General features: G+C 39.2%; 92 protein-coding genes and 3 tRNA genes (1 of these 95 running past the window's edge). 85 read left to right on the forward strand and 10 right to left on the reverse strand.

All coding sequences use genetic code 11. The features are described from left to right. The 6 genes from R2R35_RS13160 to R2R35_RS13185 all read left to right on the forward strand — a co-directional run. Positions 1 to 196 carry the final stretch of an N-acetylmuramoyl-L-alanine amidase gene (locus R2R35_RS13160; protein ID WP_317730279.1) on the forward strand. It extends 707 nt beyond the left edge of the window, so only the last 196 of its 903 coding nucleotides appear in the window; its start codon lies beyond the left edge, outside the window; the stop codon is at positions 194 to 196. A 317-nt stretch (positions 197 to 513) separates the two neighbouring features. Next, complete coding sequence (locus R2R35_RS13165) at positions 514 to 2,442, forward strand: substrate-binding domain-containing protein (protein ID WP_317730280.1); 1,929 nt, start codon at positions 514 to 516, stop codon at positions 2,440 to 2,442. A 686-nt stretch (positions 2,443 to 3,128) separates the two neighbouring features. Beyond that, a complete protein-coding gene (locus R2R35_RS13170; RefSeq protein WP_317730281.1) occupies positions 3,129 to 4,199 on the forward strand; it encodes a metallophosphoesterase family protein in 1,071 nt (356 codons plus the stop codon). A gap of 12 nt (positions 4,200 to 4,211) precedes the next feature. Then, positions 4,212 to 6,353, forward strand: a complete 2,142-nt coding sequence (locus tag R2R35_RS13175; protein WP_317730282.1) for an ATP-binding protein — start codon at positions 4,212 to 4,214, stop codon at positions 6,351 to 6,353. 155 nt (positions 6,354 to 6,508) lie between these two features. Next, a complete protein-coding gene (locus R2R35_RS13180) occupies positions 6,509 to 8,812 on the forward strand; it encodes a transglycosylase domain-containing protein (protein ID WP_317730283.1) in 2,304 nt (767 codons plus the stop codon). Between the two features lie 135 nt (positions 8,813 to 8,947). Beyond that, positions 8,948 to 9,763, forward strand: coding sequence for a MerR family transcriptional regulator (locus tag R2R35_RS13185; RefSeq protein WP_317730284.1), 816 nt, complete (start codon positions 8,948 to 8,950; stop codon positions 9,761 to 9,763). Positions 9,764 to 9,982: 219 nt separating this feature from the next. Here the strand turns inward: R2R35_RS13185 and R2R35_RS13190 are convergent, their stop codons facing one another. The 4 genes from R2R35_RS13190 to murC form a co-directional block, all read right to left on the reverse strand. Continuing rightward, a complete protein-coding gene (locus tag R2R35_RS13190; protein ID WP_317730285.1) occupies positions 9,983 to 11,152 on the reverse strand; it encodes a ribose-phosphate pyrophosphokinase in 1,170 nt (389 codons plus the stop codon). A 173-nt stretch (positions 11,153 to 11,325) separates the two neighbouring features. Then, positions 11,326 to 12,312 (reverse strand): ATP-binding protein, encoded by a 987-nt coding sequence (locus tag R2R35_RS13195; RefSeq protein WP_317730286.1) that lies wholly within the window; start codon positions 12,310 to 12,312, stop codon positions 11,326 to 11,328. 79 nt (positions 12,313 to 12,391) lie between these two features. Next, positions 12,392 to 13,690: a DnaD domain protein gene (locus tag R2R35_RS13200; protein ID WP_317730287.1), complete on the reverse strand. Its 1,299-nt coding sequence runs from the start codon at positions 13,688 to 13,690 to the stop codon at positions 12,392 to 12,394. Positions 13,691 to 13,980: 290 nt separating this feature from the next. Beyond that, positions 13,981 to 15,384: a UDP-N-acetylmuramate--L-alanine ligase gene (gene murC / locus R2R35_RS13205; RefSeq protein ID WP_317730288.1), complete on the reverse strand. Its 1,404-nt coding sequence runs from the start codon at positions 15,382 to 15,384 to the stop codon at positions 13,981 to 13,983. 629 nt (positions 15,385 to 16,013) lie between these two features. Here murC and R2R35_RS13210 point away from each other — a divergent pair. From R2R35_RS13210 to R2R35_RS13230, 5 genes are all read left to right on the forward strand, one after another. Continuing rightward, entirely contained in the window at positions 16,014 to 17,288 is a 1,275-nt protein-coding gene (locus R2R35_RS13210; RefSeq protein WP_317730289.1) for a glucose-1-phosphate adenylyltransferase, read from the forward strand. Next, a complete protein-coding gene (gene glgD / locus R2R35_RS13215) occupies positions 17,285 to 18,406 on the forward strand; it encodes a glucose-1-phosphate adenylyltransferase subunit GlgD (protein WP_317730290.1) in 1,122 nt (373 codons plus the stop codon). The genes R2R35_RS13210 and glgD overlap by 4 nt, the downstream gene beginning before the upstream one ends. A gap of 66 nt (positions 18,407 to 18,472) precedes the next feature. Next, positions 18,473 to 18,754, forward strand: coding sequence for a septation regulator SpoVG (spoVG, locus tag R2R35_RS13220; protein WP_033164022.1), 282 nt, complete (start codon positions 18,473 to 18,475; stop codon positions 18,752 to 18,754). A gap of 193 nt (positions 18,755 to 18,947) precedes the next feature. Then, entirely contained in the window at positions 18,948 to 19,814 is an 867-nt protein-coding gene (locus R2R35_RS13225) for a transglutaminase domain-containing protein (protein ID WP_317730291.1), read from the forward strand. Between the two features lie 76 nt (positions 19,815 to 19,890). Next, on the forward strand, positions 19,891 to 20,805 hold the full coding sequence (locus tag R2R35_RS13230) for a hypothetical protein (RefSeq protein WP_317730292.1): 915 nt from the start codon (positions 19,891 to 19,893) through the stop codon (positions 20,803 to 20,805). Between the two features lie 80 nt (positions 20,806 to 20,885). Here R2R35_RS13230 and R2R35_RS13235 read toward each other — a convergent pair whose 3' ends face one another. After that, positions 20,886 to 21,179 carry a PqqD family protein gene (locus R2R35_RS13235; protein ID WP_317730293.1) on the reverse strand — a complete coding sequence of 98 codons (294 nt, stop codon included), beginning with the start codon at positions 21,177 to 21,179 and terminating at the stop codon, positions 20,886 to 20,888. A gap of 395 nt (positions 21,180 to 21,574) precedes the next feature. Here R2R35_RS13235 and pth point away from each other — a divergent pair, with 395 nt between their 5' ends. The 3 genes from pth to R2R35_RS13250 all read left to right on the forward strand — a co-directional run bounded on the left by pth (position 21,575) and on the right by R2R35_RS13250 (position 26,950). Further along, a complete protein-coding gene (gene pth, locus R2R35_RS13240) occupies positions 21,575 to 22,138 on the forward strand; it encodes an aminoacyl-tRNA hydrolase (RefSeq protein ID WP_317730294.1) in 564 nt (187 codons plus the stop codon). A gap of 12 nt (positions 22,139 to 22,150) precedes the next feature. Then, a complete protein-coding gene (mfd, locus tag R2R35_RS13245; protein WP_317730295.1) occupies positions 22,151 to 25,690 on the forward strand; it encodes a transcription-repair coupling factor in 3,540 nt (1,179 codons plus the stop codon). Positions 25,691 to 25,825: 135 nt separating this feature from the next. Next, positions 25,826 to 26,950, forward strand: a complete 1,125-nt coding sequence (locus R2R35_RS13250; RefSeq protein WP_317730296.1) for a peptidylprolyl isomerase — start codon at positions 25,826 to 25,828, stop codon at positions 26,948 to 26,950. Here the strand turns inward: R2R35_RS13250 and R2R35_RS13255 are convergent. Further along, a complete protein-coding gene (locus tag R2R35_RS13255; protein WP_317730297.1) occupies positions 26,947 to 27,477 on the reverse strand; it encodes a phosphatase PAP2 family protein in 531 nt (176 codons plus the stop codon). The two genes, R2R35_RS13250 and R2R35_RS13255, sit on opposite strands and share 4 nt — an antisense overlap. 172 nt (positions 27,478 to 27,649) lie before the next feature. Here R2R35_RS13255 and truA point away from each other — a divergent pair, with 172 nt between their 5' ends. The 29 genes from truA to R2R35_RS13400 all read left to right on the forward strand — a co-directional run bounded on the left by truA (position 27,650) and on the right by R2R35_RS13400 (position 59,432). Further along, the gene (gene truA / locus R2R35_RS13260) at positions 27,650 to 28,435 is read left to right on the forward strand and encodes a tRNA pseudouridine(38-40) synthase TruA (protein ID WP_317730298.1); all 786 of its coding nucleotides are present in this window, start codon (positions 27,650 to 27,652) and stop codon (positions 28,433 to 28,435) included. 177 nt (positions 28,436 to 28,612) lie between these two features. Beyond that, entirely contained in the window at positions 28,613 to 29,161 is a 549-nt protein-coding gene (spoVT, locus tag R2R35_RS13265) for a stage V sporulation protein T (RefSeq protein ID WP_317730299.1), read from the forward strand. Positions 29,162 to 29,568: 407 nt separating this feature from the next. Continuing rightward, the gene (gene mazG / locus R2R35_RS13270; RefSeq protein ID WP_317730300.1) at positions 29,569 to 30,288 is read left to right on the forward strand and encodes a nucleoside triphosphate pyrophosphohydrolase; all 720 of its coding nucleotides are present in this window, start codon (positions 29,569 to 29,571) and stop codon (positions 30,286 to 30,288) included. Positions 30,289 to 30,383: 95 nt separating this feature from the next. Further along, on the forward strand, positions 30,384 to 30,659 hold the full coding sequence (locus R2R35_RS13275) for an HU family DNA-binding protein (RefSeq protein WP_033164013.1): 276 nt from the start codon (positions 30,384 to 30,386) through the stop codon (positions 30,657 to 30,659). Positions 30,660 to 30,792: 133 nt separating this feature from the next. Next, entirely contained in the window at positions 30,793 to 31,035 is a 243-nt protein-coding gene (locus tag R2R35_RS13280) for an RNA-binding S4 domain-containing protein (RefSeq protein WP_033164012.1), read from the forward strand. A 107-nt stretch (positions 31,036 to 31,142) separates the two neighbouring features. Beyond that, positions 31,143 to 31,430 (forward strand): sporulation protein YabP, encoded by a 288-nt coding sequence (gene yabP / locus R2R35_RS13285; RefSeq protein ID WP_033164011.1) that lies wholly within the window; start codon positions 31,143 to 31,145, stop codon positions 31,428 to 31,430. A 45-nt stretch (positions 31,431 to 31,475) separates the two neighbouring features. Then, positions 31,476 to 31,976, forward strand: a complete 501-nt coding sequence (gene yabQ / locus R2R35_RS13290; RefSeq protein WP_317730301.1) for a spore cortex biosynthesis protein YabQ — start codon at positions 31,476 to 31,478, stop codon at positions 31,974 to 31,976. A gap of 2 nt (positions 31,977 to 31,978) precedes the next feature. After that, the gene (locus R2R35_RS13295; protein WP_317730302.1) at positions 31,979 to 32,278 is read left to right on the forward strand and encodes an FtsB family cell division protein; all 300 of its coding nucleotides are present in this window, start codon (positions 31,979 to 31,981) and stop codon (positions 32,276 to 32,278) included. A 48-nt stretch (positions 32,279 to 32,326) separates the two neighbouring features. Beyond that, positions 32,327 to 32,400: transfer RNA gene (locus R2R35_RS13300), tRNA-Met, on the forward strand. 493 nt (positions 32,401 to 32,893) lie between these two features. Next, a complete protein-coding gene (locus tag R2R35_RS13305; RefSeq protein WP_317730303.1) occupies positions 32,894 to 33,469 on the forward strand; it encodes a hypothetical protein in 576 nt (191 codons plus the stop codon). 924 nt (positions 33,470 to 34,393) lie between these two features. Then, positions 34,394 to 36,691 (forward strand): stage II sporulation protein E, encoded by a 2,298-nt coding sequence (gene spoIIE / locus R2R35_RS13310; RefSeq protein ID WP_317730304.1) that lies wholly within the window; start codon positions 34,394 to 34,396, stop codon positions 36,689 to 36,691. Positions 36,692 to 36,813: 122 nt separating this feature from the next. Next, positions 36,814 to 38,304 carry a tRNA lysidine(34) synthetase TilS gene (gene tilS, locus R2R35_RS13315; protein ID WP_317730305.1) on the forward strand — a complete coding sequence of 497 codons (1,491 nt, stop codon included), beginning with the start codon at positions 36,814 to 36,816 and terminating at the stop codon, positions 38,302 to 38,304. Beyond that, the gene (hpt, locus tag R2R35_RS13320) at positions 38,297 to 38,818 is read left to right on the forward strand and encodes a hypoxanthine phosphoribosyltransferase (protein WP_317730306.1); all 522 of its coding nucleotides are present in this window, start codon (positions 38,297 to 38,299) and stop codon (positions 38,816 to 38,818) included. The genes tilS and hpt overlap by 8 nt, the downstream gene beginning before the upstream one ends. 15 nt (positions 38,819 to 38,833) lie before the next feature. Continuing rightward, positions 38,834 to 40,717, forward strand: a complete 1,884-nt coding sequence (gene ftsH, locus R2R35_RS13325; RefSeq protein WP_317730307.1) for an ATP-dependent zinc metalloprotease FtsH — start codon at positions 38,834 to 38,836, stop codon at positions 40,715 to 40,717. Positions 40,718 to 41,135: 418 nt separating this feature from the next. Next, the gene (locus R2R35_RS13330; protein ID WP_317734793.1) at positions 41,136 to 43,187 is read left to right on the forward strand and encodes a glycoside hydrolase family 13 protein; all 2,052 of its coding nucleotides are present in this window, start codon (positions 41,136 to 41,138) and stop codon (positions 43,185 to 43,187) included. A 105-nt stretch (positions 43,188 to 43,292) separates the two neighbouring features. Beyond that, positions 43,293 to 43,378 (forward strand) — tRNA-Leu (locus R2R35_RS13335). A 27-nt stretch (positions 43,379 to 43,405) separates the two neighbouring features. Beyond that, positions 43,406 to 43,476 (forward strand) — tRNA-Gly (locus R2R35_RS13340). Between the two features lie 175 nt (positions 43,477 to 43,651). Beyond that, positions 43,652 to 44,065 (forward strand): putative ABC transporter permease, encoded by a 414-nt coding sequence (locus tag R2R35_RS13345; protein ID WP_317730308.1) that lies wholly within the window; start codon positions 43,652 to 43,654, stop codon positions 44,063 to 44,065. 1,503 nt (positions 44,066 to 45,568) lie between these two features. Then, complete coding sequence (locus R2R35_RS13350; protein WP_442872249.1) at positions 45,569 to 47,335, forward strand: B12-binding domain-containing radical SAM protein; 1,767 nt, start codon at positions 45,569 to 45,571, stop codon at positions 47,333 to 47,335. A 72-nt stretch (positions 47,336 to 47,407) separates the two neighbouring features. Then, positions 47,408 to 48,076 carry an endonuclease III gene (gene nth, locus R2R35_RS13355; protein ID WP_317730310.1) on the forward strand — a complete coding sequence of 223 codons (669 nt, stop codon included), beginning with the start codon at positions 47,408 to 47,410 and terminating at the stop codon, positions 48,074 to 48,076. Positions 48,077 to 48,157: 81 nt separating this feature from the next. Continuing rightward, entirely contained in the window at positions 48,158 to 48,901 is a 744-nt protein-coding gene (locus R2R35_RS13360) for an exonuclease domain-containing protein (protein WP_317730312.1), read from the forward strand. A 115-nt stretch (positions 48,902 to 49,016) separates the two neighbouring features. Then, complete coding sequence (locus R2R35_RS13365; RefSeq protein ID WP_317730313.1) at positions 49,017 to 49,754, forward strand: aminoglycoside phosphotransferase family protein; 738 nt, start codon at positions 49,017 to 49,019, stop codon at positions 49,752 to 49,754. Positions 49,755 to 50,257: 503 nt separating this feature from the next. Next, a complete protein-coding gene (locus tag R2R35_RS13370; RefSeq protein WP_317730314.1) occupies positions 50,258 to 51,838 on the forward strand; it encodes a VanW family protein in 1,581 nt (526 codons plus the stop codon). A gap of 229 nt (positions 51,839 to 52,067) precedes the next feature. Then, the gene (locus R2R35_RS13375; protein WP_317730315.1) at positions 52,068 to 53,060 is read left to right on the forward strand and encodes an AIR synthase family protein; all 993 of its coding nucleotides are present in this window, start codon (positions 52,068 to 52,070) and stop codon (positions 53,058 to 53,060) included. Between the two features lie 258 nt (positions 53,061 to 53,318). Next, positions 53,319 to 53,804 carry an Lrp/AsnC family transcriptional regulator gene (locus R2R35_RS13380; RefSeq protein ID WP_317730316.1) on the forward strand — a complete coding sequence of 162 codons (486 nt, stop codon included), beginning with the start codon at positions 53,319 to 53,321 and terminating at the stop codon, positions 53,802 to 53,804. Next, on the forward strand, positions 53,801 to 54,964 hold the full coding sequence (locus R2R35_RS13385) for an aminotransferase class I/II-fold pyridoxal phosphate-dependent enzyme (protein WP_317730317.1): 1,164 nt from the start codon (positions 53,801 to 53,803) through the stop codon (positions 54,962 to 54,964). Before R2R35_RS13380 ends, R2R35_RS13385 begins: the two co-directional genes overlap by 4 nt. Positions 54,965 to 54,982: 18 nt before the next feature. Continuing rightward, entirely contained in the window at positions 54,983 to 55,480 is a 498-nt protein-coding gene (locus R2R35_RS13390) for a tRNA (cytidine(34)-2'-O)-methyltransferase (RefSeq protein ID WP_317730318.1), read from the forward strand. Positions 55,481 to 55,945: 465 nt separating this feature from the next. Continuing rightward, entirely contained in the window at positions 55,946 to 57,757 is a 1,812-nt protein-coding gene (locus tag R2R35_RS13395) for an ABC transporter ATP-binding protein (protein ID WP_317730319.1), read from the forward strand. After that, a complete protein-coding gene (locus R2R35_RS13400) occupies positions 57,747 to 59,432 on the forward strand; it encodes an ABC transporter ATP-binding protein (protein WP_317730320.1) in 1,686 nt (561 codons plus the stop codon). Before R2R35_RS13395 ends, R2R35_RS13400 begins: the two co-directional genes overlap by 11 nt. Positions 59,433 to 59,706: 274 nt before the next feature. Here R2R35_RS13400 and R2R35_RS13405 read toward each other — a convergent pair whose 3' ends face one another. The 3 genes from R2R35_RS13405 to R2R35_RS13415 form a co-directional block, all read right to left on the reverse strand. Then, complete coding sequence (locus R2R35_RS13405) at positions 59,707 to 61,125, reverse strand: sensor histidine kinase (protein WP_317730321.1); 1,419 nt, start codon at positions 61,123 to 61,125, stop codon at positions 59,707 to 59,709. Positions 61,126 to 61,322: 197 nt separating this feature from the next. Then, positions 61,323 to 62,039 carry a response regulator transcription factor gene (locus tag R2R35_RS13410; RefSeq protein WP_317730322.1) on the reverse strand — a complete coding sequence of 239 codons (717 nt, stop codon included), beginning with the start codon at positions 62,037 to 62,039 and terminating at the stop codon, positions 61,323 to 61,325. A 15-nt stretch (positions 62,040 to 62,054) separates the two neighbouring features. Beyond that, positions 62,055 to 64,451: an endonuclease MutS2 gene (locus R2R35_RS13415; protein WP_317730323.1), complete on the reverse strand. Its 2,397-nt coding sequence runs from the start codon at positions 64,449 to 64,451 to the stop codon at positions 62,055 to 62,057. Positions 64,452 to 64,824: 373 nt separating this feature from the next. Here R2R35_RS13415 and R2R35_RS13420 point away from each other — a divergent pair, with 373 nt between their 5' ends. Next, the gene (locus R2R35_RS13420; protein WP_317730324.1) at positions 64,825 to 66,171 is read left to right on the forward strand and encodes a S1C family serine protease; all 1,347 of its coding nucleotides are present in this window, start codon (positions 64,825 to 64,827) and stop codon (positions 66,169 to 66,171) included. Positions 66,172 to 66,327: 156 nt separating this feature from the next. Here the strand turns inward: R2R35_RS13420 and R2R35_RS13425 are convergent, their stop codons facing one another. Then, positions 66,328 to 67,323: a LacI family DNA-binding transcriptional regulator gene (locus R2R35_RS13425; protein WP_317730325.1), complete on the reverse strand. Its 996-nt coding sequence runs from the start codon at positions 67,321 to 67,323 to the stop codon at positions 66,328 to 66,330. 465 nt (positions 67,324 to 67,788) lie between these two features. Here R2R35_RS13425 and R2R35_RS13430 point away from each other — a divergent pair, with 465 nt between their 5' ends. The 41 genes from R2R35_RS13430 to R2R35_RS13630 all read left to right on the forward strand — a co-directional run bounded on the left by R2R35_RS13430 (position 67,789) and on the right by R2R35_RS13630 (position 115,018). After that, positions 67,789 to 69,075, forward strand: coding sequence for an extracellular solute-binding protein (locus R2R35_RS13430; protein ID WP_317730326.1), 1,287 nt, complete (start codon positions 67,789 to 67,791; stop codon positions 69,073 to 69,075). Positions 69,076 to 69,120: 45 nt separating this feature from the next. Then, positions 69,121 to 70,050 carry a carbohydrate ABC transporter permease gene (locus R2R35_RS13435; RefSeq protein ID WP_317730327.1) on the forward strand — a complete coding sequence of 310 codons (930 nt, stop codon included), beginning with the start codon at positions 69,121 to 69,123 and terminating at the stop codon, positions 70,048 to 70,050. Then, a complete protein-coding gene (locus R2R35_RS13440) occupies positions 70,037 to 70,882 on the forward strand; it encodes a sugar ABC transporter permease (RefSeq protein WP_317730328.1) in 846 nt (281 codons plus the stop codon). The genes R2R35_RS13435 and R2R35_RS13440 overlap by 14 nt, the downstream gene beginning before the upstream one ends. 234 nt (positions 70,883 to 71,116) lie before the next feature. Further along, complete coding sequence (locus tag R2R35_RS13445; RefSeq protein WP_317730329.1) at positions 71,117 to 72,877, forward strand: glycoside hydrolase family 13 protein; 1,761 nt, start codon at positions 71,117 to 71,119, stop codon at positions 72,875 to 72,877. A 675-nt stretch (positions 72,878 to 73,552) separates the two neighbouring features. Continuing rightward, complete coding sequence (locus R2R35_RS13450) at positions 73,553 to 74,494, forward strand: 3'-5' exoribonuclease YhaM family protein (RefSeq protein WP_317730330.1); 942 nt, start codon at positions 73,553 to 73,555, stop codon at positions 74,492 to 74,494. Between the two features lie 79 nt (positions 74,495 to 74,573). Further along, the gene (rlmD, locus tag R2R35_RS13455) at positions 74,574 to 75,944 is read left to right on the forward strand and encodes a 23S rRNA (uracil(1939)-C(5))-methyltransferase RlmD (RefSeq protein ID WP_442872292.1); all 1,371 of its coding nucleotides are present in this window, start codon (positions 74,574 to 74,576) and stop codon (positions 75,942 to 75,944) included. A gap of 262 nt (positions 75,945 to 76,206) precedes the next feature. Next, complete coding sequence (locus tag R2R35_RS13460) at positions 76,207 to 76,491, forward strand: hypothetical protein (protein ID WP_317730332.1); 285 nt, start codon at positions 76,207 to 76,209, stop codon at positions 76,489 to 76,491. Between the two features lie 267 nt (positions 76,492 to 76,758). After that, the gene (locus R2R35_RS13465; RefSeq protein WP_317730333.1) at positions 76,759 to 78,339 is read left to right on the forward strand and encodes a restriction endonuclease subunit S; all 1,581 of its coding nucleotides are present in this window, start codon (positions 76,759 to 76,761) and stop codon (positions 78,337 to 78,339) included. Next, positions 78,339 to 79,841 (forward strand): type I restriction-modification system subunit M, encoded by a 1,503-nt coding sequence (locus tag R2R35_RS13470; protein ID WP_317730334.1) that lies wholly within the window; start codon positions 78,339 to 78,341, stop codon positions 79,839 to 79,841. The genes R2R35_RS13465 and R2R35_RS13470 overlap by 1 nt, the downstream gene beginning before the upstream one ends. Continuing rightward, a complete protein-coding gene (locus R2R35_RS13475; RefSeq protein WP_317730335.1) occupies positions 79,831 to 80,955 on the forward strand; it encodes a restriction endonuclease subunit S in 1,125 nt (374 codons plus the stop codon). Before R2R35_RS13470 ends, R2R35_RS13475 begins: the two co-directional genes overlap by 11 nt. Before the next feature lie 39 nt (positions 80,956 to 80,994). After that, on the forward strand, positions 80,995 to 81,807 hold the full coding sequence (locus R2R35_RS13480) for an abortive infection family protein (protein WP_317730336.1): 813 nt from the start codon (positions 80,995 to 80,997) through the stop codon (positions 81,805 to 81,807). A gap of 13 nt (positions 81,808 to 81,820) precedes the next feature. Beyond that, positions 81,821 to 85,042, forward strand: coding sequence for a type I restriction endonuclease subunit R (locus tag R2R35_RS13485; RefSeq protein WP_317730337.1), 3,222 nt, complete (start codon positions 81,821 to 81,823; stop codon positions 85,040 to 85,042). Between the two features lies 1 nt (position 85,043). Then, entirely contained in the window at positions 85,044 to 85,262 is a 219-nt protein-coding gene (locus R2R35_RS13490) for a YdbC family protein (protein ID WP_317730338.1), read from the forward strand. A 717-nt stretch (positions 85,263 to 85,979) separates the two neighbouring features. Then, complete coding sequence (locus R2R35_RS13495; RefSeq protein WP_317730339.1) at positions 85,980 to 86,351, forward strand: MarR family transcriptional regulator; 372 nt, start codon at positions 85,980 to 85,982, stop codon at positions 86,349 to 86,351. A 16-nt stretch (positions 86,352 to 86,367) separates the two neighbouring features. Beyond that, a complete protein-coding gene (locus R2R35_RS13500; protein WP_317730341.1) occupies positions 86,368 to 86,847 on the forward strand; it encodes a pyridoxamine 5'-phosphate oxidase family protein in 480 nt (159 codons plus the stop codon). A 285-nt stretch (positions 86,848 to 87,132) separates the two neighbouring features. Next, a complete protein-coding gene (locus R2R35_RS13505; protein WP_317730343.1) occupies positions 87,133 to 87,312 on the forward strand; it encodes a helix-turn-helix domain-containing protein in 180 nt (59 codons plus the stop codon). 450 nt (positions 87,313 to 87,762) lie between these two features. Continuing rightward, complete coding sequence (locus R2R35_RS13510; protein WP_317730345.1) at positions 87,763 to 88,347, forward strand: anthranilate synthase component II; 585 nt, start codon at positions 87,763 to 87,765, stop codon at positions 88,345 to 88,347. Positions 88,348 to 88,358: 11 nt separating this feature from the next. Then, complete coding sequence (pabB, locus tag R2R35_RS13515) at positions 88,359 to 89,777, forward strand: aminodeoxychorismate synthase component I (RefSeq protein ID WP_317730347.1); 1,419 nt, start codon at positions 88,359 to 88,361, stop codon at positions 89,775 to 89,777. Further along, on the forward strand, positions 89,764 to 90,501 hold the full coding sequence (locus R2R35_RS13520) for an aminotransferase class IV (RefSeq protein ID WP_317730348.1): 738 nt from the start codon (positions 89,764 to 89,766) through the stop codon (positions 90,499 to 90,501). The genes pabB and R2R35_RS13520 overlap by 14 nt, the downstream gene beginning before the upstream one ends. Before the next feature lie 196 nt (positions 90,502 to 90,697). Then, positions 90,698 to 91,951: a KamA family radical SAM protein gene (locus tag R2R35_RS13525; RefSeq protein ID WP_317730350.1), complete on the forward strand. Its 1,254-nt coding sequence runs from the start codon at positions 90,698 to 90,700 to the stop codon at positions 91,949 to 91,951. After that, positions 91,941 to 94,286, forward strand: coding sequence for a DUF362 domain-containing protein (locus R2R35_RS13530; RefSeq protein ID WP_317730351.1), 2,346 nt, complete (start codon positions 91,941 to 91,943; stop codon positions 94,284 to 94,286). Before R2R35_RS13525 ends, R2R35_RS13530 begins: the two co-directional genes overlap by 11 nt. A 31-nt stretch (positions 94,287 to 94,317) precedes the next feature. Continuing rightward, on the forward strand, positions 94,318 to 95,790 hold the full coding sequence (locus R2R35_RS13535) for a class I adenylate-forming enzyme family protein (protein ID WP_317730352.1): 1,473 nt from the start codon (positions 94,318 to 94,320) through the stop codon (positions 95,788 to 95,790). A 2-nt stretch (positions 95,791 to 95,792) separates the two neighbouring features. Then, positions 95,793 to 97,076 carry a coproporphyrinogen-III oxidase family protein gene (locus R2R35_RS13540; RefSeq protein ID WP_317730353.1) on the forward strand — a complete coding sequence of 428 codons (1,284 nt, stop codon included), beginning with the start codon at positions 95,793 to 95,795 and terminating at the stop codon, positions 97,074 to 97,076. A gap of 80 nt (positions 97,077 to 97,156) precedes the next feature. Beyond that, entirely contained in the window at positions 97,157 to 97,417 is a 261-nt protein-coding gene (locus R2R35_RS13545; RefSeq protein ID WP_317730354.1) for an acyl carrier protein, read from the forward strand. A gap of 58 nt (positions 97,418 to 97,475) precedes the next feature. Further along, positions 97,476 to 98,456 carry a serine hydrolase domain-containing protein gene (locus R2R35_RS13550; protein WP_317730355.1) on the forward strand — a complete coding sequence of 327 codons (981 nt, stop codon included), beginning with the start codon at positions 97,476 to 97,478 and terminating at the stop codon, positions 98,454 to 98,456. 19 nt (positions 98,457 to 98,475) lie between these two features. Beyond that, positions 98,476 to 99,123, forward strand: coding sequence for a guanylate kinase (gene gmk, locus R2R35_RS13555; RefSeq protein WP_317730357.1), 648 nt, complete (start codon positions 98,476 to 98,478; stop codon positions 99,121 to 99,123). Positions 99,124 to 99,286: 163 nt separating this feature from the next. Further along, entirely contained in the window at positions 99,287 to 99,865 is a 579-nt protein-coding gene (locus R2R35_RS13560) for a deoxynucleoside kinase (protein WP_317730358.1), read from the forward strand. 83 nt (positions 99,866 to 99,948) lie between these two features. Then, complete coding sequence (locus R2R35_RS13565) at positions 99,949 to 100,278, forward strand: PEP-utilizing enzyme (protein WP_317730359.1); 330 nt, start codon at positions 99,949 to 99,951, stop codon at positions 100,276 to 100,278. Beyond that, entirely contained in the window at positions 100,268 to 101,302 is a 1,035-nt protein-coding gene (locus R2R35_RS13570; RefSeq protein ID WP_317730360.1) for a hypothetical protein, read from the forward strand. Before R2R35_RS13565 ends, R2R35_RS13570 begins: the two co-directional genes overlap by 11 nt. A gap of 87 nt (positions 101,303 to 101,389) precedes the next feature. Beyond that, complete coding sequence (locus tag R2R35_RS13575; RefSeq protein WP_317730361.1) at positions 101,390 to 102,358, forward strand: nucleotidyltransferase family protein; 969 nt, start codon at positions 101,390 to 101,392, stop codon at positions 102,356 to 102,358. 62 nt (positions 102,359 to 102,420) lie between these two features. Further along, a complete protein-coding gene (locus R2R35_RS13580) occupies positions 102,421 to 104,310 on the forward strand; it encodes an asparagine synthetase B family protein (protein ID WP_317730362.1) in 1,890 nt (629 codons plus the stop codon). Between the two features lie 33 nt (positions 104,311 to 104,343). Continuing rightward, positions 104,344 to 105,153 (forward strand): ABC transporter permease, encoded by an 810-nt coding sequence (locus tag R2R35_RS13585; RefSeq protein WP_317730363.1) that lies wholly within the window; start codon positions 104,344 to 104,346, stop codon positions 105,151 to 105,153. A gap of 41 nt (positions 105,154 to 105,194) precedes the next feature. Then, the gene (locus R2R35_RS13590) at positions 105,195 to 105,998 is read left to right on the forward strand and encodes an ABC transporter permease (RefSeq protein ID WP_317730364.1); all 804 of its coding nucleotides are present in this window, start codon (positions 105,195 to 105,197) and stop codon (positions 105,996 to 105,998) included. A gap of 9 nt (positions 105,999 to 106,007) precedes the next feature. Further along, positions 106,008 to 107,015, forward strand: coding sequence for an ABC transporter ATP-binding protein (locus R2R35_RS13595; RefSeq protein WP_317730365.1), 1,008 nt, complete (start codon positions 106,008 to 106,010; stop codon positions 107,013 to 107,015). Positions 107,016 to 107,017: 2 nt separating this feature from the next. Continuing rightward, positions 107,018 to 107,287, forward strand: coding sequence for an acyl carrier protein (locus R2R35_RS13600; RefSeq protein WP_317730366.1), 270 nt, complete (start codon positions 107,018 to 107,020; stop codon positions 107,285 to 107,287). A 1-nt stretch (position 107,288) separates the two neighbouring features. After that, positions 107,289 to 108,875, forward strand: coding sequence for an HAD-IIIC family phosphatase (locus R2R35_RS13605; RefSeq protein WP_317730367.1), 1,587 nt, complete (start codon positions 107,289 to 107,291; stop codon positions 108,873 to 108,875). A 32-nt stretch (positions 108,876 to 108,907) separates the two neighbouring features. After that, positions 108,908 to 109,918 carry a hypothetical protein gene (locus tag R2R35_RS13610; RefSeq protein WP_317730368.1) on the forward strand — a complete coding sequence of 337 codons (1,011 nt, stop codon included), beginning with the start codon at positions 108,908 to 108,910 and terminating at the stop codon, positions 109,916 to 109,918. Between the two features lie 81 nt (positions 109,919 to 109,999). Continuing rightward, positions 110,000 to 111,016: a hypothetical protein gene (locus tag R2R35_RS13615; protein ID WP_317730369.1), complete on the forward strand. Its 1,017-nt coding sequence runs from the start codon at positions 110,000 to 110,002 to the stop codon at positions 111,014 to 111,016. A gap of 38 nt (positions 111,017 to 111,054) precedes the next feature. Further along, complete coding sequence (locus tag R2R35_RS13620) at positions 111,055 to 112,656, forward strand: B12-binding domain-containing radical SAM protein (RefSeq protein WP_317730370.1); 1,602 nt, start codon at positions 111,055 to 111,057, stop codon at positions 112,654 to 112,656. A gap of 186 nt (positions 112,657 to 112,842) precedes the next feature. Beyond that, complete coding sequence (locus R2R35_RS13625; RefSeq protein WP_317730371.1) at positions 112,843 to 113,859, forward strand: hypothetical protein; 1,017 nt, start codon at positions 112,843 to 112,845, stop codon at positions 113,857 to 113,859. A gap of 640 nt (positions 113,860 to 114,499) precedes the next feature. Then, positions 114,500 to 115,018: a GNAT family N-acetyltransferase gene (locus R2R35_RS13630; RefSeq protein WP_317730372.1), complete on the forward strand. Its 519-nt coding sequence runs from the start codon at positions 114,500 to 114,502 to the stop codon at positions 115,016 to 115,018. The last annotated feature ends 325 nt before the right edge of the window (positions 115,019 to 115,343 follow it).

The raw sequence follows: 115,343 nt of genomic DNA on the forward strand, positions 1-115,343 counted from the left end.
TCAGGAGAAGCTGAACGCAGTGCTTACCGGAGAAAGCTTTATACCCATAGCTGTGGATGGAAAATATGGTAACAAGACAAGGATAGCAGTGCTTATTTACTGGGAAAAACTCGGCTGGAATCAGACTGGTAAAGATTCTGGCTGGGGTGCTGGCAGTAATACCATAACTGCTTTGTCAAAAGGAAGAAAGAAATAACTATCTGGCAGGGTTGCTGTATTTAAAAAAGGTAACAGAAGGTAAATAAAAATTCTAAAGCCTTAAATACAGCAGCCCTTTTTAAGAAGCTTAAAAAAAGAAAAGAAGAAAAGAGTCGATTTATGTAATATATACAACGTAATATGTAGAATAATATACTATTATAAAAAAATATTATGCAAAACATCTATATATTTAATTTTCAAATCTAAAAATAAATACAAAAACACATATTATGCGACAGGATACAAAAAAATAAATTGAAATATGCACAAACTGGTGATACAATAACTAATATAACTTTAAGGGGGTTAACTATGTTTAAGAGCAGCAGGAGATTACAGAGACCAATCCTGATACAGAGAATGTTGGATTGGGATTTTGAGAACGAGTTTATCGGCAGTGATGACACGGACCAAAATGATATGTACCATAGCTACAGAAAATACTTTACTCAGTTCCGTAATGATTTTGACAATGTAAAATCCATTTCCGGGCAGCTGGAAGGCGTAGTGGAAGAAATCGTTGACACCTCTTTAAGTGTTAGACATTCCTCAGAATACATAGCGCAAGGAGCACAATCTCAGGCAGATGATGTGGGGAGATGCATGGGTGTTGCTGATCATCTGGCAGACAAGATTAATGAGATGGATATGAAGTCCAAGGAATTAATAGGACTTGCCTATGATATGAGTGAAGTAAACGCAGAAGGAAAAGAAGCTATTCATAATCTATCCGTCAACCAGGAAAAGAACGAGAAGGTCATGACGGAAATTACGGATGCTATCTATACTCTTTTGAATAAAACCAAGAACATAACAGAAATAACGAAAGTACTATATAGCATTGCCTCCCAGACCAATCTGCTTGCCTTGAATGCTTCCATAGAAGCTGCCAGAGCCGGAGAAGCAGGCAAGGGTTTTGCGGTGGTAGCAGAAGAAGTCCGGAAGCTGTCTGAGGAAAGCAGACAGGCCAGTGAGAATATCAGCAGATCACTTTCAGATATTACAGGCCAGTTGGATAACCTTAGAGGAGTGATGGATTCTTCTACTGTAATTTTCACAGAGCAGAATCATGCTGTGAGCAAGGTAATTAAATCCGTGGAGCAGGTGAATGATACTGCGGATATATTCATAAAGAGACAGAAGGATTTCAATGAAGAAGTCAGTCTGCTGACCAGGGAAAAGACTACTCTTATTGAGGCATTGGGCAGCATCGCAGCTGTTGTTGAAGAGTCCTCTGCAACAACGGAGGAAGTCGCTTCCTTAACGATAAGCCAGAACAGTATGGCTGATATCCTTGTTAAGATGACCAGAGAGTTGTGTGATAAGGTATCTTACATAGAAAAGAATTCGGATTCCATTAAGACCTCCCTGGTGGTAAAGAGGAAGAAAAAGGTAGCTCTTATTTGGGATCTGGATGATCCTTTCTGGGAGCCGGCAGCAAAAGAAGCACAAAAGACCGCCAAAGTACTTAATATGGAGGTCGAGATTTATGCGCCCAAGTCCAGAGGTGAACAAGGGACGAAAGAAATGGTTGATATTCTTAAGAATATTTCTATTAACAGCTTTGATGGAATCGCGATTTCACCCATTGAGGATGAAGCAGTTGCCAGAGAGCTTCGGAATCTGTCAGGGAAAGGTGTCAAAATTATCTTTATCCAGTCTCCCGTTAAAGGGATTTCTCACGAAGCTATTATTGGTACCAACACTCTGCAATGCGGCCGCAGTGCAGGCATGATCGTAAAACAGCTCTTAGATGGCAGAGGAGATGTTGTAATTGGAATGTGGACGGACTATAAACTAGCGGCAATTGAAGAAAGAGCTGAAGGTTTTATAAAAGAAGTTACAGAGAATTCCGAAATATCTGTACACCAGGTTGGCGTTGTTGGGGAACCCTCCAAAGAAGAAGCAGAAAGAGTAATTACCAAGATGTTAAAGGATTATCCGGATACCAGGTTATTCTTCTCAACCAATGTGGGTTGGGGACTGGCCTATGCTAGATATGTAGAGAGCCATGGTCTGGATATCAAAGTGGTAACCATAGACTTTACAAAAGAAGTAGCCGCACATATGAAAAAAGGAAGTATTAAAGCAGCGGTGGCCCAAAGGCCTTTTGTATGGGGAAGTGTTCCATTGGAACTATTCGTGGATATCTTCGCAGGCAAAGAGGTGAAGAAGGTTACGGATACCGGCACCTATGAAGTAAATGCCAATAACCTTAAGATTTTTGAACAGAGATTTTAATTAAAAAAGAATATAAATCATATAGATGCTCTCCTTGTAACAAACAGTTAAAAGAAATTACTATAAAGTGGATTCTTAAATAACTTTATCGTTTTCATTAATTGTATGTTACAGGGTGGAGCATTTTTTGCTTTACGATAGAAAGTGATTTAACAGCTGGTATAACGCCGCAGAAATTTCAGGTTATTCATGCCGCTATTAACATTAGCGGTGTCTTGGAAAGGCACAGTATAGGTTCTGCAAAGCTGTTGCCCGTAATCCTCAGGCATTTATGTAAGGGAAGAACAGGAACCAATACTATTTGTAATTGACAGAAAAGCAATGATTAACAGTGGATTTACAGCACACACACGAACATATATTCGAAAAAACTCGACTTAAAAATGATTCTATGCTATAATACTATCCAATCAATGCCAGAAAAAATAAATTAGTTGATTCTACAAAACCATATTTTACAGGATAGTTTCAAAAAATTTAAAGTTAATGCAATAGAATCTTAAACTTTCCTTCCTTTTATTTCATAGTTTTGTCTATATTACTGTGCTATAATGTACAAAGCAGTATTTTAGCCGTAAACTGTTCCAGGCAGCTTTGAGGCTGTCAAATGCAATCAGCGAAAGGCAGTATCCTGTTTGGAAGAATGAAAGAAAGAGAAGCAAATTCACAATAAATGAGGTGTCACTATGAAATTCATCCATATAGCAGATGTGCATCTGGGGGCAGCCCCCGACAGGGGATATCCCTGGAGTCAGAAAAGAGAGAAGGATATTTGGGAAAGCTTTCATCGTATAACAGAGCTGTGTGAGATGGAAGAGCTGGAGCTGTTACTGATAGCAGGAGATTTTTTTCACAAGCAGCCGTTGCTAAGAGAGCTAAAGGAAGCGGCTTATACGTTGGGGAGATTGACTCATACCCAGGTAGTGCTGATAGCAGGAAACCATGATTATATTAGTGAACGATCTCCGTATACAGACTTTATCTGGCCTGCTAATGTGCATATGCTTAAGAATAAGGAGATGGACAGCATCTTCCTGGAGGATATCAACACAGAGGTTTATGGGTTGAGTTATCACGCAAGGGAAATCAGAGAGCCTTTGTATGATCGCATAAGTCCCGGATGTCCGGAGCGGATTAATATTCTGCTGGCTCATGGAGGGACACCGGATAACATACCCTTTGATAAGAATACCTTAATGCATTCAGGATTTGATTATATAGCGCTTGGGCATATTCATAAACCTCAGTATCTGGCAGAAAACATGGCATATTCCGGCTCCCTGGAGCCAATGGATAAGAATGAGACCGGCGAAAGAGGTTATATCAGAGGAGAGATTATTAAGGAAGAAGAGGCAGGAAACCTTATTTCAGCGTTTATACCTCATGCAGCCTGTAGCTACCATAAAATAACAATACCCGTTCAGACTGGTTTTACCAACGGGGAAATTCGTGAAAAAATAAAAGAAATGATAAAGGCCAAAGGTGAAAATCACATATACCAGTTCCACCTTGCGGGGAAAAGGGACAGAGATACGGTTTATGACATAGAAGGGCTGACTTCCCTTGGAAATATTCTGGAGATAGTGGATGGCACGCTTCCGGATTATAATTTTTCGGCACTGAAGGCGGAAAATGAAGATAACATTATAGGCCTTTACATTAAGGCTATCGAAGAAGGCGGGTTTGCCAAAGAGCTGGGAGAAAAAGCCCTTTATTATGGTATGGAAGCCCTTTTGGAAGCCAAGAATTACAAATAAGGAGAAAAACACTTGGAATTCAGAGAACTTAAAATAACGGATTTCGGAAAATTCCATCAGAAGAATATATCCTTAAAGGAAGGCATCAATCTGATTTACGGAGAAAATGAAGCGGGTAAGTCTACCCTTCATGGATTTCTAAGAGGAATGCTCTTCGGCATAGACAAACTCAGAGGAAGGGCCTCCAAAGAAGATATCTATACCAGATTCCAGCCTTGGGAGAATCCCTCCCTCTACAGAGGAAGTCTGGATTTTTCTGTTGAAGAGAAGAATTATCGTATCATCCGGAATTTTGATAAAAATAATAAAAGTACTTCTTTTCTGGATTTGGACACCGGAAGAGAATTAGAGCCCATATATATACAGGAGCTTCTCGGCGGTCTTACTGAATCCGGCTATGTGAATACCATCAGCATAGAACAGCAAAAGATCCGAACAGGAGCAGAACTGGCAGGAGAGGTAAGAAATTATATCACGAACCTTTCCCTTACGAAGAATAACGAAGTGGATGTCAACAAAGCCCTGACATTCTTACACAACAAAAAGAGGGAGCTGGAGGGGAAAAGACCCCTGCAGGAACTAAAAGACGTAAAACGAAAGATCGAACAGGCCTTGGCAATGGAGCAGAAGGCGGATAGCCTGATGAACCAGTTGAATACAATAACAAAAACACTGTCACAGGCAGAAGCCAGATGCTTAAGCCTTGAAAGTAAAGGAACGGCTGCTGAGAGTACTCTGAATTATGAAAGCCTCCTGCTTAAAATACCTTTGTTAAGAGATAAGATTGGGGATTACGAAAGCAATAAGCTGCAGATGAAAGAACTGGAGGAAACCCTGCAGGCCTTAAAGCAGGAGTTTACCATGGGACCCCAGGCTGGTAGCAGGGAGCTAAAAGAAGGGCTGGATACTTTAAAAGTTTACCGGAAGGAAAAAGAAAGCCTGGAGAATGAGAAGAGCAGTCTTTTAAAAGAGGCCTCCCACGAAAAGAGAGGGAAAGGTATTAAGGGAATACTGGCAGCAGGATTAGGAGTCATTGGTCTGGGTTTATCTTTCTTAGGAGCAGTAAAGTTAAGCCAACACCCAATGATAGACAATCTGCTTTTTGCAGTTGGAACAGCACTGCTTCTTTCAGGAGCAGCAGTAGGTATCTTATATACCTTTGGTTTGGGGAAACATAAGAAATATACAGGCAAGCGTCTTGTACAAATAGAGCATGACTTGATAAAAAGCAACAAAAAAAGCGAAGAACTTCTGAAAAAATATGGAGTACGGGAAGAGAATGATTTATCAGGTCTATATGAAAAGTCACTAAAGAGGGAAATAGAAGGAAACTTTAAGGAAGAGCAGAAAAGGGAGTACATAAGACTGAAAACCCGTCTTGAAGAGAAGCAGGCAATAAGAAAAGCAGAGATACTCCAGTTAGCAAGGCAGTTCTCATTTTTCTGGAAAGAGGTTATGCTACAGGAGTATATCCCTAACAGCAAGGAACTGGATAGAATCATTGTATATTTAGAGGAGAAGCAAGGGGAAGTGCAAAGCGCGAAAGAAGAGGTTTATGGTGAGAGGGACCGGTTGAAGCTGCAATGTGAGCAGATTAAGTGGGAGCTTAATGCCTTTTCTGGCAAAGAGGAAGAACTCTTTCATTACCAGGAAAGGGAGAAAAGCTTAAAAGAAAAGGATGAAGAAATTCAGACGGAAATAAAGGCAGTAGCGGCTGCCATCAGTACAATCAGGATTTTATCACAGCAAATTCATGATTCATTTGGGAGCACCCTAAATCGTAAGATATCCGACTTAATAGCAGGAATAACAGATGAGAAATACCACCGGATAGTAATAGATGAGAATCTTGAAATGAAAGCAGAGATGAAGGAGGAATACAGGCCCTGGGACAAATTAAGTACCGGAACCATGGAGCAGTTTTTGCTAGCGCTAAGATTAAGTGTCTCTGATATCATGTATCAGAAGGGACTTCCCCTTCTCTTGGATGACTGTTTTGCCTATTATGACGATAAGAGAACCCGTAAAGCCCTCGAATATCTTGGGAAAAGCGGCAGGCAAATACTTCTTTTCACCTGTCATAACAGGGAACGGGAGATTCTGGAGAGCATTGGGATACCGTTTCATTATATTGACCTGGGAAGTTACAATTAAAAATTCCTGTGACATTTTCGCTTTTGTAGCGGGATATAAATATTTACAACCTGGCCATCAGAGTTTGCGTTAACGGGTAATGTTATTGTGAATCGCGTAAATTTGTACCTGCAGTTTAAAGCATTGCAGGTCCCTAGAAAGGTATGGTTATTGCTATGGCAACAAATAAAAAGCAGAAGAAAAAAAAGAATAAACGCTTAAGACAGAAGATCAGGCTGATACTGTTATCAGTATTTTTGGTGTTTTCTCTTCTTTTCCTTGCGGGATGCCTGTATTTTGACTACCGCTACGGAGATGATTTTGTGGAATATCAAAAACAGGCCAACGAGCTGGTAAGCAACTCGACTCCGGAAACCTTCAGACAGATGGAGACCAGCCTTGTCTATGACACCAACAAGAAACTTTTATCTGTATTAAAAGGTGAAAAGGATGTTTATTACCTGGAATATAAAGAAATACCCCAGCTTGTAGTTCAGGCCATGATCTCCATTGAAGATAAAAAATTCTTAGAGCATGGAGGTGTTGATTTAAATGCCAATATCCGTGCTGCTCTGGCGTTGATTAAACATAGGGGTAAGATAACCCAGGGAGCCAGCACCATTACCCAGCAGTTGGCCAGAGGTATTTTCTTAAGCAATGAAGTAAGTTATGAAAGAAAATTAAAAGAGATATTTATTGCGGTAGACCTGGAGAAGAAATACAGTAAGAAGCAGATCATGGAATTCTATCTCAATAATATTTATTTTGCTAACGGTTATTATGGTATTCAGGCGGCCAGTAAAGGTTATTTCAATAAAAATGTAGATAAGCTGAGCTTATCCCAGATTGCATTCCTTTGTGCGATACCAAATAACCCTACTTTATATGACCCCCTGGATTATCCGGAAAACACCACAAAGAGAAGGGATAGAATCCTTCTCCAGATGTACAGGGATGGTCAGATCAGCAAGGCTGAATATGATGAAGCAGTAGCAGAAAAAATGAAGATAAAAACCAAGAAGGTTGATAAGAATAATTACGTTGAAACTTATGTCTTCTATACTGCAACACGAGCATTAATGGAAGCAGAAGGTTTTGTGTTTCGCACGGAATTTGACAGCGATGCTGACAAGGAAGAGTACGATAAGGAATACAACGAGACCTATACCAAGTATCAGAAATCTCTTTATTACGGAGGTTACAGAATCTATACCTCCATTGATATGGAAAAACAGGAAGCACTACAACAAGCGGTAGATACCACCCTGACTGACTTTACAGAGAAAAACAAGGACGGTACTTATGAATTTCAGGGAGCAGCGGTATCCATTGATAATGAAACCGGTAAGGTAGTTGCAATAGTAGGCGGCAGATATCAGGAGTCACAGGGTTATACCCTTAACAGGGCTTATCAGAGCTTCCGTCAGCCGGGTAGTTCCATCAAGCCGCTTATTGTATACACACCTTCCTTTGAGAATGGTTACTATCCTGACAATGTGGTGAATGACCATAAATTCAAAGGAGGACCTTCCAATGCAGATGGTAAGTATCTTGGAAAGATATCTGTTCGAACAGCGGTAGAAAAATCTAAGAATACCATTGCCTGGCAGCTTTTTGAAGAGCTTACACCGAAGGTGGGGTTATCTTATCTCCTCCATATGAATTTCGCTAAGATTGATAAGAATGACTATTACCCGGCAGCTTCACTGGGAGGTTTTACCTATGGCGTCAGTCCTCTTGAAATAACCTCTGCTTATGCGGCTTTGGAAAATGACGGCGTATACAGAGCACCTACTTGTATTCTTACCATAAAGGATTCAGAGGGCAATGTAATAGTAGAGAATAAAACAGCAAAGAAGCAGGTATACAGTGAAAATGCCGCTAGAATAATGACGGATGTAATGACGGGTGTTATAAAGAACGGTACCGGCAGAGGTCTTGGACTTGATAATATGATAAGTGCCGGTAAGACAGGTACTACAAACGATAAGAAAGACGGCTGGTTCGTAGGATATACACCCTATTACACAACGGGAGTCTGGGTTGGTTATGATATCCCCAAGTCCACCAGCAGTTTATCAGGAGCAAGCTATCCCGGAACAATCTGGAAAACATACATGAATGTTATCCATAAGGGCTTGGAGAATATTTCCTTCCCTGCTTATACAGATAATAGAACCGATGCAGAGAAAGCGGAAGATCAGGGAATCACCCCAACGCCAACCCCAACGGATACCCCAACACCAACTCCAACGGATACCCCGACCCCAACCCCAACAGATACCCCGACTCCCACACCGGAAGATCCTGATGACTGGGAAGATGGCTGGGAGGAGCCGGGAGTGACAGAGGAACCCACCAATCCGGACACTACCCAAGGTGGTGAAGAGGACGGAAACGGCAGTGATGGCGGGCAGAATAACAGCGGTGAGAATGGAGATGAGGAAAGCGGTACCGGGGATGGAGAAACCATACCCTAAATAAAATTTCTTAAAAATTCCTGAGTATCAGTATTGACTCTATTGTAACAGCAGGGTTTATACTTATTTCATTGGGGCCCCAATAAAAATCTGAGTATTAAATATTAACTTATAAATACCCAGAAAGGAAAATGAATGTTTAAAATAGGAGAATTCGCAAAATTAAACAGAGTGACCATAGCAACCTTAAGGCATTATGATGTTCTGAATCTGTTAAAGCCAGTGAAAACCGATGAACTGACCGGTTATCGCTATTACTCGGCGGAACAGATGACAATCCTTAATCGTATTTTGAATCTAAAGGATATGGGATTTTCCCTGGAGGAGATTCTGCTTATTGTAAAGGAAAACAAGGGAAAAGAGACTTTAAAGGAGCTTCTTGCTTTCAAGCAGTCTCAAATACAGAACAATATTGAAAGAGAACAAGAACGTCTTAATCTGTTAAAAGGCTATATGGAATACCTGGATCAGGAGGGCACTACAATGGAATATGATGTTATCTTTAAGAAAACAGAAGAAATCAAGGTGGCAGGTTTAAGGGATATAATCCCTGATTATCCTGCGCAAGGACATTTGTGGGAAGAGCTGGTAAGTTATATTGAGAGCAACAAAGGAAAGATAATACCACCCTGTCTGGTAATTTATTATGATAACAAAGGGCTTGAGAATGCAGTGGATGCAGAAGTGCTGGAAGCCATCACCGGAGAGTTAAAGGGCAGTGACCGGATTAATGTACGAAACCTTGAATCTGTTTCGGCAGCCTGTGTTGTACACAAAGGTCCCTATAAGACGATAGGGCAAGCCTATAAGGCAGCTTCAGACTGGATTGAGGAAAACGGTTATGCCATAAACGGACCTCAGCGAGAGCTTTATTTAAAGGGTGAGTGGAACTCGGAAAATGAAGAAGAATATATAACGGAAATACAGATACCCGTTGAAAAGAATTCCTGACGAAATACTTTGGTACTGAAAAGAAGAAAACTTTCAGCACTTAGGAGAGGGAGTATATAGTAACCTTATGGAATGCCATGTGTTCGGTCATAAAGTGAGACTGTCACAGGGCGAAGGTTCAGCCAGCTACAAAGATATAAGTGATTATCTGTTCTCAGCAGCAAGAAGTATAGTGAACATTGTCTTATAAAGGGGGGGCTAAAGCAGCCCCCCTTAATGTTACTTCTTAACCTTTGCCAGAATATTCTGAATACGCTCTGTGGGATTTAACAGTTTGCTGATAGAAGAATCATGGTTTAAGGTATCTATTAACAAAGCGATATATTTGCTCATGTCTACATTGATATAGTAAGGTCTGGACAGCAGTTCTTCTGTCTGATATACCAGGTTAGTGGTGAGAACACGATAGATTAAGCCCTGTTCATAAGCTTCATCAAATTTGGAGAGTCCATTCGTGAATAAACCAAAAGTGGAAGCTACGAAAATTCTGCCTGCTTTGCGTCTCTTTAATTCCTTGGCAACATCAATCATACTCTCTCCGGAAGAAATCATATCATCAATGATAAGCATATCCTTTCCTTCAATGTCGGAGCCTAAGAACTCATGGGCAACAATTGGATTACGGCCATTGACAACAGTGGTGTAATCTCTGCGCTTGTAGAACATACCAAGGTCTACGCCTAACACATTTGCGAAATAAATGGCACGGTTCATACCGCCTTCATCGGGGCTTATTACCATCATGTTATCGGAGCTGATATTAAGATCCGGTACATGGTTTACAAGTGCTTTGATAAACTGATAAGTAGGCTGTACGGTTTCGAAGCTCTTTAACGGAATAGCATTCTGTACACGGGGATCATGAGCATCAAAGGTTATAATACTCTCAACTCCCATATTCGTCAGCTCCTGTAATGCAAGAGCGCAGTCCAGTGATTCTCTGGAGCTTCTTCTATGTTGTCTGCTTTCATAGAGAAAAGGCATGATAACTGTAATTCTTCTAGCCTTGCCTCCTACCGCTGCAATAATTCTTTTAAGATCCTGATAGTGGTCATCGGGTGACATATGGTTGGTATGTCCGCATACCGAATAAGTTAAACTGTAGTTGCAAACGTCCAGAAGCAGGTAAAGGTCGGAACCGCGAACGGATTCTTTGATTACACCTTTTGCCTCACCGGTACCAAATCTGGGGCAGTGAGCATCGATTAAGTAGGAATCACGCTGATAACCTGCAAAGGCAATAGTGGATGTGTGCTCGCTTTCCCTTGCTCTGCGCCAGTCTACAATGTAGTCGTTAACTTTCTGTCCAAGGGTTTTGCTGCTTTCCAGAGCAATCATGCCCAATGTGCCGACGGGAATCGTTTCTAGTATTTTTTCTTGCTGCGGCATTTCGTTTGACCTCCAATTGATTTTAGGGAGTTAAAGTATCTTAAACCCCATTGTTTAGGATAAATTGATTATGTGAATTATTCAGTACATTTTATTCTTAAAATTCGTTTCGACTGAACCGTCACGAAAAATGTCCATTAACGTTATACCATTATCGTTAAAGTTAGTCAAGGCTAAAACAGTTTTTTTAGTCGAATATCCTCACCTATGATCTTTAAGAGAGTGAAATTACTGGCAATTCTTGAGAATACCCTTTCGCTGTAGAGCGTGTTAATATTGTCAAGGGACAGATTGGTGGAGATGACAGTGGACTTGTTTCGAAGCAGCCGTTCATTAATGCAAAGGTAGAGCTGAACATTTACAAATGCATTGGTAAGCTCTGTGCCAAGATCGTCTATGATCAGCATGTCGCAGTCCAATATATATTCAAATTGGCTGCCGGCTTCGAAATTTTCTTCCCCTTTGCCGAATTTATTCTTCTCAAGGATATCAAACAGCTGAAAAGCAGTGAGATAGATTACCGTAAAAGCTTTATCTAATAATTCCTTGGCAATACAATTGGCCAGGAAGGTCTTTCCAACGCCGGTATTTCCGTAAAGCAGAAGGTTGCCTTTTACGGTATCGAAGGAGTCAATAAAGTTTTTGCACTCTTTTACCACCCTTGCAATATTATCCCTGGGGGAGGTTTGGGTAGAGGGGTCAATGTAATCTTCAGCATAATAGGAGAAAGAGAAAGAACTGAAATTTTCTCTGCTGATAGCTTCCTTCATGTTGGACTGGGAATAGACAATATCCACAATAGCCTGCTTAAAGCAATGGCATTTTTCATTTCCAATATAACCGGTATCTTTGCAGTCCGGACACTGATAACGCAGCTTTAGAAAATCAGCCCGGTATCCGTGGGCTTTCAATAGGGCTTCCCTGCGTTTATCGGCACCTTTTGCTACCAGCTTCAGATTCTCCAGAGCTTCTTCCTTACCCGTCAGCATTTGCCTGGCACTTTCAATAGCGCAGGTTACTATTTCATCGTCAATTTCCTTTAAGGCAGGAATCTTCCCATAGGCCTCCTCCATTCGGATATCCAGTGCGTGCTTGGCTTCCAGCTGCCTGTTGTCATAGTCCCGCAGGATTTTGTTGTATTGATAGTTTTTAAGAGCCATAGGGGTTTTTCTCCTTCTAAAAACATATAGTCCAGCCAGCCTTGTCCGGGTCTGCAGCAGGCTGTGCAATGAAACGTGATTAATTCATCTTTTTCTGAAGCAGCTTCTGTTCCATGGACGAATAGTCCGCCTCCGTATAGGAGCGCTGAGGAAAAGCATTGAACCGGTTTTGGGCAGCTGTCTGAGGTTTGGCAGATTTTCCGGAATTAGCAGCGGTCATAGCGGCAGCTTTTGCAGCATTGGCGGCCTTGTCCTTGGAATGCTCTTCATCCAGCTTGCTTATCTGTGATAATTCCTTTACGCCTTTTTTATTCCAGTTCTCCAGTATTTTATCCGCATATTTAAAATCCGGCTTCTGGGTAAGCAGTATGGTACGGTTGCAGGCCTCCACGATGATATCGATGGAGAAACCGAATTTGTTCAGCCATTTTTCTATAAATTGCTTCTCAATCTGACCGGGTGCCCTGTTTAACCCAAAAGCTTTGTTGATGGCCGTGTAATTGCTGTTATAAAGAGCGGTTTTGGCTTCGGCTTTTTCTACGGTATCCACCCCTTCTTCTGCCCAGGAAAGAGCAACGGCTTCTATGTAGGACGGATTCTTCTTGTTCTTAGAGATACAGTATTCGTATAAATACATGATAAGCTCTGCGGAGAAACCAAGGCTTTCATAAAGGTATAGGATCAGCTGCAGATCCATGGGTTTGATCAAACGGTCCAGGTAGATCTCAATTATGTTCAGCAGCCATTTGACCTCGTCATTTTCTGTCAGCTGCTTTATCTGAGCTTCGGAATAGGTGGGCTTTTCAAACATATGTGCCTTCCTGTCCTCCGGGATTCGGGCATTTGACATATCAGCATATGCGGTTTCATCCGTTGGGCTGTCATCATAAGAGGATTTGTCATAACTGTTGTTAGTATAAGCACCGGTCTCCGAATTATTCTCCGTTAATCCACTCTTTGCATAATCCTCCTCAGCGGAGGAAGCAGGATAAACAGGGGCGGTGTAGCTGGTCTTTTGGTTACCATCAGGGTAGCTTTGATTGTATGTATTTTCATTTGTGATTTCGGATTCTTTGGATTCCGGATCATTTATTGTCATGGAAATAATTTCTTTTTTGCTGTCTCTTTCCAAACGAATCAGGTTAACCTTTTCCCAGTAGCTAAGAGCACGTATAATATCTTTTTCTGTTTCGTCCAGGTGATCGGCGATGGATGAGATGGTAATAGATACATCACCGAAACTATGTACGCAGCGAAGCAGATAAAGATATACCTTCACATAAGAACCGCTGGCAACAGGCATATATTCATCAATAAAAGAGTTGGGTACCAGGGTTACACCCCGTTCGCGGCTGGTATTTAACAGTATTGCACTCATATTTATTAACCTCTCATTTCCTTTGTAAGTCATATTGTAACATAGAGCATTGGGATTGGAAATAGGCTAATTTCCGGGAAAGCTTTGGGGGATAAAATTGTGGATAATGTGGATAATGTGGAAATGAAGCAGAATTTTATTGTAAAATAATGTAAAAACAACCGGAAAGCTGTAATAATGGCTAGCTGATAAATTACTTTAACCAGCTTAAGGTAATTTGTGAATGGAATAAAAAATCCACAGCCTTATCACAGTGAAATTGTTGATAAGGTTGTGGATAATGTGGATAACTATAGTCCTAAAATGGCATTTCCAATGGTTACAACGTCTCCGGCGCCCATAGTTATCAACAAATCGCCGTTAGTACAATTTTCTAATAAATAATTTTGTATTTCATCAAAAGTCGAAATATGGATGACATCCTTGCCTTTTTCCTTTAATAAAGCTTCCAAATCCTTGGAAGAAATGTCACCTGGATCCAATTCCCGGGCAGCATAGATATCAGTCAGTACAATTTTATCCGCCAGAGACAGGCTTTCCGCAAATTCCTTTAAGAAGGAGCGGGTCCTGGTATAGGTATGGGGCTGAAATACACACCACAGACGGCTGTGAGGATAGTTTTTGGCTGCTGTAAGAGTTGCGGTAACCTCAGTGGGATGGTGCGCATAATCATCGATAACCGTAACACCTGCTATGGTGCCTTTGTATTCAAAACGGCGTTTTGTTCCGGTAAAACGGGATAAGGATTCCTGGATTGTTGTCAAAGGAATATCTAAGTTTCTGGCAACAGCCACTGCAGGCAGTGAGTTGGAAATATTATGGTCTCCTACCACATGCAGATGAATCTCGCCAAGCAGTACTCCGTCTTCATAAAGACTGTATTGACCGAAACCATTTGCATCATAATGAATATTTCCGGCAAAGTAATGGTGCTTGGCACCGGCTGAAGGAGCGCACTCCTCTTTTGTGCTGTAAGTAATATAAGGACAGTTCAGTTCACCGGTAAAAAGGGATATATTTTCTATATCAGCGTTTACGACAAGGAGTCCATCGTCGGGCAGAAGATCGGTAAAAGACTTAAAGGAGTTACGGATATCTGACAGATCCTTAAAGAAATCCAGATGTTCCTCTTCGATATTTAGTATTATTCCTGTCGTAGGATTGAATTTTAAGAAACTATTGGTATATTCACAAGCCTCCGTTACAAAGTGCTCTGATTTTCCAATTCTTATATTTCCGCCGATGCCGTCTAAAATTCCGCCAACGGAAACAGTTGGATCAAGACCAGCATCCAATAACAGCAGGGATATCATGGAAGTAGTGGTAGTCTTTCCGTGGGTACCGGATACTGCGATGGCATCAGGATAGCATTTCATTATCTGTCCTAAGAGTTCAGCTCTGTCTATTACCGGTATGCCAAGTTCTCTGGCGGCCATAAGTTCAGGATTGTTTTCCTTTACAGCTGTGGTATAAACGACCAGCTTTACATCGTTAGTTATATTTGAAGGACGTTGACCATAAAATACAGTAATGCCAAGCCCTTCCAAATGATCAGTAGTGGTACTTGCCTTCGCATCGGATCCGGTAATTTCAAATCGTAGGGTATGTAAAAGCTCTGCCAGACCGCTCATGCTGATACCGCCAATGCCTATAAAATGTACTTTGATGGGGGTGTTAAAATCAATCTTAAACATAAGACACTTCCTATTCTTTGTGATTGCTTTCCATTATGGAATTGCAGGGTTAATTTATAAACTGAAACATAATGAACTGAAATAATATAACCTAAATAGTATAACCTTATAAACCTTTGTTTGTATAGCTGTAATGAAAACCAGATATATCATCACATTTGCACACTGTAAAAGATATAGCAACAGTTCAGTTTATATAGTATGAAACCTATTTGTAATTATAATCAATTCCACTAAAAAAACAATTGATTTTTTCGCATACACTCATAATATGATAAATTGCTATTTTGGGAAACTTGGTTAATTAAGAAAGAAATCAATGAATGGAAATGTATCACAACTGTTTTAGACATACCCGGGTAAAAACAAAATGTACTTTGTATTGAATTTTATTGTACAGCAGTTTTGATTATTTCGACAGACAAGTCGAAATTTAGGGTAAAACCACAGAAAAATATTTGAACAAGGGGAAATACATACAAAATTAACCAAAAGGGGGTAATTGAATTTGTTCATTATATATAATGCTATAAAAAATATATATTTTAATAAAATATTTGTAAAATTTATTCACAAACCTGTAAATGAATGGTATAATAATGTCAAATTAAACAACAAGAGGTGATTGCATGATAAAGAAAGAAATGATAGCAATGCTTCTGGCAGGAGGACAAGGTTCAAGACTTGGAGTATTGACCTCTAACATTGCTAAACCCGCAGTAACTTTCGGTGGAAAGTACAGAATCATCGATTTCCCCTTAAGCAATTGTATTAACTCAGGTGTTGATACTGTCGGGGTATTGACTCAATACCAACCCCTTCGTTTAAATACGCACATAGGAATCGGAATCCCTTGGGATCTGGATAAGAATATAGGCGGAGTCTCCATCCTGCCGCCATATGAGAAAAGCACCTACAGTGAATGGTATACCGGTACAGCAAATGCCATATATCAGAACCTGGAGTATATGGAATATTACAATCCGGATTATGTCCTGATACTGGGCGGAGATCATATCTATAAAATGGATTATGAAGCGATGTTAGATTTTCATAAGCAAAAGAACGCAGATATCACCCTGGCTACCATACCGGTTCCATGGGAAGAAGCCAGTCGTTTCGGAGTTGCAATTACAGATAATGACCGAAGGATCACAGACTTTGAAGAGAAACCGAAGGAACCCAGAAGCAATCTTGCGTCTATGGGAATTTACATATTCAGCTGGGAGGTGTTAAAGGAAGCACTGATCACACTCTCGGAGAAAAAAGGCTGCGATTTTGGAAAGCATGTAATACCTTACTGTCATGAAAGAAAAGACAGAATATATGCCTATGAGTATAATGGTTACTGGAAAGATGTAGGAACTCTTGGATCTTACTGGGAAGCCAATATGGAACTTATAGATTTGGTCCCGGTGTTTAATTTGTATGAAGAGTTTTGGAAGATATACACCAAGAGCGATATCATACTTCCTCAGTTTATAGGCGAAGAGGCTGTTATTGATAAAGCCATAATCGGTGAAGGTGCTGAGGTCTACGGTGAAGTGCATAACTCCGTAATTGGTTCCGGCGTTTATATCGGAAAAGGTGCGGTTGTCAGAGACTCCATTATCATGAAATCCACTGTAGTGGAAGACGGAGTTCAAATATACAGAGGCATAATAGCGGAAAATTCCGTAATTGGACAGAATTCAGAGCTTGGTGTGGGGGAAGAGGTACCCAATAGGACTGAGCCGTCAATTTACTCTTTCGGTCTGGTAACTATTGGAGAAGGTTCCGTCATACCCCCAGGTGTTAAGATTGGTAAGAACACTGCAATTAAGGGTATCACTGTCCTGTCCGATTATGAAGAAGGAAATCTTGCCAGCGGAGAGAATCTAATAAAGGCAGGTGAGAGGCTATGAGAGCACTAGGTATCGTTTTAGCCGGAGGTAATAACAATAAGATGCGGGAGCTTTCCCATAAAAGGGCCATAGCGGCCATGCCCATAGCTGGAAGCTACCGAAGCATTGATTTTGTTTTAAGTAATATGAGCAATTCCCATATACAGAAGGTGGCGGTATTCACACAATATAATGCAAAGTCTCTTAATGAGCACTTAAATTCCTCAAAATGGTGGGATTTTGGCCGTAAGCAGGGAGGGCTATTTGTATTTACCCCGACCATCACAGCAGATAACAGCTTTTGGTACAGGGGTACAGCAGACACCATGTATCAGAACCTGAATTTTTTAAAGAGCAGCCATGAGCCTTATGTAATCATTGCTTCCGGAGATGGCATCTATAAGCTGGATTATAATAAGGTATTAGAATACCACATTGAGAAAAGGGCAGATATCACAGTAGTATGCAAGGAGTTGGAGGACGAAGAGGATACCAGCCGTTTCGGAGTTGTAAAAACCGATGAAGAGGACAGAATCATGGATTTTGAGGAGAAACCTTTAAGAGCTGATGATAAGAAGGTGTCCATCGGTGTATATGTTATCAGAAGAAGGCTTTTAATCGAACTTTTAGAGAAATCCGCCGAAGAAGACAGATATGATTTTGTGAAAGACATTCTTATCCGTTATAAGAATGTAAAGAAAATATACTCTTATCCGATTCATACATATTGGAGCAATATCGCTTCTGTAGAAGCTTATTATAATACAAATATGGATTTTCTAAAGAAGGAGGTAAGAGATTATTTCTTTAAGCAGTATCCGGATATCTATTCCAAGATTGATGATATGCCACCGGCAAAATACAATCAGGGTTCTGCGGTAAGTAATAGTATTATCTCCAGCGGCTGTATAGTAAACGGACGTATAGAAAACTCCGTTATTTTTAAAAAAGTATATATCGGCAACAACTGTACGATTAAGAACTCCATTATCTTAAACAATGTCCATATCGGGGATAACACCTATATAGAGAATTGTATTGTGGAGAGCCGAGATACCATCCGGGCGAATTCAACCTATGTGGGAGAGCCGGATAATGTAAAAATCGTCATTGAACGAAATGAAAGATACTTAATGTAAAAAGCAAGAGGATTAATATCCTTTCGCATATAAAAAACAGACAACACTTAAAGGGGGCTATACAAAATGCAGATTACAGATGTTCGTGTACGCAAAGTTAGCAAGGAAGGAAAGATGAAAGCGGTTGTTTCCATCACGATGGATAACGAATTCGTCGTACACGATATTAAAGTTATTGAAGGGGAAAAAGGCTTGTTTATTGCAATGCCCAGCAGAAAAGCAGGGGACGGGGAGTACCGTGATATTGCGCATCCTATCAATTCGGAAACCAGGGATAAGATACAGAAGATTATCCTGGAAAGCTATGAAGTGGCTGCCGAAGAGTATGATGAAAAAATAGAAGCTTAAACAGCTTAAGAGCTTTCATTGCTCCAGGAAGGAGCTGCCGCATAGGACTGTGGCAGCTCCTTTTTGGTAATTTTCCAATGTAAGCTGCTCATCAAGAGTTTGCTGTGTTTGGGTTATGAAATCCGTTGCACGTAACCTGCTTTATAGAGTATAATAAGTATAAGGTAATGATGACGAAGAAAGGAGCCGTAACATGAAAAAAATAACCAGGTTAATGTTAGGAATAGGTATTCTTTTTGCTATAATGTTCGGGGTTAATTTTCGGTATCATATCAGCAGTAACGTGACGGATAATGTTTTAAGTGAAAAAGAGAGCAACGGAGACTTTATTCTGGAGGTCAGAGAAGCCATGCTGCAAGGCGATGAAAAGAAGGTGCTCCAGTATACCGGCAACGTAGAGGATATGGAATGGTTCACAGAAGAGGTAATCGATCAGGTGTATGCTATAGATGATAAGAGCACTTCAGGTGATCATGACTATTTAAAATATAAGGTTAACAGCATATATGCCCATATAGTGGGACTTGGGAATAAACTGACAGTTACCTACGAATTTAAATACAATGAAGTTTACGAAGAAACCTTGTTGGTGGATGAGACCATCAAGCAATTGTTTGAAGAGTGGAAGCTGGCTGAATTAAGTGATTTTGAGAAAATAAAGAAGATACACGATTTTATTGTAGAGAATGCTTCTTATGATACATCCGTAACAGATTATTCCGCTTATGATAACCTTATTGGCAAAAGTTCCACTTGTCAGGGTTATATGAGCATTGCTTATAAAATGTTTACAGAAGCAGGAATCCCAGCCAGGATTATTACAGGAATAGGCAATAATGACAGCCATGGCTGGAATATCGTACAGCTTAATGGCTTGTGGTACAACATCGACTGTACCTGGGATGATCCTCTTACCAAGAGTGGAAAGAGCTTGCTGTTATACGAATATTTCCTTAAATCTGACAAGGATTTTAGCGGTCATGTAAGAGACGATGAATTTAATACAGAAGATTTTTATGCAGAGTATCCTATGGCAGAGGAATCTTATAAATGGAAATAAAATACTCAGCAAAAAGGTTAAGTAATTTCCATAAATGACGAAATATTCCATATAGAATAATTAAGGTGGGATGGTCATGAAAATTGGAGCAATGCAAGAGAACAGATATATAAAAGTTTCTGGCGCAGATTTGCAAGAACAGCCAATAAACAAAAAAAATGATAAGAATAACCAGGAAATAAGGTCCATTTATGCAGGAAATCTTAACTTGGTCCGGGACCCTGTTGAGATTACAAAGAAAAATGGTCAAAAGCAGGCAATCAGGGCAATATTGGAGACCTTCTCGAAAGAATTGGATGTAGATACTAATATAAATGAAATGAGAACGAAACAGGAAGAGCTGCGGGCCGAAATGTCTGTGTATCATGATAAATTAGCATCCGTTCAGAAGATGAAGGAGGAAATTCGTAAGGGCTATGAGGTATCGGAGTACTCTCAGGAGGAAATGGATGTAAATCTCATAATGAAAGGTGTGAATAATCCGGAAGCTCTTACGGATGAAGAAAAGCAGCAGTTGGAGGCCATCGGTTCACTGACAGATTTTCAGAAGGAAATACTTGAATGCAATAAGATAGAGACTTATTGGAACAATAATCTGAACAATGCCAACCGTTCCATAAATAGTATCAGTATTGCCGTAAATTCCATACAACTGGATAGGCAAAAGCATAATCCTGTCTTAGCGGCAAAAGAAGCCGCCCAGGATATTATAGATATTACATCTAAAGAAGTCATTGGTATGCTGTTGGAAGAATCAAAGGACACAATAGATGAGAAGATCAACAATAGCGACGATGCAGAAAAAGCTGACGAAGCAGATGCAAAGAACGATAAAGAGCAAACAGACAAGGTAGCAGCAGAAACCGAGGAGCTGCTGTCTAATTATAAAGCGAAGCAGGAAGAAATGCTGAAGAAGCTGCAAAAGCAGGCACAAATCAGTAATATGCTCATGGATGATCTGAAAGGCATATTTTTGGATCTTCGCTATTAAACATAATAACCAGGAGCCTGAGGGAAGTAATAAAATGGATCAGGCTCTTCTCATTATAATAAGTATAAGAGAGTATTCTATTAATTTTCTATATCTGCAATATTTCCATTGATTAACTTCGCCAGAAACTCTCCCACATCTGCCTCTGCCTCCTCCAAGTCCAGATTGTTCTTTACAGCAACAGCCTCCGTTAAAGCTTCCGGAGTGATAACCCCTCTCATCATCCGATCCCAGAGGAAGATACCGGTTTCGTTTATGGAAGGCAAGCCGTTAACTGCTCCATTATTGGAATCTCCGTCTTTTACGATACAGAATTCGCCGCCCAGTTCCTTTACGGAAAAACCTTTCTTAAGAGTAATTGTTTTTATCTTCATAAAACACCAGCCTTTCTGTTGGATTTGTATTAAGCTTAGCATATGTAAAAGGCAGAATCTATGCATAAAACGATACAAGAATAAAGAGAAAATACTGTTTTTATAGCTCTTTTTATTCCTTGCCATAATTTTTGAATTCGTATATAATTAAAATAGCTATAACTTTAAAAGAGAGTATTGAATAGTTATAATTCTTATTTACAATAATAGTGACTGTAATGTCAGTTATAATAGTCGCTGATACTGGAAGGATTAAGAACCCAGTATCATTACAGGGCGGATCGAAAGATGCGTTCTATTCTCGTATGCAAAAAAGTGGAAGCTTTCCTGGTATAAAAATTCCATTTGTAAAAAAAGAACTAAAAATTTGTAATATAAAAGGACAGGTAGAAATAATGTACATTATAGTTGGACTTGGAAATCCCTCCAGAGAATATCAGGCCACCAGGCATAATATCGGATTCGATGCCATTACAAGGCTGTCGGATGATTTCCGTATTCCTCTGGATTTTAAGAAACATAAGGCGATTTGTGGAAAAGGCATGATTGCAGGAGAAAAGGTTATTCTGGCCCAGCCTCAGACTTATATGAATCTAAGCGGAGAAAGTGTCAGAGAATTGCAGGACTTTTATAAGGTGGCCCCTGAAAATATCATTATCATATATGATGATATCAGTCTGGAACCGGGTAAACTAAGAATCCGTACCAAGGGCAGTGCCGGAGGGCACAACGGTATAAAGAGTATTATTTCCCATCTTGGAACAGAGGAATTTCCAAGAATTCGTGTCGGTGTGGGAGATAAGCCGGCTGGCTGGGATCTTGCAGATTATGTACTGTCACGTTTTTCTTCAGAAGAACAGCCGATTATCAGAGAGGCACTAGGAAAGACTTCGGAGGCTGTAAAGGCCATTTTAACAGATGGTATGGAACCAGCCATGAATCAATATAACAGAAAATAAGGAGGCACTTCCTTGAAAACCTTTATTAATCCTCTTAAGGAATTAAAAGAATTTAATGAAATAAAGGACAGTTTGACCCTGAAAAATACACCCGTTCAGATAACCGGATGTATTGATTCCCAGAAATGCCACCTTATATATGGGTTTGGGGAAGAATATTCCCAGAAATTAATTATTACTTATAACGATTTAAAAGCGAAAGAAATCTGCGAAGATTATAAGCTCTATGATAAAAATGTCTTCTTCTATCCTGCTAAGGACATTATTTTCTATAGTGCGGATATACATGGAAATGCAATTGTCAGGGAACGCCTTAAGATACTAAAGCGGCTTCTGAACAAAGAACCGGTAACCATTGTAACCACCATTGACGGTGGAATGGACAGGATTCTGCCTCTTAATTTCCTTATGAAGAATGTTATTACCATAAAAGAAGGGGAAGCCTGTGATTTATCAAAGCTTCAGGCGGCCTTATCCCATATGGGCTATGAAAGGCAGGGGCAGGTAGAAGGTCCCGGCGAGTTTGCGGTAAGAGGAGGGATTCTTGATATTTTTCCTCCGGCGGAGGAGTGTCCCTACCGAATAGAATTTTGGGGGGATGATATTGACTCTATCCGTTCCTTTGATGTAGGCAGCCAGCGTTCCATAGACCGGCACGAAGAGCTGATGATCTTTCCGGCGGCAGAAATCGTCTTAAGTACAGAAAGACTCCAGGCAGGACTAAAGAAGCTGGAGGAAGAGAAGACAGCCCATGTAAAACGATTAAGGGAACAGATGAAAACGGAAGAGGCTTTCCGTATACAAGGCATTATTGATGATTTCAAGGACAACATTGAGAGCTTTCAGGGATCTGTTGGAATTGACAGCTATATCCGATATTTCTATGAAGAAACCGTCTCTCTTTTTGATTATTTTGACAGAGAAGATTCCCTTGTGTTCTTAGACGAACCGGTCAGAGTACAGGAAAGAGGAGAAGCAGTAGAAACCGAGTTCAGAGAAGGTATGATCGGAAGAATTGAAAAAGGATATATTCTTCCCGGGCAAAGCGATGCGGTCTATAGCTATAAGGAACTTTTGGCGGGACTGAACCAGATGAACCTTATGCTGCTTAGCACTATGGATCTAAGGCTCGCAGGTTTTACGATAAAAAATAAGTGGGATATGACAGTTCGTTCGGTTAATCCCTATAATAACAATTTTGACATTTTGGTGCAGGATCTCCTTAAATGGAAAAAGAGCGGTTACAGAGTATTATTGCTCTCTCCTTCAAAGACACGTGCCAAACGTCTGTCCGATGATCTGAGAGAGCATGGACTAAATGCTTTTTACAGTGAAGATATGGACAGAGTCATATTAAAGAGTGAGATAATGGTAGCAGGGGGGAACCTTCATAAAGGTTTTGAATACCCTCTTATTAATCTTGTGGTCATTTCTGAAAGTGATATCTTCGGAGCGGAAAAGAAGAAAAAGAAAAAGATCAGAGAATACGACGGAAAGAAGATTCAGAGCTTTGCCGACTTAAATATCGGTGACTATGTTGTTCATGAAAACCATGGACTTGGTATCTACAGAGGTATCGAAAAAATAGAAGTAGATAAGGTGACAAAGGATTATATCAAGATTGAATACGGCGGTGGCGGAGTACTTTATATCCTGGCTACAGGCCTTGATGTCATACAGAAATATGCCGGAAGCGATTCTGGTAAACATAAGCTGAACAAATTAAATTCTGTAGAGTGGAAGAATACCAAGACAAAAGTAAAAAGCGCGGTGAAGGAAATAGCCAGGGAACTGGTGGAATTATATGCGAACAGGCAGCAGAAGGAAGGTTATGCCTACAGTCCGGATACAGTATGGCAGAATGAATTTGAAGAAATGTTTCCCTATGAGGAAACGGATGATCAGTTAAGAGCTATTGAAGAAACGAAAAAAGACATGGAAAGCACCAGAATTATGGATAGGCTTGTCTGCGGTGATGTAGGTTATGGTAAGACGGAAATCGCCATCAGAGCAGCGTTTAAAGCAGTGGCAGACGGAAAACAGGTGGTTGTTCTGGTGCCCACAACCATTCTGGCCCAGCAGCACTATAATACCTTTGTACAAAGAATGATGGATTTTCCCGTAAGCATTGATATGCTTTCGAGGTTTAAGACTCCGGCCCAGCAGAAATCCGTAATGGAGAGAGTAAAACGAGGCAGTCTGGATATTCTGATTGGTACCCACAGGGTCCTTTCCAAGGATATTCAGTTTAAGAATCTTGGACTTCTTATAGTAGATGAGGAGCAGCGTTTTGGTGTTACCCATAAAGAGAAGATAAAGCAGTTAAAAGGGGATGTGGACGTACTTACACTTACGGCAACACCAATTCCCAGGACCCTTCATATGAGCCTTATCGGAATCAGGGACATGAGTGTCTTAACGGAGCCACCGGTAGACAGGATGCCGATTCAGACCTTTGTACTAGAGCATAATGAAGAAATCATACGAGAAGCTATTCATCGTGAGCTGGCGAGGGATGGGCAGGTTTATTATGTCTATAACCGGGTAAACGGAATTGATGAGGTGGCAGGAAAGATTGCCAATCTGGTACCGGAGGCCAATGTATCCTTTGCCCACGGGCAGATGAGTGAGAGAGAGCTGGAGAGAATTATGTTCAGCTTTATAAATGGAGAAATTGATGTATTGGTGTCCACTACCATCATTGAAACGGGCTTGGATATTTCAAATGTGAATACCATGATAATTGACGATGCCGACAGGCTTGGACTATCCCAGCTTTACCAGTTAAGAGGAAGAGTGGGAAGAAGCAACCGAACCGCCTACGCATTTTTAATGTATAAAAGAGATAAGATGCTGAAAGAAATTGCTGAGAAGAGACTTCAGGCCATTAAGGAGTTTACAGAGCTTGGCTCCGGCTTTAAGATTGCTATGAGAGATCTGGAAATCAGAGGTGCCGGTAATCTGCTGGGAGCACAGCAGAGCGGTCACATGGAAGCAGTGGGGTACGACCTGTATTGCAAGATGTTAAATGACGCCGTTAAGTCCATGAAAGGGGAGGTATCAGAGGAAGAGACCTTTGAAACCACCGTTGATATGGACGTGGATGCCTTTATTCCTGCAACCTATATTAAGAATGAGTTTCAGAAGCTGGATGTATATAAGAGAATTGCAGATATAATGACAGAAGAGGAATTCCTTGATATGCAGGAGGAACTGGTGGACCGATTCGGGGATATGCCGGCCAGTGTCAATAATTTGTTAAATATAGCCTATATCAAATCCCTCTGTCACAGTGTTTATGTTACTTCACTGGTATACCGGGGAGAGGAAATAAAGCTTGTATTATATTCTAAAGCCAAGCTGTCAGTAGAACGGATACCGGAACTGATAAAGAAATACGAGCCTAATATCAAGCTGATGCCGGAAGCAAACCCATATTTTCTGTATTCGGTAAAAAAAGTTCAGGGTAAAGGAAAGATGGATGTCTTATCCTTATTCGAGCTGATAAAAAATATCCTTGCAGATGTAAAGTTATTGCTTGAAGGCAATTAATCCCTTATAATGAATGAAGTGAAAGAAAATAAGCTGTTAACAGTAATTATAAAACGGATAGCTTTAAGAAACAGAAAGCGTTTAATGGATTGCATTTAGGATTACAGCTTGCCATAGAAAGGATTGAAAAGCTTCATGAAAAAATATCTAAAAAAAGCAGTATGTATATTAATAGCCGCTGCCCTGCTCGTAAGCTTAACCGGCTGTAAGGAGAAAACGGAGGAGAAGCAGAAGGGGAACGTTAACAATACGCCATCCGTAACTGAAACCGTAACCGTAACGCCTACAGAAGCAGAAGAAACGAAGGAGAACCGGGGAGAACTGGTTGTTACTGTTGGAAACAATAAAGTATATTACAATGAATCCATGCTGTATTTTATGTTTATGAAAGCTCAGTATGAGGCCTATTTCGGAGATGCAGTCTGGGGCTATGAAGTAAGTGCTGGAACTACTTTTGAAGATCAGGCGAAGGAAGAGATTCTGAATCTTATTACCCAGACAAAGATTGTTGTTGAGAAATCCGAGGGTTATAATGTTGCGCTGACAGAAGAGGAAGAAGCCACGGTGCTTGAGAATGCTGCAAACTATTACGCCGGCATAACAGAAGCGGATAAAGAAAAATACGGCTTTACGGAAGATTTGATCCGTAAGTTCTACCGGGAGAATCTGATATACCAAAAGGTCTATGATGCGGTTACCATGAATGCGGATACAGAGGTTACCGATGACGAAGCGAAGCAGATAACCGTTGATCATATACTCCTTAAGACCACGGTAAGCAAAGACGGAAAAGATGAACCTATGACCGAGGCAGAGAAGAAAACTGTCCGCAAGAGAGCTGTCCAGCTGTTAAAGGATGCCCAAAAAACAGAAGATTTCAAAAAGCTGGCAGAAGCCAATACGGAAGATTCCCAGGTGGAATATACCTTTGGAAAAGGTGAAATGGTAGCTCCGTTTGAAGAAGCTGCCTTTGCTCTGAAAACAGGAGAATTAAGCCCTATTGTGGAAACGGAATACGGTTATCACATTATTTACTGCGTCAGTGATTTTGACAAAGATGCTACGTTAGAGAAAAAAGAAGAAATTATTGAAGACAGACAAAACGAATTGTTTAAGAAGCTTTATGAAGAATGGTCACAGAACTATAAGGTAGAGGTAAAGGAAAAGGTTTGGACAGTTATGACCTTGAGAAACGAAAGTACAGAGGAGCCAGAAGGCGCAGAAGCTACAGGAGAGGTAACAGCAACTCCTGCACCTTAGGCCTTCAGATCTTTGGTAAGCCACAAGGTCATCAGGGCAAGTGCCGATCCTAAAACAATACCTCCAAGAACATCGGTCGGATAATGGACAAACAGGTATAGTCTTGAAAAGCCAATAAGGGAAGCCAGAATGAGAAAAATGCTTCCGCTTTTTCTCTCTCTGGCAAACAGGATTACGGCTGCTGTAAAAGATGACATGGTATGACCGGAAGGAAAAGAATAAGAAAGGGGGGCCCTTATCAGGTCAGGATATCCTGTTAATCTGGTAAAGGGCCTTTCTCGTGCAAAAAGAGGTTTTAGTATACCGTCACATAACAAAAGCTCAAAGATCAGGGCAAGGGTGAGTATAATACCCCATTTGCGGTTCTTCTGCGATAAAACCAGTATAAGTGCAATGGAAAGCCAGACGAGAGAAGAGTTACCCAGACTGGTGATAAATATCATAAGTCTATCTGTAAAAGGAGTATGTAAATGCTCTGCAATAAAATATAAAAGAGAATCGTCGAATTTTTGAATAATAGGAAACATAGGGACCTCTTAAACCAGGATATATTTATACAATATGATAGCAGAATCCATATTATGCTGCAACAAAGGCAGCCAGAAACAGCTGGTTATTTCATCACATCTCATCTGCAGCGAATGCAGGGGTCATATTCCATCATGGGTTTGCTGTAGAGGAAAGGCAGGATATAAAGTTATGGGTAACAGAAACATAAAGATGATAATTGCATATGACGGCAGCAGATATGCCGGATGGCAGAGATTAAAGGAAGAGGGCGGTAAGCGTTCTGTCCAGGCAGTCATAGAAGAAGCCATATCTTTCGTCTTTAACGAACAAATAAAGATAATCGGATCCGGCAGGACAGATAAAGGAGTTCATGCTCTCGGACAAGCAGCAAATTTCTTCTGTAAATGTCAGGCAGAGGTGAAGGATATGAAGAGCAATTTACAGAAAGTACTGCCGGAGGATATTGCTATCCTCTCGTTAGAGGAGGCATCCGAGGACTTTCACAGCAGAAAAAGTGCAATTTCCAAGACCTATGAATACCGGTTTGAAGCCAGTGAAATTCCCTCGGTATTTCTAAGAAAACAGGTATATGCCCTACAAAAAGAGCTGGATATCAATGAGATGGAAAGAGCAGCCGCCTTTCTTATAGGCACACATGATTTTCGGGGGTTTTCTTCAGAGAAAAGGGAGGAGTTCGATACCATTAGAAGAATTGACCGGATTTCTGTCATTGAGGCTGTTTCAAAACAGCATCAACGGGAAATTAAAGAAATAAGACTTCTGATCACCGGCAGCGGCTTCCTTTATAACATGGTAAGAATTATTGCAGGAACGCTTCTGGAGGTCGGAGAACATAAAAGAGCAGCCGAGGATGTAAAAGATATTCTTGCTAGCAGAAAAAGGGATACAGCTGGTATAACATTACCCCCGGAAGGCCTTTATCTAAAAGAAGTAGTGTACCGTAACGGCACATAATACCCGTATATACCTGGAAGCTCATCAATAAATGATGAAAAAAACCATTTAAGCCATTCTGTCGAAAATAAAATTCATGATAAAATAATCCAACAGTGTATAATTTATTCCTTTTGACAAACAATAATAACCATAAGTACCACATTATGAATAGGATGCAAAATGGAGGAATAAAATATGAAAGCAACAGGAATCGTTAGAAGAATAGATGACTTGGGACGTGTGGTAGTGCCGAAGGAAATCCGCCGTACATTAAGAATCAGAGAAGGAGATCCTTTAGAAATCTTCACAGACAGAGAAGGCGAGATCATTCTGAAAAAATATTCTCCCATTGGAGAATTGGGACTATTCGCCAAGCAGTATGCTGATTCCCTTGCCCAGACAACAGGACATGTCATTGCCATATCTGACAAAGACCAGTTTGTGGCAGCCTCCGGCAGTATGAAGAGAGAACTTCTCTCTAAGGCCATAACACCTGAATTGGAACGCGTAATCGAAGACAGAGAGAATCTGCTGGCTTCCAAGGAAGACAAGAATTTCGTGCACATTGTCGCTGATGATGATACAGAATACAGCTATCAGGTAATCTGGCCAATAATTAGTGAAGGCGATGCAATTGGTTCGGTGATACTGCTTACAAAAGACCCTAAAGTAAAATTTGGGGATGTGGAGAATAAACTGGCAAGTACTGCAGCTTACTTTTTAGGAAGACAGATGGAACAGTAAAATTTATATGGCCGGTTAGTATAGAGAGTATGTGATTATTCTTCTATACTGACAGGCCTTATTTTTAAAGTTCAAAAAGAATTTTTTTGTCCAGCAGCAGAAAGGAATAAACTGTTTTGTGAAAGCAGAAGTTATATATTATTATTATTAGTATTCCTATCTGCGTAAAGCTCTTATTGAAAAGCAATTTAGGTTATAATTCTGATATACATTTCGTTCGCTTGAAGCAATTATTCTGCGTATATTTCGGCCTCTGGCTATGGGTTCTGTGAACTGCAGCAAGAAATTTCGTGACAACTATAAACCAATGTGGTAAATTTAGGTCAGGAAATGAGACAGTTTTATGGATGGCAGTTGACTGTAGGATAGCTGAAACATACAAGTGAGAATGAGAAAAGGAGTGAACCATGGATAAAAAGTACACCTTTGATGAATTTATGGATATTATCAGGTATCTTAGAAGCGATAAAGGCTGTCCCTGGGACAGAAAACAGACCCATGAAAGTCTGGAACGATATATGTTGGAGGAAGCTTACGAAAGTGTTGAAGCAATCAGAAACGGCGACCTGGACAACCTATGCGAAGAACTTGGAGATGTACTCCTTCAGATAGCACTTCATGCCTCTATAGCAGAAGAAAAAGGGGAGTTTGGAATTGAGGATATTATTACTGCAGAAAGTGAAAAGATGATAAGACGTCATCCCCATGTATTTGCCGATCAGGAGGTTATTGATGCTGGACAGGTGGTTAAGAACTGGGATGAGATTAAAAAAGAGGAGAAAAATCAAAAAAGTACGGCAGATATTCTCCTAGATATTCCCAAGGCGTTGCCTGCTCTTGTAAGGGCGGAAAAGGCCATAAAGAAGGCCGGAAAAAAGGAAGAGGAGAATTCACCTTCCGAAGTCTTAAAAAGCCTTACAGAGAGCCTGATTCAGCTGGAAAAAGAGGTTGAAAAAGGTAAGAGGGAACATTTGGAAGATAATTTTGAAAATTTACTGTTTCATATAGTAAATTTGTCGGTGATTTTGCATTTAAATGCAGAAAATTCCTTGACAAATGCCACTAATAAGTTTATAAATAGATTTGTAGATATCGAAGGACTTACTCAGAAAAAGCCACAAGTTTAAACGATATAACCAATGCCAGAGGCATTGAAGAAATGAAAATAATCCTAACGGTTATTTTAACAAATATTAATTACTTTAGAGGAGGAGTTAAATCCATGAACAAAGCCGAATTAGTTGCAGCTATTGCAGAGAAAACCGAATTATCCAAGAAGGATTCAGAGAAAGCATTAAAGGCTTTCATTGATGTTGTTACAGAAGAGCTTACAAAAGGTGAGAAAGTACAGTTAGTAGGTTTCGGAACTTTTGAAGTATCTGAAAGACCTGAAAGAACAGGAAGAAATCCTCAGACAAAAGAGGCTATAACAATCGCTGCATCTAAAGCTCCCAAGTTCAAAGCAGGAAAAGCTTTAAAGGATGTTATTAACGCATAGGACGAGTTAATCAAAGGAAGCTGATCAGGAATCGTGTTCACCGTATGGATAAGTGTGCTGCTTAAAGATGGAGGGACAGATTTTGGGACAGCTTCTTTTTTTGACTTAAAATTTATGAAACAGAGAGGTATTTATGAGACTGGATAAATTTCTGAAGGTATCAAGGCTGATTAAGCGAAGAACCATAGCAAATGAAGCGTGTGATGCCGGACGTGTAATGTTAAACGGAAAACCTGCCAAAGCATCGGCCAATGTGAAAGAGGGGGATATCATTGAAATCGGATTTGGCGGTAAGGCAGTTAAGGTTAAGGTGCTTAATGTACAGGAAACAGTGAGAAAAGACGATGCCAAAGACCTGTATGAATATATTGTCTGACACAAAATCAACAAATATAGAACTTGTACGTGGCAACAGCTACGATATAGGAATGAAATGAAAGGTCTTCTAATATACTGAAATAAAGTATATTAGGAGGCCTTTTTATGGAAGAGAAGCAGGGGTTACAGAAATTACATAAGGTCAGTTTAAATGCCAGAAGTCAGGCTATGATAACCGGGGTTAAAGATGTGTTGAGTTTTGATGCCGGAGAAGTACTCTTAGAGACCGAGCAGGGGATCTTAATGATCAGGGGGAATGAACTTCATGTAAACCGTTTGACCCTGGAAAAAGGTGAGGTAGACGTTGACGGGAAGATAGATAGTCTGACCTACTCAGATGCCGGCGGCTATGGAAAGTCCGGAGAGTCCCTGATCAGCAGACTGTTCAAATAAGCAGAACGCTTAAGAAGCATAAGAAATTATATGGGAGCGAAGTAGATGAATAGAGAGATATTGACTGAGCTTGAATTTTTTGGTACCTGTTTGCTCTGGGGTGTTTACCTGTTAGTATTTTATGATGTGTTCCGCATTATCCGGAGAGTATTTCCCAGAGGAGCTATCCTGGTTGGGATAGAGGACTTGCTGTATTGGACAGTCTCAAGCATTCTTATATTTCGCATGATGTATCAGCAGAATAACGGTATTATCAGGGGATTTGCCATTCTTGGTATTTTTCTTGGTATGCTTTTGTATCGCAATTTTTTAAGTGATCCCTTAGTTGATCTGATAGCAGGTTTCTTAAATAAGATCAAGGATACAATTTTTAAGGTTATCGGTCTGCTCTTGAAACCGTTTGTCCTGTTGGGACGCCTGATTGCCAAAGGATTCCGTAAAGTATTCAAACTATTTAAAATTATTTTTGCTAATTTACAAAAATTATTGAAAAAGAATAAAGAATCGAGTAAAATAAGCCTATCTGATAAGGAAAAAGGTGGTTAAATTTGAAGGGGCGGAATCATAGAAGGAAGAAAAGGCGGACAGGCCTGTTTCTGACAGCAGTTATGGTATTGTCTATTTGCGCTATCGTAACTTATAAGCAGCAGTCCTTAGACCTGGCTGAAGCGAAAGCAGATGAGAAAATCGAACAGTTGAACAAACAGATCGAGGATGAGCAACAAAGAGCAGAGGACATAGAAGAAAAGAAAGCTTATGTCAAGACTAAGAAGTTTATTGAAGAAATGGCAAGGGAAAAGTTCAATCTGGTTTACAAGGACGAGATTATTTTCAAATCTGAAGAGTAAGCCTTGACAAAGTACCGGGCAGCGGTTATAATGGTCTTCGTTGCTTTTGGCGAAGTAGCTCAGTTGGCTAGAGCATGCGGTTCATACCCGCAGTGTCGGCGGTTCAAATCCGTCCTTCGCTATTAGATTTTAAGGGATATATCGTTTATGATATATCCTTTTTTTTCGTCTAAGATAAGCCTTTCGCAAGGGGACGGCAAATTGCGCAGAACAGAAAAAACTCATGCTTCGATTCCAAGGCATAAGAATTCCTAATTCTCTGGCTATTTTATGCTGGACATAATCTAAAACTGATAACTCGCTGCGCTCAAACAATCAGTTTTAGATTATAGCACAAAATAGCCAGAGAAAAGGAATTCTAATGCCTTTCCATAGGCGCATTCGTTCTTTCTGTTCTGCACAATTTGCCTGAAATCTATGAGGAGAAGAACAGGAGGTACGTATTCGATTATTTTTGGTAGATACTTGTATTTAAAAGTTATAGTCTAAATTTTTTATGCCTTTACTTCTGGATAGAAAAGCTTTTTGAACTTGTATGATTAACATGAAATTGGTATTATGAAAAAGATGGAAAACCAGGTGGATTAAACCTGAGTTATGGTAGGAGGTAGTTAAATGGATTTTATTATCATACATGGTTCACCAGGTAATGGTAAGACGACGGTTGCTAAGGAAATACATAAACGGTTAGAAGGTCCCTGGTTTGAGTTTGGCTGGATTCCGGAGTTTACAAAGAAGAATCCGTACACTAATATATCGCAAAAAGAAGAGGAGCAGATGTCCTTTGAAAATCTTATATTGGTTTGTAAGAATTATTATAAGCATGGATTTGAAAATGTGTTATTAACAGACCTGGATGATGTAAGGATGCTGGATATCCCTGAGGTTTTTAAGGATTATGATTATGTCATAGTTACACTATATTCTGAAGAGGATGCTGTTATCAAAGAACGTATTTTAACCAGAGATAATGGAAATGAATTTAGGGATTGGGAACAGTCACTGAATACGAACCGCCTGATAAGGAATAGAAGGGCTCTTCCTAATGAATATCTTATACGTTCGGACAACCATACTCCTGAGCAGATAGTAGATATGATTGCCGAAATTCTAAAGAATCATATTAAGACTGAGAGCTTTCACTTGGAGAAGTATGACAGAAGTGAATATTTTACCTATATTGAAGTTTGAAAATTTGTAATGATGTATCGTGAGGTAGCCTTGTTTTTAATATATAAAAATAGCCCGACAAATGGACGGTTCTATAAAATAGATTAGCGATTTGCAGAAAGCAGATTATTAATAACCTTTAAAGCACGCTGTAATTATTAAGATATTTTTTAATGTAAAAACTGATTAGCCCGTCAAAGCCCTTCGCCTGATTTCAGGTGAATTGTACAAAAAAGAAAGAACGAATGCGCCTATGGAAAGGTATTAGAAGTCCTTTTCTCTGAAGATTTTGTGCTATCCTGTAAAACAGATTGTTTGAGCGAAGCGAGTTATCTGTTTTACAGGATGTCCAGCACAAAATATTCAGAGAATTAGGACTTCTTATACCTTGAAATCGAAGCATGAGTTCTTTCTTTTTTGTACAATTCACCGTCCCCTTGACAAGCCCCCCTCTGACGCACTGGCTGACAAACAGTCTTATCATTGCATTATGAAGTGATATTGTTGTAATTAATTACAGCTATTAGCCCGGTAGCCGCCGTTATGTTCAAATACATTCGGAGGTATAGGGGGTATTTTTATGAAGCTGATTTATCTGACCTTAATCTGAATTTCTTAAACGTATTGAACTCTCTCTATTCGATTCTATCAGGCATCTGGCGGTTATCCTGTCAAAAAGTTTTTGTATAGGAAGACTCATTTTTGACAAAGATTTTAGTTGGACATCCCTATAATACAGGACTAAACGGACTGATTGTACAGAATAAGTGCGGTTGAACGGAAATTAGTACGGCTGAATTACTAAGTACAGTTGTATGAAATAAGTATAGCCAAACGATATACGTACAGTTGTAATGAAATACGGCTGAACAAGTACAGCTAATATACGGCAAAGAAATAAGCCGTCAGCAAACAGTCCTTAATTAGAGGGAGGAATTAAATTAGATGAAAGAATTAAATGTTAGGAGAGTACTTGTAAGCTCTCTTGGAATTATTATGGCGCGTTCCGTGTTTATGGGAATAAATCCATTTGCCATGGGGTATCTGGCAGCACTGTATCTGGAGCCTAAGAGTCGGATAATAACGGCGGTGATGGTGGCATTGGGGATAATAACGGCAATGGACAGGGTGGAGATGATAAAATACCTTATAGCCATCCTGGTATTTTCCATCCTGGTTTCCATGGCAGAGTATCGGAATAAGAAACTTTCCGTCTGGGTTATGGGTGGAGTTGCAGGGGGCTCCATTACATTACTGACCTGTTTTTATAGCACCTTAAGCAATGACTTTTTGCATTATGCTGTGCTGGGGCTGGCAGAAGGAATCATTGTATTTGTTTCCTGTCTGATTTTTCGTAAAGGCCTTGGACCAATACTGAATCCGCCCTTAAAAGATGAGACCTTATCCAATGAGGAAATTGTAGGATTGGCTGTTATGGGCGGTGTAATTATATATGGGATACCGGATATGAACTCTCTTGGGTTTTCGTTACCCCTAACCTGCGCTTTGTTTTGTATCCTTCTTATTGGTTTTCGGTACGGAGCCGGGTTTGGTGCAGTAATTGGTGCAGCCTGCGGTATTATAATGGCACTCAGAACCGGAGAACTTAATCAGCTGGGGGTAATGTGTATGCTTGGCATCATCAGCGGAAGTTTTCGTGAAATGGGAAGGATACCGGATTTTCTGGCCTTTACCGGTGGATTTCTGGTACTTGGAGAATTGTATAAAGACAGTAAATTTAACCTGGAAGGGTTTGGCGTATTGATTTCCTGTGCAGTATTATTCTTTTTATTGCCTAAAAGTCTGATATATGGAAAAAATAAAGAAGAAAGAGGAAAAGAAGAGGAGGTATTTGTTCATCAGAACCTGCAGAGTGTTGCCAGAGGAAAACTGAGAGATTTCTCAGAATCCTTCCATAATCTTTCCGCAACCTTTCATTCCATTTCGGAACAGAAGGAGGAGCTTAATAAAGTAGACAAAAGAGAGCTCTTTGACAGATTATCAGAGAAACTCTGCAAGGATTGTGAAAATTGCAGTCTGTGCTGGGAAGGTCATTTTTATGAAACCTATGAAGGGGCTTTCCGTATTATGGAACAGGTAAATGAAAATGGAACCGTATCCTTAAATGAGATACCGGTGGAATTTGCTTCCAGATGCATTTGCCTTGAGAACTTCCTGGAGGAAGCGAAAAAAAGTATTGAAATTGCAAGAATCAATATGATCTGGAGCAATAAGCTTGCACAAAGCAGAGCCGCCATAGCAGAACAGTTGGGTGAGGTGGCGAATATTATTGATGACTTTTCCCTGGACTTATATAAACCTTATGAGGGTGCGGACAGTAAGGAAAGAATCGCTCAGGCTTTGCGCCACAGCCATATCCAGGTGAAAAAGGTTGCTATCTTTGAAAAAAGAGACGGCAAGCAGGAGATTTACCTGACTGCCAAAACCGAAAAAGGCCGATGTATAACAGCGAAAGAGGCAGCAGGGATTATAGGGAAGGCCTGCGGGAAAGCCATCAGACCTTATGATGGCTGCAAGAAAGTAATTTCCAGAGAGATGGAGACTTTCACCTTTGTGGAGGATACGGATTATACTGTATATACAGGGTTTGCCAGAATGAATAAAGACGGAAGTCCGGTATCAGGAGATAATTTCTCTTTTTTGAATCCCGACACCGGAACCTTTATGATGAGTCTGGCCGATGGAATGGGTTCCGGACCGGATGCCTGTGAGGAAAGCGAATCGGTAATCGAACTTTTGGAACAATTTATGGAGGCTGGTTTTCGTAAGGAATCCGCTATCAAGCTGATCAACTCCATTTTGGTGCTCAGAGATAAGGCAGAGAGCTTTTCCACCATTGATTTGTCCATTATTAATCTCTATACCGGCTTTTGTGATTTCATTAAGATGGGAGCTGCTTCAACCTTCCTTAAGAAGTCCGGAGAAGTTGAGGTCATACATTCCAATGCGCTGCCGGCAGGGGTGGTGCATAGAGCGGATTATGAAATCGTCACCAGAAAGCTTTATGACGGTGAATTTGTTATCATGGCTACGGATGGGGTTGTGGACTGTATTACTGGAGACGAGAAGGAGGAGACTATCATTCAATTTATTCAGGAGCTTAAGACAAACAATCCCAAGGAGATGGCAAATGCAATACTTAATATGGCCCTTGAACATAACGGCTGGGTGCCTGCAGATGATATGACCGTGTTGGTTGCGGGCTTTTGGAGCAAGACTTGATATTTCTTAATGTTTAAGTTACAATAAAAAAAATCAGTATATTTAGGGTGCAGTAAGTATTCAGACACACCATAACAAATGAATAATCAGTCATAAAAGAAAAACCTGAGTTGGAGTTATTCATGATTAATAAGATAAAACAGTATATTAGTAAATATAACATGCTTGAAAAGGGAGACCAGATTATTGTCGGAGTTTCCGGCGGAGCGGATTCGGTCTGCCTTTTTCATGTGCTTACAGAGTTGTCTGAAAGCTACGGGCTGACCCTTTTTGTGATTCATGTAAATCACGGTATAAGAGGGGAAGAAGCTGACAGGGACGAAGAATTTGTCAGAAGCCTGTGCAAAGAGAGGGGAGTGTCCTTTACGGCGGTCTGTAAAGACATCCCTTTCATGGCAAAGGCTCAGGGCTTATCTCTTGAAGAAGCAGGCAGGATAACGCGATATGAGGTTTTTAATCAGTATCTTAATGCATATAAGTGTAATAAAATTGCAATTGCACATAATAAAAATGATAATGCAGAAACAATACTCTTTAATCTGTTCAGGGGCAGCGCCTTAACCGGGCTTACAGGAATCAATCCGGTAAGGGACAATATCATAAGACCCCTCTTATGCCTTGAAAGACAGGAAATTGAGGCTTATCTAAGCAATCGAAGTGCTGGTTATCTGGATGATTCCACGAACTTTACCCTGGACTATACCAGAAATAAGATACGCCATGGTATTCTTAAAAATGCCGCAGAGGTCAATAAGCAGGCAATAAGCCATATCAGCCGGGCAGGAGACAGTCTGATGGAAGTAGGAGCCTTTGTTGAGAAAATGACTCTTAAGGCCATGGAAAGAGTGCTGGTCAGGGGAGATAATGTAAGAAGGAATCTTCCAAAAAAAGATGTGTACTCTTCGGACAATAATACTGAGATAAAAGAAGCGGCACTTCAAGGAAAGGTACAGCTTTTAACAGAGGAGCTTATAAAGGAAGACATTGTTATACAGAAAGAGCTGGTGCGAAAAGCCCTTTCTTTTCTTAGTGGCAGCTTAAAGGATCTGGAAGCTGTTCATGTTACGGCAGTGTTAGACCTTGTCAGCAAGCAGACAGGAAAACGGGTGAATCTTCCCTATGGAATAACGGCAGTAAAGGAGTATAATCATATTTCCTTTGTAAAAGATAAGAAGAACAGCAGCTGTATTGATACATCTCCGCCTGAAAATGAGCTTGTACAGGAGCTTAATATACCTGGCAGAACTCCTTTGCCGGACAGGGAAATTAGTCTGATAACAGAAGTTATGAATTATAAAAAAAATATGATAATTCCACAAAATCTCTATACGAAATGGTTTGACTATGATAAAATTAAGGATACTGTGTTAATCCGTAGGAGAAAACAGGGCGATTACCTTTGTATTGATGCAAGAGGAAGCACAAAAAAATTAAAAGCCTATTTTATTGATGAAAAAGTACCAAGGCAGATAAGAGATGTCCAGCCTTTGTTAGCAGACGGCTCCCATATTGTATGGGTAATCGGCGGCAGAATCAGTGAAGCCTATAAGGTGGATGAGAATACAAAGCGGATACTTCAGATAAAATTAACGGAGGAAAAAGAAAATGAATGAAAATATCAAAGTATTAATATCACAAGAAGAGGTAGATAAGAAGATTCGCAGTCTGGGAGAGCAGATCAGCAAGGATTATGCGGGAAAAGAACTGCATCTTATTTGTGTTTTAAAGGGAGGGGTATTTATTACCTGTGAATTGGCTAAGAATATAGATGTTCCCCTGTCTCTGGACTTTATGTCCGTATCTAGTTACGGAGATGGCTTTGTAAGCTCAGGAAGAGTAAAGATCATAAAAGACCTGGACGATTCCATAGAAGATAAAGAAGTACTTATTGTAGAGGATATCATTGATTCCGGTAATACGCTGAAATATCTGGTAGATCTTTTATACAGCAGAAAGCCTAAGAGTATAAAAATATGTACCTTGCTGGATAAACCGGACAGAAGAACTGCAGAAGTGAACGTAGATTACGTAGGATTTCAGATACCCGATGAATTTGTGGTAGGATATGGGCTGGATTATACCCAAAAATATAGAAACCTGCCCTATATCGGAGTGATTGAGCAATAGAAAGGAGGTCTGTCTGTGAAGAGACAACTGAAAGGATATGGAGCTTATCTCATTATCCTTGGAATTATTTTGGTCTTATCCCTTGTCCACCAGAATATAAGGAACAATCAAAGCGATCAGTACGAGTACAACAACTTTTTGGAGGATGTATCAAAAAGTAATATAACCGATGTTAAGATCTATCAGAATCAGGAACCACCGACGGGAAGGGTTATCGTTACGTTGAAGGATAAGAACGTAAAGAAATTCTATGTACCGGATGTCAAAGAGGTAAGGGATCTTGCGGTTGCAAATTCCGATAAATTTACACATCAGTTTTATGATGTGGCAAAACCTAACTGGTTCCTGACACTGCTGCCTTATCTGTTAGGGTTTGTAGTTATAATATTACTATTTTCCTATATGTCCAATCAAGCTGCCGGAGGCGGCGGAGGCGGCAGTAAGGTTATGAACTTTGGCAAGAGCCGGGCGAAAATGACCACTGACGAGAATAAGAAGACTACATTTAAGAATGTAGCAGGGCTTGAGGAAGAGAAAGAAGAGCTTCAGGAAATCGTAGATTTCCTAAAAACACCCAAGAAATATACCCAGGTGGGAGCAAGAATTCCCAAAGGCGTACTTTTAGAAGGACCTCCCGGAACCGGTAAGACCCTTCTTGCAAAAGCGGTAGCAGGAGAAGCAGGGGTACCTTTCTTTAGTATCTCAGGTTCTGATTTTGTTGAGATGTTTGTTGGTGTTGGTGCCTCCAGAGTAAGAGATTTGTTTGAGGACGCCAAGAAACACTCCCCTTGTATTATCTTTATTGATGAGATCGATGCCGTTGCCAGAAGAAGAGGAACCGGAATGGGCGGCGGACATGATGAAAGAGAGCAGACTTTAAATCAGCTGTTAGTAGAGATGGATGGTTTTGGTGTCAATGAAGGTATTATTGTCATGGCTGCCACTAACCGTGTGGATATTCTGGATCCTGCCATTTTAAGACCTGGACGTTTTGACCGTAAGGTATTAGTGGGAAGACCGGATGTAAAAGGCAGAGAAGAAATTCTCCAGGTACACGCAAAAGGTAAACCCTTAGGTGAGGATGTAGACTTAAAGAGGATAGCCCAGACCACTGCCGGTTTCACCGGTGCTGATCTTGAAAATCTCTTAAATGAAGCTGCGATCAGCGCAGCCAAAGATAACCGCTCTTACATTGTTCATGAGGATATCAATAAATCCTTTATCAAAGTAGGTATCGGTACGGAGAAAAAAAGCAAGGTTATTTCTGATAAAGAAAAGAGGATCACCGCTTATCACGAAGCAGGGCATGCTATTCTCTTCCATCTTCTCCCCGATGTGGGGCCTGTATATACTGTGTCTATCATTCCAACTGGAAATGGTGCGGCAGGTTATACCATGCCTTTACCGGAAAAGGATGAGATGTTCCATACAAAGGGTGGCATGAAGCAGGATATTATTGTAGGTCTTGGAGGCCGTGCGGCAGAAGAGCTGATATTTGATGATATCACCACCGGGGCTTCTTCGGATATTAAGATGGCAACAAAGACTGCCAGAGCCATGATAACAAAATATGGTTTCTCCTCCAATGTAGGTATGGTTAATTATGACAGTGATGATGACGAAGTGTTTATCGGAAGAGATCTGGCACATACCAGAAGCTACAGTGAGAATGTTGCCAGAATCATAGATGATGAAGTGAAAGGGATGATTGACAACTGTTACAGTGAAGCCAAGAGATTCCTTACAGAATATATGGATGTACTTCACAGCTGCGCGAAACTCTTAATCGAGAAAGAGCGAATTAATCGTGAAGAATTTGAAGCCCTGTTCCTGCACAGAGGAGATGGTTCCAATCTTACCCAAAATGAAGGCGGTAATACACCAATTTTAGAGGTCTAAGGGCAGGTTACAAAAAAAGACTGCAAAATATAAGGTTTTTATATAATATTTTCGGGGGCTGTAAAAGCTAAAATGAGGTGAGTGATAAAAACAGACAAAAAAATTTTTTAAAACTTTTTAAGTTTGTGCACACTTTTTGAATATATGGTGATATACTAATACTCGTAAACCCCAATACATTATATAGTTTTTGCTACACCCCATAAGTAACAAAATACCTTCTCCAAGAAAAGGACAGCATCGATGGCTGTCCTTTTCTTTGTCCAAAAATAGTTATAATTTCTGGTTGCTATTTTTGAACGTATGCTTTAATATACATTATCAGAGACAAATATTTCGGAAAGTTTCGTAAAATAAAAAGCAGAATTCAGAGTGCTGGCAATATGCCCTGATAAAAGGAAAGGTTTGTTTGATATATATGATAAATAAAAATGCGCTGTACAGTGACGGAACGATTGATTACAGAAACCCCATGGAACCCAATGAATTTGAGAAGGTAGTAATACGATTACGAACTCAAAAGGGTGAATTAAGCGTTTTCATGCATTTCTCCGGAAATACGCAGGAATTTTCAGCTGTTAAGATGGATAGAACCCACAGTGATATATATTTTGATTATTATGAAAGCGTTATTGCGTTAGAGAACTATGTGGTTAATTATTACTTTGAAATATCAGATGGTGAGCAGACCTGCTATTACAACCGGGCAGGAGGAACCGATAAGCTTCAGGAGAAGTTCCATTTTACCTTAACTCCTGGATTTCATACACCGGATTGGGCAAAAGGTGCGGTTATGTATCAGATCTATGTGGACCGCTTTTATAACGGAGATACTGGCAATGATGTTACCGATAGGGAGTATTATTATGTAGGGGACTGTGTGACAAAGGCAGAGGACTGGTATCAATATCCGGCATCTGTAGGCATCAGGGAATTTTATGGAGGCGACCTGTTAGGCGTTATTAAGAAAATGGATTATCTGAAAGACCTTGGTGTGGAAGTAATCTATTTGAATCCGGTGTTCGTTTCCCCCTCCAATCACAAATATGATACCCAGGACTATGACTATGTAGACCCGCATCTGGGAGTTGTTGTAGAAGACAGTGAAGAGGCGCTGCCAGAAGGAGTATACGACAACCGTAGGGCAAACCGTTACAAAAAAAGGGTTACAAGCAGGATCAATCTTGAGAAAAGCAATGAGCTTCTTGTAAAGCTTGTGGAAACTGCACATGAAAAAGGTATGAAGGTAATATTAGACGGAGTCTTCAATCACTGCGGTTCTTTTCACAAATGGCTGGACAGAGAAGGTATTTATGAAGGAGAAGAGGACTTTAAACCCGGTGCATATTGGGAGAAGACCAGCCCATATAGGGATTATTTTAATTTTAAAGAGGATAAATGGCCTGGTAACGGCAGTTATGATGGCTGGTGGGGGTATGAGACCTTGCCTAAGTTAAATTATGAGGGTTCCCGTAAGCTCTATGATGAAATTCTAAAGATAGGAGCTAAATGGGTATCACCACCTTTTAATTGTGACGGCTGGAGGCTTGACGTAGCTGCAGATTTAGGTCTGACCAGAGAGTTTAACCATCAATTCTGGAAGGACTTTAGAAAGGCAGTAAAAACAGCTAATCCGGAGGCGGTTATCCTGGCAGAGCATTACGGCGATTCAAAGGAATGGCTTTTAGGAGAAGAATGGGATACTGTAATGAATTACGATGCTTTTATGGAGCCGCTTACCTGGTTCCTTACAGGTATGGAAAAGCACAGTGATTCCTATGAGGAATCTCTGTACAATTCGGGAGCTGCTTTCGAAGGTCTGATGAAAAATGCTATGGTTGGTATGCAGACCACCTCCTTGCTGACCGCCATGAATGAACTCTCCAATCACGATCATTCCAGATTCTTAACCAGAACCAACAAAAGGGTTGGCAGAACGGCAACGGCAGGACCTCAGGCTGCGGATAATGGCATAGATCTTGGCGTGTTCCGGGAGGCGGTAACGGTACAGATGACCTGGCCTGGGGCACCTACTATCTACTATGGCGATGAAGCCGGCTTATGCGGCTGGACGGATCCGGATAACCGAAGAAGTTATCCCTGGGGAAGAGAAGACCAGGAGCTGATTCAATTCCATAAGGATATTATTAATATTCATAAAACCTATGATACCTTAAAAACCGGCTCCCATCTGATGCTGCATGCTGATTATGGCTATTTGTGTTATGGAAGATTTGACAAGAAAGATAAATTTATTATTGCCTTAAATAATACAGAAGCGCAAATGGAGGTGGAGATTGAAGCCTGGCGTATAGGGATTGAGGATAAGGAAACACTAGCAAGGCTGCTATTAACAACCAGAGATGGCTATTGTCTGGATTCAGAAATGTATTATACCGATGGAGGAGTTTTAAAGCTAACGCTTCCTCCGGCGGCTTCGGTTATCATAAAGAATTTCTTCCAGGCATAAGTGTATTTTTATTATTTTTTGAATTTTATAAAAAACTTGTACAAAAGCACTTGAAATCTATTTGTGACTGTGTTATAATCTAACCTTGTCAGAAAGATTTTAGATGCCGGCGTGGCGGAACTGGCAGACGCACAGGACTTAAAATCCTGCGGGCCTAATCGCCCGTACCGGTTCGATTCCGGTCGCCGGCATGGTTTTTAAAATCTCATAATAGATTTGCGGGTGTAGTTCAATGGTAGAACACTAGCCTTCCAAGCTAGATACGTGGGTTCGATTCCCATCACCCGCTTTTTTCATGCCCATTTTTCCAAATGTCACCTTGGCAGTCTTTGCTAAGGGAAGTGATGGAATGTAGTAAATTTATAAGTTTAAGTAAAAAAACCGAGCATACTAATTTTCAACCGAATGAAATGCGCTGACAGCTAACAGCTCATGCGCTATTAATCAGAAAGGATGAAAAAGGTATGCTTAAAATAAATAACACGTTAAAATATATTCTTTTTTTCTTTGTGGGAGGTTTCATCTATTGTGGCATTGAGACCTTATTCAGAGGTTATTCCCACATCTCCATGCTCATTGCAGGTGGCATCTGTTTTCTTATAATCGATTTTATTAATCAGAAATACGGTCATGAAATTCCTCTTCCGGGAAAAATGTTTCTTGCTTCTCTGGCAATAACGGCAGTGGAGCTGGTTGCGGGAATAATCGTTAATCTGTGGATGAACCTCAATGTCTGGGATTATTCAGAGATTCCCTTAAATGCCTGGGGGCAGATATGTCCTTTGTTCAGCCTGGTATGGTTTGTACTGGCAGCGCCGGCTATCTGGCTGGATAATCAGCTTAGAGGATTTCTGGCAGGAAATAATGTGAGGGCGTAAAGACTCTGAGGTAAAGCATATATATTGCAGTACGGGAGGTTTTGGGGGCGGACGATAATTCGAGGTTCTGTTTATACGTTTTGTTCTTCGAGAATCCTATTCCACTAAAGCGGCAGGAACTGTTCCTGGCAGGTAAAATTAAACCAAACTCGCTGGTAGTTTGTCTCAGTGTAAGCTGTTGTGCTCAAACAGTGGTTTAATTTAACCTAGTCACAGTTTCTGCCGCTTAAGTGGAATAAGGATTCTCTCAATACAAAACTACTAAACAGAACCTCAAATTATCTGTTTTTTGATCATAACCTTTCAGTTTGCTGGTATTGATGTATGGAATTATGATTTTGGATATTGCGGTCTTTACATGCTGAGGTATATGAGAAGAGGTAGGGTTTTGAGAGAATGACATCCAGATTGTGAAACGCCAAGGATTTTAAGTATTATGGTAATAGTAGCTGATGATAAAATTTCTTGAAGTATCTGTGTCAAAGACTTTAGGGGGATGAATCAATCTACTTTATGAGAAGCTGATGGATTTTTGTTATAATAAATGTATCCTTAATATAATACAGTTCATGATTCTAATGAGCGATTAATAATTTTGCTTCATCAGTTGGGTAATTACCAAAACCGCCACTTTCGATTTCACTTATTTATCATTATTATTATAATTTTACACCTGCAATATCTGTTGAGTGATGTTTAGCCTTATTTCAGTCGATAAAACTTGTTTCTTATGATACTGATAATACTGAACTGCATTCAACATAAACGTTTGTAAAAGTTTTGACCCTGATTTTTTCCATAAGTACAAAATCTCTATCCTGTTATTTCTTACGGTGCTGATAATACTGAACTGTACTCAGCTTAAACTGCTAAAGTTTTTGACACCTAAATTTTCCATAAGTACGTAATCTCTATCGTGTTATATCTATACATAGGATTTTCTAATTAACTTTTACTACTTAGACTCAGGCATCAAAAGCATAATCTTGAAAACAACCAGATGAGTTTGGCTTATATTCCTCCATCTCCATTGAAGGGTTCCTAAGGACACTTAAATGACAGCAGTTGTGACTAGGTGAAAGGATACCACTGTCTGAGCGCCTTTCAGCGAGTTTGGTATCCTTTCACCTGCCAGGAACAACTTCTGTCATTTTAGTGGAATTTGGAACCCTGAACAGGAGATGGAGGAATATAAGCCAAACTCATCGTCCGTTTCCCAAAACCCCTCCTTTTCACCTTTACCGTCCTTTACCAGTAAAGACAGGTTTCCTTTTCTTGTATGTTGTGTTAAAATAAGCATAAGCCTATGATTTTAAAGGTTTCTGCTTATTTTGTTTTCACCTTATAAATTATTTATCATAAGGATATGTATGGCATGAATAAGCGGTTTTATACGGTATAGACAGTTACAGACACTATACCGAAAATTACTAGATAAGCAGAGGTGCTGCGGTTAAGCTTGAAAGACGCTATTTGCTGATTTGAGCGCGCCAAGGCGCAATGGTGGTTAGATTGAAAGTTTTATTGGTAGGTATTAACGCAAAATATATTCATTCCAATCCGGCAATTAGAAGCCTAAGAAATTATGCTTTGCCTTATAAGGATTGTATTAGGATTTCTGAATATACCATTAATCAATATAAAGACGATATTCTTATGGATATCTATAAACAGAAACCGGATTTTATAGGAGTATCCTGCTATATATGGAATTTTGGTATGGTTCAGAAGGTGTGCAGGGAACTGAGAAAAGTACTGCCAGAGGTTAAGCTGTGGCTGGGTGGACCGGAGGTTTCGTATGATCCAAAGGCTCTCATGGAGGAGCTTCCCTTTATTGATGGTATTATGGCCGGTGAAGGAGAAGAGGTTTTCCTGGAACTTATGAAATTTTATGTGGATGGACAGGGAGAGCTCTTAAAGATAAAGGGTATTTGCTTTCGGGACGGCAGGAAAGAGGATTTAGTGGTTCAGACACCTTTTAGAGAAGAAATGGATATGGATAAGCTTCCTTTCCCTTATGAGGATTTATCTGAGCTTGAGAACAGGATTATTTATTACGAGTCCAGCAGGGGTTGCCCTTATTCCTGCAGCTATTGCCTTTCTTCGGAAAATAAAAGGGTCCGTTTTCGTAATGTGAAGAAAGTGGAGGAGGAACTGCTTTTTTTCCTTGAGAATAAGGTGCCTCAGGTTAAATTTGTAGACAGGACTTTTAACTGTAATCACAACCACGCCATGGCAATATGGCGGTTTATTAAGGAGCATGATAATGGAATCACGAATTTTCACTTTGAGATTGCAGGTGAAATTCTGAAAGCTGACGAAATAGAACTCCTTAATTCCATGCGTGAAGGACTGGTTCAGCTGGAAGTCGGTGTACAGTCTGCTAATGAGAATACACTGGATGCCATACACAGAAGGATGAGCCTTGAGAGAATCAAAGAGGTGGTTCATCAGATTCAAAGAGGTGAGAATATCCATATTCATCTGGATTTGATTGCCGGTCTTCCCCTGGAGGATTTTCCTTCCTTTCGGGCTTCTTTTAACGAAGTATATGCCATGAAGCCGGATCAACTTCAGCTGGGATTCTTAAAGGTATTAAAGGGCTCCACCCTGAATCAGGAGCTGTCCGGCAACCAATGGGATATTGTGTATCAGGAGGAACCGCCTTATGAAGTCCTTTATACCAGATGGATCAGTTACGATGAAATCCTGCTGCTTAAGAAAGTGGAAAGTATGACAGAGATTTATTATAACAGCGGACAGTTTGAGTATACCTTAAAGTATCTGATGCACTTTTTTGATACACCTTTTGATTTCTTTCTTGCGCTGGGGAATTATTATGAGGAATTAGGACTTCACCTTATGAGCTCCTCCAGAATGGGAAGATATGAAACCCTGCTATCCTTCTTCGAACAAAGAATTGCGGCGGTGGAGAACGGGGAGGTTAAGGTACTTAAGAGCCTGATGGTTCATGACCTCTTTTGCAGGGAGAAGCTTAAGAGCAGACCTTCCTTTGCAGAGGACTATGAAGCTTATAAGAAGAAATATCAGTTGTTTTATCAGGACAAAGACAGAATAGCAGTTAGTCTGTCAAGAGATATTGGAACGGAGGATGTAAAGGGTGTTCTTCATATAGAACATTATCCTTTTAATGTGTACCAGACAGCTGACAAAGGCATAAGAACAGGGGAAGAGCAGTTTATTCTGTACGATTATAAAAACAGGAATCCGCTTAATAAACAGGCAGGGCAGGCAGAGGTGGTCTTATAGTCGCCTGAAAATACATTTCAATCTTCTTTCATCAGATTTTAAGCTGCTGTCAGCGGCGGAATGGGAGAATTTATGGCAGTAAAAAGAATTACTAAAAAGGAACGGGAGAGAGTGGAGCAGATTCTTGCTCTCCTGGACGAATATTATACAAGGGAATATAAGTGTTATCTGAATCATGAAACTCCCTGGCAGCTGCTGATTGCGACAATCTTAAGTGCCCAGTGTACCGATGAAAGGGTTAACATCGTTACAAAGGATCTTTTTGTTAAATATAAGAGCCTTGAAGATTTTGCAGCGGCAGATTTAAGGGAGCTTGAGAGGGACATTCACAGTACCGGCTTTTATCATAATAAAGCGAAGAATATTATTGAGTGTACAAAAGCACTGCTTAGGGATCACGGCGGTGTGGTTCCAAATGATATTGATGCATTAACAAAGCTTGCGGGAGTAGGAAGAAAGACAGCCAATGTTATCAGAGGAAACATATATCATGAGCCCAGCATTGTTGTTGATACCCATGTAAAACGTATCTCCGGAAAGCTGGGATTTACCAAAGAGGAAGATCCGGTTAAGATTGAGTTCGATCTTATGAAGGTTCTGCCAAAGGACCATTGGATCTTGTATAATCTTCAGATTATTGCCCATGGCAGAAGCATTTGTACTGCCAGGAGCCCAAAATGCAATGAATGCTTTTTATTTGACCAGTGCAAGTGGGAAAGTAAGTGGGATAATCTGAAATAACGAAAAGATTTTATTGTAATTTATATAAACAAAAGATTAGAGGATATGGATTTTAATCAGATATCCAGAAAAGAGGTTACAATGACAAAGAAAAACGGAATGATAACCTCCTTTGTATGCTTTGATATAGAAACCACAGGACTCTCACCGGAAGAAGATCATATAATTGAAATAGGTGCTGTCCGAGTTAAAGAGGGTAAAATAACAGAGTATTTTAACGAATTGATCAAACCGCCTTTACCCTTACCGGAGAATATTATCAAGCTTACGGGAATAACAGAAGAAATGCTTGCGAATGCAAGAACGGCTGCTGAAGTGGTGCCGAATTTCCTTGAATTTACCGGAGAAGATATTATAATGGGGCATAATATAATGTTTGACTACAGCTTCATAAAGGTCAGTGCCGGGCGTCTGGGACACAGCTTTGAAAGAGAAGGAATTGATACTCTTAAGATCAGCAGAGGAACTATCCCTGAAAAAGAGAGTAAAAGCCTTGGGAGCTTATGCAATCGCTATAATGTGGTAAATCCAAGTGCCCACCGGGCATTCCATGATGCGAAAGCTACGGCTATGGTCTATGCATATATGTGCAATGAATTTTTTGACAGCCACAGTGATGTTTTTAAGCCGCAGGTCTTATCCTATAAGGTAAAAAAGTCCCAGCCCATCACTGCAAGTCAAAAAAATTACTTGAATGATTTATTAAAATATCATAAGATAGAATATATGAATTCCATAGACAATCTGACGAGAAGCGAAGCTTCTAAATTGATTGACAGCATTATTCTCAACAAGGGAAGGTTAAACTATAAGCCTGCCACATAAGTATAAAGCTCAGAATAATTAGAGTAGTTTAAACAATACTATAATGTATCAAGTACTTAGAAAATAATAAGTGTATTTTATGCAGTAACAGGACTAGCAATCCATGGAGCAAAATATGGAGAAACAATTAATTGGTTCCGGAAATACGGCAGAAGTCTTTGAATGGGGTAAGGATAAAGTCCTGAAGCTTTTTTATGAGGGTTACCCGGAGCCTGCTGTAGAAAATGAATACACAAAAGCATTGTCTGTAAAAGAATTGGATTTTCCCAAGCCCATTCCCTATGAAAGGCTTAGATACAAAGGACGTTCAGGAATAGTATATGAAAAAGTTTTGGGAGTGTCGTTGGAGAACTGGTTTTTTAAGACTGGAGATCTGGATAAGTGTGCTTTTATGATGGCTGCTCTGCATAAAAGAATGCTGGAATTTGATTTGAAGGATTTACCTGATTACAAAGAGTTTCTGGCATATCATATTCATAATGCTGAGCGTTGTAAGATAGATGAGAAGGAAGAAGCACTTCGGATACTCCAAAGATTACCTGAGGGTAATACCTTGTGTCATGGTGACTACCATCCAGGAAATATTTTGATATCTGGAACGCAGACCTATGCAATAGATTTTATGAATCTGTGCAGAGGAAATTATTTGTATGACATAGCCCGTACAGTATATTTAGTAGAATATACGCCTGTTTCTGAAAATGCTACAGAAAAAGAAGGGTTATTAGATATAAAACAGACACTTGTGAAGAAATATTTAGGCTATATGGGAATAACAAAAGATAGGATTAAGGATTATTTGCTTGTAATAGGTATTGCCAGAGCTGGCGAATGTCCCAATGAATATATATGATTGCAGTTGGTTAAAATTTTTATAACTTAAATATAAAAGACAGGAATATAATTGCTGTTAATGAAATAAGAAAGAGGTGTATCAATTGAATTTCAACAACCACAAGGTAAAGAGAGCAATCTCTTTAGTAATAGTAGTAGTCCTGGTGCTGGCTATGGTAGCACCTATGCTTATCAATATTATATTTTAATAAATATTGATATACATAAGAATTATTGTTTATAATATACTTATCAGAAATTGCTTTTTAATTTCTGATAAAAGGCAGCGACCTTTGCTGCCGTGCATCCGATAATAGGAATGCTTTAAAATTCCTATTATATACTTATCAGAAATTGCTTTTTAATTTCTGATAAAAGGCAGCGACCTTTGCTGCCGTGCATCCGATAATAGGAATGCTTTAAAATTCCTATTATATACTTATCAGAAATTGCTTTTTAATTTCTGATAAAAGGCAGCGATTTTGCTGCCTCTAAAAATCAGTCAGCAGAGGAGGGAAAGCAATGAAGAACAGTAAATGTGTAATACGGATAGTGTTTGTTTTTGCATTATTTCTATTATCTACCTGTAACTGGACCAAGGCTTTTGCCGCAGCCGAAGAGGAAGTAATAACCAAAGGGGTATATATTGATTCGGTTGATATTGGTGGAATGACCAAGGAACAAGCCGAACAGGCAGTAAAAGATTACGTAGATTCATTGAAGGGAAAAACAGTAACCGTTGATATAGATGGGGAGAAAGAAAAAATATCCCTGGCAGATTTAGGGTTCACCAGCAAAGAGAACACGTATATTGAGGAAGCCCTGGAAATCGGAAAAAACGGTAACCTGATCAAGCAATATAAAGAATTAAAGGATACCCAGGAAAATAATCTTACCTATAAGCTGGAATTCAGCATGTCAGATGATGAGCTGAAGACGTTTGTTAAGAAACAGCTATCCAGTCATAATGTTAAAGCGAAAAATGCCACTGTAGCCAGAAAGAATGGCGAATTTGTCTATACCGATGAAGTGGTGGGTATGAAGGTAAATACCACTGCAACCGCTAATTCTATCAAAGAAGCTGTATTACAGGACTGGACAGGTGAGGATGTTAACATATCAGCAGAAATAAAAAAGGACGAGCCGAAGTATACCAGAGAAATGGTAGAAAAATGTAACACCATTCTTGGCTCCTATTCCACTACCTATACATCATCTTCCAACGATCGTGCAGCTAACCTGGCAAATGGTGCAAGACTAATCAATAATACAGTATTGTATCCGGGGGATGTATTTTCTGCTTATGAAAAATTAACGCCTTTTACAAAGGCAAACGGATATTACGAAGCAGGCGCATATGCAAATGGTAAAGTAATAGATTCCATTGGTGGCGGAGCCTGCCAGGTAACAACGACTCTGTATAATGCAGTGCTCTTTTCAGAGCTGGAAGTGGTGGAGAGATTTCCCCACTCTATGACCATTAGTTATGTATCTCTCTCAAGAGATGCTGCTATTGCAGGAACCTGGAAAGATCTGAAATTCAAAAATGACACAGATACACCGATTGTAATTGAAGCGTCTACGCAAGGAAGAACCATAACCTTTAATATCTGGGGAAATGAAACCAGAGACACAGAGGGAAGAAAGATTAAGTTTGAGACGGTTGTTTTAAATGAAAAAGCCCCCGGTGCAGATGTAGTAACCAAAGACCCGAATCAGCTGGAAGGCTATGAATATACAACTCAGTCCGCTCACACAGGTTACTCAGCAGAGCTTTATAAAGTTGTCTATGAAAATGGTGTTGAAGTAAGCCGTACAAAAATTAATAAGAGTGTATATAACCCTTCTCCAAGATATGTAACAATTGGAACGAAGAAACCAGAGCCGGAAGAGAATGCGGAAGAACCAGATGATGCAACCGATACTTCCTCAGAAGGTGCAACGGATGTACCTGCTTCTGGTACAAACGGAAACAAAGGACAGACAGAGGGTAATAAAGGACAGTCTGATGGCAAAAAAGGTCAGACAAAGGGTACCGGTGAAACAGAGAGTAGCGATGATGGCAGCCAGGGCGTTATTGAACCCCAGGATGATGACATTTAAGAAGCAGATGCAGACTAATAGAATGGTCTGTGTGGGTTGCTGCATAACAGTTTTTGTTATGCAACAACCCCTTTTCACAATCTAATACACGAAATTTATAGATTGAAAGGCATACTACAAGCATACTTGCGGTATTGCATAAACAAATAGTTTGATTTTTTTAAACTATCTGTTGTTATGAATTATATCCTAATTTATAAATGTGCCTTGGGCACAGATGGGAGTTACCATGCAGATGGGGAAAGTATCGGAAGCTATATTAAAGCGTTCCGTCCTAAGACAGATAAAGCAGAGAAGGGATGAAGTACTTCAGAGGCCTGGAGTTGGTGTGGACTGCACAGCTTTGGGAATAGGAGAAGAGGAAGGAATGCTTTTGACCTCCAATCCCATAACAGTTTCGAAAGAACTGCTTCCTTCTACTGCCATACATAGTGCTGTAGCAGACATCAGGGCAGCTGGCGGTGATATTATAGGTGTTATGCTTACGATACTGCTTCCGAAGGATTCACAGGAATCCCAGCTTCAGAATATTATGAAGGAAGCGGAAAACACAGCCAAAGCATATAACCTTGAGATCATAGGTGGACATACAGAGATAACTTCCTACGTCAACAGGCCGGTTATTACAGTGACAGGTGTCGGAAAGATACGTCGCAGCCGGGTTACCGCATCCGCGGGCGTCCTGCCCGGAGATGAGATTGTAATGACGAAATGGGCAGGGCTTTTAGGGACTGCTATCCTTGCCAAGGAGCATACACAAGAGCTTCTAACCAGATATAACAGAGATTTTATACAGAATGCAGAGGATTTTACCGCATTTCTGTCCATAGCCGCAGATGCGGATATCGGAGAGGAAGCCGGAGTGAAACTTATGCATAATCCCTCAAGAGGCGGTATTTTTGCAGCCTTATGGGAACTTGGAGTTCGCACAGGATTGGGTCTGACAGCAGATTTAAGGAAAATTCCTATCAGACAGGAAACCATTGAAATCTGTGAATTTTTTGATTTAAATCCTTATCAGCTTTATTCGGCAGGCTCTCTTTTACTGGTTACCGGGAAAGGAAATGAACTTGCAGAAAAGTTAAATGACAGCGGTATTCCGGCAGTTGTAATCGGAAGATTTACTGACGGTAATGCAAGAACCATACGAAATCAGGAGGAAGAGAGATTCCTGGAGCCCCCGAAAACGGATGAACTTTATCAGGTTAACGTTGTAAAATAACGGAAACATACAAACACCATGTATACATAGCACAAGTGAAGCAAATGCATGGTCTTAATAAAGGAGCCTTTTAAGAATTGCTTTTTTATTACCAAAGCACGGTATTATACTGGGACGGGTGAAAGAAAATATAAAATCGAAAGGATGCCACAGGATCTTCTTTCACTTTAAGGATTCACATCAGAATGCAGGCTTTCTCCTCATTCTTATGTTTGTGGCAGTATTGCAGGTTTTCCTGCGATATGCATGGGTATGAAAATGTTAAAGGAAAAAATTTTACAGGCTATTGATAAGAATAGTAAGCTTACACCAAAAGATCTGGCTGCTATGCTTAATGCAACTGAAGAAGAAGTGGCAACTGCCATTAAGGAATTAGAGGAAGCATCTATTATCTGTGGTTACCCAACTTTGATTAATTGGGATAACGCAGAGAGTGAAAAGGTAACAGCCCTGATAGAAGTAAAGGTAACACCTCAGAGAGGTCAGGGATTTGATAAGATTGCGGAAAGAATCTATAAATTTGACGAGGTAGAATCAGTTTATCTGATGTCCGGTGGATTCGATCTTACGGTAATAATCGAAGGCAAAAGCATGAGAGAAGTGGCTAACTTTGTGTCCAGCAAATTAGCACCTATGGAAGCGGTTCTCAGTACTGCGACTCATTTTGTTCTGAAGAAATACAAAGAGCATGGGCTGCCCCTGGTTCATGAAACCAAAGATGAAAGGATGCTGATTACACCGTGAGAGACCCATTATCAAAGACCGTCGTAAGCATTGAGCCTTCCGGCATACGTAAATTTTTTGACATTGTAAGTGAAATGAAGGATGCGATTTCTTTGGGTGTGGGAGAGCCGGATTTTGATACTCCCTGGCATATCCGCGAAGAAGGCATCTATTCCCTGGAGAAGGGAAAGACTTTTTATACTTCCAATTCCGGCTTAAAGGAATTGAAGATTGAAATATGCAGCTATTTAAGCCGACGTTTCGGATTAAGCTATAACTATGATCATGAAACCATTGTTACCGTTGGCGGCAGTGAAGCAATTGATATAGCGCTCAGAGCTATGCTGGATCCCGGCGATGAAGTACTGGTGCCTCAGCCAAGTTATGTCTCTTATGTACCCTGTGTTGTGTTGGCAGGCGGTAAACCGGTTATTATTGAATTAAAGGAGAAGGATGAGTTTAAGCTTACAAAAGAGAGCCTTCTTGAGTCCATCACCGATAAGACGAAGGTGTTGGTGCTTCCTTTCCCCAACAACCCTACAGGTTCCGTAATGACAAAAGAGGATCTGGCTGAAATTGTCCCTATCATACTTGAGAAGGATTTGTTTGTTATATCCGATGAAATCTACTCTGAACTTACTTATGGCGGTCAGCATATATCCATCGCTGCTTTTCCTGGTATGAGGGAGAGGACAATTGTTATTAACGGCTTCTCCAAGTCCTATGCCATGACAGGCTGGAGGCTGGGTTATGCTACAGGTCCTGCAGTTATCATTGAGCAGATGACAAAGATTCATCAGTTTGCCATTATGTGTGCACCGACTGCCAGCCAGTATGCTGCTGTTGAAGCTTTAAGAAACGGTGATGCTGATGTCGCTATGATGAGGGAGTCCTATGATCAGAGAAGAAATTATCTGGTAAAAGCCTTTAATGATATGGGCTTGACCTGTTTCGAGCCTTTTGGAGCTTTTTACATCTTTCCCAGCATTCAGAGCATGGGCATGACTTCAGATGAGTTTGCTACGAAACTTTTGATGGAAGAAAAGGTGGCTGCTGTTCCGGGAACTGCTTTTGGATGCGGCGGAGAAGGCTTCCTTCGTATTTCTTATGCTTCTTCCATGGAGAATTTAAAGATTGCCGTAGAAAGAATCGAGCGGTTTGTTAAGAAACACCGTGGATAAGAAAAGAGGAATTACGTTATGAACATCGTATTACTGGAACCGGAGATACCTGCTAATACCGGGAACATTGGACGTACCTGTGTTGCAGCAGGAGCCAGGCTCCATCTAATAAAACCCCTTGGGTTTTCTCTGGAGGAAAAAGAGATTAAACGAGCAGGTCTTGATTACTGGAAGGACCTTGATGTTACAATCTATGAAAACTATGCTGATTTCTTAGAGAAGAATCCGGGGGCCAAGATTTATATGGCAACCACCAAAGCCTTAAAGGTATATACAGATGCTGATTACGAGCCCGATGCTTATATTATGTTTGGCAAGGAGAGTGCTGGAATTCCTGAGGAGATATTGCTTGATAACAAGGAAAATGCAATCCGTATTCCTATGATGGGAGAGATTCGCTCGTTAAATCTTGCCAATTCTGTTGCGATTGTACTGTACGAGGCTTTAAGACATAATGATTTCTCAGGGATGCGAATGGCAGGAAAGTTGCACCGCCATTCCTGGGATGAAGCTTAGGAAACTTATAAAACTCTTTCCCATGAGAGAAGAAATAATAAATTAATGTAGTCCATATCTGCTAAAAGTATAAATAGAAGTTGCATTCAAGATTGACAATGCAGCTTCTATTTTTTTGCTCTGGAATAGGGAGCTTGTCTCTAGTGCAAGCTGAATATGAAAGCGAACTGCGTGCAGGAAAAAGTTTATCATAGGAATTAAAGGAGTTGAACAGGTTCCCTGCCTTGTTTGGCTTTTTTTATTTACCAACTATTTTGCAACATATTTAAAAAGTGTTGACATTTTTTCTAAACAATTATAAAATTAGTTTGTTTTCAAATTATAAGGAGATGCGTTTACAGATATAATAAACAAAATTGTATTATATAAACTAGATAGATAAACATTAGTATAATACGTTTGTGATTAAATGTTTGAGATTCATTTATTAAGAGTACATATTATTTTTAGAAAAGGGGATGGAGTATGGGCGAAAAAGCCAAGGATTTAAGTGAAAAAGCTAAGGATTTAAGTGAATGGGTGATTTTCAAAGAGTTATTAAGATTCGTCAGACCATATAGAAAGTGGGTGGTAATAAGTTTGATCTGCGCAGCGGTTATTAGTGTTTGTGATATAGCTTCTGTTTCTTTTATAACAAAATTAATTAATATCATAAATGACAGCAGCAGAGAAGCTATAACAAGAATTATAATGATGCTTACAGGTACATTACTCCTGGGCGTTATTGCAAGTTTCCTGATGCCTTATTCTTCAGGTCGTGCCGGCATCTTTGCAATCAGGGATATCAGAAATAAAGTAGTTATGCATTATGATACAGTGGAGGTAGCTGCTAAAGATGAGATGCATTCCGGTGATATAACATCAAGATTAAGTAATGATATTTCGAAATTAGAAGCACTCTTTGGGAACTTATCAAACTATATTTATACCCCTTTAATCGTTATAGCAACCACGGCATATTTATTAACCATAGAATGGAAGCTTGTTATTCTAAGCTTTATATCAATTCCTATAGCATTAATTCTGTCAAATATATTAAGCAGACCTATGGATAAATATTATGAAGATTATTATGGGTATTTGGGTGAGACAAACAGCATTATCCAAGATGCAATTACGGGAATTTCCATCTTAAAGGCCTATAATCTGCAGGAAGTATTTTATAAGCGATGTGCAGAAAAAATAGATAAATCCCTGGAACTATATCAAAGGAAAATAAATAGCAGAGGTTGTTTTATGATGCCAATAATGTTCATGGTATATGAATTTCCTTATGTGGTTTGTGCGACATATGGAGGATATCTGGCGTTTAGTGGAGAAATATCAGCTGGCAGTCTCATAGCATTTGTCTTATTACAGAGATTTATTGTAAATCCCACCTCCCAATTACCTAATCTGATAATGAATATCAGAAGTTCTTTGGGAGTAGGAAAAAGACTGTTGCAGTTATATACACTGCAAACAGAAAGAACCTCCGGTGAGGAAGAGAAGCAAAGGGTCAGTGATACAGTCATTGATTTTCATAAGGTTTCCTTTCGATATGCATCTGGCATTGATGCGATAAAAGACCTGAGTTTTAAAGTAAATAAAGGTAGCAATACAGCAATTGTGGGAGCAAGCGGATGTGGAAAAAGTACAATTATAAATTTAATTTGTGGTTTTTATAAATCGAGGAATGGAGAGATAAAAGTATATGGAAAAAATATTAACCATTGGAAGCCAAGCAGCTTGCGGGAGGAAATTGCATTAGTAGCACAGGACACTTATCTGTATCCGGATTCTATTGAGGAGAATATTCGATTTGGTAAGCCTTCATCTACCCGTGAAGAGGTCATAAGAGCAGCAAAAGCAGCAAATGCCCATAATTTTATAATGGAGTTATGCAATGGCTATGATACACAGGTTGGAGAAAGAGGCGTCAAATTATCGGGTGGACAAAGACAAAGACTGGGAATAGCCAGAGCTATCTTAAAAGGAGCGCCTATCTTACTGCTGGATGAACCAACATCAGCTTTAGATTATGAATCGGAGCTTCTTATACAGCAGGTATTGGAGGAAGTATCCAGAGATAAGACCATAATTACAATTGCCCATAGATTATCTACAATAAAACGGGCTGACAGGATATTGGTGATGGATAATGGAACGATGAAAGAAGGGGGTACCCATGACGAGCTTATTCTAAAAGATGGTATATATAAGAAATTGTATAATCAACAGAATAAACAGATGGTATATCCACTCAGAACAGGGCAGGTAACGATGAATGAAAGTTAAGCATTTCTTAAATGAATTATATAAAATGATTTCTTTATTAAAGGAAATGAAATGGATCTATTTTTTCGCGCTGTTTCTCAGCTGTACGATTAATGTAACTAGTAATGTATTAAGTGCCTTTGTTAATAAAAATATGATCAAGACAGTAGAAACAGGAGATATGCATTTTCTGTTCAGTGGATTTGTTCTGGCTATCATAGCATTTTTGATAGGTATAATTCTATTTCCATTTTGCATTTATCTTAAAGTAAGTGTAATAAAGAAAGCAATGGCTGAGTTAAAGTTAAAGGTGTTCAGACAGGTAGTTGAATTGCCCCTGTCTTATCATGATAGTAAGCATAGCGGAGATTTGACATCTAGAATGATGAATGATATAAATTCAATTGAAAGTTCATTAAATGATGATATGCAAATGGCAGGTGTATCATTAATCGGTGGAATTTGCTCAGCTGTTTTAATGCTTCGGATGGACTTCCGGTTAGCACTGATAACTATGGTAATTGGTTTTCTTTCTGCAAAAGCTAATATAGCCTTTTCCGGATCCTTGCGTATACTGGGAAATAAGATTCAGGAATCTTATGGGGTGTTGAATCAATATTTAATTGATATAACAACAGGTTATCGGACAACGATGATATTTAACATAGGAAGTATAATTACAGGCAGATATATCAGGGAAAGTCAGGAAAATGCATCACTTAACTATAAACGTGTCTGTAAGAATTCACAGCTAAATGGTATAAATTATTTGTCCGGAGTATTAAGTATGACGGGAGTCTATGTAATAGGAGTACTAATGGTATTGAGCGGTCAAATTGAATTGGATACAGTGGTTGTAATTGTAGGCTTGCAAAAAGGTGTAAATTATATGTTCTTAAATATTGGGAAATTTAGAGCTCAGCTACAAGGCGCTTTTGCCGGAGCCTCCCGTATATCAGAGTTACTGGAAGAGATCCCGGAACCTGATAGGAGAGAGGGGAATTCAGAGGTAAGAAACGAGACAGAATGTGGTGAAATTCTGTTAGAGAATGTTAGGTTTCTGTATAATGGCCAGGATACATTAATAAATAATATAACGTTGAATATATACAAAGGGAGTGCAGTTGCATTGACCGGGGTCAGTGGAGCTGGAAAGAGTACCATCATTAAATTACTAATGGGTTTTTATCCCTTAAGTTCGGGGAATATTTATATAAACAACAAATCAATTGATGCGCTTAGCCTGAAAGCATTAAGAAATCAGATTGCCTATGTGCCTCAAGATGCCTATTTGTTTAACGGTACAATCGAAGAGAATATAAGATACGGTAAGATAAATGCCACCACAGAAGAGATAGCAGAAGCCGCTAAAAAAGCAAATGCCCATCATTTTATAATGAAGATGCCGGATGCTTATGATACAATGGTAGGCGAAAGCGGGAAGAAACTTTCAGGCGGACAAAGACAGTGTATTTCTATTGCACGGGCTATCTTAAAAGATGCGCCTATCCTGTTGTTGGATGAAGCTACATCTGCATTGGATTCGAATTCAGAAGAATTGGTTCAAAAGGGACTGGCGGATGTATTTAAGAATAAAACGGCACTTGTCGTAGCGCATCGCCTTTCAACTATTGAAAGAGCAAATGAAGTTTATGTATTAAAAAAGGGTAAACTAGCGGCTGCTCAAAAGGCCTAAGGACATATAGTCTTCTCTTCCTGTTTGGTGCAGTTGGTTTAAATCAATGTTGAAGCCTCTTGGGTTTCCACCACATACTGGACAAAGATATCTTACTCATTTATGTGCTATGCATTTGCATAATAGTTACCAGCTTCTGGCATATAAAAATGGCAACATGTCTTTCGGGCAGTGTATTGCAGGAAAGCCAAGGGGTTTCTTGACATTTACATTAATGTTGAAAGAACCTTGCTTACAGGGGGAAATTATAGAATAATTTCTATAAAAGAACCAATTAGATAAAACCATCTGTACGTGGCAGTGTAAATACAAATTCTGTTCCTACACCCTGGGTACTGATAACATTTATATTCTCATTATGGGCGCTGATAATTTCCTTTGTTATGGACAGACCAAGACCTGTACCCTTCTTATCCTTGCCTCTGGAGGAATCGGTCTTGTAGAAGCGCTCCCATACCTTATTAATGCTCTCTTTTGGTATACCGATACCGTAATCTTTCACAGAAATGAACACCTTATCACCTTTTTCCTGCGTGGAAATCTTGATAGTGGAACTATGGTGGCTGAACTTTATGGCGTTATCCAACAGATTATATAATACCTGTTGAATTTTCCCCATATCTGCATCTACCAGGGTCACCTTATTGGAGAAAATCAGGTTTAGGGTGATTTTCTTATCCTTACAGGAGCCTTCAAAGCTTTCCGCAGTTTTCTTAATAATATGATTGATATCAAAGGAGGTAATCTCTAACAGGGTACCCCTGTTCTCAAAACCATTCAGGGTCAGCAGGCCGCTTGTAAGCTTGGTTAGACGCTCCGTTTCAAAAGAGATGATTCCAAGGTATTTGTCTTTCATCTCATAAGGAATGGTACCATCTAAAAGAGCCTCTGCATAACCTTTGATAGAGGTTAGGGGAGAGCGGAAATCGTGGGAGATATTTGCCACAAATTTCTTCTGGTAATTATCCAGATTTCGAATTTCACCAGCCATATATGCCAAGGAATTGGATAATGTGCCGAACTCATCTGTGGTGTGAAGGGGTCTGGAATAGGTGTAGTTGCCTTTTGTGTATTCCAGCGCAGCTTTGTTTAGTTTGTTTAATGGGCGAACGGTTGCGTAATAAATGTAAGCAAATACTATGACTTGAAAAGCACAGAATATAAGCAGGCAGATATTCAGGGTATCAGTAAAACCCAGGCTTGATTTGTGTATTTTATCATAGGAATAATGAATTACTACATAACCTCGTACCTGATATTTATATAATACCTTATATACAACGCTTACCATAGGTGTTTTTAAGACGCTTTCTAAACTGCCGGTGGCAGGAAAGGGCTGATATAAGAAATCTGAGTCCAGCTCAAAGATGTTTATATAGTCGTTTCCGGTATCCGAGGGAGTGGTATCATAAAGTACAGTCCCGTTCTTGTTGACGATCCATATCCTTGCATCCAGCATGGTGGACATTGCTTTGACCTTTGAAGATAAATCCGACAGGGAAAGCTTCTGATTATAAAAATCTGACATATAATCGTTGGAGATGGACAGCGCCTGGGTATAGAGCTGCATCTTCTTTTCTTCCACCAGCTTTTCCGCATAATGATTTAAACCATAGGTATTCAGCAGCAGGAACATAAATACTGCCGAAGCAAAATAAAGCAGGATGAGTTTCATAAAAAGGGTCCGTTTCATGTGTTGCTCCATTCTTTTTGCAAAAGGTATTTTGCAGTTAACTACTGACTTACATAGCCGCTATCAGATAACGGCTATGTAAGTGTATGTAAGGAAGCCAGGGCGTGTCCCATAACTCTTTGGATAATTGACATTTTTCTCAAAGAGGATTATACGGGCTGGTATAAGCAGATAAAAACAAACCCTAGCATCGCTCATTATTTTTTTACATCGAATTTGTAACCAATTCCCCACACGGTGGATAAGCTCCAGGAGGTGTGGTCTTTGATCTTCTCACGAAGCCTCTTAATATGCACATCTACTGTTCTGGTATCACCAATATATTCATATCCCCAGATATGGTCTAAGAGTTGCTCCCTTGTGAATACCTGATTGGGATGGGATGCCAGAAAGTAAAATAGCTCCAGCTCCTTGGGAGGCATTTCTATGGTACCACCAAAATATAATACGGAATAGTTGCTCTGATTAATAATAAGGTCGGGGTAAGAAACATAATCACCGGTTTGTTCCGGAGCTGCAGGAGCAGGCGGCTGATTTACGGCAGGATGAAAGCGTCTTAGAACTGCCTTAACCCTTGCTACCAGTTCTTTGGAGTCAAATGGTTTTATGATATAATCATCCGCACCCAGCTCCAGACCTAATACTTTATCAAATATTTCACCTTTGGCAGAGAGCATGATAATTGGGACGGAAGAATTCTTTCTGATCTCACGGCATACTTCATAACCGTCAATACCCGGAAGCATTAGATCCAGCAGTATCAGATTGGGCTGATATTCTGCGAACTTGGTAATGGCTTCTTCTCCGTCGTGCACCATTAAGGTATCGAAGCACTCCTTCGTCAGATAGAGAGAGATTAACTCTGCAATATTTACATCATCATCTACTATGAGAATTTTCTGCTTGGCAGCCATAAATGACTCCTTTCTTTACTGCTTGAATTCTACGATGGTAACGCCTTGACCACCTTCTCCGAAAGCACCTTCTCTGAAGGTTTTAACATACTTGGTCTTCTTTAAGAAGGACTGGACGGCGTTTCGCAGTGCGCCGGTTCCCCTGCCGTGTATAACGGTTACCTGAGGAAGGTGGGAAAGGTAGGCATCATCCAGGTATTTGTCCAGCATGGACAGAGCTTCATCTACGGTCTTACCGATTAAGTTAATCTCCGTACTGATGTGGAGGGTTTTAGCCATCTTTATCTTACCGCTTCCGGACTTCGTGATGTTGGGTCCGGTAACATCGGGTTCATCAATTAACTCAAGATCGCTTATATTAACCTGGGATCTTAAGATTCCCATCTGTACATATAAATCACCTTTTGCATTGGGAAGAGTACTTACGGTACCCTTTAAACCAAGACTGATTACATAAACTGCTTCTCCAATCTTGAATTCACTGGGTTTTGCAGTCTTTTGGGATTTGCGTTTGCCCTTTATGGCCAGTTTGCTTTCTGCATTAGACAGAAGGTCTCTGACCTTGCCGCGCTCGTTTTCCATATCTTTACCCAGGCCGCCTTCCAGGCCCCATTTGTTGAAATTCTTAATGGTTCGGTCGGCTACGTCTTTGGCTTCCTGAAGGAGCTTTCTTGCTTCTTCATTGGCTTCTGCAAGGATACGATCTTTGGCCGCTGCCAGCTTATCGTTTTGCTGCTCTAATTTCGCCTGCAGTTCCTTGGCCTGTTGTTTTAGAGAATTGATTTCCTCTTTCTCCCGTTCGATTTCCATGCGGTTCTTCTCAAGGTCGGATATTACATCTTCAAAGCTCTTCTCCTGCATACCAATGAGGCCTTTGGCATCCTCTATGATATGATTTGGAAGTCCAAGCTTCGAGGAGATGGCAAAAGCGTTGCTCTTGCCGGGAATACCGATAAGAAGCCTGTAAGTAGGACGAAGGGTTTCTACATCGAATTCACAGCTGGCATTGCTTACTCCTTCTGTGGTCAATGCATAGACCTTAAGCTCGCTGTAATGGGTGGTAGCCATTGTACGTACACCTTTTTTATGAAGGTAATTGAGAATAGCCATTGCAAGAGCTGCACCTTCTGTGGGATCTGTTCCGGCACCTAATTCGTCAAAGAGCACCAGGGATTTGTAATTGGCTTTCTCAAGTATCGTTACATTATTGGTCATGTGGGAAGAGAAGGTACTAAGACTCTGCTCGATACTCTGCTCATCTCCGATATCTGCATATACTTCTTCAAATACAGCCAGTTCAGAGCCATCAAAGGCAGGAATATGAAGGCCTGCCTGACCTAAGAGGGTAAAGAGCCCTACTGTCTTTAAGGATACGGTCTTACCACCGGTGTTAGGACCTGTGATTACTAAAAGGTTAAAGTCTTTTCCGAGGTTGATATCGATAGGCACTACTTTCTTTCCATCAATCAGAGGATGACGGCCTTTCTTGATATTAACGATACCCTTGTCATTAAATACCGGTTCGGTTCCTTTCATCTGCTTGGACAGAGTAGCTTTTGCAAAGATAAAATCCAGTAAAGGCAGTATCTTAATATTGTTGTACAGCTTATCCGCGTGCTGGCCTGCCTGTTCGCTTAAGTCTGCTAAAATCCGCTCGATTTCCTGTAATTCTTTGATCTCCAGTTCTCTCAGGTCGTTGTTCAGCTTCACAACGGCCATAGGTTCTACAAAGAGAGTGGAGCCAGAGGAGGACTGGTCGTGAATCATGCCGGGGAACTGGCCTCTGTATTCCTGTTTAATAGGTATACAGTATCTGCCGTTACGCATGGTAACGATATTCTCCTGAAGAATATTTTTGGAACCGGAGGAATTCACGATGGAATTTAACTGGTCTCTTATTTTGTCATTGGTAATTTTTAGGGATTTGCGGATGCTTTTTAAGGCTGGACTGGCATCGTCGGCTATTTCCTCTTCGCTTAAGATGCAACGCTTAATTTCGTTGTTTAACAAGGTTATGGGTTCCAGGGAGCGAAACATCTCTTCCAGGGAATCGATGTCCTTCTCACCAGTTTCAGAGTCCCCGGTATCCTTTACACCATAAGAACGAATTCTTAAGGTGGCATCAAGGACGGAACAGATAGAGAGGAGTTCGGCGGCACTTAAGGCTGAACCGACCTCCAATCTCTTAAGAGAGCCTCTGATGTCATGGACACCATAAAAACCAAGACTGCCCTTTCTTAAGATTCTTGAGAGAGCATCAGAGGTTTCTTTTTGGGATTTTCTGATTTCTTCTATATCGTTTACAGGCAGCAGGTTGTTGCACATGGTTTTACCCAGACCCGAGCCTGCATAAGTTGATAATTTTTCTATGATTTTATAATATTCCAGTGTTTTTAGTGCTTTTTCGTTCATACATTACTCCATTCTGCCGCTTTTGGCGGCACAAAATCTGAGGAATACATCTCTTTTGTCTCAGATGCCGGATCATCTGAGGAAACCGAACAGAAAAACCCTTGTGATTTTTCGTTGAACCAATGTGCTGATCGGGACATTGATGTTGGACGGTTTCAATTTAAGGATTAAAAGTTGCAGTATTTGTCAGCTCCCACGTCCCCTATTTTACCTTATTTACGGTAAAAATAAAACTATTAAATTGAAAATTACCCGCTATCTGCCGTTTGTTTACAATTCATTCATACAATGTTCATAAGTCCGTGATAAAATAAGGATACGGATTGTCCCATCATGTACAAAATATTAGACTAAAAGCCGGAGAGAATCAAAAATGTCAGAGGATAAATACAATAAGGAATCCAACGAGTATTTATTTATACAGGAACAGATATCGTCCAAAAGAAGGAGCAGAAAGGTTCGTATGCTGCTGTCGCTTCTGTGGACGATTATTTTAGCTTGTGTATTCGCGTTAGTAGCTGCAGTCGTATTTTATTTGGCGAATCCTTTTATTGTTAAGCTGCTTGGAGACGGTACGGATAAAAAGACAGTGGAATTCCCGACACTTACACCGGATGATGAAGGAAAAGCGACAGCTTCCGGTACTCCTACTCCTTCTGTGACACCCACGCCTACCCCTTTGGAGTCGGATAAGGATGATGATAAGAAGGAAACGGTATATGTGACCACTCATATTCAGGCAGATATTAAGGATTTAGCCAGCATATATGCAGAAATAAAAGATATAGCTTCCGGCGTTAATAAATCCATTGTAAATATCATTAATGTCAGCAGTAAGGTGGATGAATTAAATGAAAATGAAAATTATGATGTAACAAGGGCAACTACAGGACTGATTATAGCCAATAATGAGGTGGATATCCTAATATTGGCGACTTATGATAAATTACAGGATAATCTTAAACTGCAGCTAAACAATGAGTTGTCGGTAAAGGCACGGCTTCAGGATTATGATGAAGATCTTAATCTGGCTGTAGTTGCTGTTAGCCTTGAAGATATACCGGATGCAATGAAATCGAACCTGGAGGCGGCGAAGCTTGGGGAATCTTATTCTCTGACGGTGGGTACGCCAGTGATAGCTCTTGGCAGTCCAAACGGCTATGTGGGTTCCATGGAACTGGGTATTATATCCAGCAAAGATTCCAGTATTTACATAACTGACAATAAGATTGATCTGTTCAATACCGACATAAATTATAACGAGAAAAGTGATGGTGTAATTGTAAACATGTCCGGTGAGGTTATTGGTATTATAACCAGTAAATTAAAGGATGAGCAGAATCAGAATGTAAATACGGTAATCGGAATATCAAAAATCAAGAAAAGCATACAGAGCATGGTGAATCAGACGGAACGCAGTTATTTTGGCATTAAGAGCGGTGATATGAGCGAAAAAGAGCTTAAGAAAGAAAATCTTGAACATGCAATCTGTGTAACAGAGGTAGAGGGTAATTCACCAGCGCTTGAAGGCGGTCTGCAGAGCGGAGATATGATAATCGCTATTAACGACGTACCAATCAGCAGCGTGGCTGTATTTAACAATACCATTACGTCCCTGAAACCAAAGGAAACCGTTGAAGTAACCATACAGCGAAAGATAAAAGAGGAACCCAAGGAAATGAAATTATCAGTGGTCCTTGGAAAAGTGAATAATAAATAAATCCAAGCTATTGGATTCAAGATATGATTTATGCCGGACAGAACTGCTATGTATCTGTCCGGCATTTTTGCGGGTATAAATAAGTTTTGGTTTCTTCGGGTTCCAACAAACCGTATCCAGGCCGTTATTTATTATTTTTTTGAAAATTATTTCCTTCTAGGCGTTTATTGTTGGGAGTGTGGTATAGGTCTGAATCTGGAGAGAGGGGTTCTTGAGTTTGCGCAGGAGCATATCACCCGCCTGGATACCCATATCATATACATTAATATCAATTACAACTGGCTTGGGGTCAAGGATTTTGGAATAAGGGTATACGTCAAATATAACAAAGGCAAGGTCCTCAGGGACTCTTAAATTAAGCTGCTCTATGGCTTTGGCAGTGCCTAAGGCAAGGGTGTTATTCTCGCATATAATAGCTCTGGGAGGTTTTGCTGCCTTTAACAGAGTGAGTGCAGCCTGATAACTTTCCTCTCTGCCAGAATCTGTATAGCAGATTCTATCTGCTCCAACCAGATAGCCGTATTGATGCATAGCGCCAAGAAAACCCTTCAGGCGCTGGGTGGAAATATAGTCGGTTTTCTTGCCACCAATAAATGCGACATCACCATAACCGCAGGAAATCAGATATTCAGCGGCAGTCTGACCTGCCAGAGCGTGGTTGGTATCTACCCAGCATAGCTGGGAGTCAAACCCTGGATGACCAATCAAGATGTGGGGAAATTGCTGCCTGGTTATCAGGTCTGCTATTTCTTTATTGATAGCAGAACCATGAATTATCATGCCGTCAGCGCATTTCTTGGACATAACATTTGCTACGGATTCTCCTTTTTCTGAGTCTGCTGAGGTATCCACCAGAGTCAGGGAGTAATTATTTTCGGACAGGACTCTGTTAACTCCGCACATGATGTCGAACATATGTGGGTTATGGTAGGCCTCATCTTTATTTAGAGAGGTCAAATACACAATATTCCTGGTGGCCTGACGTGCAAAGCTGACGGCTCTGGAATTAGGGGTGTAATCTAGTTTACGGATAGCTTCCTGTACCCGTTCAGCAGTAGCCGGAGATATGGTGGTCCAGTTATTCAGTACCTTGGAAACCGTAGAAATAGAAACACCAGCTTCTTTTGCAACATCACCAATGGTTATAGGCATAGTAGCCCTCCTTAAATACATACAGTTTTTCTATTATAGTATAGCGGTTTCCTAACAAAGTCAACTAATTTTACTAAAACATAATTGACTGAAATGCTTTTGTATGGTAAAAATAACACAAACAAACGTGAATTGAGCTTGTTTTTAGAAATGGTACAGGAAAGCGATTTCCTAAATGTTAAGCACCCTGCTTTATGGCAGTGCCACATCTGCAAGCAGGGACACCTGCAATGGAAGCGAGTGTGAAATAAGGGATTTGTACTTTCTGTTCAGGCAATACCGCAGGCAGACTTGCGGTATGCATGGGTGTTCGTGTGAATTATGGAAGAGCATAATACACACGCAAAGCTGTGACAGTGCACATCTGCTAGCGGATGTGCATGGAATGGGAACAGAAAAAGGCATCATATCAGGCTGTGTGAAGAGAATTTCAGTGCCGCTGTAACGGCAGAAGGAGAGGTAATTATGAAGAAAATTGTTAAGGCCATGCTGTGCGTATTGCTTATTATGAGCCTGGCGGGGTGTAGCAGGAACAACACGGTAAGTTCTGTAAAGGAACCGGAAGTAACGGGAAGTGAAACAGGTGAGAATCAGGACTCTAAGGAAGCGACAGAGACAAAACCTGTGGAGCTTAAGATCTGGCATGACGGCGATGAAGCCATTATGGGGATTATCCAGACGAGCCTCAATGAAAGCTTAAAAGACAAAAAGATTACAGTTAACTTTGAGAAAAAAGCCGGACTGACCGACCAGATCAAACTGTATGGAACAGATGCGGCAAACGGACCGGATATGTACCTTTATGCACATGACTCGGTTGGAATGTTTGCAGAAATGGGGATACTTGCTCCCATTACAGATGTCATTGGGGATGAAAGTCTGTCGGAACTGTTACCTATGACGGTGCAGGCAGGTACATACAAAGAGAAGAAGTATCAGTTACCCGTATATTTTGAAACCTTATTGTTCCTTTATAACAAAGACCTGTGGAAGGGAGAGGTACCAAATACTACGGAAGAGCTATACCAGTACATGAAAGAGAATACCGATACGGCAGCAGGCACTTATGCAGTAGTGAATCAGCATTCCACAGCGTATAATGTCTCTCCTTTTATTAACGGATTTGGTGGATTTATCCTTAGTGCAGAGGGAGAACCTGGTCTTAATAACGCGGCTACCAAGGAAGCGATTGATTATAACAAAAAATTTGCAGCGCTTCAGGCGGATGGAGATTACAATACAGTAACTACCTTGTTTAATGAAGGAAAAGCTGCAGCCATAATTGGCGGTCCCTGGCTGATATCCGGTATCAAAGAAGCCGGTATTAATCTTGGCTATAAGTCTCTGGCAGACTTTACATTGCCTAATGGCAGGAACTTAGCACCTTTTGCAGGAGTACAGGGAGTATGTGTTATGAAATATGCCGCTGAAGCCAAAAAGGATGCCATTGGCGAGGTGTTGAAAACACTTGCCGGAAAAGAGCTGGGAGCAGAACTTGCTAAAAAATCCAACTGTGCACCGGCCAACGTGAAAGCCTATGAAGATACTGAAGTTGCTGCCAATGAGATGGTGGTAACCATGAAACAGACTGCTGAAACAGCACAGCCTATGCCTAATATACCACAGCTTACAGTAATGTGGGCACCTACGGAATCTCTTCTGGCAGCAGTCAATAAATCCGGTGAAGATCTGGATAAAGCAGCAGATAAATATCAGCAGGAAGCTTTGACCGCCATTGCCGATATGCAGTAAACAGCAATAGAAGCAGACATCACCGTGCAGGAAGGAAGTTATAGAATGAAAGGAAAAAAGAAGTATCAGCCATGGCTGTATTCATCTCCGGCAATGATTCTCATTGGAATCATAATCGTATTCCCCATCCTTTATACTGGGTTTATATCACTGACCAATATGAATCTGTTTCACTGGTTGGATTACCGGGTCATTGGACTGGAGAATTTTAAGAGGGCATTGTTTAAGGTGGATTCCGGCTTTCTAAAGGCACTATTGACCACCCTTCTCTGGACGGCTGTTAATATGGCATTACAGCTGGTACTGTCTTATTTTATCGCCTTGGGACTTAATGCGCCGGGACTAAAGTTAAGGCGGCTCTATAAGACATTACTTATGTTTCCCTGGGCGATGCCTGCTTACGTATCCATACTTCTGTGGCGGGTTGGTATGTTCAATACGGAATTTGGATTATTCAATAAATGCCTGTCAGCCCTTGGACTGTCAAAGGTGAATTTTCTCTCTGAGAATATACCTGCGTTTCTATCCTGTATGATCTTAAATCTATGGATGGCTCTTCCCTTTATGATTATGATGATAGACGGAGCCCTGCAAAGCATAGATAAGTGCTATTACGAGAGTGCAAAACTTGATGGTGCGGGGTTCTGGAAGCAGAATCTGCATATTACGATTCCCTTTATTAAGCCGATTATGGCTCCGGCTGTGATAATGACGACCTTTACCACTTTTAAGCAGTTCGATATCTTCTATCTGCTGACCATGCAAAAAGGTGCCTATACAGGTGCGACGATACAGACAATTATTACTTATGCACATCAGAATGCATTTGTTTCAAACAATTACGGACTGTCTTCGGCAGTATCTATTATTATATTTGGTATTATTATTGCACTCTCCCTCTTTACCAACCGGGGAGTAAAGGAGACAGGAGAGATGGCGTTGAGGAAGAAAGGAGGGGCATATGACAAAGCATAAAGTACGAAAAGCAGTAGGTTATTCTGTTTTGAACCTGGTCTTTCTATGTTTGTGTTTTTTGGGGCTGATTCCAATACTTTATGCCCTCTCGCTTTCCTTAAGTTCAGGAGGCGGAGCATTATCATCAGGCATTACCTTCCTTCCGAGTAATCCAACTCTGGATAATTTTAAAGCCATAATAACGGAAGAGCCTTTTCTTATCTGGCTCAAGAACTCATTTATCTTAAGCCTTGGTACAATGGTCATTGCCATGGGGGTTTCTGTTGAAGCAGCTTATGCTTTTTCCCGCTTCCGATTTCCAGGGAGGGGAGGCGTACTTAAGCTATTGTTGCTTTTAAATGCTTTTCCTCAGATATTATCTATGTTTGCCTTGTTCAGGCTGTTTAAGGAACTGGGACTTTTAAACAGACATTTAGGTTTGATTCTTATCTATGCGGGTTCCATGTGTATTTTTGGAATATGGAATATGAAGGGGTATTTTGATACGATACCCCTTGAAATCGAAGAAGCCTCAAAAATCGACGGAGCCGGAAATTTGAAACTGTTAGCAGCTGTTATTCTTCCGTTGGCAAGACCTGCGATTATTGTAACCTCTGTTATGATCCTGATTTTTGTATGGAATGAGTATCTGTTTGCGACCACCTTTATGCTAAGCGAAGGAAGTTATTCTTTGGCTGGGGGTCTATATCAGTTACAGACAGGAGATTACGGCAGGAGCTGGTCCATGTTTTCAGCAGCAGCCATCCTGGTGTCCATTCCGATCCTTATTATTTTCTTTTTCATTCAGAAATATATGGTATCCGGCCTGACCTCCGGAGGAGTCAAGGGGTAGGTAAATGTATCAGGGATAAGGCTAGAGGCTGAAGTAAATTTAGCCTGCTGCAATAATGCAGTGCAGAGAGCCAGGAGGTAAAGCGATTCAACTGATTATATCATTAATTTCCCCATGGGGCTGCTGTGGCATCCGGATTGGAAGAAAATCAAACATAGAAAGGAAGCCATCGTAATTCTTTCAATTATTATTTTGGCTATATCCCAGGTGCGCCTGCGATAGATGGATACAGAAATGAACAAAAGTGCAATTTTACATATTCCTCAGTCTCAGTATGCTTTTCCAAACAGCGAGTTTAATATGACCATTCGTTTAAGGGCAGCAGTGGAAGACACAATCACCTGCAGTTTATACATCGGGGACAGAGCCTGCAGCAAGAGCCCGGTGGAATTTACCCGTCTGCCCATGAAGGTTGTTGTGAAAGACGAAGTTTTTGCTTATTATGAGGCGGTATTTGATACAACCTTTAACAGGGTATGCTATTATTTCAAACTGGAGGAAGGAGAGGACTGGGTATATTATTACGCCGATAGATTTACCAGAGACTTACCGGATATAACACTGGAAGGCAGGTTCATTGAAGGGCGCAGTGAATATTATCAGTATCCCTTTATCCTGAGAGAGGAAATACCGGTGGTACCGGAATGGTTTAAGGAGGCAGTGGTCTATAACATTTTTCCTGACAGCTTTGCCACTGGAAAAGAAACCTTAAATAGAACAGAGAAACAGCTTAAATTAAAAGATGGAAACTTATCAAAGGGATCCCTGGGCGGGACTATACAGGGAATCAAGGAAAATGTTGATTATATGAAAGAACTGGGATTTAACTGCATCTATCTGAATCCCATTTTTACGGCAGGAGAATATCATAAATATGATCTGCTGGACTATTACCATATCGATCCATGTCTTGGCAGTGATAAAGAATTTAAAGAGTTGGTGGAAGTAATTCACAGTAAGGGGATGCGCATTGTTATTGATGGTGTCTTTAATCATTGCAGCTGGTATTTCTTTGCTTTTGATGACGTAGTAAGGAACGGGGAGAAATCAATATACAAAGACTGGTTTTATGACCTTACCTTTCCGGTTATCAGGCCGGAGAGCGGTGAGATACCGGAATATGCCTGCTTTGCCTATGAGAAGAAAATGCCAAAGCTCAATACCTCTAACCTGAAAGTGCAGGAATATTTTATTGGAGTCTGCAGGCACTGGCTTAAGGAATATAAGGTAGATGGCTGGCGTCTGGATGTTGCAAATGAGGTGGCAAGAGATTTCTGGAGAGCGTTTCGAAAGGCGGCCAGGGAGGAAAATCCGGAGGCAGTACTAATCGGTGAGGTGTGGGAAAATGCAGAAACCTGGCTTAGGGGAGATGCCTTTGATTCCACTATGAACTATGATTTTAGAAAACATTGCAGAGAGTTTTTTGCCTTTGGCAGCAGGGATGCCTTTCAGTTTGCCGGAGACATTGGAGCCATGCTGCTTCGGTATCCCACTAACATCGCACTGGGGCAGCTGAATTTACTGGATACCCATGATGTGCCGCGATTCCTGTCTCTTTGCAGGCAGGATATGAGGAGGTGGAAGCTTGCCTATATCTTTCTGATGCTGTTTCCCGGCGTTCCCAGCCTGTTCTACGGAGATGAGAAGAAAATTTTCGGGATAACAGAAGCAGAATACAGAAAGCCTATGGAGTGGCAGAGCAAGGACGAGGACTTTGAAGCATTTATAAAGGAGGTTCTTTCCATAAGGAAGAAATATATTACCGCTGCCGCCGGGTATGAGGCTGTTCAGGCAGAGAAAGGAAGCAGGTTGTATTCCTTTGTCCGAAGAGGCTTAAGTTCAAGAATCCTTGTTTGTTTAAATGCCGGGGAACAGGAGGAAGTGACAGATATTCCGGAAAATGCCGTGAAATTACTGGAGTATAACGTTATGGACAGAGACAGAAACCAGGCAACGATTTTAGCATTTGGATTTGGTATTTATCTTATAGAGTAAATGTCTTATAGAGTGATATTTTGTAGAGAAGATATTTTGTAGAGAAGATATTTTATAGAGAAGATATTTTATAGAGAAGATATTTTATAGAGAAGATATTTTGTAGAGAAGGTATTTTATAGAGTAAATATTTTTATAGAATAAATATTTTTTAGAGTAATTATTTTATAGAGTAATTATATTAAACAGTATATATTAAAGAGTAGATATTTTATAAAGTAGTTATTTTACAAAGTTGATTTCATTAAAAGGAAAAGCTGATAATTGCAAGCTTTTATAGATTAGCAATCAGTAGAGTAGTATGTTATAAAGTGAATGTGTTTTTAAATTTGTTTAGCAGGGCTGTTACAGGAATACAGATTTGCGGATATGATTTTCCTCCTGGCATTTTGGCTGACAGATGATGTGATTTGTGTTGAAAGCGGGCTTTTTATGTACGTTTACAGCAGATAAATCTTATCGGAGGTCAGGTAAATTGCTGATGAGATAAATTCTTTCCGAAAAGCTGCATTTTAGGACAGTCCTTTTTCAATGTTTCTAAAGCGGTTGAAATGACGTAACCCATAGGTTATAATGAGTCATACAGAAAACTCAGAAGGAGTTGTGTTACTCTGACAAAAAACGTAATATGATAATAAAGAGCGGAGTAAAATGGTTATTTAGAAAGAGGTTAGGATGAGATACATTAATGATTTAAGAGATGGGGAAATGATTTCTGAAACCTATCTGTGCAAAACAAAGCAATCACTAAAGACGAAGGCTGGCAAGAGTTACTATTCCCTGCTGCTACAGGATAAATCTGGAACATTGGACGGTAAGGTATGGGAGTTATCCCAAGGTATCGACCATTTTGAAAGCATGGAATACATTCACGTAGAGGGGCAGGTCGTGAATTTTCAAGGGGCAATTCAGCTTAATGTCAAGAGAGTCCGCAGAAGTCATGAAGGAGAATATGATCCGGCGGATTTTGTGCCTACTTCGGGGAAAAATATCAATGAGATGTACAGTGAGCTGTTAAAATATATCAGTAAAACAAAAGATAACAACCTTAGAAAACTCTTAGAGAGCTTTTTTGTAGAGGATTCTGATTTTGCGGACAGGTTTAAGAGACATTCTGCGGCTAAAAGTGTACACCATAGTTTTGTTGGCGGTCTTTTAGAGCATACTTTAGGTGTGGTAAGACTATGTGATTATTATGCAGACCATTATCCGCTATTAAATAGAGATTTACTGGTTGCCGCAGCCATGTTCCATGATATCGGAAAGATGGAAGAGCTGTCTCGTTTTCCGGAGAATGATTATACCGATGATGGTCAGCTGCTGGGACATATTTATATCGGCACGGAAGTTATCAGTGCCAGAATCAAAACAATACCTGGCTTCCCGCCTGCCTTAGCCTCTCAGCTAAAACACTGTATCCTTGCACACCATGGTGAGCTGGAATACGGTTCTCCTAAAAAACCTGCTATTATTGAAGCACTGGCACTTAATTTTGCAGACAATACGGATGCAAAGCTTCAGACTATGACGGAATTCTTAAACGGTGGAGATGAAAAAGCTACCTGGCTTGGTATGAACAGATTGTTCGAATCCAATATCAGAAGGACTGTCTTTTAAGATGTAACGGAAGGAATAAACGGTGAAAGAAGATACTGTCTTAAAGAAAAATGAAGAGTGCACCATAACCATAGAGGATATGGGAAATGACGGAGAGGGTATTGGCAAATACCAGGGTTACACCTTATTTGTTAAGAATGCTTTAGTTGGTGATACCGTTCGTGTCAGAGCAATGAAGTGTAAAAAGAATTACGGTTACGCCAGGCTTATGGAAATAATAGAACCCTCACCCTACCGGGTGGAACCCAAGTGCAGCATTGCCACTCAGTGCGGCGGCTGTACGTTGCAGCACCTGGATTATAAGGAGCAGCTTCACAGAAAACAAAAGAAAGTAACTGACTGTATTGAAAGGCTGGGAGGGATTACAGAGGGATATACCCTTTACCCCATTATTGGGATGGAAAATCCTTATTATTACCGTAACAAAGCTCAATTCCCGGTACGAAGAAATAAAGATGGAAAGGTAGCCATTGGTTTCTATGCCGGTGGTACCCATTCAATTATAGATACGGAGCATTGCTGTATTCAGGCGAAGGAAAATGAGGATATTATAAGAGTTGTCCGAAAATTTCTGGAGGAAGAGAATATCAGCATATACGACGAAGAGACGCATAAAGGCCTGGTAAGGCATATTCTTACCCGCGTAGGTTATGTTACCAAAGAGATTATGGTCTGCCTTGTGATTAATGGTAAAGATTTGCCTGTTAAGGAGAAGTTGATAGAGAAACTTAAGGAAATACCGGGGATGAAGAGCATTTCCCTGAACGTCAACAAGGAGAAGTCCAATGTCATACTAGGGGATAAGGTGATTGGGCTTTGGGACAAGTCTCTTGAGGCTGAGGGCTGGGAAAAAGATAAGTCTGCTATTACTCCTTATATTACGGATTATATCGGGGAAGTCAGATTTCGTATATCACCCCTCTCTTTTTATCAGGTTAACCCTGTTCAGACAAAAGTTTTATATGAAAAGGCACTGGAATTTGCTGATTTAAAAGGCAATGAGACGGTCTGGGATCTGTATTGCGGAATCGGAACCATTTCTTTATTTTTGGCAGAGAAAGCGAAGCAGGTATACGGTGTTGAGATAATACCTCAGGCCATCGATGATGCCAGGGAGAATGCAAAGCTGAATGGGATAGAGAATGCTGAATTTTTTGTTGGCGCGGCGGAAGAGGTGCTTCCGGAGAAATACAGCAAGGAACAGATTTATGCAGAGGTCATCGTGGTGGATCCGCCCAGAAAAGGATGCGAAGAAAGTCTTCTGGATACCATCGTTGCGATGGCACCAGAGAAAGTTGTTTATGTTTCCTGTGATCCTGCCACCCTTGGGAGAGATATTAAGTATCTTAGCAGCAGGGGGTATGAACTTAAGAAGGTTCAGCCGGTAGACCAGTTCCCACATACGGGACATGTGGAGACCGTCTGTTGTCTACAAAAGGTGAATATGTAGAAATCCTTGGAGTTACGCACTTTGCGGGGTTTTTTAAGTTCACTGGAAATTAAATTTTGGAAGAAAAAAAGATTTTGGGCGAGATTAAAGTCTCGGTAGTTATAGAACTGGTATGAGTAGACACAAAAATATATCGTTCATAAATCGATTTATTTTAGTAAAATAAACCATCAACAACTTTAAACGAAAAAGCCGAATGACCGCATGTTTTCAACATCTCTGATGTGAAAGCAGGCGGTCTTATTTTTTTGCCAGTTTTCACATGATACCTACGATAATAGCTAAATATGAGTTGGAAAGGCTGACAGAGAAACAGAAATCCTTGTATCTGAATCGAACAGAGTTTAAGAGAAAATCATCGCGTAATATTGATTGGGATTCTATTATTTCTACAGAACAAGAATACAGGAAACAGCTGGATGACATTAATCTGGAAAAGAAGAGACTACAGAAAGAAATCAATATTGGAAATCGTTGCCTGAAAGAAGTACTTTATATTGGTCTTTTGGTTCCAGAGAGTATTGAAAATGAAATGTATATGATGTGAAAGTACCTAGAAAGGCCATGGTAACTTAAGTCAATTGGAATTACATATCAGTATATTTCTGATGAAACAGAAGAGTTATTGTAGGCTTGAAGAGACATTACGAAAGAAATCTGATAGTAAGCAATATTATAGAGAATGAGTAAAAATAAGATAATATCAGTAACAAAATAACAATAATTATTATGTAAAGTAGGTAGCTGCAAAACATTTAGTATTGACATACTAAATGTTTTGCAGTATGATACAATTGTGATAGGAGGTGCCTTAGTGAATAATACAATTTTAGATGGGATCAATCTATTATATCAGCGTGGAGTCACGTCAAGAGAGGAACTTCTCATTGAGTTTTTACGCGTGAAGATGACTCAAAAATATGTAAAGAAGAACACCAGTGTAGATGTACTTTTTTCTAAAATGAAAGAAGTAACGGAACACGAACTTGGAATGTATAATGCAGACCGGGTTGATTTTCAGAATATGTTTCATGCGTTTCAGGATGCAGATACTATAGAATTTGTTACTTATGTTTATAAAGATGACAAAGGTGGAAGCGTTGTTAGCCCTAGATGCCTCACAGATAATATGAAGGAAAGGATTCTTCATATAAAGCCAAAAAACATGTTGATAACAGAAGCAGAAAAACATCTGAATGGTTTAAATGATTTAGTCGAAGCTTGCAGTGGTAAAGTAACATTAACAAGTCAGAATAAAAAATTTTATCTTCTGCTACAGATGGTTTATGAAAATCAAGACAACGTGCAGGTTAAACATCTTTCGATATACAAAGATTTATTGGTTGAGGACAGATATGATTATATATTCTGTTTACCAGCATTTGGGTTCAAAATGAATGATGTACCTGACATTTTTTATACCAGAGACTCAGATGGTATAGCATTACAGAATCTACTGAATTACTTAAATAATAGTGGGAAATTAGATTATATTTCGCCAGCAAAACTTCTTTTTTCGGCTATGGGATTTGAAAAGTTAAGGAAGGATGTAGAAGAAAATTTTGCATTAGAGAGTTTGTTTATTCTTCCAGATGGTCTTTTTAGACCTTGGACTGCTATCAAAACATATTTACTTTCCATAACCAAGGAAAATAAGAAGAATTTGCTCATTGGTTCTTTCGAAATCAAAAAAGATTGTTTTCAATATGATGAAAAACGAGAAATATCATATGCAGAATTTTTAAACCATGAGGATTGGAGAATAGAACTTCTCTTATCAGACGAAAAGGAATGTTTGCAGCAATTCAAAACCTCAGATATTCCAAAGAAAAAACTGAAAGATGTCGCAGAGATATTTCGAGGAAAATCGATCTTGAAGAAAGATGCACTGATCGGTGATATTGCCGTACTAAATATCAGCAATATAGAAAATGGTGAAATCAATTACAATGATCTTGAAACAATTCGTGAAGACGAACGAAAAATCAAGAGGTATGAACTTCTTCAAGAGGATGTTGTTTTATCTTGTAGGGGAACCGCTATTAAATCAGCAGTGTATGAACAGCAAGAACAAATTGTGATTGCATCATCCAATATCATTGTTATTCGACCAGGGAAAGAAATACTAGGTGATTATGTTAAAATATTCTTTGATACACCAGTAGGAATTATGATGATAAAAAGTTTCCAAAGAGGAAGTACAGTAATGAATATTAATCATACAGATATTATGGAAATGGAAATACCAATACTTCCAATGGAAAAACAAAGAGAAATGGTAAATTCTTATAAACAAGAAATAGAAATATATAAAAAGGCAGTTCTGGAAGCGACTCAAAAGTTGGAGCAGACAAAGAATGAAATATACAATGTATTACAGGGAGGAAATATATAATGGCTGACGTTACATTAGGATTTGAAAACCAGTTATGGGATATGGCAGATAAAATGCGAGGAAGAATGGGTGTAAAAGATACAGAATACGGAAATGTTGTATTAGGACTTATTTTTCTAAAATATATCTCTGATAGCTTTGATGAAAGATACAATGAGCTAAAAGAAGAAGGAGATGGTTTTGAAGAAGACCGAGATGCCTATACAGAGAAGAATGTGTTCTTTGTCCCACCATCTGCAAGATGGGAATTCATCAAGAAAAGTGCAAAATTACCGACAATTGGTCAGATTATTGACGATGCTATGATTGCTATTGAAAGAGAAAATAAAACATTGAAGAGTGTTCTTCCAAAAACATATGCAAGACAGGAAATTAATAAGCAGGTGTTAGGAGAATTGGTGGATTTATTTTCTTTCAATCTTGGAAGTAAAGAAGCGAAGGCTCAGGATATCCTTGGAAGAGTATATGAGTATTTCCTTGGAAACTTTGGATCTACAGAAGGAGAATACTATACACCGCCTTCGATTGTACAGTTATTAGTAGATATGATTGAACCATATGAAGGGCGCGTTTACGATCCTTGTTGTGGAAGTGGAGGTATGTTTGTACAGTCTGCAAAGTTTGTGAAAGCTCACGAAGGCAAAGTCGATAATATCCACATTCATGGGCAAGAATCTATCGCAGAGACGTGGAGGCTTTGTAAAATGAATCTAGCCATACGTGGTATAGATGGAAATCTTGGACAGGAAAACGCAGATACGTTTGGAAATGATCAGCATAAAGGTTTGAAAGCTGATTATATCTTAGCCAATCCTCCGTTTAATATAAAAGATTGGGGTGGAGCGAATCTCAAAGAAGACTTGCGTTGGAAATACGGTACACCTCCAGAAGGGAATGCGAATTATGCTTGGATTGAGCATATTATTAGTAAGATGTCTCCGCGAGGAGTGGCAGGCTTCGTTTTAGCTAATGGTTCTATGAGCACGACACAAAAACAAGAGGTTGCTATACGAAAGAATATAATCGAGTATGGAAAACTAGTAGATTGCATTGTTGCATTGCCTTCAAATTTATTTTATAACGTAACAATTCCTGTTTGTCTTTGGTTCTTATCCAGAAAAAGAGATAACAGGAAAGATAAAATCTTATTTATTGACGCAAGAAAAATGGGTACAATGGAAACCAGAAAACATCGAATACTTGAAAATGAGGAAATTCAAAAAATATGTTTAACCTACCATAACTGGCGAGATGGAAAAGATGAATATCAAGATGAACAAGGATTTTGTAAATCTGTTAGTTTGGAAGATGTTAGAAGTACTGGAGATTATATTCTTACACCAGGAAGATATGTAGGAATTGAAGAACAAGAAGATGATAGCGAAGTGTTTGAAGATAAAATGGATCAGCTGGCAAATGAACTTGGGATACTCTTTTCAAAAAGCCATGAGCTCGAAAATAGAATAATAAAAAATTTGGGGGCTTTAGGGTATGAAATTTGATGAGACATGGAAAGAGGTTGAATTAGGGCAATTACTCAATTTTAAAAGAGGACACGATTTGCCAAAAACAAGTATGAATGGAGGAGAAATTCCTGTTGTTGGTTCTAATGGAATAATTGGATATCATGATATATATACAACTGAAAGCCCTTGTTTAACAATTGGCAGAAGTGGGAATATAGGAAAACCATATATTGTAGAGAAAAACTGTTGGGCACATAATACAACGTTATATGTAGATGATTTTAAAGGCAATGATCCTTTTTATCTATATTATCTATTAAAAACCATGAAATTATCTTTTTATGGTGGAGGAAGTGCAGTTCCAACTCTTAATAGAAACCACATTCATCCCATAAAGGTATTTGCAACATTCAATACTAAAATTCAAAAAAGTATAGCTAAATTATTAAAAGATTTTGATATGAAAATAGAATTAAATAATCAAATAAACGATAATTTACTGGAACAAGTGATGGCTTTATTCAAGAACATCTTTGTTGAGTCAAAAACGGAGCACAAAATTTGTAAAGCTGATGAATATTTCAAAATATCTATCGGAAAAACACCACCACGTAAAGAACAGGAATGGTTTTCAACAGATAGCCAAAATATACGTTGGGTTTCTATTTCCGATATGGGAAGTAGTGGAGTATTTATTTCAGACAGCTCCGAATACCTTACACATGAGGCTGTGAACAAGTTTAATGTCGTAATCATTCCCGATAATACGGTATTAGTTAGCTTTAAACTTACGGTGGGCAGAATTGCCATTACAGATGGTGTGATGACTACCAATGAGGCAATTGCACATTTCAAATCATCCAATATGGAAATTAATCCGTATTTGTACTGCTATTTGAAAAATTTCAATTTCCAATCTCTTGGTAGTACATCTTCAATTGCAACTGCAGTAAACTCAAAGATAATCAAGGGCATGCCATTTATAATTCCAAAGGATGATGAACTTCGACAATTTAATGAAGTTGCATTTCCAGCATTTTCTATGATAAAGGCTAATCAGGCTGAGACCAAAAACCTAACACAGTTAAGAGATACAATATTACCTAAATTAATGTCGGGCGAGCTTGATGTTTCTGCTATTGTCCATTAAGTAGATAAATTATCGTTTTTATACATGGAGGAGATACTTATGAAAATACCGATAACAGATTCAATTGTTTTTGCTGTAGCAAATTTAGTTGATGATGCACAAACTGAAACACGAAAACCAAGTCATTATGATTTGGGCGAAGAAATAAGTAGGTGCAAACTTCAAAATGTTGATCCTAATAAAAAGGGTCAGAATTATGGAAAGGCCAAGCGAATGAGAGTTGTGCTGACGTGGGCTTTAGAAAATGATATTGATGCAGGAAGTAAATTGGTTGAGTGTATTCTTAGCTTGATACGTGGTAATGGAGGATTTAGAAATGATTCTCCAAATTATGTCGGAGAGCAATCAATACTTAATGCAGTTGAAGCATTTCGTGTTGAAGGAGTTGCTATGGGCAGTGATGGCGTATTACTTCCAATTGTAATTGAAGATTTACCTTCAATAGAGCAAAAAAAGGCGTTGTTAGCCTATGTAAATCGAGCAAGAAGAGGGGCAGAAGATGCTGCATTGTTAGCGGGTACAAGCAAAGATTTATTAGAAGCAGTATCTGCATACGTATTAACTGAAAAGTTCGGAGGTTATTCTATAAGAGATAATTTCCCAACGGTGTTAGGACAAGCATTTGTAGCTTTAGGATTATCAACAACTCAAGAGAAAAAGAATCTTGGAGAACCAATTCAAAAGGATTTGGAGAGATCAATGTTTGAAACTGCATGTTCAATAAACCGACTCAGAAATAAACAAGGTACAGGTCATGGACATCCATTTGTATCTACCGTCACCAAAGAAGAAGGAAAAGTTGCGATATCTATAATGGGGGCAATAGCGGAATATATGTTAGAAAAATTGTAAGGGAGGGATTTGTGTGAAAAACAAATTCTGTGAATCACAACTTGAAGAAGCAACACTGGAATGGTTCCAGGAACTTGGATATGATATTGCTTTTGGACCGGAAATCTCACCAGAAGGAGATTATCCGGAACGTGATGATTATAGTGAAGTTATTTTAGCAGAACGAATCAGGCAGGCATTAGCAGAATTTAATCCAGAGTTACCAGAAGAGGCTATTGAGGAAGCATATCGAAAGATAGCAGTTCCCCAAAGTCCATCACTCGTGATGAATAACAAGACATTCCAGAAGATGATAACAGATGGAATAGAAGTATCTTATCGTCAGAAAGATGGCACAATAAGGCATGTATTGGCAAAAGTATTTGATTTTGTCCACTGGGACAGAAACGATTTTTTAGCAGTAAATCAGTATACCATTATTGAGAATAGAATTGAGAAAAGACCAGACGTTGTTGTATTTGTAAATGGAATTCCATTAGTAGTAATTGAATTAAAAAGCGCAATCAATGAGGATGTTGATATTTCGGATGCATATAATCAGTTACAGACCTATAAGATGACCATTCCATCACTTTTTACATATAATTCCTTCATGGTAATTTCAGATGGAATTAATGCAAGAGCAGGTACTATTACATCCAATGAAGAGCGATTTATGGCTTGGAGAACTATAGATGGAAACAATGTTGCTCCTTTATCCATTCCGCAGTTGGAAGTCCTAATTAAAGGTATGTTCGAAAGAGAACGGCTCCTTGATATTATCAAACAATTCGTATTATTCCAGTCAGATGGAAAAGACACGTATAAGATTTTAGCAGGATATCATCAGTTCCATGCAGTAAACAAAGCGGTAGAAAGCACAATAAGAGCCACTTCACAAAAAGGAGACAGACGAATTGGTGTTGTTTGGCATACACAGGGAAGTGGAAAAAGTCTTTCCATGGCGTTTTATGCAGGTAAACTGGTTATCAGTGAAGAACTTGAAAATCCAACCATTGTTGTTATCACAGATAGAAATGATTTAGATGATCAGCTATTTGCTACATTTGCAAAATGTAAGGATTTACTGCGTGGAGAACCAGTACATGCTACGGATAGAACAAATTTAAGAGAATTGCTGAATAATCGTACCAGTGGTGGAATTATTTTTACTACTATACAGAAATTTGCACCAGAGAGAAAGTCAACCAGAAAAGAAAGTATACTAACAGATGGTGGATTTTCTGTATCAGAACCTTCGGATTATTATATTGCAGCGGAATCATCAGATGAATACTGTGCAGAACCTATTGTTTTGACAGAGCGTCATAATGTTATTGTAATGGCAGATGAAGCACATCGAAGCCAGTATGGCTTTGGAGCAGATGTAGTCGAAGACGAATCGGGCGCAGACGTAAAATATGGTTATGCAAAGCACATGCGTGATGCATTGCCAAATGCTTCTTTTATTGGTTTTACAGGTACACCGATTGCATTAACAGATAAAAATACAACAGCTGTATTCGGCGATTACATTGATATCTATGATATGACTCGTGCCGTTGAAGATGGTACAACAGTAAAAATCTTCTATGAAAGTCGCATAGCGAAGCTGGAACTGCCAGATGAATTAAAACCTACAATTGATACAGAATATGAAGATATCACCGAATATCAGGAAGAAACCCAGCGCGAAAAGTTAAAGAGTAAGTGGTCACGTCTGGAAGCAATCGTAGGCGCAAAAGAACGTGTTCAGTTGATCGCAAAAGATATTGTAGAACATTTTGAGAAACGACAGGAAGCGCAGGAGGTTGCTGGTGGCAAGGCGATGGTTGTATGTATGAGTCGAAGAATTGCTATCGACTTATACAATGAGATTATAGCATTACGTCCAGATTGGCACAGTGATGATTTGATGTCTGGAAAAATAAAGGTTGTTATGACAGGTTCATCTTCAGATCCGGCGGAGTGGCAGAAGTTTATTGGAACAAAATCTTCCAGAGAAACACTGGCAAAACGAATGAAAGACGTTAAAGATGAATTGCAACTTGTCATTGTAAGGGATATGTGGCTCACAGGTTTTGACGTGCCAAGCATGCATACGATGTATATTGATAAACCAATGCAGGGACATAACCTTATGCAGGCAATCGCTCGTGTTAACCGTGTATTTAAAGAAAAGCAAGGTGGTCTTGTAGTTGATTATATCGGTATTGCAGAGAATTTGAAAACAGCGTTGGCTCAGTACACAGAAAGTGACAGAAAGACGACTGGTGTTGATACAGAAATGGCAGCAGCAGTTATGATAGAAAGACTGGAACTTATTAAAGAAATGCTTCATGAGCATGACTACTCAAAATTCTTTACTGGTACATCCAAAGAAAAAATGCAGGCAATTATCGAGACTATGGACTTTGTCATTGGATTACGTGAAGATGGCAAAAAGGAATACATAAAATATGTGACAGAGTTGTCCAGAGCGTTTTCGCTATGTGCTACAACGGACTCTGCGCAAACTATCAATAATGAAGTAAGTTTCCATAAGGCAGTTAAGGCTTCTCTGGTTAAAATGATTGAAGATACAAAGAAAAAGAAAACAGCATCACAGCTTGACAGTGAATTGAATCAGCTAGTATCTAAGTCGATTTCTTCAAACGAAGTTATTGATATTTTAAGTGAAGTAGGCTTGAACAAGCCTAACATCGCAATTCTTTCTGATGAATTCTTAGAAGAAGTTAAGGGAATGAAGCAGAAGAATCTTGCGGTAGAGTTATTGGAGCGCTTACTGAAAGGCACGATTAAGACCTTTTCCAAGAGAAATCTTGTGCAATCCAAGAAGTTTTCTGAACTGCTGGAACAGTCTATTCGTAAATATCAGAACCGTGCAATTGAAACAACACAGATTATTATGGAACTGATAGAACTGGCAAAACAGATAACAGAAGCCGAAAAAAGAGGAAAAGCCACAGGACTTACCGAGGATGAATTGGCATTTTATGATGCTTTAGCGGACAATGAATCTGCAAAAGAAATCATGGGTGAAGATATTTTAAAGCAGATTGCAAAAGATTTAACAGAAGCAATTAAAGGTAGCGTTACAGTAGACTGGGCAATTCGTGACAGCGTGCAGGCAAAGATGAAGATGGTCGTAAAACGACTGCTTAAGAAATACGGATATCCACCTGATAAGCAGGAAAAAGCAGTGGAAATCGTAATGGAACAAACGAAATTGATGTGTGAGAATGAGGTTAAATAGTATGGCAGGCATAAAGTATGAAATTGTAGAAGAAATCAGCGTACTATCTGAAAATGCAAAAGGATGGAGAAAAGAACTCAATCTGATTAGCTGGAATGATGGAGCGCCTAAGTACGATATTCGTGACTGGGCTCCAGAGCATGAAAAGATGGGAAAAGGTACAAATTTTACGAGAGAGGAAGTTTTGAAGTTAAAGGAGATTCTAAATACAATTATTTAAATGAAAGCCAACACTAGAGGTCAGTTCTTTAGCGTTGGCTTTTGCGTAATTGAGGAGGGTGTATGGCGAAATTTAAGGTAATAAATTCAAAGGAAATTCAGAAGTGAATTTAAAAAGTCGATTGGGATAGCAGATATATTGGGAGATACGGGGAAAATCCTAGAGGCAATTCATCTTTATGAAAAGGATAATGAATATGCTGCTGTTGAAGAATATATTTTTTTCAAGATGTTCTTAAGAGGATTGATATTTTCATAAATTTGTTATTAAGTAGCATTGATTTTTGTTATTTAGTGATAGAAGGGAGGAATCGCTCAGGAAGACGCTCCTCTGACTAGTTGTTCAAAGAAGGCATATCAATGGGATAATACCAGCCTTGAGTTCCTTCCATGCATTTTTAAAAGGGATAGATAAGAAGTTTTAAAAATAGTAGATGATAAACATGCTTACCGTTTAGTATATGAACATATAGAAATATTTCACAACACAGTAAGAATCCATAGTCCTTGTGGATGTTACCAGTTTTTACTTGAACTTTTTCTTAACATAGTACCAAAGACAGTGGGGGACTTTTTTTATTCTGGAGAATCTTGTAAAGAAATGTGATACAAATCTTGACATATAGTACCATATAGTACTATACTATATAGGGAGGTGAAAATCATAAAAACTCATGGTGGTTTTCTTATTACTCAGACCCGGCAATTACAAGGCCGTGTGTTTGACAAACTGCTCAAGGAAAGTGGTGTAGATGCATTTAACGGCGCACAGGGAAGAATTCTGTATGTTTTGTGGGAGCACAAAAGACTTACAATCACTGAAATCAGCCACTTGACTTCGCTAGCAAAGACATCTCTTACGAGTATGCTTGATAGGATGGAAGAAAGCGGATTAATAGAGAGAACTCCAGATAAGCAGAACCGCAGACAAATTATTGTTTCTATTACGAAAAAAGCAATAAGCTATCGCGATGCCTATGATCGTGTATCCGAGAAGATGAATGATTTATTTTATCAGGGTTTCAGTGAAAAAGAAGTTACTTATTTTGAGGACATGTTACACAGAATTATTGTCAATCTTGAAAATTAACAGGAGGGTTATGTACATGAACAATCAAACCAAAGAGGATATAGTCAAACTAGTGGAGAACAGCCGAGATGCGATTGTCTGTTCCATAGATGAAAACGGATTTCCAAATGCGAAAACCATGTTCAAGCGGAAAAATGAAGATCTTCGAGTAATATGGTTCTCATCCAATGTATCAGCCATTCATACGCAACAGTGGGTTAAGAATCCCAACGCCTGCGTTTACTTTATGGATTCGCAAAATATTACAGGATTAATGCTGACTGGTCATATACAGGTTTGTACAGATATTGAAACAAAACAAGCTTTTTGGGTAGAGGGCGACGAAAAATATTATCCCCTCGGTCCTACCGATCAGGATTATTGCATGTTATGCTTCACTTCGAATAAGGGGAATTATTTCGGAGGTCCGCAAAAGTGTCTGTTTGATATCAAGGAGGATATGGAAGAGGTAAATTACGCCTATTCAAACGGATGGAAAGTGGTAGAGACTCTATAAGTACATCGGGATCTTAGCTTTATGAAGCAGCCATAAACAAATACAGTATCATAAAAACTATATTAGGGAGTACTATAAGCTATTAACGCCAAGGCATTACGAGGTTTTGACGGCATCTTTTCATCTACTCAAGGCATAGGGAGACAATTGTCTTAAGGTTAAAAGTGTGAGACTCTGTAAGTATTGAAATGCTGGATTTGAAAGATGTAATAATATCAAAGTAAATATTTTGACTTAATTTTCCCTCGATATATGTTTGTGTAAACATGTCGAGGGTTTTTCTTTTTGAAAAATTGGCCTGAATTACCGAAACGATATGACATCGAAGATGATTTGTACCATGGTTATACAATGATAAAGTCAGCTGATAAAGTGGGTAAAGACAATTCTACAATTGCAAAAGAAATCAGGAAACATTGCATTGGAGAGGAAGGATATAACGCTCACAGCAATGACTGTATGTAGGGTTATTACTGCCAGAAGCAGTCTATATATACTTTTTATGGGTACACCAGCTAATTTTTAGCTGTTTAAGGAGTCATCAGTTCACCCGAAGGCTGAACTGTAACAATATATCGATTAGAAAAAATAAATGTTTATTTTTACCAAATATAGGAGTATAATGTTGCATTATAATATTGTAACTAAACTAAGTTTAAACCAATTCATTATTCTTTGCGATTTTACTGCATATGTCTTTGGTGCAATCCTGATAAAGAACTACTAATTTTCTCGTAAACATAGCATCTGAGCTTCTCAACCATTTCATCATCAGAATAATGAACCGAAATCAAGTGTATGTGATAAGAATACGCAAATGCGCAATAGTGCAAGGTATCATTTTTCACAGAATAATGTACACTACCGATTAAATTAGAAATAATATATCACAAATAACGGAGGGGGTTATTAAACATGTATTTGCTAATTGATAATTATGATTCCTTTGTTTACAATCTGGCGGCATATATACGTGAACTGGGAAGAACAATTATGATAAAAAGAAATGATGAAGTTACTATAAGTATGCTTGAGGCCATAATGAAAGAAGAAAATATTCAAGGCATTATTATATCTCCCGGCCCGAAAAGTCCGAAAGAAAGCGGAATAGCAGGAGATATTATAGTACATTTTCATAAAAAGGTACCGATTTTAGGAGTCTGTTTAGGTCATCAGATTATAGGATATCAATTTGGAGCCATAGTAGAAAAGGGAAACCGTCCAATGCACGGAAAAGTAAATCTAATCTATAATAGCGGAAAGGGCATATTTAAAGAATTACCGTCATCTTTTAAAGTTACCAGATACCATTCCCTGGTTGTAAAGGAAGAAAAATTGCCGAGCTGCCTGCAAATTGATGCGAAATCAGAAGATGGAGCAATAATGGCTATCAGTCATAAATCATATCCGATATATGGGGTGCAATTTCATCCGGAAGCTCTTCTTACCCAATACGGACATGCTTTATTAGAGAATTTTCTGAAAATATGTGAGAAATGAGGAAAAGAAAAATGCATACGGCAGTGAAACAAATGGATTATTATGTTCCCAGTGATGTTATATATGAAAAATTTTCAGAGGAGCCAATGGCAGTTTTTTTAGATTCTTCCTTACATAATGAATTGGGTGGTTACTCTATTATTGGTCTGCATCCTTATTTGGTTCTAAAGGAAATGAATCAAGTCTTATACGTCAATGGAGAAAGCAAAGAAGAGACATTTGAACAGTATATGGAAAGTTATTTGAAAGAGCATGCGGAAGTAAATGAAACGAAACTTCCGTTAATCTCCGGAGGAATTGGCTATTTAACTTATGACTACGGGAGAAAATTTGAAAAGATACCATCCAGGCATACTGCAACTCAGGTAGATATACCGGATGCTTTATTTTGCTTTTATGAACATTATATCATTGAAGATATCAATGATAAAAGAATTTATCTGTCTGCAAAAGGCGAAACTGAGGCCAGCGGACTAAGTTTATACCATCTGGAAATGCTGCTGGAAGAGAAACTGACATTTTCGCGAAGGGAATCTCCCAAAGCAGAAAAGTATGAAAAAAAAGAACATAACCCGACAGGTACTTATATAGCCAGATATGGTAAGGAAGAATATATTCAGGCTGTTGAAGATGTTATCCGGTACATTGTAGAAGGGGATATCTATGTATGCAATATGACGCAGCAATTGAGGATACTTAGTCCCAAACACCCCTATGAGGTATTTAAATACTTAAGAGTACATAATCCATCTCCTTTTGGCGGCTTTTTTAATTATGATACCTTTCAAATTGTAAGTGCCTCACCGGAACGTTTTATAAGAGTGAAAGAGGGAGTGGCAGAAACCCGTCCCATAAAAGGAACCCGTAAGAGAGGGATAACAGAAGAGGAAGATAACATTCTAAAAGAAGAACTAAGAAACTCGGAAAAGGACAAAAGTGAACTTCTTATGATTGTGGACTTGGAACGGAATGACCTGAACAGAGTATGTGAACCGGGAAGTGTACAAGTTGTTGATAATTTTGCATTGGAAACTTACGCTACTTTATACCATTTGGTATCAACAGTTCGAGGTAAGCTGCGGGAGGATGTTACGGTCATGGAGTTACTAAGGGCCAGCTTTCCGGGAGGTTCCATAACTGGTGCCCCTAAAATCAGGGCGATGGAAATTATAGATCAACTGGAAGGTGACCGTAGAGGGTTATATACCGGTACTATCGGATATTGCAGTCTGGATGGAAATTGTGATTTTAACATAGTAATCCGTACAGCGGTTTATCAGAACGGAGAATATCATCTTGGGGTAGGAGGAGGTATCACTTATGAATCGGATACGGAATTTGAATATGAAGAAATTCTGCAAAAAGCCAAGGCAATCTTTGAGGCGGCAGCAGTAGTACAGGAAAAGGATGATGAGTATGGAACAAATTAATTTGGATGCAGGCTATTTCTATGGAATTGGGGTATTTGAAACCATTGCAATCGAAGAAGGGATGCCAATATTCTTAGAAAGACATTTGCTGCGCTTATCCAATGCAGTCAAAGGTTTGGGAATTCAAAATGCAGATTATGAGAAAATGGTAAATAAAACTCAGGTGATGGACTATTTACGAAAAAATCCTCAAAAACATGGGTGTCTTAAAATTACAGTGTCAGACCAAAACCTTATATTTTCAGTCAGGGACAATAACTATACAGCAGAGGATTACAATAGAGGGTTTACAGTTGAACTAAGCCGGGTTTTAAGAAACGAGACCTCTCCCCTGACTTATTTCAAGACCCTGAGTTATGCTGATAATATCCTTGAAAAGCGGGAGGCAAAAAAAAGAGGAGTGGATGAACCTGTTTTTATAAATACAAAAGGGCAATTAACGGAAGGGGCAACTACCAATGTCTTTCTTGTTAAGGATGGACATATACTCACCCCGAAATTAGAGTGCGGTCTTCTAAATGGTATAATGCGTAGTTACATTCTGGAGAATTATCAGGTGTCGGAGGATATTATACTGTTAGAAAAGGTAGAAGAATCTGATGAAATGTTTTTGACGAATTCTTTGCTTGGTATAATGCCGGTGAAACGGTTTGGTGGTAAAGTATTTTCTTCCCGATTAAAGGGGGAGGCACTTTTGGAAGAATATAAAAGATATATAGTATAAATAGAAATATAAGTCTTTGTAATAATATGTTAAATGGTTTAAAAATTTGTTAGAAATGCGAGTTGACAGCTAAAAAAAATAGTAATACAATAAAAATAAATGGCAATACATGGCATAAAATAGCAAAGTATGACAGAGAAATAGAAAAATGGTATACAGGGGAAATAATAAAAGGTAATTAAGAGGCGATGAAAAGATGAATATAACTGAAATCCGAATGAAGGAATTAAAGGAACAGGCAGATATAATTAGTGAAGTAATAGCGCACATTCCTACAGGTGAAAAAAATGTGAATGAGATAAAAGATAATAAAAAGAGGATAATGCATTACTTTAATATTGGGGAGGAAGAATGGTCGGATTGGAGATGGCAGATGAAAAATCGTGTCTCTGATACTAAGATTCTTGCCGGTATTTTTAACCTTGACCCAGATAAATTAAACGAGATCAACAATGTTGACAAAACATATCCCTGGTCAGTATCTCCTTTTTATCTCAGTTTAATTGGTAATGTTAACGTTGAAAATCCATTGGCTTCCATGTGTATACCGGATATTTCGGAACTTTTGGATTCGGAAGGGGTCTTAGATCCCATGAATGAAGCCGAGTTATGTCCGGCGGGAGGTATAACAAGAAGGTATCCCGATCGTCTGATACTTAATGTTACAAGTGAATGCGGCAGCTATTGTAGATTTTGTCAAAGAAAAAGAAATATTAAGAAAAAAGCAACAGAAATTACCACAGATGCTTTCGAAGAATCCATACAGTATATCAGGGATAATGCGGAAATACGTGATGTACTCATAACCGGAGGAGACCCTTTAACATTAAGTGATAAGAGGCTGCAGCAGATATTGGAAGCTGTCCGAAGTATAGAACATGTAGAAATAATACGGATAGGAACCCGTATGCCAATCTATGTGCCCATGAGAGTTACTTCGGATTTATGCGAAATGCTAAAAAAATATTCACCCCTATATATTAACATACATGTTAATCATCCGCTGGAAATCAATTATGAATCCGCTAAGGCAATAGAAAGGCTGATTGAAGCCGGAATACCAGTCTCTAATCAAATGGTAATGTTAAATGGTGTAAACAATGACCCGTATACTGCATTGGTTCTTAACCGGGAATTGCTTAAGGTTAAAGTAAGACCTTATTACATGTTTCATCCTAAAACGGTAAAAAGTACCATGCACTTTCAGTGCAGCATAGAGGAAGGCCTAAAGATTATGGAACTGCTCCGGGGAAGACTCTCCGGCCTGGGTATACCAACCTACGTTATTAACTGCAACGGAGGCTGGGGAAAGGTTCCTTTGCTGCCTAATTACATATTAGATTATGATAACAATACAATTTCCTTAAAAACCTGGGAGGATAAAACCGTGCGTCTGGATATTAATAATCTGCATAATTATGTATTAGAGGAGAGCTTGTATGAAGACTAAGGTTGCAATCGTTGCCTGTCACGATTATTCGGAAGAAAATGTAAGGGAAAGTGTAGCGAAAGCAATAGAGCTTTTAGGCGGATATGATAAACTGCTTGATCAAAGAAATATTATCTTAAAGCCTAATCTTTGCCTTCCTACACATTATAACAACAATTTAACGACCCATCCCCAAATAATACGGCAATTAGGTTTATTGTTAAAAGAGCGGGCTGATAAAATTATAGTAGCAGATACCCCGGTGGGGAAAAGTGACAGTGAGCGGCGGGAAAAGTTATGGGAAGTTACCGGGATTAATGAGGTATTAAGGGAGTTAAAGCTTGAGCGCAGCGATTTAGAAGAACGATTGGTTATGCGTGATTTGAATATAGAGGATGAGCTGGTATCTTTTCCTGTTTCTTCTGCTATATTTGACAACCAGATTATTAATGTTCCAAAATTTAAAACCCATGGTTTCATGCTGTTTACCGGAGGAGTTAAGAACTTATACGGAGTGCTGCCGGAATACTCAAAAAAAAGGCTCCACCGTGAATTAGAGGAAAAAAATAAATTTTCCCAACTGCTTCTTGAATTATACCGGATGGTTCATTGCAAATTTCACATAATGGATGCCGTGGTCGGTATTCAGGGAGAGGGTCCCGGAGCCAAAGGAGAACCAAGAAAAATCGGATTAATTATGGCTAGTGAGGATGGGGTTGCTCTGGATTCTGTGGCAGCGGCGATAATGAATACGGAACCGCATAACATTCCCACCAACTTTTATGCCCACAAGCTTGGAATTGGGCAAACCGACTTAGCAGAGATAGAGATTGTCGGAGGTGAGATTGAGAATTACATTATCAGGGATTTTAAGCTCCCGTTAATTAATGAGCATACAGACCGGATATCTCAGAAGCTGTTCCACTTATCCCGTTATTCTGTAGAAGTGAATGAAGATAAGTGCAGAAAATGTGGGTTATGTGAACAAAATTGTCCCAGCCATGCAATTTATATGACGGAGGATACCCTCGCTATCACGAATGAAAAATGCAAATCGTGCCTGGTCTGCCATGAAATATGCCCCTTTGGAGCTATAGAATTTTCAAGGTACTCCTTTTTGGCGGAACTGTCTAAGAAAGAGAAAGATAAGAAAAAGGCAGATAAGATAAAGGCAGGTACTCCCAAAGAAAAATGGATTTTAATGTTCGGAAATCCGGATTCACAGCATATGTTCCGAAAAATTAAAGCAAGAGGATATAAAATTGCATTGATACATGATAAAGAACCGAGGACGGATTTTTCCATATGTGACGCCGTATATAAGAATATGGATTACAGCAGGTGGGAAGCAGATGATATTGCCGGAGTTGTAAATGTCCATAGTGAGAGGAGTGTACTCCGATGCGCCCAAGCTTGTGAATACTATGGTTTACCGGGATATAATGTTGAACAGGCCAAAATACTTACCAATAAAAAAATGCTGAAAACAGTTTTGGCTGAATATAATATAAAAACTCCCGCTCACGAATTTTTGCATAATTACCGGGAATTGGTTGAAGGCATGGATAAATTAAAGCCGCCTTATGTGTTAAAACCAGTGGACAGCTCCAATACGCGAGGCGTCTTTTTATTGCAGGAGGATAAAATAAGCGAAGATATTTTTGAACAGGTTTTATCTTTTTCTGAAAGCAAAGAAGCGGTACTGGAAGAGTATGCAAAAGGGGAAGAGTATGATGTAACCTGTGTAGTATGTGATTATGAAATCATATATCTTTTTATAAATAGACGTATCCGGCATGAAAATGGACAAGATTTCGGTAAGGCAATCGGATTTCAGACGGTTAGCCTTCCTGATTCAAAAATGAAGGAGCTGGAACATTTGTGCAGGAGCTCTGTTAAGGAACTTAAGATAAAAAGGGCTGTAGTCAGTTTCCAGTTAATAGATGGTGAAAAGGGCTGGTCTATTATCGAGGTGGCAGGCAGATTAATGGGAGGAGGTATTTTCGAATTTATTTATTTTGTAACGGGAATAGATATGGACAGTATTTTATTAGATTTGGCACTGGATAAACCGATACGTGCCGTTTCAAAGAAAGAATGCCGGCCAGCAGCTTATTTATTTGCTGACAGCCTGCTGGATAAACCAAAGGATATTCATATGAAATTGGAGGGAATGGATGAAGTCAGAAAGGTTCCCGGCGTTTTTTTGGTAAATATCATAGATAAAACAGTAGGCAGCAGAGAGCAGGGAGAAGAGTACAAAGAACTAAGCGGGGGAGTGCTGTGCTTTGGCAAAAGTGATGAGGCCGCCTTAGATACCGCCTTTGCTTCCTTTAAAAGATTAAAATGGATTTAGCAGTCGAAATACATAGTAACGGAGGGGTTATATGTTAGTAGAAACCATTTTGAGACAGGCTGGGATCAAACCGAATTTTACAGCGGTTATGGACCAGGTGAGGTCTGTCACCTATAAAGAACTATATGATGAAATCTTAAGCAGAGCCGAAATGTTATCGGATTTTGTTGCGGAAAACGGAGAGCCCGTCGGATTATTATTTCCCAATTCGGTGGATGCGGTAACTTGGATGCTTGCAATGGCAAAAACAGGACATCCGGTTATTTTATTTGGATCTAAAATGAAAGAAAATGAAGTGAATTATCATATAAATAGAATCGGTCTTAAACTTACCATAGCCGACAGAAGGATCGTTACCGGCTGGAATGGTTTAAATCAAACGCTGTACCCTTTTTCGGGAGCGGATAACTCCGTTGCTCTGAAACATCCCCGGGAATTAAACCGGCAGGAAGAAGAGAAGTTTACTGCCTTTGAAAAAGGAGATTTTATTTGCCATTTTACCAGCGGTTCCGAAGGTGAACCCAAAGCGGTAATCCGTACCCTTGAAGCGGTAGAATCAGAAATAATCGATACTTTTGTTACCATTAATTTGAAGGATGAACAAACTTTTCTTACTATTCCACCTATCTGTCATTCCTTTGGCTTAATAGCCGGTGCATTACTTCCCTTATATTACGGACATAAATTAATACTGGAAGAGGAATTTCTTCCGGAAAAGATACTTAATATCATAGATACCAATAAGGTAAATGTATTATTTGCCGTACCCTACATGTACTATCTACTCAATAAACGGTTGAAATTGACAAAGATGGACTTCTCAAGCATTACTATGTGTTTTTCGGCAGGAGCACCTATGGATGACAGTGTTTCAGAAACCTTTCGGCAGTTTACCGGAGTAAGGATTATTCAAGATTATGGTTCCACGGAAACTGGAGTAATGTGTCTGAATCTGGAAACGGACCGGCTGCCGAAATCGGTGGGCAGACCTGTTGTAAACCGAACTATAAAATTAATGGATGAAGAGGGGAAAGAAATTAACACAAATGAGGAAAGCGGAGAAATATGCATACTTAGTAAAGCCAATGTCAGGACATACCTTTACCCCCAGGAATTAAACCGGCAGAAATTTATCGACGGTTACTTTAGAACCGGTGATTTAGGGAGATTAGGCCAGGAAGGGGAAGTTTACATCGTCGGAAGGCTAAGTTCTATTATGAATGTCGCAGGTAATAAGGTGGATCCGGTAGAAGTTGAAAACGTAATAAAATCAATTTCCGGGGTAAAAGAAGCCGTAGTCGTCTGCATAGATGATATCAATAGAGGCAGCATTATAAAAGCTTATGTGGTTGCGGAAGAGGACATAGAGGAAGCCTTTGTTAAAAAATTCTGCAAAACCCAGATGGCAGATTACAAGGTGCCGAAAGCAGTTGTATTTATGAACGAATTGCCAAGGAGCCAGACCGGAAAAGTATTAAAAAAATATTTAGTGAAGGAGTTCTGAAGATGAATGAGGTAAAGCAAAAGAGAGAAGATTTTATTAATCAATACCCGCCACTTAACTTATTAAATAAACAGGATATCGGGAAAATATGGGCAGAAGAAGATTTCCATCTATATGTTCACATACCCTATTGTATTAAAAAGTGCGACTTCTGTTATTATGTTTCCTATGAAAACAAAAACGGTCAGATCCCGGAGGAATATCTGGAGGCACTAAAAAAAGAAATACGTTTGTATGGCGGGATGGAACAGTTTAAAAACCGGAAGGTTCGTTCTATCTATTGGGGAGGCGGTACCCCTACTTTAATGAGCCTTTCCCAAATCAAAGACCTTTTAGAGGTCATATGGGAGAGCTTTCAGATTCATGAAGATGTGGAATTTTGCTGTGAAGTTCGTCCAGGACCGGAGACAACGAAAGAAAAAATTATGCTGATGAAAGAATATGGACTTAAACGTGTCAGCATTGGTTGTCAGAGTCTTAACGACAATGTGCTGAAGCTAAATGGGAGAAACCATAACTCCAATACATTCTATAAAACCTTTAATATGGTTCGGGAATGCGATGTGTTTTCCATCAATGTTGACTTGATGTCAGGTTTACTTGGGGATACGCAGGAAACATTTCTATATTCAATTGATGAGATGATAAAACTAAGACCTGAGAATTTAACCATATATAAGTTGGAAGTATACTTAAATAATCTATTATACAAAAAAACCTTAGGACAGGAGGCTAGATTTATAACAGATGAAGAGGAAGCGGAGCATGTAGAAGCAGCGTATAACAGACTGCTGGAGAACGGATATCTCTTATCTGATAATTATAGTTTCTGCTCCGAGGATAAATACAGGCAGATACATAGATATAATACCTGGGAAGGGGAAGACATGATAGGTGTGGGGCTGTCCTCTCATTCCTGTTATGGTTTAACAATTTATCAAAATGATAACCGAATGGCTGATTATATGGAACAGCTTCAAAACGATAAACTTCCGATTCGCCGGGCATATGAATTTTCTGTTTATGAAGATATGGTCAGAATGATCATATTCGGAATTAAAAGCGTATCTTATCCCCTTGAAAAATTCTCAAGGAAATTCGGTATCGGTGCGGATGTGATTTTTGCTGATAAGCTGTCGTATTTACAGAAAGAAGGCTACATCGATATAAAAGATGGTATCTTGAATACAACCTTAAAAGGAGCACTGTACGCGGATGATGTTGTGCGAATTTTTTATCCGGATAGATACAGGGATGCCGTATTGGCGCATAAAGCCAGAGGTTAATGGACCAGGTAAATTTACGGTTATGAGAAGAGAATGCGTAAGCAGCGGTATATAAGAGTTTAAATTATAGGAGGTTTAATATGAGCAGAGAAGAAATATTAGTAAAGTTAAAAGAGATATTGGGTAGTAATCAATTTCTATTTTCAGAGGAACAAATCGAAAAGATAAATGAAGATACCTCCCTGATATACGATCTTGTAATGGACTCCATACAAATACTGGAGCTTTTGGTTACCATAGAAGAAGCTTTCAGTCTGACTTATGAGGCACAGGATCTTAGTGCAGATTTATTTGATAAAGTATCCAACCTGATAAGTTTTGTTGAAACCAAGATAGCCTAAGCAGGCAAATCAGTAGGGCAGCTAATGGCAGCACCGGAGTATTAAGCGGGTGAATGATATGATAATTGAAGAAATGGAAAAATACATACAGGAAAATATTCCTGAGCTTTATAATATATGCCTTTATCAGGACGGAAATATGCTCTTTAACAAGTATTATCAACGGTATTCTTATCCGGATTACGCCGTTAATATTAAATCCGTTTCTAAAATTCTGTTAGCCTTGGGAGTAGGTGCGATGCTTAAGGAACATCTGATAAAAGGTGTAAATCAGACGGTGGCGGAACTTTTACCGGATTATGCGGCAGATATTTTGAAGGATGAGAAAGAGGAGGAGTTAAAACTTTATCACCTGCTTACCATGACATCCGGATTTTCCTGGCAGGAAAGCGGCCCGTCCTTTTTTGAATGGCTTAAAAGCAGTGATTGGGTTTCTCATGCTCTTTATTGTCCACGGCGGAATAAACCTGGTACGGTGTTTCTATACAATACGGCCAATTCTCATTTAGTGTCTGCCATTATCAAACAGCAGACAGGAGAAAATGCTTACGACTTTGTTCGAGAAAGTATCTTGAAACCGCTGGGAATTAATCATGCTCTGTGGCAAAAAGCACCGGAAGGAAATGATTATGGCGGAGGAGATTTTTTTCTGGCACCGGGGAATGTTGCCAGGATAGGACAGCTGATGTTAAAGGAAGGAGTTTGGAAAAATACAGAGCTATTACCCAAAGGATGGGTAAAGGAATGTCTAACCTCACGCATTTCTGTCAAAGAGGAACTGGCATACGGTTACTTCTGCTTTGGCAGGCAGAATAAATTGGTTAACAGTAAGGGCGAAGCAGCTGTGATTGATACATGGTTTATACCAGGTACCGGAGGACAGTACCTTTACATTATTCCAAAGCTTAATGCAACAGCGGTAATAACGTCACTCCTTACTCCTAACGATGGCAGAGACCCTATTAATCTGCCCGCCGGAAAATTAATGGAGCAGTTTCTGCTAAAAGAGCTTTATGACAATAAATATGGCAATACATGATTACAGGAGGAATAAGCTCATGAGCGGCACTATTATTGTAATATCCGGCCCTTCAGCAGTAGGAAAAAGCAGGGTCATAAAGGAACTTTTAAAATACAATGGAAATTTGGAATTCATTACATCCTATACCACCAGAAAACCTCGTGAAAATGAAGAGGAGGGCAGAGACTATTACTTTGTGAGTGAGGAGGAGTTTTTGCATCTGATTGAAGCCGGAAAGCTGCTGGAGTGGAAGAAAACAGGCTATGGTTATTACGGGACGCCGAAAGATTCTGTCAGGGATTCCCTGCATAAAAACAATACAGTGATTTTGGATGTAGATTCTCAAGGGTTTGCCGCTGTTAAAAAACAAAACTTCGCTTCTGTAAATGGTATTTATTTATTACCGGAATCGCTGGCAGTTTTACGGGAACAGATTTTGGCGCGCGGTGCTAAAAGAGGTATTAACACCACTCAGGATGCCGAAGTACGGTTTCAGGATGCACTAAATTCTATTCGAACGGCTCATAGATATGACCTGGTAATGATTAACGAAAAGGTACCTGAAACTGCAAAAATGATTGTAAAATGGATGGATGTTTTAAAATTCCGGGATAGCCGGGAAGCATTGCTTAAGGAATGGTATAAAGCAAATGATATATTTACCGGATGGGAAAGAGATGAATAAGAAGCAGGGCAACTACAAGCGGCCTGTCTGCGCCATCCGCATATCTATGCTATCACATTCATCAATGTAGCATGTAAATGACCACTAGATAATAATAAAAGGCATAAAACATAAGGAATCATAAAAACAGAAAGGACGCAGCATAAATAAGCAGCATAAAAGTATGAAACATATTGCCTTAATTGGGATAGATGGCTCTGGTAAATCTTCTTTGGCAGGTCAACTGCAGCATTATTTAACAAAAACCTGTAACTATAAAGTGCTGATAGCCACCAGTAATAAAATGAACTCCACCGTCCTGAAAGCAATTGAAAATAAAACAGGAAGAAAAGTAAGTGATGAGTTAAGATTGACAGCTTTTGCCTTTGACCTGGCAATTAAATACCAGCAGGTGGCGGACATGCAGGAATTAGATTTTATAATATGGGACCGGTACTATTATTGCTTATTCGCTTATTTTACAGCACTGAATACGGATTTGAGCAGCGTCAGAGAAATTACTACCATTATGCCGGTGCCGGACTATACATTTTTTCTGGAAATTGATGTGGAAACGGCGCTTGATAGAATTGAGCAAAGGGGAGAACCGCAAAAAAAAGAAGAAAGCTATGATTATCTCAAAGCAGTTCAAAGGGAATATATACAGATTATGAAAGACAGCAATGCGGTTACACTTAACACCGGCTGTCCAAGGGATGAGTTGCTAAAAGTTGCCTTAAAACATATTTTACAGGTACATTAATTTTAACAGGGAAGAAGGAAAAATTGGTACCGGCAAAACTGAAAAGATTGTTAAGGCTACTATAAAACAGGAGGAGAGAGGATATGTTTAAATTATTGAGTAAGGGGATTTGTGTCAATCCGGGAATTTCCTGCGGTAAGAGTAAAATTATAAATTCAATGGAAGATATTGATTCCGTTTCAAATGGTGACATCGTAGTTCTGCCTAACAGTGATCCTATGTATGCAATGGCCGTTATGTCTGCCTCCGCAGTCATATGTGAAGTGGGAGGAAAGTTGTCCCATATATGCATCGTCTCTTTGGAAATGGGTATTCCCTGTATTACCCAGGCGGCTGGCGCAAGAAAAAGCATAGGTGATGGACAGCTGATTTATGTAGATGCCGAGAAAGGGGAGGTATATCTTGCTGAGTGATGAAGAGAGGCTAAAGCATTACAAAGAGTCGTTAAAATCTGCATGGGGTTATAACGATTACAATGACTGGCCGGTAAAGTTTAATTCGGTAATGCATTTATTTTTAGAAGAATTTGCACAGGAAGTCCTGGAGGACATAGAAGCCATTAGAGAGCAGGGTATTCCCGCCTGCCAGGCGGCAGCGGCTTTTTACAATCCCGCTAAAATTTACCGTATAATCAATCCGGTATTGTATGGAATGAAGAAGCTGGGAAAGAGCATCCGCTGTCAGCAGGAAACCGCCTTATATTTGCTGGAATTGGTTAAAGAGCTGAAGTTCGGCTCGGAATTTAATGAAAACGGAACCAATATTATCTGGAGCCGGGAGAAATTGGAGAAAAATTATTCCCATATCCATTTTACGCAGGCAGATGCAAATTCAGCAGCATTGCTGCAAAGATTTTGCGGCATCATGTGGGCATATACGGAATCAATATTTTTCAGGGCACATGACGTGACAAAAGAAATTCACGGACCCTACAGTCTCTCCGATAAATCTTCCCATCTATTGGTTCGGGAGTATTTAAATTTGAATCCATCTGAAATGTGGAAGGATACTCCTTTGCTGCCATACCGGGATATAATTGTTTATACCGAATACAGTGAGAACTTAAATTTGACAGTGGATGCTTACAACCATTTGTTTTTACAGGAAGGAAATTATAAGGACTGCCTTTTATCCTATGCCATACTTGGAGATGGGGAACCCATGGATATAAACCGGCTACCGGAGATTATCAGTACTATGTTCAATACCATAAAATATATTCATGGCTGGACTGAGAAAGCCGGATGGCAGGAAATTACAAAACGCTACGCGGATATCTACTGGTACCGGAAAAAGGCCTTACGGGACCTGAGGGGGCTGGATTGGCGGGTTCCCCAAAATGTATATGCTAAAATTGATAGTGGTGAAAAAGACATCAGGCGAAAAGATAATTTAGACGCCAGGCAGATAGATCGCTTGATTCAGCTATTAGTTTAAAACAAAGACTTGGTTTAAATTCTAAGGCATGATTTAAAACCAAAGCCTTTATATTGGTTTTAAAACGGAAAGGTACAGGTACAGCAAATGAGTGATTTTTTCATGATGAATTTAGAGGAAATAGCCGTCCATCCGGAAAAATTGCGGCGATACGATGAGCGGATAGAAAGAGAACAGGAAAAATGGTATGACTTTATCAAGCCGGTACTGGCTGAGTTGTCTTCCATTCCATATGCTCTTATAAAAGGACAGGTTTTGTCGTTATTAGCTTATGGAAGTACAGGATACCGGGATTCCAAAGACATAGACATACTGATAGCAAGAAATGATTTGTCCTATATGGATGAGGTATTAAGAAAGTATGGATTTGATTCTGTAATATTAGACGAATTCGGGAATCAGAGAATACTTTCGAGGGCGGAGAAAATAATACTTTTGAATTCTCATCAGGTTACTCCTTATACCGCTTCTGCTGAGCCATTAGGGAAAGTATTAAATATGGATGTTAATGTAGATATTTACGGCAGTGAATATACCGGTACAAGGATAGATATAAAGGACTTTCTATCGGATACGGTCAGCATTGGGATATACGGACAGGAAATCAGAACGCTTACGCCTGTTAAAACATTTATATCTGTAGTGTTGCATCATTACCGGGAAATGAACGCCCCCTATATTTTTAAGGTATGCAATCCGTTAACTACCCGTATGTTCCAGGATGTATACTGCCTGTTTAAGAGGCATCTGGAAAAAGAACTGGAGGCGTTAATACAATATTCCAGGGAGTATGATTTACATAAATATATATATTATATGCTCTATTATACCGGGCTGGTCTTTCAGGATGAAGCCCTGGCAGACAGCATAAACCGTTTTAAAACCCCAGAGGGGGTGGCACTTTTAAACTCTTACGGACTGACGGAAGGTGAAAGAAAAATCTGGAAGCTTGATTTCCCAGACCGGCTGGATGCCCCGGAAATATACAGTATTGTAGAACCGGATTTGACAGAGCGGGATAAGGAAAAAATAGAAGCTGTCTGGAGAGTAATATAAATCGTTATATATCGATGAGAAAACGGATTCATTATCAAGTATTTTAAATGGGGAGTAATAAAATGGGTTATTATTATGGAGAAATAGCATATGCGGATACACCTCCCGGGTTTGTAACGGGAGAGGAAGAGGAGAAATCTCTTGATACAACCGAAGGAAGGCTTGAAAAGTTCACATTTAATGAAGATATTACCGTTTATGCTGCCCTTAAGAAAGATAAACCGAAAAAGCAGGTCTGTGATGGAATATATCTTCACTTTGCAAAAGATACCTTACTTATATGCACCGGTTATCTGTATAATTATCAAATATTGGTAAATACCCCCTTGAGCAGTAATAGTCTTGAAGAAGCGGCCATTGGAGGTGAAATACTAAAGCATTACCGGGAACAGGGGATGGATTGGGTAAAGGACCTTAACGGACAGTTCTCTTTTGTAATATGTGACTTTACAAAAAGAGAATGTTACCTAGGTGTGGACCGAACCGGTATATTCAATTTATATTATGCATTTGCAGAAGGAAGAATGGTTTTCGCTACCGATATGAAATATATCCTCAAGCATCCTGCCATTGAAAAAAAATTAAATTTTAAAGCATTGCAGCAGATGATTTTGTTTTGCAGCATAGCCAGTCCGGAAACCATTGTTAAAGGTATTAAAAGTGTTTCCGGGGGCACTTATGTGAAAATATTGGATAATAATACTGTAGAAGAAGTTGTTTATTGGGATTTAATTTATCCGGATAAGGATGGCTTTACAGAAAAGGAAATAACAGAAAGTAAAGTAATAGAAAGTAAAATAACAGAAAGAGAGTATGTAGAACAGTTCGAAGAGGTTTTTACAAAAGCCCTGTTAAATAAAGCAGATGATGGTGGGTTTAACGGCGTACTCTTAAGTGGAGGACTAGATTCATCTATTGTAGCAGCTCATTTGCGTAAACTCTACCCCGAATCAGATCTATATACCTTTTCGTTGGATTATAAATTTTCCGGTCTTTCGGAAAGTTTGTATCAGAATATGATGGTGGAAGCTTTAAAATCCAGTCATTCCGTCAAAGATTTTGGATTGGAGGAATTTTCTCAGATGCTGCCCGGAGCGGTAAAAGGAGCGGAAGGCCCATTTTGTGAACTTGGCACCTGTGCTTATTTTCTGCTTTATCAGTTAGCTGCCCAACAAGAATGTGATGTATTCAGCGGACTTGGAGCGGACGAATTATACGCAGGCTATATTACTTATAAAGCGGACCGCTTTAAGAAGAATAACCTTCTACTGTCGGATGCAGATAAAAAAATTAACAGTCTGTTATGGGGAGATGAAAAATTCTCTTATGAAAGCCCAAGTTATGAGGAAGAAATGGTTTGGCTGGAACAGCTGTTTACAGAGGATGCTTATGCAGAGATAGGAAAGAAGAATTGTCTGTTTGAACCGATGTTTAACCGGCATGCCATTGGAAGAGAATTGGAAACCATCAACAGGCGTTCCTACATCGATTTTAAACTCAGGCTTATGAATCATAAAAATTTTCAGATAGCTTCGAAAATGTCCAGAAGCTATGGAATAAGAACCCATTATCCTTTTTTAGATAACCGGATGATTGACTTTGTATGCCGGCTGCCCCGTAATATGCGGTTAAAAGGAAATACGGATAAATACATTGTCAGGGAAGCTGCTAAAACTTATATCCCGCCGGATATAATAAACCGTAAGAAAATCTCCCTGGGGGATTTTACGTATTCGGAAGTCATTGGGCGGCTGCTAAAAGATTACGAAAAATATTTTAAATATGAATTCATAAAAAAGAATAATCTGGTTTCTTATGATTTTATCAACGGGATTATCAGTAAATTAAATGAACCAAAATCAGCTTTGGATAGGTTCCGGGAAAAGAATATTATATTAACTTATCTTACCCTCAGTATATTTATGGATATCTATAAAATACAGATATATTAAAAGTACCGGTAAAGGGTTGCAACGGGGGTTGAAATGAATAATCGAATTATTAATCAAATGGGAGTATACAAAATATTATTAAATAATTCCTTTCGGCAGAGATATACCTATGCTTCCGGTGTGTGGATACAGATGTTAGGCGGTATTTTATTTGTTTTTATGCAGGGCAGTTTATGGACAGCATTAATTCAGACGGGGTATACCGATGTGACTTTGAAGGAAATGATATCATATGTTGTTATTAATGCCTTTGTAAGTTATTCCACAGGTTTTAACGTAACGAGTGTAATTTCTGACCGGATACAGGACGGAATGATAGCCATTGATTTAATTCTTCCGGTTAAGCTTAAATGGAAATTATTTTTTGAAAATATAGGCGGAAACATATTTGATGTTCTCTTTTCCGGTATTTCAGGGTTGATAACAGCTTTAATTCTTTATGGAGCGGCGGCACCTGTAGACTGGTGGCATTGCATATTTTTTGTATTTACTGTTTTGTTGGGTGTGATCATATCTTATCAGATTATTTACATATTCGGATTATCTGCATTCTGGATTGTTAAGCCCTGGTATATTTCAATACTGGTAGGGGGCCTGGCCAAATTATTCGGCGGAGGGGTTATTCCCTTGTGGCTTTATCCGGACTGGCTCCTTCCGATATGTGAAATACTGCCCTTTCGGTTTATCAGCTATGAACCTATACAAATTTATATAGGCAATTATACTATGCTTCAATCAATGAGATGTATTCTGATGCAGGTATTCTGGCTGCTTGCTTTAATGTTATTAGAGAAGCTGATATGGACGAAAGCCGGCAAAAAGGTTTTTGTTCAAGGCGGATAAATTATCTTATTCTTATTGGGCAAGGGAAAGGAATGTGTACTATGAATTTATTTTCAACCTGGAAAACATTTATTGTATTAAAATATAAAATGGCATTTGAGTATAAAGGAGCTTTTTGGGCGGCGACTTTTTCCCAGGTACTTTGGTATGGGGTTGATTTCTTGTTAATGTGGGTTTTGGTAAGCCGTTTTAAAACTTTAGCAGGCTGGAGCGCTGATGAAATTATATTTTTATATTCTATTCATTTAATAACCTATGCCGCTGCAGGTACCTTTTTCTTTAACAGCTGTATATCCCTGAGCGGACGTGTTCAATCCGGTGCCTTTGATGACTCTCTTATGGTTCCCCTGCATCCGCTGCTGTATGAAGTTATGTCAAACTATAATACGGATTATATTAGGCATATATGTTTGGCGGTCATTGTTTTTATAGTTAGTCTGGTACGGTTAGACCTTGCTTTCAATCCTCTTAAAATAGTACTTCTGATTCTGTTTTTGATAGGAGGTACCTTGATACAGGCAGGGGCATTACTTATTTTTTCAGCACCGAATTTTTGGATAATCCGTGGAGATAAGCTGCTGGACCTGTTTTATTATGAGACCATTACATTTATACGTTATCCCATTTCCATTTATCCGGTTGTACTTCAGGGTATCCTGACATTTGTATTGCCCTATTCATTTATCAATTTCTATCCCGCGGGATATTTTCTGGGTAAAAATGATTTTACAATTTTTCATCCCTCTCTTCAGTATTTGACACCTTTGGTTGGCTGTATCGTCTTTGCTTTCGGTGTCTTTTTTTGGAATAGAGGTTTAAAAAAATATCAGAGTACGGGCTCATAAGGAGGAGATATGGCTTTTATCGAAGTAAAGGATATCACAAAAAATTACCAGGTTTATAAGAGGGAAAAAGGATTTGCAAATAATGTAAAGTCATTGTTTCATAGAGAATATACTATAAAGGAAGCAGTCAAACATATAAACTTTAACATCGAAGAAGGGGAATCCGTTGGATACATAGGCATGAACGGTGCAGGGAAATCCACTACCATTAAGATGCTGGCAGGTGTTCTGACACCCACTTCCGGATCGATTAATGTTGGCGGAATTATTCCTTACGAACAGCGGAAAGAAAATGCCAGGCAGATGGGAGCCGTATTCGGGCAGCGTTCAAGATTAAATTGGGATTTGCCAATGACAGATACGTTTGAGTTATATCGCCGTATGTACAACATTAATTATGAACGTTTTAAAGAGAATGTTAATTTTTACACGGAGCTTTTGGATATGGGCGAGTTTATTAACCGTCCCGTAAGGCAGTTGAGTCTGGGAGAGAAGATGCGTGCTAATCTGGCTATCGCATTTCTTCATGATCCGCGGGTTGTCTATCTGGATGAACCCACCATCGGCTTAGATGTAGTCGCAAAAGCAAAAATCAGGGAGTTTATCCGTGAAATTAACAGTAAAAACAGAATCACCATTATGCTGACAACTCATGATATGGCAGACATAGAAAAAATTTGTGACAGGCTTATCTTTATACATCATGGAGAAGTGTTTTATGACGGACAGGTCACTGCTTTTAAAGAGACTTATGGTGCTGCTTATAAAATCAGTGTTATCTGCCCGGAGCAATTACATAATGTACAAGAGGGGCTTTCACTCCTATCCTGTGAAGATAATAAATATACCTTTGAAGGCGATAAGCGAATACTCAGTATAGAGCATGCGCTGGCACTGCTTACGGGTCAAGGGAAATTAATATCGTCCCTTCAGGTGGAGGAGGCCTCTATAGAAAGTATCGTAATGAATATTGTTGGTTATGCAAAACAAAAAACGAACCGTGTTGAGGAGGGGTAATAATGGCATACAACATTAAGAGTGCAATGGAGATTTTATCGGAGATTTTAAAAAAAGAGGAACAGGAGGTGGAGCTGATCGATTCAAACAGCAATCTGGAAACCTATGGATTGGAGTCTATTGAGGCTATAAAATTGGTTGTTTCTCTGGAAGAAGCTTATGATTTTGAATTCAGGGACGAGGATCTGATTTTTGACAAGTTTAATACAATCAATAAATTACTGAATTTGTTAGACGGTTATTTGGGAAACCGGGAGGAGGAGCTTATCTGATATGGGAGAAAAGGATGTGACAGTGGTTAATAATTCGGAAGATTCCAGACAGGAATCTGTGATGTTAATTTCCAATATTACCTTGGAACCATATTTTTCATCTCAGTTGGAGGAAATTTTTTTAATTCATAAGATTCAGGTACATTTATCGGTACAGACATATGAGGATTTTTTAATTGAAGAGAAAAAGGAAGAACTTGATAAATCAGACACCGTTATCCTTTGGCTGGATTTTAATACTCTTTTCCCTGATATATACAACGATTTTTTAACCAATCAAAAGGAGGTGGAGGAAACCTTTACCGGATTACTGGCTGTATTTTGCGATTTTATCAGCGGGCTTTGTAATGCGTGCAGTACCAGACTTCTTATGTTTGGCTTTGAGGATTATTCCATTCATTTTAATTCTATATGGGGTTATGCCTACTCCAAATATAATCTGGCAGACAGGATGAACCGGGCACTTTCTGAAGGATTTTCTGGAAGGATTACCGTTATTGATCTGAAGCAGCTTATGGCGGTAAATGGTATCGGGGATTCGTTGGATAATAAGCTGAAATACCGCTGGGGAAATCCCTACAGCCGGCTACTTATTCATGAGGCGGTACAGGAAATTTACAAGCAGTATTTAATTGCTCATGGTATATCTAAGAAATGTATCGTTTTGGATTGTGATAATGTGCTTTGGGGTGGAATACTATCCGAAGATGGAATGGAGAACCTGCAGCTGGGGGAATTGGGTGTTGGGAGACGTTTTCAGGATTTCCAGCGTTTTCTGTTACAATTATACTCCTGCGGCGTGATTTTGGCTGTCAGCAGTAAAAATGATTTGGAAGACGTACTTAAAATGTTTCGGGAACATAGCGGAATGATATTAAAAGAAAAACATATCTCCTGCTTTCAGGTTAATTGGGAGAATAAATGTGACAGCCTGAGTAAAATCTCAGATTCGCTTAACATCGGACTGGAAAGTATGGTGTTTATTGATGATTCCATCTTTGAAATCGAAGCGGTTAACAAAATGCTTCCGATGATTTCAACCATACTATTTGAAAAAAATACGATTTATAAAGAATTAAACAGTTTTAATATACCACCCAATGTGGACCTTAAGTCTGTTCAAATCCGCAATGAAACCTACCGCAGTGATATTTTAAGACAGCAATTAAGAGCAGAGTATAAAAGTTACGAAGAATATCTGGACAATCTTCAGATGAGGGTTACCATAAGCCAAGCGGATGCATTATCTATAAGCCGTATATCCGAATTGTCTCAAAGAACGAATAAATGTACGAACGGGAAACGGTATACTGCCAATGAATTAAAGGTATTTATGGATCAAGGGCTGCAGTTATCGGCTGTTTATGCAACAGATAAATTCAGTGAGTTAGGATTGGTAGGAGCCATTGGAGTACAGGATAATAACTTGGCATTGTTTTGCTTATCCTGCCGGGCATTAGGCAGAAATATAGAAGAACAGATGATTTCCTTTATCCGGGATAATTACATCATCAGCGAGGTGGATTTTATTCCAACCTCAAAAAACATGGAACTGAAAAAAAAGCTTTCGGAACTGGTTTGTTATTAATCGGTTTGGCCGGAAAAAAGGAGAAGTGAGAAATGGACCGAAAATTAGACTTTGTGTATCCGGCAATTATTGATGCCTTTAGTGGAGTAGCGGGAAATATATCCGTACAGCTGAATTATAAAGGGTATACCCCTTTGGTAATCGCAAATCATTTTTTGATTACCTATTATCATGACTCTAAATGTTCCGGCTTCAACTGGCGGCACTATAATGATGATTACGGACATTTTACGGATATGCACGAGTTGGTGCAGAAGAAAGGAATCGTTAAGGCACTGGTTGAGGTTTTAAATCTTGGTTTTTATGTACATATTGTATTAGATCATTATTATATACGGGCAGCCCAGAGATACCAAAAATTCCATTTTTTCCATGACTGTGCCACCGTGCTGGGATATAACACAGAGAAGGAGATATTTTATACCGCTGACAATTTTGTTTCAGGAAAATTTCAGGTGTTGGAGATACCTTACCGGGATATTGAAATGGCAAGGGAAGGTAATGAAGAAAAAATTGTAGAGAAATTTTATTTCAACAATGACATCTATTACAAATTAACGCCTAACAAGTTAAAAAGTCTGGTTAGAGGATATCTGGATGGGCAGTATTACGAATACGATGCAGAGCAGGACAAGATCTTAGCGGCTGAGCAAAATCACAATGAACTATATGGAATCTTAATATATGAGGTTTTGTTAAAACAGGCGCTGAAAATGGAAGAAGAGAATTATTTCTTTGATGTAAGAAGCTATCATGTCATGTTTAATCATATGAACATCGGCGTTTTGTTAATCCAATGGCTCCAAGACACCTATTCAGAACTGGCAGAGACTATAAAAGAGAAGGATTATTTACAGCGTTATACGGAATTAGCCTATAAAATGAATCAAGCCAGAAATTTATTCTTAAAATTGGAAGTAAAATATACAAAGTCAGGTCGGGACAGGCTGTTGGAACTGGTTAAGTCCACAAAGGAGGAAGAAGCGGAATTATTGGAGGAACTGTACCAGGATTTAGATGTCTGTATAAATCCTATGTCATAAGTATCAAGATGAACATCGTAAAACAGATAGTATTAAATGGATATCATAAAACGGACATCATTTGAAAGAAAGGATACCAATATGCTGGAACAAAATAGTAAAGAGCAATTTTGCCTGCCGGTTGCGAATCCCATAATCACCTCATATATGAGTTATGCACCCGCTTTATCCATATTGTCCTATTACAGTACATGTGATAATTGGATTTATAATAACTTTATTAATATGTATGGTGAATATTCAAAAACAGGTCTTAATACCCTAAGATTCCAGCCTCAATTTACAGTCGCACCTAAAAATCCTTTTTTAGGCCTTTATATCGCTCCTAAGGATATTATGCTGCATAATTATAATAGTGTCATAGATTATATAATCTGTGCAATAACCAAAGGGTATTATATCTGCACGGATTACGATAAATATTACGTGGAATTTACTGATTATTACAAGAAAGAAAATAGGAAGCACCAAATCTTTATCTTTGGCTATGACAAAATAAATTCTCTCTTTTATACAGCAGAATTCTTTAATAACAGACATTACTCTTTTCAGAAAGTCCCCTTTACGCAAATAGAAAATTCGGTTATGCAGTATGACAGTGCAGAACCCATAGGTATTTGGATATCCATGTTTGAATTTTATAATGCATCCTATGATTTTGATTATCCATTATTTTTAGTATCAATGAAAGATTATTTGAATTCGGAATCTTCAACAATAGATTGGGAAGATACCATGTTCTGTAAGAAAAATCAGGTGATTTGCGGTATAAAAAATTATGATTATATAATTAATTACCTGAACAGGCTGAAGAATGGAGAAGAATTATATGAGGATATCAGAGCCTTCCATGTATTGTGTGATCATAAATCATTAATGGTGAAAAGGCTGGGTTTTCTAAAAAAGAATAAAATTGCCGATTTCGATGAATCTATACTGGAAGTATTTGCGAAGGTCGAACAAAGTTGCCTTGTTAACCGGTCACTGTTCTTGAAATATCAGATTTCCCATAAAGCTGATATACTGCCAAAGATGATAGAGAATATAAAAAATATCCAGGAGAATGAGAGAGCAGCCCTTATGAAACTGTTACAATAATTTAAACAGGTACCAAAGTTTTGGAAAGGAAGTGTGATATGCAAAATACCATAATTTTTGTTATAAGCGGAACCTACACTTTGCTGGAGGATTCCTATGAAATATTAGGCATTTCTTATATTCAGTCATACCTAAAACAGAAAGGTTATGCCTGTAATATTTATATAGATAATAATAAACTAGAAAGTGAAAAGTTTTTAGAAGAATTATTTCATGATATAGAAGAAAAAAAACCGCTTATTGTAGGAATGTCGTTATATACTGAGAACCTAAAATCTATATTTATTCTGAGCAAAAAATTAAAAGACAGGTTTCAGGATTTACATTTAACCATAGGTGGACCTTCAACCATTAACTGCGATCGGGAAATATTAGAAAGAAATACAGAAATAGATTCGGTCATAATCGGTGAAGGGGAGGAGACTATACTGGATATGGCAGAAAGACTGTCCCAAGGCAGAAGTCTTGAGAATTGTCTTGGAGTGACCTACCGGGTTGAAACCGGAGAAATCAGAAGGAATCCTTCGCGGCCGTTAATCGAAAATCTGGACGCCTATCCCTTTGCTGATCGGGAACTATATGAAAAGCGCCCAAGTAAATCTATGAGAATGTATGGGCACCGGGGATGTATGGGAGCATGTACTTTTTGCCTCTCGGGTAACAAAAAGATACAGGAAGGACCATGCCTCAGGTTTAGAAGCGGTAAAAACATAGTAGATGAATTAGAATTACTAAATAACAAATATGGAGTCAGGAATTTTGAATTTTTTGAAGATACCTTTATTGAAAGTACCCCTGAAGGAATAAAAAAAGTCGAAGAATTTATATATGAGTTAAAAAAACGAAAATTGGATATATGGTTTAACATATTTGCCAGAGCCGAGCAAATATCCAAAGATGAAAGATACCGCCAATATCTGGAGGAATTACAGGAGGTGGGGTTAGATGCTGTATATGTAGGTTTTGAGGCAGGTAATGATACTGATTTAAGGCTGTACAGAAAACGGGCAACGGTGCAGGATAATCAAAACAGCATTGATTACCTGAAAGGGCAAAAGATGGCATTGAGGTTTGGCTGGATAATGTTTAATCCCTACAGTACGTTTGAAACATTGTATGCTAACACAGACTTTCTGAATAAGAATGCTCAGAGTTATTGTATGGATAGATTAACTACGAAACTTGAAGTGTATCCCGGCTGTCGGTTTAGAGAAATGCTTTATGCAGATGGTTTATCCAGTTACAGCACTGATTTTTTTGATGATGCCATGAACTACAGGTATAAAGACCCGAAGATAAATGAGCTGGCAGAAATAATCAATGAGCTGGTACCTTCTGAACGGGAAAGGAAAATGTGGGTCAAGTTAATCATGATAGAAGCCCGTGTAAAGAGGAAAGAAAATAATGAAAAGATACATAATCTGCTCAAAGAGATAGATGAATTTAAAACTGTCAGGAATCATGAAAATTCTACTATATTTAAAAATGTTCTTGATATGTGTAATGCAGAAGAGTCGAAAATTAAAGTCATTGATTTCTGTAAAGAACAAAAGCTACAAGAGATGCCAATAAAACTAGAGCAGCTGTATAACCGGTTGATGCGCGCTTATTACCAGTTATATGATAAACATATAGTTTAAGGGCATGCCTCAAAACTTACTTCCGGATTCTATTGCCAGGATTCCGGAATGTAAGTATTTTTCTTCATTTTGTTCTGCAAAACTCCTAATTCAGCATCTGACATGTCCTTGCTGGGACGCTTCTTCAGCATAAACTTCAGATATTCTTTAAATAATTTGCATCATAAAATAAAAGGAAAGGAAAGTATGATATTGGTCAATAAATATATCATACAGTATTTTATGCAAGAGAATAAATTACATTTAGAATTGCCACCCATTATAGGATATTTACATCATGCATATCATTTATCCATTGCACAAGAGCATCCAGATTTCCAGGATTGGTTTAATTGTAATTATATTCAAATGAAGTACTACTCAGCAAGAGGCTGGTTAAACTTTTATAGCTTGGATATATTATATAACTATTATCCTCTGCTCGATTTGGAAGTATTGAGTAATAGAACAATAAAGAGTTGTAAGATTGATATAATTGAATTTATTGTTAATTGTATAGACAATGGTTATTATGTATGGCTTTATCTTGATGAATACTATGATCCAGGTAAAAAAAACTACAAAGAAGTACACCATAAACATGAGTATTTACTTTATGGGTATAATGATAAATCCGAGTTACATACAGTGGGTTTTAATAATCAATCTGTTTATGCTTTTTATGAAATCGGTTTTGACAATTTTTTAACAGCATACAATAGCATTGAAGAAAATTTTGAAATTAAGATGCTAAGACCTAATATAAAGAATTCTTATGAGTTTGACATATTTAACACGAAAGACATATTGGATGATTATATCAATTCGAGAGATACATCTATAAGAAATAGAATGTTTGGGACTACATCGTCCGACATAGTTTATGGTTTAGATATTTATAAACATATGAGAATAAATCTGGAAGATCCAAAGAATAGTAACTTGCGCTATGATATAAGGCCGTTACATATTATGTGGGAACATAAAAAATGTATGACTTCAAGAATTAAGTTTTTGTACGAAAAAAATCATATAAATAATTATAAATTCTTATATAGTGAGTATGAAAAAATCGAAGAAAGAGTGCTTAGCCTAAGAAATTTGCAGCTTAAGTTTATAGTGACAGGTAAGGAAGACCTTATAAAAAAACTAACCAATAGTTTTGATGAAATAAGGAAACAAGAAAAGAAAATACTTATTGAATTAATGGAGAGTATACATTAACAGAACGTAAGCGATGAATAACCGAACTTTTTAACGGGTATTTTAAGCAGGAAGCATTTTCACGAAAAATGAATATTGACTTCTGGAATACAATGGTAGTGAGTGCTTGAACAAATCTTTAAGTGTAATCATTCTTATATGAAAGATGGAGTTTTCGTTCTCAGTTAATTGCAACCCACTACTGATATAGGTCAGGAAGAATAGAACCAATAACAGGCGGAGAATATAAGGCTATTGGTTTTATCTGTCATGTATTGCCGGAAGTATGAGAGAAAGAATCAAATGACTGAGATAACAAAGAATGGATTTGAATGATTATGCTATAAACTTTTACTGCAAATATGGACGCAGGCGAGCCGTCAAATGAAAGTTTGATGGCTAGGCTGGATTGTTTACGATTCCGCCAAGGACAACCACGCCAAGAGGGAATCTTTTTCCCATACTCAACACATTGTGAGGTTTCAGTCCTGTTACAAATTAAAACATGAACGATTGAAAATGAGTATTAACCTTGAGCGTAAGAGCGATTTTGCTTTTGTGCTTTTTTTCTTTGTGTTACAATTATATAGGCTGGTATGGTTGCAGCCGCAAAGAAAGAGGCATTTTTATAGTATTCAGGAATATTAACGAAAGGGATTATATGGAACTAAAAACTGACAGATTATTTATACGGGAAATCGCTTTCAACGATTGGGAAGGCTTGCAAAGAATAGTAATTGATTTTGGGAATTCGATATACAGGAATTATGATATGCATTTTCCTGTGGAGGAGCATGCAATCCAGAAGCTGGTGATTCAGCTTGCAAATTCACATCTGTTTTTTTCAGTCTTTCTTAAAGGAAGCTCAGAAATGATAGGGTATGTCTGCTTTCATAACGATAGTGGACAATATGATCTGGGTTTTTGTTTTCACTCTGCATATTTTGGAAAAGGATATGGGTATGAAAGTTGCTCAGCTCTTTTGAACTATATGAAGCAATTCTGTGGAGCAGTAGGATTTACTGCAGGCACAGCACTGGCGAACACACCGTCATGTAAGCTTTTGGAGAAACTGGGCTTTGTATGCAGGGATACCGAGGAGTTGTCTTTTCATAAGGATGAAATAGGCAATGATATTATCTTTAGGGGTGGAAAATTTGCTTACGTGAGTGAAGATTAACCTATCCGGCAATCTCTAGAATTTTATGATCAACTCCCGGCAAAGAACAGCTAATTTACCTGCCATAGACCCTTTATTATGTTTAAACTTTTTCATAAGATACCTGACAGTATCAATTTTTGATATGATTTAAGGTTATAATATACCTGTCAAGTGAAAAAGTAATTTGATAAAAATAGAAATATGTTAGGTTTCGTGAACAGCAGCTTACATTTTGGAAAAGAAAGGTTAGTTTTACGGTTATAGAATTTTTACTGTAAACGAACCATCATATAACAGAGTATGATATTTTATGCAGATGTTCAGTCAAAAGAGCAGGCAGCCG

The organism is Anaerocolumna sp. AGMB13020, from assembly GCF_033100115.1.
Lineage (GTDB): Bacteria > Bacillota > Clostridia > Lachnospirales > Lachnospiraceae > Anaerocolumna.

What these genes read in the sequence shown, in the direction of transcription:
- R2R35_RS13165 (WP_317730280.1), top strand. Translation starts at nt 514, where the DNA reads ATGTTTAAGAGCAGCAGGAGATTACAGAGACCAATCCTGATACAGAGA.
- R2R35_RS13170 (WP_317730281.1), top strand. Translation starts at nt 3,129, where the DNA reads ATGAAATTCATCCATATAGCAGATGTGCATCTGGGGGCAGCCCCCGAC.
- R2R35_RS13180 (WP_317730283.1), top strand. Translation starts at nt 6,509, where the DNA reads ATGGCAACAAATAAAAAGCAGAAGAAAAAAAAGAATAAACGCTTAAGA.
- R2R35_RS13185 (WP_317730284.1), top strand. Translation starts at nt 8,948, where the DNA reads ATGTTTAAAATAGGAGAATTCGCAAAATTAAACAGAGTGACCATAGCA.
- R2R35_RS13190 (WP_317730285.1), bottom strand. Translation starts at nt 11,152, where the DNA reads ATGCCGCAGCAAGAAAAAATACTAGAAACGATTCCCGTCGGCACATTG.
- R2R35_RS13195 (WP_317730286.1), bottom strand. Translation starts at nt 12,312, where the DNA reads ATGGCTCTTAAAAACTATCAATACAACAAAATCCTGCGGGACTATGAC.
- R2R35_RS13200 (WP_317730287.1), bottom strand. Translation starts at nt 13,690, where the DNA reads ATGAGTGCAATACTGTTAAATACCAGCCGCGAACGGGGTGTAACCCTG.
- murC (WP_317730288.1), bottom strand. Translation starts at nt 15,384, where the DNA reads ATGTTTAAGATTGATTTTAACACCCCCATCAAAGTACATTTTATAGGC.
- R2R35_RS13210 (WP_317730289.1), top strand. Translation starts at nt 16,014, where the DNA reads ATGATAAAGAAAGAAATGATAGCAATGCTTCTGGCAGGAGGACAAGGT.
- glgD (WP_317730290.1), top strand. Translation starts at nt 17,285, where the DNA reads ATGAGAGCACTAGGTATCGTTTTAGCCGGAGGTAATAACAATAAGATG.
- spoVG (WP_033164022.1), top strand. Translation starts at nt 18,473, where the DNA reads ATGCAGATTACAGATGTTCGTGTACGCAAAGTTAGCAAGGAAGGAAAG.
- R2R35_RS13225 (WP_317730291.1), top strand. Translation starts at nt 18,948, where the DNA reads ATGAAAAAAATAACCAGGTTAATGTTAGGAATAGGTATTCTTTTTGCT.
- R2R35_RS13230 (WP_317730292.1), top strand. Translation starts at nt 19,891, where the DNA reads ATGAAAATTGGAGCAATGCAAGAGAACAGATATATAAAAGTTTCTGGC.
- R2R35_RS13235 (WP_317730293.1), bottom strand. Translation starts at nt 21,179, where the DNA reads ATGAAGATAAAAACAATTACTCTTAAGAAAGGTTTTTCCGTAAAGGAA.
- pth (WP_317730294.1), top strand. Translation starts at nt 21,575, where the DNA reads ATGTACATTATAGTTGGACTTGGAAATCCCTCCAGAGAATATCAGGCC.
- R2R35_RS13250 (WP_317730296.1), top strand. Translation starts at nt 25,826, where the DNA reads ATGAAAAAATATCTAAAAAAAGCAGTATGTATATTAATAGCCGCTGCC.
- R2R35_RS13255 (WP_317730297.1), bottom strand. Translation starts at nt 27,477, where the DNA reads ATGTTTCCTATTATTCAAAAATTCGACGATTCTCTTTTATATTTTATT.
- truA (WP_317730298.1), top strand. Translation starts at nt 27,650, where the DNA reads ATGGGTAACAGAAACATAAAGATGATAATTGCATATGACGGCAGCAGA.
- spoVT (WP_317730299.1), top strand. Translation starts at nt 28,613, where the DNA reads ATGAAAGCAACAGGAATCGTTAGAAGAATAGATGACTTGGGACGTGTG.
- mazG (WP_317730300.1), top strand. Translation starts at nt 29,569, where the DNA reads ATGGATAAAAAGTACACCTTTGATGAATTTATGGATATTATCAGGTAT.
- R2R35_RS13275 (WP_033164013.1), top strand. Translation starts at nt 30,384, where the DNA reads ATGAACAAAGCCGAATTAGTTGCAGCTATTGCAGAGAAAACCGAATTA.
- R2R35_RS13280 (WP_033164012.1), top strand. Translation starts at nt 30,793, where the DNA reads ATGAGACTGGATAAATTTCTGAAGGTATCAAGGCTGATTAAGCGAAGA.
- yabP (WP_033164011.1), top strand. Translation starts at nt 31,143, where the DNA reads ATGGAAGAGAAGCAGGGGTTACAGAAATTACATAAGGTCAGTTTAAAT.
- yabQ (WP_317730301.1), top strand. Translation starts at nt 31,476, where the DNA reads ATGAATAGAGAGATATTGACTGAGCTTGAATTTTTTGGTACCTGTTTG.
- R2R35_RS13305 (WP_317730303.1), top strand. Translation starts at nt 32,894, where the DNA reads ATGGATTTTATTATCATACATGGTTCACCAGGTAATGGTAAGACGACG.
- spoIIE (WP_317730304.1), top strand. Translation starts at nt 34,394, where the DNA reads ATGAAAGAATTAAATGTTAGGAGAGTACTTGTAAGCTCTCTTGGAATT.
- tilS (WP_317730305.1), top strand. Translation starts at nt 36,814, where the DNA reads ATGATTAATAAGATAAAACAGTATATTAGTAAATATAACATGCTTGAA.
- hpt (WP_317730306.1), top strand. Translation starts at nt 38,297, where the DNA reads ATGAATGAAAATATCAAAGTATTAATATCACAAGAAGAGGTAGATAAG.
- R2R35_RS13330 (WP_317734793.1), top strand. Translation starts at nt 41,136, where the DNA reads ATGATAAATAAAAATGCGCTGTACAGTGACGGAACGATTGATTACAGA.
- R2R35_RS13345 (WP_317730308.1), top strand. Translation starts at nt 43,652, where the DNA reads ATGCTTAAAATAAATAACACGTTAAAATATATTCTTTTTTTCTTTGTG.
- nth (WP_317730310.1), top strand. Translation starts at nt 47,408, where the DNA reads ATGGCAGTAAAAAGAATTACTAAAAAGGAACGGGAGAGAGTGGAGCAG.
- R2R35_RS13360 (WP_317730312.1), top strand. Translation starts at nt 48,158, where the DNA reads ATGACAAAGAAAAACGGAATGATAACCTCCTTTGTATGCTTTGATATA.
- R2R35_RS13365 (WP_317730313.1), top strand. Translation starts at nt 49,017, where the DNA reads ATGGAGAAACAATTAATTGGTTCCGGAAATACGGCAGAAGTCTTTGAA.
- R2R35_RS13370 (WP_317730314.1), top strand. Translation starts at nt 50,258, where the DNA reads ATGAAGAACAGTAAATGTGTAATACGGATAGTGTTTGTTTTTGCATTA.
- R2R35_RS13375 (WP_317730315.1), top strand. Translation starts at nt 52,068, where the DNA reads ATGCAGATGGGGAAAGTATCGGAAGCTATATTAAAGCGTTCCGTCCTA.
- R2R35_RS13380 (WP_317730316.1), top strand. Translation starts at nt 53,319, where the DNA reads ATGTTAAAGGAAAAAATTTTACAGGCTATTGATAAGAATAGTAAGCTT.
- R2R35_RS13390 (WP_317730318.1), top strand. Translation starts at nt 54,983, where the DNA reads ATGAACATCGTATTACTGGAACCGGAGATACCTGCTAATACCGGGAAC.
- R2R35_RS13395 (WP_317730319.1), top strand. Translation starts at nt 55,946, where the DNA reads ATGGGCGAAAAAGCCAAGGATTTAAGTGAAAAAGCTAAGGATTTAAGT.
- R2R35_RS13400 (WP_317730320.1), top strand. Translation starts at nt 57,747, where the DNA reads ATGAAAGTTAAGCATTTCTTAAATGAATTATATAAAATGATTTCTTTA.
- R2R35_RS13405 (WP_317730321.1), bottom strand. Translation starts at nt 61,125, where the DNA reads ATGAAACGGACCCTTTTTATGAAACTCATCCTGCTTTATTTTGCTTCG.
- R2R35_RS13410 (WP_317730322.1), bottom strand. Translation starts at nt 62,039, where the DNA reads ATGGCTGCCAAGCAGAAAATTCTCATAGTAGATGATGATGTAAATATT.
- R2R35_RS13415 (WP_317730323.1), bottom strand. Translation starts at nt 64,451, where the DNA reads ATGAACGAAAAAGCACTAAAAACACTGGAATATTATAAAATCATAGAA.
- R2R35_RS13420 (WP_317730324.1), top strand. Translation starts at nt 64,825, where the DNA reads ATGTCAGAGGATAAATACAATAAGGAATCCAACGAGTATTTATTTATA.
- R2R35_RS13425 (WP_317730325.1), bottom strand. Translation starts at nt 67,323, where the DNA reads ATGCCTATAACCATTGGTGATGTTGCAAAAGAAGCTGGTGTTTCTATT.
- R2R35_RS13430 (WP_317730326.1), top strand. Translation starts at nt 67,789, where the DNA reads ATGAAGAAAATTGTTAAGGCCATGCTGTGCGTATTGCTTATTATGAGC.
- R2R35_RS13435 (WP_317730327.1), top strand. Translation starts at nt 69,121, where the DNA reads ATGAAAGGAAAAAAGAAGTATCAGCCATGGCTGTATTCATCTCCGGCA.
- R2R35_RS13440 (WP_317730328.1), top strand. Translation starts at nt 70,037, where the DNA reads ATGACAAAGCATAAAGTACGAAAAGCAGTAGGTTATTCTGTTTTGAAC.
- R2R35_RS13445 (WP_317730329.1), top strand. Translation starts at nt 71,117, where the DNA reads ATGAACAAAAGTGCAATTTTACATATTCCTCAGTCTCAGTATGCTTTT.
- R2R35_RS13450 (WP_317730330.1), top strand. Translation starts at nt 73,553, where the DNA reads ATGAGATACATTAATGATTTAAGAGATGGGGAAATGATTTCTGAAACC.
- rlmD (WP_442872292.1), top strand. Translation starts at nt 74,574, where the DNA reads ATGGGAAATGACGGAGAGGGTATTGGCAAATACCAGGGTTACACCTTA.
- R2R35_RS13460 (WP_317730332.1), top strand. Translation starts at nt 76,207, where the DNA reads ATGATACCTACGATAATAGCTAAATATGAGTTGGAAAGGCTGACAGAG.
- R2R35_RS13470 (WP_317730334.1), top strand. Translation starts at nt 78,339, where the DNA reads ATGGCTGACGTTACATTAGGATTTGAAAACCAGTTATGGGATATGGCA.
- R2R35_RS13475 (WP_317730335.1), top strand. Translation starts at nt 79,831, where the DNA reads ATGAAATTTGATGAGACATGGAAAGAGGTTGAATTAGGGCAATTACTC.
- R2R35_RS13480 (WP_317730336.1), top strand. Translation starts at nt 80,995, where the DNA reads ATGAAAATACCGATAACAGATTCAATTGTTTTTGCTGTAGCAAATTTA.
- R2R35_RS13490 (WP_317730338.1), top strand. Translation starts at nt 85,044, where the DNA reads ATGGCAGGCATAAAGTATGAAATTGTAGAAGAAATCAGCGTACTATCT.
- R2R35_RS13500 (WP_317730341.1), top strand. Translation starts at nt 86,368, where the DNA reads ATGAACAATCAAACCAAAGAGGATATAGTCAAACTAGTGGAGAACAGC.
- R2R35_RS13510 (WP_317730345.1), top strand. Translation starts at nt 87,763, where the DNA reads ATGTATTTGCTAATTGATAATTATGATTCCTTTGTTTACAATCTGGCG.
- pabB (WP_317730347.1), top strand. Translation starts at nt 88,359, where the DNA reads ATGCATACGGCAGTGAAACAAATGGATTATTATGTTCCCAGTGATGTT.
- R2R35_RS13520 (WP_317730348.1), top strand. Translation starts at nt 89,764, where the DNA reads ATGGAACAAATTAATTTGGATGCAGGCTATTTCTATGGAATTGGGGTA.
- R2R35_RS13525 (WP_317730350.1), top strand. Translation starts at nt 90,698, where the DNA reads ATGAATATAACTGAAATCCGAATGAAGGAATTAAAGGAACAGGCAGAT.
- R2R35_RS13530 (WP_317730351.1), top strand. Translation starts at nt 91,941, where the DNA reads ATGAAGACTAAGGTTGCAATCGTTGCCTGTCACGATTATTCGGAAGAA.
- R2R35_RS13535 (WP_317730352.1), top strand. Translation starts at nt 94,318, where the DNA reads ATGTTAGTAGAAACCATTTTGAGACAGGCTGGGATCAAACCGAATTTT.
- R2R35_RS13540 (WP_317730353.1), top strand. Translation starts at nt 95,793, where the DNA reads ATGAATGAGGTAAAGCAAAAGAGAGAAGATTTTATTAATCAATACCCG.
- R2R35_RS13545 (WP_317730354.1), top strand. Translation starts at nt 97,157, where the DNA reads ATGAGCAGAGAAGAAATATTAGTAAAGTTAAAAGAGATATTGGGTAGT.
- R2R35_RS13550 (WP_317730355.1), top strand. Translation starts at nt 97,476, where the DNA reads ATGATAATTGAAGAAATGGAAAAATACATACAGGAAAATATTCCTGAG.
- gmk (WP_317730357.1), top strand. Translation starts at nt 98,476, where the DNA reads ATGAGCGGCACTATTATTGTAATATCCGGCCCTTCAGCAGTAGGAAAA.
- R2R35_RS13560 (WP_317730358.1), top strand. Translation starts at nt 99,287, where the DNA reads ATGAAACATATTGCCTTAATTGGGATAGATGGCTCTGGTAAATCTTCT.
- R2R35_RS13565 (WP_317730359.1), top strand. Translation starts at nt 99,949, where the DNA reads ATGTTTAAATTATTGAGTAAGGGGATTTGTGTCAATCCGGGAATTTCC.
- R2R35_RS13575 (WP_317730361.1), top strand. Translation starts at nt 101,390, where the DNA reads ATGAGTGATTTTTTCATGATGAATTTAGAGGAAATAGCCGTCCATCCG.
- R2R35_RS13580 (WP_317730362.1), top strand. Translation starts at nt 102,421, where the DNA reads ATGGGTTATTATTATGGAGAAATAGCATATGCGGATACACCTCCCGGG.
- R2R35_RS13585 (WP_317730363.1), top strand. Translation starts at nt 104,344, where the DNA reads ATGAATAATCGAATTATTAATCAAATGGGAGTATACAAAATATTATTA.
- R2R35_RS13590 (WP_317730364.1), top strand. Translation starts at nt 105,195, where the DNA reads ATGAATTTATTTTCAACCTGGAAAACATTTATTGTATTAAAATATAAA.
- R2R35_RS13595 (WP_317730365.1), top strand. Translation starts at nt 106,008, where the DNA reads ATGGCTTTTATCGAAGTAAAGGATATCACAAAAAATTACCAGGTTTAT.
- R2R35_RS13600 (WP_317730366.1), top strand. Translation starts at nt 107,018, where the DNA reads ATGGCATACAACATTAAGAGTGCAATGGAGATTTTATCGGAGATTTTA.
- R2R35_RS13605 (WP_317730367.1), top strand. Translation starts at nt 107,289, where the DNA reads ATGGGAGAAAAGGATGTGACAGTGGTTAATAATTCGGAAGATTCCAGA.
- R2R35_RS13610 (WP_317730368.1), top strand. Translation starts at nt 108,908, where the DNA reads ATGGACCGAAAATTAGACTTTGTGTATCCGGCAATTATTGATGCCTTT.
- R2R35_RS13615 (WP_317730369.1), top strand. Translation starts at nt 110,000, where the DNA reads ATGCTGGAACAAAATAGTAAAGAGCAATTTTGCCTGCCGGTTGCGAAT.
- R2R35_RS13620 (WP_317730370.1), top strand. Translation starts at nt 111,055, where the DNA reads ATGCAAAATACCATAATTTTTGTTATAAGCGGAACCTACACTTTGCTG.
- R2R35_RS13625 (WP_317730371.1), top strand. Translation starts at nt 112,843, where the DNA reads ATGATATTGGTCAATAAATATATCATACAGTATTTTATGCAAGAGAAT.
- R2R35_RS13630 (WP_317730372.1), top strand. Translation starts at nt 114,500, where the DNA reads ATGGAACTAAAAACTGACAGATTATTTATACGGGAAATCGCTTTCAAC.